The sequence below is a fragment of the Rhodococcus sp. RS1C4 genome (assembly GCF_002258225.1).
GTDB lineage: Bacteria > Actinomycetota > Actinomycetes > Mycobacteriales > Mycobacteriaceae > Rhodococcoides > Rhodococcoides fascians_E.
On sequence record NZ_NOXZ01000004.1, the window covers coordinates 1 to 115,343 of the forward strand.

At 64.9% G+C, this 115,343-nt stretch carries 55 protein-coding genes (1 of these 55 running past the window's edge); 19 read left to right on the forward strand and 36 right to left on the reverse strand.

Annotated features, from left to right (window positions below; all coding sequences use genetic code 11):
* The 4 genes from CH289_RS00530 to CH289_RS00545 form a co-directional block, all read left to right on the forward strand.
* The coding region (locus CH289_RS00530) for an AIM24 family protein (protein WP_143545021.1) at window positions 1-710 on the forward strand (710 nt) is incomplete at its 5' end.
* 82 nt (window positions 711-792) lie between these two features.
* Complete coding sequence (locus tag CH289_RS00535) at window positions 793-1,839, forward strand: endonuclease domain-containing protein (RefSeq protein ID WP_020111158.1); 1,047 nt, start codon at window positions 793-795, stop codon at window positions 1,837-1,839.
* Window positions 1,840-1,842: 3 nt separating this feature from the next.
* The gene (locus tag CH289_RS00540) at window positions 1,843-2,490 is read left to right on the forward strand and encodes a hypothetical protein (RefSeq protein ID WP_020111159.1); all 648 of its coding nucleotides are present in this window, start codon (window positions 1,843-1,845) and stop codon (window positions 2,488-2,490) included.
* Window positions 2,487-5,651, forward strand: coding sequence for a helicase HerA domain-containing protein (locus CH289_RS00545; RefSeq protein WP_094708201.1), 3,165 nt, complete (start codon window positions 2,487-2,489; stop codon window positions 5,649-5,651). Before CH289_RS00540 ends, CH289_RS00545 begins: the two co-directional genes overlap by 4 nt.
* Window positions 5,652-5,726: 75 nt before the next feature.
* Here the strand turns inward: CH289_RS00545 and rpsQ are convergent, their stop codons facing one another.
* From rpsQ to rpsJ, 11 genes are read right to left on the reverse strand one after another with little or no spacing between them, the layout of a single operon-like run.
* Window positions 5,727-6,005 carry a 30S ribosomal protein S17 gene (gene rpsQ, locus CH289_RS00550; RefSeq protein ID WP_019663552.1) on the reverse strand — a complete coding sequence of 93 codons (279 nt, stop codon included), beginning with the start codon at window positions 6,003-6,005 and terminating at the stop codon, window positions 5,727-5,729.
* Window positions 6,002-6,247 carry a 50S ribosomal protein L29 gene (gene rpmC / locus CH289_RS00555; RefSeq protein WP_019663551.1) on the reverse strand — a complete coding sequence of 82 codons (246 nt, stop codon included), beginning with the start codon at window positions 6,245-6,247 and terminating at the stop codon, window positions 6,002-6,004. The genes rpsQ and rpmC overlap by 4 nt, the downstream gene beginning before the upstream one ends.
* Window positions 6,247-6,663 carry a 50S ribosomal protein L16 gene (rplP, locus tag CH289_RS00560; protein WP_019663550.1) on the reverse strand — a complete coding sequence of 139 codons (417 nt, stop codon included), beginning with the start codon at window positions 6,661-6,663 and terminating at the stop codon, window positions 6,247-6,249. Before rplP ends, rpmC begins: the two co-directional genes overlap by 1 nt.
* 2 nt (window positions 6,664-6,665) lie before the next feature.
* Window positions 6,666-7,469 (reverse strand): 30S ribosomal protein S3, encoded by an 804-nt coding sequence (rpsC, locus tag CH289_RS00565; protein WP_019663549.1) that lies wholly within the window; start codon window positions 7,467-7,469, stop codon window positions 6,666-6,668.
* On the reverse strand, window positions 7,469-7,888 hold the full coding sequence (gene rplV / locus CH289_RS00570; RefSeq protein WP_019663548.1) for a 50S ribosomal protein L22: 420 nt from the start codon (window positions 7,886-7,888) through the stop codon (window positions 7,469-7,471). Before rplV ends, rpsC begins: the two co-directional genes overlap by 1 nt.
* Complete coding sequence (gene rpsS / locus CH289_RS00575; protein WP_008718309.1) at window positions 7,885-8,166, reverse strand: 30S ribosomal protein S19; 282 nt, start codon at window positions 8,164-8,166, stop codon at window positions 7,885-7,887. Before rpsS ends, rplV begins: the two co-directional genes overlap by 4 nt.
* A 13-nt stretch (window positions 8,167-8,179) precedes the next feature.
* Window positions 8,180-9,016, reverse strand: a complete 837-nt coding sequence (gene rplB / locus CH289_RS00580) for a 50S ribosomal protein L2 (protein ID WP_019663547.1) — start codon at window positions 9,014-9,016, stop codon at window positions 8,180-8,182.
* 38 nt (window positions 9,017-9,054) lie between these two features.
* Window positions 9,055-9,360, reverse strand: coding sequence for a 50S ribosomal protein L23 (gene rplW / locus CH289_RS00585; protein WP_019663546.1), 306 nt, complete (start codon window positions 9,358-9,360; stop codon window positions 9,055-9,057).
* Window positions 9,357-10,028 carry a 50S ribosomal protein L4 gene (gene rplD / locus CH289_RS00590; protein ID WP_019663545.1) on the reverse strand — a complete coding sequence of 224 codons (672 nt, stop codon included), beginning with the start codon at window positions 10,026-10,028 and terminating at the stop codon, window positions 9,357-9,359. The genes rplW and rplD overlap by 4 nt, the downstream gene beginning before the upstream one ends.
* Window positions 10,025-10,690, reverse strand: a complete 666-nt coding sequence (gene rplC, locus CH289_RS00595) for a 50S ribosomal protein L3 (RefSeq protein WP_026347512.1) — start codon at window positions 10,688-10,690, stop codon at window positions 10,025-10,027. The genes rplD and rplC overlap by 4 nt, the downstream gene beginning before the upstream one ends.
* A gap of 14 nt (window positions 10,691-10,704) precedes the next feature.
* Complete coding sequence (rpsJ, locus tag CH289_RS00600) at window positions 10,705-11,010, reverse strand: 30S ribosomal protein S10 (RefSeq protein WP_003938093.1); 306 nt, start codon at window positions 11,008-11,010, stop codon at window positions 10,705-10,707.
* Window positions 11,011-11,482: 472 nt separating this feature from the next.
* On the opposite strand from rpsJ, the gene CH289_RS00605 reads away from it, so the two are divergent.
* The 8 genes from CH289_RS00605 to CH289_RS00640 all read left to right on the forward strand — a co-directional run bounded on the left by CH289_RS00605 (window position 11,483) and on the right by CH289_RS00640 (window position 18,718).
* The gene (locus CH289_RS00605) at window positions 11,483-11,968 is read left to right on the forward strand and encodes a hotdog fold domain-containing protein (RefSeq protein ID WP_020111161.1); all 486 of its coding nucleotides are present in this window, start codon (window positions 11,483-11,485) and stop codon (window positions 11,966-11,968) included.
* A 10-nt stretch (window positions 11,969-11,978) separates the two neighbouring features.
* The gene (locus tag CH289_RS00610) at window positions 11,979-12,875 is read left to right on the forward strand and encodes a prephenate dehydrogenase dimerization domain-containing protein (protein WP_020111162.1); all 897 of its coding nucleotides are present in this window, start codon (window positions 11,979-11,981) and stop codon (window positions 12,873-12,875) included.
* Window positions 12,872-13,825 carry an AurF N-oxygenase family protein gene (locus tag CH289_RS00615; protein WP_094726973.1) on the forward strand — a complete coding sequence of 318 codons (954 nt, stop codon included), beginning with the start codon at window positions 12,872-12,874 and terminating at the stop codon, window positions 13,823-13,825. Before CH289_RS00610 ends, CH289_RS00615 begins: the two co-directional genes overlap by 4 nt.
* Before the next feature lie 132 nt (window positions 13,826-13,957).
* Window positions 13,958-14,929, forward strand: a complete 972-nt coding sequence (locus CH289_RS00620) for a daunorubicin resistance protein DrrA family ABC transporter ATP-binding protein (protein ID WP_020111164.1) — start codon at window positions 13,958-13,960, stop codon at window positions 14,927-14,929.
* A complete protein-coding gene (locus CH289_RS00625) occupies window positions 14,926-15,771 on the forward strand; it encodes an ABC transporter permease (protein WP_027498699.1) in 846 nt (281 codons plus the stop codon). The genes CH289_RS00620 and CH289_RS00625 overlap by 4 nt, the downstream gene beginning before the upstream one ends.
* Before the next feature lie 2 nt (window positions 15,772-15,773).
* On the forward strand, window positions 15,774-16,622 hold the full coding sequence (locus CH289_RS00630) for an ABC transporter permease (RefSeq protein ID WP_027498700.1): 849 nt from the start codon (window positions 15,774-15,776) through the stop codon (window positions 16,620-16,622).
* A 24-nt stretch (window positions 16,623-16,646) separates the two neighbouring features.
* Window positions 16,647-17,543, forward strand: a complete 897-nt coding sequence (locus tag CH289_RS00635) for a glycosyltransferase family 2 protein (RefSeq protein WP_020111167.1) — start codon at window positions 16,647-16,649, stop codon at window positions 17,541-17,543.
* Between the two features lie 254 nt (window positions 17,544-17,797).
* Window positions 17,798-18,718 carry a lipase family alpha/beta hydrolase gene (locus tag CH289_RS00640; protein WP_020111169.1) on the forward strand — a complete coding sequence of 307 codons (921 nt, stop codon included), beginning with the start codon at window positions 17,798-17,800 and terminating at the stop codon, window positions 18,716-18,718.
* 7 nt (window positions 18,719-18,725) lie between these two features.
* Here CH289_RS00640 and CH289_RS00645 read toward each other — a convergent pair whose 3' ends face one another.
* From CH289_RS00645 to CH289_RS00680, 8 genes are all read right to left on the reverse strand, one after another.
* Window positions 18,726-32,570, reverse strand: a complete 13,845-nt coding sequence (locus tag CH289_RS00645) for a non-ribosomal peptide synthetase (protein WP_094726976.1) — start codon at window positions 32,568-32,570, stop codon at window positions 18,726-18,728.
* 150 nt (window positions 32,571-32,720) lie between these two features.
* Window positions 32,721-36,059, reverse strand: a complete 3,339-nt coding sequence (locus CH289_RS00650; RefSeq protein ID WP_179276695.1) for a non-ribosomal peptide synthetase — start codon at window positions 36,057-36,059, stop codon at window positions 32,721-32,723.
* 337 nt (window positions 36,060-36,396) lie between these two features.
* Complete coding sequence (locus CH289_RS00655) at window positions 36,397-42,216, reverse strand: non-ribosomal peptide synthetase (protein ID WP_256976899.1); 5,820 nt, start codon at window positions 42,214-42,216, stop codon at window positions 36,397-36,399.
* Between the two features lie 263 nt (window positions 42,217-42,479).
* A complete protein-coding gene (locus CH289_RS00660; RefSeq protein ID WP_094726983.1) occupies window positions 42,480-56,414 on the reverse strand; it encodes a non-ribosomal peptide synthetase in 13,935 nt (4,644 codons plus the stop codon).
* 145 nt (window positions 56,415-56,559) lie between these two features.
* Complete coding sequence (locus tag CH289_RS00665) at window positions 56,560-86,637, reverse strand: non-ribosomal peptide synthetase (RefSeq protein WP_094726985.1); 30,078 nt, start codon at window positions 86,635-86,637, stop codon at window positions 56,560-56,562.
* A gap of 422 nt (window positions 86,638-87,059) precedes the next feature.
* The gene (locus tag CH289_RS00670) at window positions 87,060-87,485 is read right to left on the reverse strand and encodes a PPOX class F420-dependent oxidoreductase (RefSeq protein WP_019663532.1); all 426 of its coding nucleotides are present in this window, start codon (window positions 87,483-87,485) and stop codon (window positions 87,060-87,062) included.
* A gap of 130 nt (window positions 87,486-87,615) precedes the next feature.
* Window positions 87,616-88,233, reverse strand: a complete 618-nt coding sequence (locus CH289_RS00675) for a TetR/AcrR family transcriptional regulator (protein ID WP_020111176.1) — start codon at window positions 88,231-88,233, stop codon at window positions 87,616-87,618.
* The gene (locus tag CH289_RS00680) at window positions 88,230-89,678 is read right to left on the reverse strand and encodes an amidohydrolase (protein WP_094726987.1); all 1,449 of its coding nucleotides are present in this window, start codon (window positions 89,676-89,678) and stop codon (window positions 88,230-88,232) included. The genes CH289_RS00675 and CH289_RS00680 overlap by 4 nt, the downstream gene beginning before the upstream one ends.
* 42 nt (window positions 89,679-89,720) lie before the next feature.
* Between CH289_RS00680 and CH289_RS00685 the strand changes: the two genes are divergently transcribed.
* The gene (locus tag CH289_RS00685) at window positions 89,721-90,188 is read left to right on the forward strand and encodes an acyl-CoA thioesterase (RefSeq protein ID WP_094726989.1); all 468 of its coding nucleotides are present in this window, start codon (window positions 89,721-89,723) and stop codon (window positions 90,186-90,188) included.
* On the opposite strand, the gene CH289_RS00690 is transcribed toward CH289_RS00685, so the two are convergent.
* Entirely contained in the window at window positions 90,179-92,119 is a 1,941-nt protein-coding gene (locus CH289_RS00690; protein ID WP_019663528.1) for an acetoacetate--CoA ligase, read from the reverse strand. The genes CH289_RS00685 and CH289_RS00690 overlap by 10 nt on opposite strands.
* A 206-nt stretch (window positions 92,120-92,325) precedes the next feature.
* On the opposite strand from CH289_RS00690, the gene CH289_RS00695 reads away from it, so the two are divergent.
* The gene (locus CH289_RS00695) at window positions 92,326-93,219 is read left to right on the forward strand and encodes a hypothetical protein (protein WP_033189887.1); all 894 of its coding nucleotides are present in this window, start codon (window positions 92,326-92,328) and stop codon (window positions 93,217-93,219) included.
* Window positions 93,220-93,276: 57 nt separating this feature from the next.
* On the opposite strand, the gene CH289_RS00700 is transcribed toward CH289_RS00695, so the two are convergent.
* The 12 genes from CH289_RS00700 to mftE all read right to left on the reverse strand — a co-directional run bounded on the left by CH289_RS00700 (window position 93,277) and on the right by mftE (window position 107,161).
* On the reverse strand, window positions 93,277-94,893 hold the full coding sequence (locus tag CH289_RS00700) for an AMP-binding protein (RefSeq protein WP_037181943.1): 1,617 nt from the start codon (window positions 94,891-94,893) through the stop codon (window positions 93,277-93,279).
* A 53-nt stretch (window positions 94,894-94,946) separates the two neighbouring features.
* The gene (gene eutC, locus CH289_RS00705; protein ID WP_094726991.1) at window positions 94,947-95,720 is read right to left on the reverse strand and encodes an ethanolamine ammonia-lyase subunit EutC; all 774 of its coding nucleotides are present in this window, start codon (window positions 95,718-95,720) and stop codon (window positions 94,947-94,949) included.
* A complete protein-coding gene (locus tag CH289_RS00710) occupies window positions 95,717-97,129 on the reverse strand; it encodes an ethanolamine ammonia-lyase subunit EutB (RefSeq protein WP_019663524.1) in 1,413 nt (470 codons plus the stop codon). The genes eutC and CH289_RS00710 overlap by 4 nt, the downstream gene beginning before the upstream one ends.
* Complete coding sequence (gene eat / locus CH289_RS00715; protein WP_019663523.1) at window positions 97,126-98,565, reverse strand: ethanolamine permease; 1,440 nt, start codon at window positions 98,563-98,565, stop codon at window positions 97,126-97,128. The genes CH289_RS00710 and eat overlap by 4 nt, the downstream gene beginning before the upstream one ends.
* Window positions 98,566-98,675: 110 nt before the next feature.
* Window positions 98,676-99,647 carry a cation diffusion facilitator family transporter gene (locus CH289_RS00720; RefSeq protein ID WP_094726993.1) on the reverse strand — a complete coding sequence of 324 codons (972 nt, stop codon included), beginning with the start codon at window positions 99,645-99,647 and terminating at the stop codon, window positions 98,676-98,678.
* Window positions 99,648-99,684: 37 nt separating this feature from the next.
* The gene (locus CH289_RS00725; RefSeq protein WP_179276696.1) at window positions 99,685-100,224 is read right to left on the reverse strand and encodes a DUF779 domain-containing protein; all 540 of its coding nucleotides are present in this window, start codon (window positions 100,222-100,224) and stop codon (window positions 99,685-99,687) included.
* Window positions 100,224-101,747 (reverse strand): aldehyde dehydrogenase, encoded by a 1,524-nt coding sequence (gene adh / locus CH289_RS00730; RefSeq protein WP_019663520.1) that lies wholly within the window; start codon window positions 101,745-101,747, stop codon window positions 100,224-100,226. The genes CH289_RS00725 and adh overlap by 1 nt, the downstream gene beginning before the upstream one ends.
* A gap of 115 nt (window positions 101,748-101,862) precedes the next feature.
* On the reverse strand, window positions 101,863-103,155 hold the full coding sequence (locus CH289_RS00735; protein WP_094726995.1) for a sigma-54-dependent transcriptional regulator family protein: 1,293 nt from the start codon (window positions 103,153-103,155) through the stop codon (window positions 101,863-101,865).
* A gap of 162 nt (window positions 103,156-103,317) precedes the next feature.
* Complete coding sequence (locus tag CH289_RS28560) at window positions 103,318-103,452, reverse strand: hypothetical protein (protein ID WP_019663518.1); 135 nt, start codon at window positions 103,450-103,452, stop codon at window positions 103,318-103,320.
* Window positions 103,453-103,504: 52 nt separating this feature from the next.
* Window positions 103,505-104,953 (reverse strand): mycofactocin dehydrogenase MftG, encoded by a 1,449-nt coding sequence (gene mftG / locus CH289_RS00740; RefSeq protein WP_094627584.1) that lies wholly within the window; start codon window positions 104,951-104,953, stop codon window positions 103,505-103,507.
* Entirely contained in the window at window positions 104,950-106,347 is a 1,398-nt protein-coding gene (gene mftF, locus CH289_RS00745) for a mycofactocin biosynthesis glycosyltransferase MftF (RefSeq protein ID WP_179276697.1), read from the reverse strand. The genes mftG and mftF overlap by 4 nt, the downstream gene beginning before the upstream one ends.
* A 103-nt stretch (window positions 106,348-106,450) precedes the next feature.
* Window positions 106,451-107,161 carry a mycofactocin biosynthesis peptidyl-dipeptidase MftE gene (mftE, locus tag CH289_RS00750; protein WP_094627583.1) on the reverse strand — a complete coding sequence of 237 codons (711 nt, stop codon included), beginning with the start codon at window positions 107,159-107,161 and terminating at the stop codon, window positions 106,451-106,453.
* Window positions 107,162-107,274: 113 nt separating this feature from the next.
* Between mftE and CH289_RS00755 the strand changes: the two genes are divergently transcribed.
* From CH289_RS00755 to CH289_RS00765, 3 genes are all read left to right on the forward strand, one after another.
* The gene (locus CH289_RS00755) at window positions 107,275-107,991 is read left to right on the forward strand and encodes a GntR family transcriptional regulator (RefSeq protein ID WP_019663514.1); all 717 of its coding nucleotides are present in this window, start codon (window positions 107,275-107,277) and stop codon (window positions 107,989-107,991) included.
* Between the two features lie 137 nt (window positions 107,992-108,128).
* A complete protein-coding gene (locus CH289_RS00760) occupies window positions 108,129-109,688 on the forward strand; it encodes an NCS1 family nucleobase:cation symporter-1 (RefSeq protein WP_179275262.1) in 1,560 nt (519 codons plus the stop codon).
* Window positions 109,689-109,698: 10 nt separating this feature from the next.
* On the forward strand, window positions 109,699-110,433 hold the full coding sequence (locus CH289_RS00765; protein WP_094726999.1) for an aspartate/glutamate racemase family protein: 735 nt from the start codon (window positions 109,699-109,701) through the stop codon (window positions 110,431-110,433).
* Here the strand turns inward: CH289_RS00765 and CH289_RS00770 are convergent.
* Together CH289_RS00770 and CH289_RS00775 are read right to left on the reverse strand one after the other, a co-directional pair.
* Window positions 110,424-110,825 (reverse strand): SRPBCC domain-containing protein, encoded by a 402-nt coding sequence (locus CH289_RS00770; RefSeq protein WP_094627582.1) that lies wholly within the window; start codon window positions 110,823-110,825, stop codon window positions 110,424-110,426. The genes CH289_RS00765 and CH289_RS00770 overlap by 10 nt on opposite strands.
* On the reverse strand, window positions 110,822-111,412 hold the full coding sequence (locus CH289_RS00775; RefSeq protein ID WP_037144490.1) for a CGNR zinc finger domain-containing protein: 591 nt from the start codon (window positions 111,410-111,412) through the stop codon (window positions 110,822-110,824). The genes CH289_RS00770 and CH289_RS00775 overlap by 4 nt, the downstream gene beginning before the upstream one ends.
* A 56-nt stretch (window positions 111,413-111,468) precedes the next feature.
* On the opposite strand from CH289_RS00775, the gene CH289_RS00780 reads away from it, so the two are divergent.
* Window positions 111,469-112,080, forward strand: coding sequence for a nucleoside/nucleotide kinase family protein (locus CH289_RS00780; RefSeq protein ID WP_019663511.1), 612 nt, complete (start codon window positions 111,469-111,471; stop codon window positions 112,078-112,080).
* 3 nt (window positions 112,081-112,083) lie between these two features.
* Here CH289_RS00780 and CH289_RS00785 read toward each other — a convergent pair whose 3' ends face one another.
* On the reverse strand, window positions 112,084-112,734 hold the full coding sequence (locus CH289_RS00785) for a Rid family hydrolase (RefSeq protein ID WP_094627581.1): 651 nt from the start codon (window positions 112,732-112,734) through the stop codon (window positions 112,084-112,086).
* Window positions 112,735-112,761: 27 nt separating this feature from the next.
* Window positions 112,762-114,339: a flavin monoamine oxidase family protein gene (locus CH289_RS00790; RefSeq protein ID WP_094627580.1), complete on the reverse strand. Its 1,578-nt coding sequence runs from the start codon at window positions 114,337-114,339 to the stop codon at window positions 112,762-112,764.
* 259 nt (window positions 114,340-114,598) lie between these two features.
* Between CH289_RS00790 and CH289_RS00795 the strand changes: the two genes are divergently transcribed.
* On the forward strand, window positions 114,599-115,343 hold the 5' portion of the coding sequence (locus tag CH289_RS00795; RefSeq protein ID WP_094627579.1) for an APC family permease. The gene runs 779 nt beyond the window's last position; 745 of the gene's 1,524 nt are visible here — the first part of the coding sequence; it begins with the start codon at window positions 114,599-114,601; its stop codon lies beyond the right edge, outside the window.

Consider the following 115,343-nt stretch of genomic DNA (forward strand, 5'->3'; position numbering starts at 1 on the left):
CCCACGCGGAAGTGCCAGGGGCGGGTATCCAGAAGCAAGGCAGCAAGATGTGTCGCGTCGGCATGAACGGCGAGATCATGGCCAGGGCTGGTTCGATGGTCGCCTACCAAGGCGATCTTCAGTTCGAGGCCAAAGGATCCGGCGGGCTCGGCCGTGCGCTGAAGCAGGCGCTGTCCGGAGAGGGCGTACCACTGATGAAAGTCTCGGGCCGCGGGGATCTGTTTCTCGCCAACGCGGCTCAGGACGTCCATCTGATCGACCTCGACGGTACCGACGGCCTCACGATCAACGGCGCCAACGTGCTGGCGTTCGAATCCAGCCTGTCCTACGACGTCAAACGCGTTCAAGGTGCTGCGTCCGGCGGTAACGCCGGCTTCTTCAACTGTGTGTTCACCGGGCGTGGGCGGATAGCGATCACGACCGACGGTGTGCCGGTGGTTCTCCAGGTGGATCAGCCCACTTTCGCGGACCCGCAAGCCGCGGTTGCCTGGTCGTCGAGCTTGTCCACCCGTGTGAAGAAGAACGATTCTTTCGGGCTTGGGACATTGATCGGGCGCAGCACCGGCGAGCGGTTCACCCTGGAGTTCGGCGGCCAGGGTTTCGTCGTGGTTCAACCGTCGGAACAGCCTCCGGGCGGTTTGATCGGTGGCAGCGGAAGCGGAGAGCAGGCGGGGGTCGGCGGGGCGTTGGGTGGTCTGCTCGGTCGGTGACCGGTGGCGGTGGGCACCGAAACCGATATCTCGGTACGGTTCACGGAGTGGGGAAAAAGTCCGAAGCACCAGGGGGTCGTGCTTGATCGAATTGCCGGCTGCAGCGCGCGACAACGACACTGACTGGTGGCGGACTCTACCGCTGGACAGGGTCACTCGGCTCCACGGCTCGACGTACCGGAGCCTCGCAGAGTCGGTGGATCCGCTTCCGCCGCCCGCGCCTGCGGTGACGTTCTATTCGTTGTCGTCCGTCCGTGTTTCCTCCGCGCCCTCGATCGTCGGCGAGGTAGTCGACGCGCTGGAATCGGCTGCGGTACAGCTGACGTCGCTTTGGCTTCCCGACGCAGGCTCGAGTTCGGGTTCGTCGCTCCTCGACCGGCACGCCGCGCGACTCGCTGCACGCAGAGTCGCTGCGTCGGGGCCACATTTCGGACCGTACCTGGCAGCTCTCGCCGACGCCGCCGTCGTCGGGAGTCCACCGCGGCCGCTCGCGTTTCCGATCGAGACACGGGCCGAGGGAGCGGCAGGAATCATCGCTGCCGCCCATGGTCGTGATGCATGCGCCTTGGTGGTCGACGTGACGGACTCTCACGACCCCACCGAGGTCGCCACCGCCGCCGAATGGCTGTGCGCCCACGGACGACTCGGGGTCTGGCTCACGGGCACCGGCTCACACACCGTCGACCGATTCCCCACCGTTCGAGTGGCGGCGCCCGCGGTCTCGGACACCGTGTCCACCGTCGTGGATCGAATCCGGCCGCTCGGCTATCCCCCAGTCGAAGGAAGCCCGCACCCGGGCAGCGTGCCCGAGACGACGCTGTACCGGATGCTCGACGCCTCCGACTGGGCTACAGGTCGCGAACACAATCGTTCGGTCAAACTCTCCGATCTGTCGCAACCGTTCACCGTCGACGTACTCTGGCGTGCCGAAAAGGTCGTGGCCGAGATCGATGGTGACGAACACCGTGCGGCAGTTCGATTCTCGCAGGACCGCTTGCGCGACAATCAACTTCAGACTCACGGTTACGTCGTGTTGCGTTTCACCAATGCTCATGTCGTATCCGACCCACAACAAGTGGTGGCGGCCATCCGCCGAGTAGTGACAGCACGACGATCGAGAGGGAATTGACCGATGAGCACCGCCGACCTGACTGGCACCGAGGCAGCCGTACTCCTCGTTCTCATGGCCGAAGCCACCGCGGTACCCAATCCACAGCTGAACAATCTCGGGCCCGAGCTGAAGAAGGCCTCTCGCGACAAGTTGACGAAGTCGGGCCTCATCGAAGTGGGCCGTGCCGGGAGGTCGATGACGCTCGAGTTGACCGACAAGGGTTGGAAGGCGTGTGCTGATCTGATGGGCACTGCGCCTCCCGCTCGTTCGTCGGGGCCGGGAAAGGCACTCTTCACCGTTCTCGCAGGCCTGCGTCGCTGGTTCGACGAATCCGACACCCGGCCCGCCGAGATCTTCTCGCCTCGTGCCGCGGCTGCATCGACGACGGCGAGCGACGCACCGACGGATCACGAGGTCGAAACACGGATCCGGGAGGTGTATGCGCGGCTGGTCAGGGAACCTGGCACCGCGGTCCGCTTGTCGCGCCTTCGACCGGAGCTGTCCGACATCCCCCGAGACGCGCTCGACGCGGCCCTGGCGCGGCTTCGCCGAGCCCCCGATGTATCGCTCATTCCCGAGGAGAATCAGAAAACGTTGACCGCAGAAGATCACGCCGCAGCCGTCGTCGTCGGCAACCAGCGCAATCACCTGATCGAGATCGAGCTGTGACCGCCGACCAACAGATCCGAGCGCTCGAGTCGGTCAGGCTGAGCTGGGCGCCCACACCGGACGATGTCTGGCGATCGCAGTCCAACGTTCATGTCCCTGGCATGCACGAGCGGGTGTTCGCCGAAGTCATGCGTGCCTACGACGATGCCGTGCACTCGGACGATGCCAGCCCGCTCGGCGTCGTGGTTCGCGGTCCTGCCGGCTCCGGTAAGACTCATCTCCTCGGTCAGGTGCGGGAGGAAGTTCAGGCGAAGGGCGGGTATTTCTTCCTCATCCGGCTCCTCGACGCCGCAGCATTCTGGCGGTCGACGCTCATGGGCATGTTGGACGACCTGATGCGGCCGTCGGGCGATGGGTCGGACAGCCAGCTCGCACTTCTGTTGAGGCGATTGACCGCCATCGCCGGACTGGCCGATTCAGAGCGCAGCAAGGTCATGGGCGAGTCGATGATCGACGCAGATACGTTGAACGCGTTCGTGACTGCGTTGTACAAGGCGCATCCTCGGCATCGTCGTACTTCGCAGCACACGCTGCGAGCGCTCGTGTTGTCCATCGCACCCGACTCGTCCGTCCAGGATCTGGGCGATGCGTACCTGCAGTCCATCGACGACGTCGATCCCGAAGAATTCTCCGAGTGGGGTATTCGCCGGGCCGAGCTCGGCCACCAGGGTATTGCGGAGAACATCTCGCGTTTGCTTGCGATCACCGGACCCACGGTGTTGGCGATCGACCAGATCGACACGCTCGTTGCGCAGGCCAGGACCGGAACCGATCAGGCATTCGCCGAAGCACAGGAGGACAAGGTCGTCGAGCACCTCGCTCACGGCCTGATGTCCCTACGCGAGACCCTGCCTCGAACGGCGTCGATCTTGTCGGCGCTGTCCAGTGCGTGGGAGCTGATCGCGGCGCGCGGCGTGGCGCCGGTGCAGGATCGCTTCCGGGTCATGCAACCGCTCAAGCCGATTCCGTCGTCGGAGGTCGGCCGTCTGCTTCTGGGCCGACGTCTCGCGGCGTGCTTCGACGAGGCGGGCTTCGCGCCTCCTCATCCGACGTGGCCGGTCGCTCCCGAGGCATTCGAACAGGCCCCGGACTTCACGCCGCGCCAACTTCTGATCGCGGTGGATCGGCACATTCGCCACTGCCTCGACACAGCCACGGCGTCGGAACTGACCAGCTTTGCGGACCGGAGCGGGGCGACGGCAACCACGTTGGTCGCTCCTGCGAGTGAGCTCCTGGCTCTCGACGAGCACTATGCGGACCTGGTGAACAACGCCGACGTGTCCGTGCCGTTGTCGCCCGACAGCGAAGATTCAGTCGTACCCGCCCTGCTGACCTCCGGTTTGACCGCGTGGATTCACGAACATCAGAGCTCCGACGACAGTCTCGCTCAGGATCCTCCGCCCAGTGGCAAGCCCGCCCTGCACGCTCGCCTTCGTCATACCGTCGACACCGACACCGACGACGAGGAGCACTGGTGCTTCCGCGCCGTCACGTCTCCCAACGCTCGGGCTGCACTCGCTCGCGTCGAACGCGCCGTCACCACGGCAGGACTTCACATCGACATGCCGCGGAGACGGCTGATCCTGATTCGTAACGAGCCGTGGCCGTCCGGGGCGAAAACCGCGCAAACCATCGCTGCGCTCCGACGCGCCGGTGGAGTCGAAGTTCGACTCGGCGACGACGATCGACGTGCGCTGACCGCGTTGGGCGTCCTGCTTGCGGAAAACGCGCCTGCCCTGACGTCGTGGCTCCTCGCCCGGAAACCGGCGCACTCCATAGATCTGTTCCGGACGGTTCTCCCCGAAGTGAGTGTCGTCGACGACGAGACTGCACTGATCGCACCGCCCGCCGCCGCTGACGGAAACGGAACGGCCGTTGTCGATACAGCGGCGGCCGACGCTGTTCCTCCTCGAGACCGCTCTGCAACCGAACCGAACAAGATCGTCATCGGCCAGGAAACCAGTACCAATGCCGACGTCACGGTCCCACTCGAAGCGCTACGCAAGCACACCGCGATCTTCGCCGGCTCCGGATCGGGAAAAACGGTGCTGATACGGAGACTGATCGAAGAATGTGCCCTGCAGGGTGTCTCGGCAATCGTTCTCGACGTGAACAACGACTTGGCCCGGCTCGGTACGCCCTGGCCCTCGGATGAACGAACCTGGCCGCCCGGTGACGAGAACAAGGCCGACGCCTACCTACGCAACACCGACATCGTGGTGTGGACGCCTCGCAAGTCAGCGGGTCGCCCGTTGAGTTTTCAGCCGCTCCCCGACTTCGCCAGCGTTGTCGGTGACGCGGACGAATTCGATGCCTCCGTCGAGTCTGCGCTGGCTGCGCTCGAACCCGCCGCGGGGGTCATTGGTTCCTCACAGAAGGCGAGGCACGGACGAGCCGTACTGCGCCAAGCGCTGGATGGTTTCGGAAGGCGTTCTCGAGGAGGCACACTCGGGGACTTCATCGACCTGCTCGAAGAGTTTCCCGAGGACGCGAGCGAGATGCGCGACGCGGTGCGCATCGCCGCAGGCCTCGCGGAGAACCTGAAGGCTGCGTCGGCCAACGATCCGATGTTCGCGGGCTCGGGAACGCCGATCGACCCGGCAGTGTTACTGACACCAGCCGACGGCAAGAAGGCTCGGGTCTCGGTCATCAACCTCTCGGGTTTGACGACCGACGAACAAAAGCACAGCTTCGTCAACCAGCTTCAAATGGGGCTGTTCGCGTGGATCAAGAAAAATCCGGCAGGCGATCGCCCCCTGGGCGGGTTGTTCGTCATGGACGAGGCTCAGAACTTCGCGCCATCGGATCGATCGACCCCGGCAACGCAGAGCACCTTGGCCCTCGCGTCGCAGGCGCGGAAGTACGGATTGGGGCTCGTGTACGCCACTCAGTCTCCGAAGGGGCTGCACAACCGCATAGCCGGCAACGCGTCGACCCAGTTCTACGGGTTGCTCAACAGCCCGTCCCACGTGGAGGCCGCCAAGGAGATGGCGCGGGTGAAGGGAGGACATGTTCCCGATGTCGGGCGCCTGCCCGCAGGGCAGTTCTACGCCGCGATCGAAGGGACGGAGTTCCGTCGCACCGCCACTCCCCTCTGCCTGACATACCACCCGAAGAGTCCGCCGACCGAAGAAGAGGTTCTGCTCATCGCGCGGGGCTGATGCGGAGTCCGAAGCAGCGAAACACGAAAAAGCCCACTTCCGAAGGGAAGTGGGCTTTTTCGCAGCAGTGAATGCTTACTTGGCCTTTTCGAGGACCTCGACCAGTCGCCAGTGCTTCGTGGCGGACAGCGGGCGGGTCTCCATGAGCTGAACGCGATCGCCTACGCCGGCGTCGCCCTTCTCGTCATGTGCCTTGACCTTGGTGGTCCGACGGATGACCTTGCTGTAGAGAGGGTGCTTGACCCTGTCTTCCAGCTCGACCACGATCGTCTTCTCCATCTTGTCGGATACGACGTATCCGATGCGGGTCTTGCGGTTGTTGCGTCCTTCAGTCACAGTCTTTTCCTCGCTCATGCCGCGTCACCTGCAGTGTCGTCGGCAGGACCTGTGGCCAGACCGAGCTCACGCTCACGCAGGACGGTGTAGATGCGCGCGATCTCGTGACGAACGGTGCGCAGTCGACGGTTGTTGTCCAGCTGGCCGGTAGCCATCTGGAAGCGAAGGTTGAACAGCTCTTCCTTCGACTCACGCAGCTTGGTGACCAGCTCTTCACCGGTGAGCTCGCGGAGCTCTGCGGCTGGGGTTCCGGTAGCCATCAGAACTGCTCCTCCCTGGTGATGATGCGTGCCTTCATCGGCAGCTTGTGGATTGCGCGCGTCAGGGCCTGACGTGCGACGGCCTCGTCGGGGAACGAGAGCTCGAAGAGCACGCGACCCGGCTTGACGTTCGCGACCCACCACTCGGGCGAACCCTTACCGGAACCCATTCGGGTCTCGGCAGGCTTCTTGGTGAGCGGACGGTCCGGGAAGATGTTGATCCAGACCTTGCCGCCACGCTTGATGTGGCGGGTGATCGCGATACGGGAGGCCTCGATCTGACGGTTGGTGATGTAGGCGGGCTCGAGAGCCTGGATGCCGTAGTCACCGAACGTCACGTGGTTGCCGCCCTTGGACGCACCCGATCGCTTCGGGTGGTGCTGCTTCCGGTGCTTGACCCGGCGTGGGATCAACATCGTCAGCCCTCCTGATTCGGCTCGGTCGAGGCCGGAGCCTCTGCGGATGCCGCACGGCCTGCCTCGGTGCTCGTCGCGGTGGTGCCCGAAGCACCGGAACGACGCGGACGCGAGGGACGCTCACGGCGCGGGCGATCGTTGCCTGCAGCAGGTGCAGCAGCGGCCAGTTCACGACGGCCACCGACGATGTCGCCCTTGTAGATCCAGACCTTCACGCCGATACGGCCGAAGGTGGTCTTTGCCTCGTACAAGCCGTAGTCGATGTCCGCACGGAGGGTGTGCAGGGGCACACGGCCTTCGCGGTAGAACTCCGAGCGAGACATCTCGGCGCCGCCGAGACGGCCGGAGCACTGGACACGGATGCCCTTGACGTTCGGCTGACGCATGGCCGACTGGATGGCCTTACGCATTGCACGACGGAAAGCGACGCGGTTGCTGAGCTGCTCTGCTACACCCTGGGCCACGAGCTGAGCCTCGGACTCGGCGTTCTTGACCTCGAGGATGTTCAGCTGGACCTGCTTGCCGGTCAGCTTCTCGAGAGCTCCGCGGATGCGGTCGGCCTCGGCGCCACGACGACCGATGACGATGCCCGGACGTGCCGTGTGGATGTCCACGCGAACACGGTCACGGGTGCGCTCGATCTCGACCTTCGCGATACCTGCGCGCTCCATGCCGGTGGCGAGGAGCTTGCGGATGGCGACGTCTTCCTTGACGTACTCCGAGTACTGCTTGTCTGCGTACCAGCGCGACTTCCAGTCAGTGGTGATACCCAAGCGGAAGCCGTGCGGGTTGATTTTCTGACCCACTACTGAGCCCCTTCCTTGGACGCCTGGCCCTTACGACGGTTACGACTTGTTCCGCCGGTCTTGGGCAGGCTCTCGACGATCACCGTGATGTGGCTGGTGCGCTTGCGGATCCGGAAAGCACGACCCTGAGCGCGCGGCTGGAAACGCTTGCCCGTCTTGCCCTCGTCGACGAACGCGGTCGCGACGATCAGCGTGCTGGGGTCGAGATCCAGGTTGTTCTCTGCGTTGGCCGCTGCGGAGGCGATCACCTTGGCGACCGGCTCGCTGGCTGCCTGCGGCGCGAACTTCAGGATGTTGAGCGCGTCCTCGACGGAGCGCCCGCGAACCAGATCCACGACGCGACGAGCCTTCATGGGCGTGACGCTGACGTGCTTCGCGACGGCCTTGGCAGTCGGGTTGGCGGTTTCGGTGTTGCTCATCGCCTCTTCGCCTTCCGGTCGTCCTTGATGTGACCCTTGAACGTGCGGGTCGGTGCGAACTCTCCGAGCTTGTGGCCGACCATCGAGTCGGACACGAACACCGGCACGTGCTTGCGACCGTCGTGGACGGCGAAGGTGTGACCGATGAAGTCGGGGAGAATTGTCGATCGACGGGACCAGGTCTTGATGACCTGCTTGGTTCCCTTGTCGTTCTGGACGTCAACCTTCGCGAGGAGGTGATCGTCTACGAACGGGCCTTTCTTCAGGCTGCGTGGCATTCTGAACTCCCTCCTAGCGCTTGTTCTTGCCGGTACGACGACGACGGACGATCAGCTTGTCGCTCGCCTTGTTCTTGCGGGTACGGCCTTCAGGCTGTCCCCAGGGGCTGACCGGGTGGCGTCCACCGGAGGTCTTGCCCTCGCCACCACCGTGCGGGTGGTCGACCGGGTTCATCACGACACCACGAACGGTCGGGCGCTTGCCCTTCCAACGCATACGGCCGGCTTTACCCCAGTTGATGTTCGACTGCTCGGCGTTGCCGACCTCGCCGACGGTTGCGCGGCAGCGCACATCGACGCGACGGATCTCGCCGGACGGCATACGCAGCGTCGCGTAGGGGCCTTCCTTACCGAGGAGCTGGATGCTCGCGCCGGCCGAACGTGCCATCTTCGCGCCGCCGCCCGGACGAAGCTCGACCGCGTGAACGGTCGTACCCGTCGGGATGTTGCGCAGCGGCAGGTTGTTGCCCGGCTTGATGTCGGCGCCTGCACCCTGCTCGATGGGCGAACCCTGAGCGATGCCCTTGGGGGCGACGATGTAGCGCTTCTCGCCGTCTGCGTAATGCAGCAGTGCGATGTTGGCGGTGCGGTTGGGGTCGTACTCGATGTGAGCGACCTTGGCCGGCACGCCGTCCTTGTCGTTGCGACGGAAATCGATCAGACGGTATGCACGCTTGTGACCGCCACCCTTGTGCCGGGTGGTGATACGACCGTGTGCGTTACGTCCACCGCGACCGTGCAGGGGGCGAATCAGCGACTTCTCGGGCGTGCTGCGAGTGATCTCCGCGAAATCGGAGACACTGGCGCCGCGGCGGCCCGGAGTGGTCGGCTTGTACTTACGGATTGCCATGAGTCTTCTCGTCCTTATATCCGAAGAGTCCCAGTCGCTTACGCGACCGGACCTCCGAAGATCTCGATGGGCTTGCTGTCGGCGGAGAGCGTCACGAGCGCGCGCTTGGTGTCCTTGCGCTTGCCGTAACCGGTGCGGGTCCGCTTGCGCTTGCCCTGACGGTTCTGCGTGTTGACGCTGGTCACGGTGACGTCGAAGATCTTCTCGACGGCAATCTTGATCTGCGTCTTGTTCGAATCCGGGTGCACCAGGAAGGTGTAGGTGCCTTCCTCGATCAGTCCGTAGGACTTCTCGGAGATGACCGGTGCAAGCAGGATGTCGCGGGGATCGGCGATGGTGGTCACTTGCTTCCCTCCTCGTTCTTCGCAGGCCCTGCGATGAACGTGTTCAGCGCTTCCACGCTGAAGACGACGTCATCGGCTTCGAGCACGTCGTACGTGTTGAGCTGATCGGGTGCGATGGGGTGCACGCCGTCCAGGTTCTGAACGCTCTTCCACGCTGCAACGTCCTCGCGGCCGACAACAAGAAGAAGCTTCTTGCGATCGGAGATCTCACCGAGGAAGGACTTCGCGACCTTGGTCGACGGAGTCTGTCCGGCAACCAGTTCGGTGATCACGTGCAGACGCTCGCTGCGAACCCGATCGGAGAGGGCGCCGCGCAGTGCAGCTGCCTTCATCTTCTTCGGGGTGCGCTGGCTGTAGTCGCGCGGCTGCGGTCCGTGGACCGTGCCTCCGCCGACGAACTGGGGAGCGCGAGTCGAGCCCTGACGAGCCCGGCCGGTGCCCTTCTGCCGGTACGGCTTCTTGCCGCCACCGCGAACCTCGCCACGAGTCTTCGTGGAGTGAGTTCCCTGACGAGCAGCAGCGAGCTGAGCCACGACGACCTGGTGCAGAAGCGCGATGTTGGCAGGCGCATCGAAGATCTCGGCGGGGAGATCGACGGTGCCGTTGGTCTTGCCGCCGGCTTCCTTGACGTCGAGCGTCAGGTTGGTCTTCTTCTCGAGGCTGGTCATGCCCGAGCACCACCCTTCAATGCAGACTTGACGATCACGACATTGCCGCGACGGCCCGGGATTGCTCCCTTGATCAAGAGCAGACCGTTCTCGCTGTCCACCTTGTGGACCGAGAGGTTCTGCGTGGTAACGCGGTCGCCACCCATGCGGCCGGACATACGCATTCCCTTGAAGACGCGACCGGGAGTGGCGCAACCGCCGATGGATCCCGGACGACGGTGCACGGCCTGGGCGCCGTGGCTTGCGCCCTGGCCCTTGAATCCGTGGCGCTTCATGGTGCCTGCGAAGCCCTTGCCCTTGCTGGTGCCGGTGACGTCGACGAAAGCGCCGTCCTCGAACACTGCAGCGGTGAGCTCCTGGCCGACCTCGAACTGCGAGGCGTCGGCGACGCGGATCTCCACGACATGGCGGCGAGGCGTGACGCCTGCCTTCTCGAACTGGCCGGTGGTCGGCTTGTTCACCTTGCGGGGATCGATCGCGCCGAAGGCGACCTGGACGGCGCTGTAGCCGTCGCGCTCCTGCGTGCGGATCTGGGTGACCACGTTGGGTCCGGCCTTGATCACGGTCACGGGAACGACGCGGTTGTTCTCGTCGAAGACCTGAGTCATTCCGAGCTTGGTGCCCAGAATGCCTGTGGCAGGCCGATTCTTGTTATCAGTCATCGTTGTCTCCGCGCTCACTGGATGTTGACGTCGACACTGGCAGGCAGATCGATGCGCATGAGCGCGTCGACCGTCTTCGGCGTCGGGTCGAGGATGTCAATGAGCCGCTTGTGAGTACGCATCTCGAAGTGTTCGCGCGAATCCTTGTACTTATGGGGCGAACGGATGACGCAGTACACGTTCTTTTCGGTCGGCAACGGCACCGGTCCGACGACGCGGGCACCCGTACGGGTGACCGTCTCGACGATCTTGCGCGCTGACGCGTCGATCGCCTCGTGGTCGTAGGCCTTGAGCCTGATGCGGATCTTTTGTCCCGCCACGCTTAGTGTCCTTTTCTTGCCGCTTGTCGTGAAGCCGGCCTTGTGGCCTGCTCCACCTCGTCTGCACAGTCCCCGAGCCGCTCGGCGAAAACCGAAGAGACTCGAACTGCCCTCGTGCTCACACGACGAACCGAACGTTGGCGATCAGGAAAGACCCGATCCGTTGCCGCTGTTCATCTGTCATGGTTCTCCGGTCCACGCGGTCGGGCGTGTCGTATTTCTACTGACACTTCTTTCCGCTTGCTCTTCTTCGATGACCGGGTGCGCGAGGCGTTCCTTCATCTCCGAGCCGGCAAACCGAACGCACTCACGCGGAGTGCTGGTCCTGTTCTGCTCTTACCTGGCGCAGGCCGCACGAAAGCGCGTCCCGTGTCCAGGCAACCCGACCAGTATGCCGTAGACCGCGCCGGAGCACAAATCCCTCCCTATGCGCATTCGCCGCTCGCACCTTACTCGGCAGTAAGATGCGAGTATGACCGCCACCAGTACTACCTACGGCCTGTGGAAGAAGCTCCCCGACAACGTCGTCGGGCAGACGATCTTCTCGATCGGCATGTGTCTCAGGGTCCCGTACTTCGGATCCGTCCTCCCCCGCGTGAAGTCCCTCGAGCCAGGTCGTTGCGAGGTGACTGCCCCGAAGTGGTGGGGAATCAGGAACCACTTGGGCACATTTCACGCGATCGCCGCGTGCAATCTCGCCGAGGTGGCCATGGGCATGCTCGCCGAAGCGACGGTGCCACCGACGCATCGCTGGATCCCGAAGGAGATGACGGTGCGCTATCTGACCAAGGCCACCACATCACTGACCGCGGTAGCCCTGCTCGATTCACCCGATTGGGCAACCGTCACGGAGGGTTCGGACGTCGTCGTGCCCGTGTCGATTCGCGACAGCGCCGGAGTCGAGGTCGTCCACGCGAACATCACCATCTGGATCTCCGCCGCGAGCCGACAGCGGTGATACTCGACGAATGAAGTCGTATGACGCTGTCGTGGTCGGTGGCCGTGGAGCCGTCGGCACCCTTCTGGCCGGGCTCCTCGTCTCCGACGGGCTGTCCGTCGTCACCGTGGATGTCGACGCAACCGGCGATCCGCAGCACGGCTGTGACCATGTGCAGGGCAACATCGTCGATCCGGACGACACTCTCCGCGAGTTGTTGGCGTCGACGACCGTCGTCGTCCTGGCGGTCCCGGAATCGGTAGCTCTTGCCGCGCAGGTACCGGATTCCGGCCGGGACATACTGCTGGTCGAAACACTGTCGGTGAAGTCCCGATTCGCCTCCTCGGTCGAGGCTCGGTGGACGCAGGCCTCCGTGCTCGGTATCAATCCGATGTTCGCTCCGTCCCTCGGGATGGACGGACGCCCTGTCGCGGCGGTCGTCCACCGGGACGGCCCCCGCGTCGGCGAATTTCTTGCTCGTCTCGAAACGTGGGGCGGGCTGATCGTGCGAGTGAACGCCGACGAGCACGACCGGGTGGCTGCCGCAACGCAGGCTCTGACCCACGCTGCTGTGCTGGCGTTCGGATCTGCTCTCGCCTCGCTCGACGTCGACCCGGCGCTCGTGCACGCTCTCGCCCCTCCCCCTGCTCGTACCGCCTTGGCATTACTGGCTCGGGTGACGGGCGGTGAACCGGAGGTCTACTGGGATGTGCAATCCGGAAACCCCCATGCGGTGACCGCGCGGTCCGCGCTGGCGTCGGCGATGTCCGAGTTGAATTCGGTCGTCGAGGACGGCGTAGTGCCTGACTTCGAGAAGTTCCTCGATCGCGCCGAGTCGGGCCTACCCGATCCCGCCGGATACGCGGCTCTCTGCGCTGCACTCTTCGGTATCGTGCGAGAACAAGGACGTGAGGAGAACCGGTCATGATCGACAATCCATCACTGCCCGAGTTCGACCCGGATGATCCAGTGGAGAGCGCGATCGTGTCGAGGCTGGCCGGCAACTGGGCCAATCGGGCCACGGTCAAGAAGCCCGAACCCGATCTGGACGACCTGTTCGATCATGCCAAGCACGACTTCCCGGAAGCTCTGATCCCGTTTGCGGAACACGACGTGTACCTCTCGCTGCCGGACGAGAAGCGGAAACGGATCCGGGCCTGGGGCTGGATCGCGTTCAACAAGAACGTCATGGACGTGGAACAGCACGTGGTCAATCCGGGCTTCTCACTCCTTGCCCAGGACGTGTTCGACACCGGAATGGGTGACGTCCTCGCGATCGCTGTCACGCAGGCGATGGTCGACGAGCAGTACCACACCCTCATGCACCTGAACGCGAGCGCGCTCACCCGTCGTCAGCGCGGATGGGCGATGCCCGAGCGACAACTCCCGTTCAGCGCGACAGTCCGTGCCCAACGCGCCGCGCAGCTCGGTGCGGCGAACTCCGGAGCTGCTGCATTGAGCGCCCTCGCGTACACGACTGTCGCGGAGATCTCGATAACCTCCTACCTGGACTTGATCGAGGACGACGACATCATCCAACCGGTGAATCGCGCAACGGTGAAGCTCCACAATCGCGACGAGTACTGCCATGCCTCGATCGCCGACGAGATGGCCAAGATCGTCTTCGGCACACTGGACGACGGCGATCGGAGAGTGTTCCTCGACGGCCTCGCCCAGGGCATGAGAGCGTTCTCGGGCACGGACTTCTCGACGTGGGAAGCTATTCTTCGAGCCGAGAAGATCGACGGCTTCGAGACAATGCTTCGAGACATCGTCGACGACGGGAGCCGGGATCACCTCGTCCAGGACTACAGCGGCATTCGATCACTGTGCCGCGAACTGGACGTCGAGGACGAAATAGGAATCGAGTGGTCGTGAGCGATGTGAAATCGCCATCTTTCCCGGCAGGTAACATTTCGGTCCGGTGCCTGGATTGAACTGACGGGTACGCGCTCACCGAATCTCGCCTTCCGAAGAATCCGACTGCACCACCGACCGCACGGAGTATCGATGCCCTTTCCCGAGGACGTAGCTGTACTGGTCGAAGACGTCCACAAATCTTTCGACGACGTGCACGCCCTCCGAGGCATCAGCTTCTCGGCTCCCAAGGGGACCGTTCTCGGAATACTCGGCCCCAACGGCGCTGGTAAGACGACCACGGTCAAAGTTCTGGCGACACTGATCAAACCGGACACCGGCAGGGCACTCGTCGCGGGCCACGACGTCGTGACCGATGCACCTGCGGTCCGCAGGTCCATCATGATGACGGGCCAGTACGCCGCCCTCGACGACACTCTGTCCGGACGGGAGAACATCGAGCTGTTCGGTCGACTGATGGGCCTGGACAAGAAGGCGTCGAAGGCCCGCGCCCACGCGTTGCTCGAGGAATTCGACCTGGCGGACACCGGCAAACGACCGGTGCGCGGATACTCCGGTGGAATGCGCCGCCGCATCGACATCGCATGTGGTCTGGTCGTTCGTCCGGAGGTCGTGTTTCTCGACGAACCGACGACGGGGCTGGATCCGCGCAGCCGTCAGGGCGTCTGGTCACTGGTCGAGGCACTCAAAGCGCAGGGCATCACCGTGCTGCTCACCACGCAGTACCTGGAGGAAGCCGACGTTCTGAGCGACAACATCATCGTCATCGACAAGGGAACGGTGATCGCGGAGGGAACGTCGGATCAGCTCAAGGCGATGACGGGAGGCAACTTCTGTGAAGTTGTCCCGGTCGATCCGAATCGCCTGCCGGAGGTTGTGAGGATTCTGGGCGAATTGGTGCCCGGCGTCGTGGCACGGGAACTCGCGCCCGGCGCAGACCGCGTCTCCATCCCTGCTCCGGACGGTGCTGCCACTTTGTCCGAGGTTCTTCGTCGAATCGACCATGCAGGCATTCCCTTGGCGGACATCGCACTGCGCCGGCCGTCTCTGGACGACGTCTTTCTCTCCCTGACCGGCCACTCCAACACCGCCGCCACGCAGTGACCACGACTTCTCGAGACTCGACAGTGGCTGCTGCCTCGACCTCGGCAACGCCGACCGGCCGCACCCGTGCCAAGGCTCGTTTCGAGCCCTCGGGGTTCGTACAGTGGAAAGTCCTCACCGCGCGGACAGTCCGAACCATGGTCCGCAAAGGTGAGCTGTTCATCGCAGTCCTCGCACCCCTGATCTTCACGCTGGGCTTCTTCCTGCCGCTGAAGTTCGTCATGCAGTTCCAGGGGATCGACTACGCGCAGTTCCTCATGCCGATCATCGTTCTGCAGGCAATGGCGTTCACTGCGATTTCCTCGGCGCAGCGAGCCTCGACGGAGACCCTGACGGGTCTGTCCACCCGCCTGAAGACCATGCCGGTCGTCATCGGCGCTCCTCTCATGGCACGAATGACGAGTGCGTTCCTCCGGTCGACGGTGACTCTGACTGCCGCTCTGATCTACGGGCACGTCATCGGGTTTCGATTCAGCGCGGGGTTCGACCAGGCCGTCATGTTCGGCGCCATGGCGCTGGCAATCAGTACCGTGCTGTCCTTCGGCGCCGATGCGATCGGAACTCTCTCGAAGAGCCCGGAAGCCACCAGTCAGGCGCTGACGTTGCCGCAGTTGATCCTGGGTATGGCGTCGACAGGGTTCGTTCCGGAGTCCGGCTTTCCCGAGTGGATTCGCCCGTTCGTGCGTAATCAGCCGATTTCACAGTTCGCGGCAGCGATGAGGGACATGGCCGACGGGACAGTCCAGCTGTCGGTCGTGCTCCCCGCCGTTCTCTGGATCGTCGGCCTTACCCTTGTGCTCGTTCCACTTGCCCTGTGGGCGAGCCTGCGACGGAGAGACTGATCATGACCGACATTCAGCCGCGCGCCGCTACCCGTGAGACGTTCGGGTTTCCGGAGCCCACGACGATGCTGCCGGAGTCGTCGGCACGTGCTCTGTTCGTCCACAGCACCATCCAGTGCACTCGCTTGCTCAAGCGTTGGTCGAGAGACCCTACGACCATGATTCAGGCCATGCTCTACCCGGCATTGATGCTTCTGATGTTCCGAGTGGTACTCGGGGACTCGATTTCGATGGCCACCGGGCAGCCCGCCGTGTACGGCCAGGTGCCTCTCATCGTGCTCATCGGCGCAATGTTCGGCTCCATCGTCAGTGCAGTGGGCCTCAAGCAAGAACGCATGAACGGGTTGCTGCCGCGTTTCTGGACTCTGCCCACCCACCGTGCAGCCGGATTGGTGGGTCGGATGATGGCCGAGGCCGTGCGTGTGTTCGTGACCACGCTGGTGATCATCGCCATGGGGTTCGCGCTCGGATTCCGGCTCAACCAGGGCTTGCTGGCCGGACTGGGCCTCGTGCTTCTACCCATCGCGTTCGGGATCGGGTTCGCGGTCCTGGTGACGTTTCTGGCCACCGTGTCACGAGACGCGCCGCTGGTCGAGTTGGTCTCGATTCTGTGCACTCTGCTGCTCTTCTTCAACTCCGGGTTCGTGCCGGTGGCGGCGTACCCGACTTGGCTGCAGCCTGTGGTTGCAGCGCAGCCCATGTCGTGTGCGGTGGATGCGATGCGTGCCTTCGCTCTGGGCGGACCGACACTGACGCCCGTCCTGCAGACTCTCGCGTGGTCCTTCGGTCTGGTGATCGTGTTCCTCTACCCGGCCATCCGCGGTTACCGTCAGGCGTCCAGTTCCGCCTGAGCAGTTTTCTTTTATGCTGTCGATATGACAATCGACGCGCACCGAACTGTTCGCCCGACTGTTTCCGTCGTAATTCCGATGAATGGAATTATCAGCCAACTCGACGAACAACTCGACGGATTGGCACAGCAAAATTATTCGGGGGAATTCGAAGTCGTAGTAGCCGACAACGGAGTCGGCGATTTACTGAGGCGCCACATATCCGACCATTCGCTCAATACTCGTATGAAAATTCAGTACATCGACGCTTCCGAGCAGGCAGGTGTGTCGTTCGCCCGAAACTGCGGCGCACGGCACGCGTCGGGCGAATTTCTCGCCTTCTGTGATGCGGACGACATAGTCCACGAGAACTGGATCAGTTCACTTGTCGGCTTCGCGCAGGATTTCGACGTCGTCGGAACGGCTGTGGAGACCGCGGGAATCAACACCGCGAAGGCAATGTCCTGGACGCCGTCCATGCCCGCCGAGCGGCAGGGACGGACCACGTTTCTGCCTCACGCCATCGGCGCCAGCATGGGGGCCTGGACGGGCGTGTGGCGTGACCTGGGAGGGATGGACACCTCCTATCACGCCAGCGAGGACGTCGAGTTCTGCTGGCGAGCACAATTGGCCGGGTACACCTTCGGATTCCTACCGGTGGCCGAGGTCGCCTACAGGCTGCGCGAAGAGTTGCGGCCATTGCTTCGGCAGTCCTACAAGCTGGGGTACGGATTCGCGAGGCTGCAGGGCGAATACCGCGCCCGAGGCTGCCCTCCGGTCAGCGTTCGGCGGGTCGCTTACTGGTGGACGCTACTGATACTGGGAAATCCTCTGGTTCCCTCATTCGTCACCAAAGTTTCACGCGGCCAATGGGCACGAGCGGTTGCCGCGCATGCCGGTGAGGTGCGTGGAGGCTTGAAATATCACACTTTCGGCTGGTAGCCATTTGCATTTACCCGCATGTCTCGTAATGCTGGGTAGATGTGCCGATCCGACGGGCGACAATTGTCGCTCTCTCCGATGACGGCATCGGACGCGCTTCTGCTGGACACAGAACTGGTCGAAGCGACCTGAAGCAAACTGCAGGGGATGGACGAACCGCAGTGGACCAACCAACAAGGAGCAAGCAGTTGAACGCATGCGTACGACGCGGCCGAGCTTTCTTCACGACGCGGTCACTACGTGCACTCGTTTCAATGTGTGCCCTGGTCGGACTCGCTGCTGTGATCGGCGCACCGACTGCGTCCGCGCAGCCGGGAGTCGAACCGGAGCCGTTGTCCCTGGAGCGCATGGGTACGCCTCCCGAAGGCGCGAACGACTTCTCGTGCAAGCCCTCCGAAGCGCATCCTCGCCCGGTCATCCTGGTCCACGGAACCGACACCGACATGCAGGAGAGCTGGCCGAAACTTTCGCCCGAGCTCGCTGGTCAGGGCTACTGCGTGTTCGCTCTCAACTACGGCGCGATGCCGGTGATGTGGGACCACAGTCGCCTCGTCTGGGGAATCGACGACATCGAGCAGTCAGCGAGCGAGCTCGGCCAATTCGTCGACTTGGTCCTGTCGAGCACCGGCGCTTCCCAGGTCGATCTCGTCGGACATTCGCAGGGAGGCACGGTCTCGCGGCAGTACCTCAAGTTCAACGGTGGTGCCGATGCATCCGACGCGTCGCGCAGCAAGGTGAACCAGGTCATCACTCTCGGCGCCACCAACCACGGAACCAGCTTCAACGGGCTGCAGCAGCTGTACCTCCTCGCGGCATCGTTCGGGCTTCCCCGCGATCTGACGTCGCAACTGGTGTTCGGAATCGCGGGCACACAACAGCTCATCGGTTCGCCCTTGTTGAAGAAGCTCAACGCCGGTAGCGAAGTCATGCCCGGTGTCGAGTACACCGTGATCGCAACCCGCAAGGACGAGGTCGTGACGCCTCCGGAGCGAACCTTCCTGAACGACGGCGGTACCGGCCAGGTGAAGAACGAGTGGGTCCAGGACATCTGCCCCGGCAACACGGCGTCGCACATGGGTCTGACGCGTGATCCGGATGTGTTCTACATGATCAGTCGCGCGTTGGATCCCACGTACCCGGACTCGCACCCCTTGGAGTGCGCTCCACAGTCCTGACCCGCCGCTACTGCGCCCACGGGTGGTCGATGACCACGTCCACGACATCCGTCCCACCGAGGTCCACGTCGGCGCCACTGCCGTGAACGACGTGCGTTGCCCAAGTGTCGTCGATGAGGTCGGGCACCTGGGCACTCCGGTCGTCCATCACGAGCGCAGCTCCCGTCGCGGCCGCGACGGCCACCGTCAGGACGTCGCGATCCCCGAGGAAGTGTCGTCGATCTGGCCGAGTCACCGAGCGTGCGTCACGATCGACGGTCAGCAGGCGTGCCTCGTGGTCGACGGCGAAGGTTCGCCCTGACGTCGACGCCGACTGCGCCAGCCGATGGTGCGTGACCACTTCCCCGCCGGAGATGACGGCCGTGTCGTCGGGGTCGATACCGAAGCCTCGTACGCCCCGGTCGACCGGCCGCGTCGATCGGCCGGACAGGCTCGCGTCGTCGACGGAGATCCAGGGAAGCGCCGAGCCGGACGGATCCGAGAAACCTACACCGACCGCGACCTCGCCGGCGTCGAGAGACACCGCGCCTCCGGCTGACCAGACAGCAAGGATTGCGCAGACGCCCTGCTCGGAGAACGGGAGATGGATCGTCACGGGTGTCCCCCGGCCGACGCCCTCGGACATCAGCAAGCGGGCCAACTGCGCGACGTGGTCCGAAGTCCGGACGTAGGACTGCTCGCCGTCTATGTCGACGATCATCGGCGCACCCGGTTCCGCTTCGACCGCTGCGTCGAACATCGCCGCCATCGTGCGCTGGGCGGCCAGGCTCGAGTCGGCATCGCGGGGCTCGGGTGGAGGCGGGGCGGGCTGGGCGATCTCGATGTCGCCGACGACGGCGTCGTCGGCGATCCCGAACGAACGCAGAACCGACAACAACACCTCGGCGACGTGGACCACCGTGGACTCGTCGTACAGGTCGGTCGCATAGATCAACGAGCACGCGGATTCGGCTCGCCCATCGGATGCAACCGCATCCGAGAACACGAACTGAAGGTCGTATCTCGCGACGTGTTCTTCCGCCTCGAGTGCGGACACGGCCAGATTCGGAAGTTCGAGAACGGTGGTCGCGTGATTCTGTAGTGCGAGCAGCACCTGGAAGAACGGCGATCGAGACCTCGATCGCGGTGGGTCGAGCATGTCGACGATGCGATCGAACGGCACATCGGCGTGCGAGAACGCATTCAGGTCGGTCTCGCGCACCAGGGCAAGCACGTCGCCGACGGTCTCGGATCCGTCGAGCGGTGTTCGCAGGACCACGGTGTTGACGAACATCCCCACCATGTCGTCGAGGGCCGAGTCCCCGCGTCCCGCAACCGGTGTCCCCACGGCGATGTCGGCATCGCCGGACAGTCTGGCCACAACAACGGCGAGGGCAGCGTGCAGTGTCATGAACAGCGTCACGCCATGACGACGAGCCAGCGTGTCGAGGGCCGACCGCAAGTCCGCGTCGACGACGAAGCGGTACTCGGCACCGACTCGACCGACGCCCACGCCCCGTGCTCGGTCGACGGGCACACCCCGCTGCTCGGGCAGTCCGTCCAGTGCAGTCCTCCAGTACGACTCCTGCCGTGACACCAGCGAGTCCGGGTCGTCGGTCGACCCCAGCGCCTCGAGCTGCCACAGCGCGTAGTCCGCATACTGAACGTCGAGCGGTGTCCACGACGGCTCCGTGCCGCGAATGCGTGCGTTGTACGCGATCAGCAGATCGCGCGTCAGCGGTGCCATCGAGAAACCGTCAGCTGCGACGTGGTGGGTGACGAACACCATGACGTGCTCGGTGGGCGTCACCTCGAGAACACGCAGGAGCACCGGGACCGACGCGGTGACGTCGAACGGGGTCGCGAGTATCTCGCGTACACGATCGACGACGTCGTCACCCGAGATCTCTTCGAACACGAAGTCGATTGCTGCATCCGCGCGTGGAAGAACGACCTGCGTGCCGACGCCGTCGATGTCGGGATAGTACGTTCGCAGGGTTTCGTGGCGACCGACGACGTCGTCTGCGGCCCGACGCAGGACGTGGACGTCGAGGGTGCCGCTCGCTCGCAGCGCGAACGCGATGTTGTAGTCCGTGGACGTCGGGTCGAGTCGAGCGAGCAGCCACATGCGTTGCTGCGCCGGGGAGAGCGGAAGCGTGTCGGGTCTACCGAGAGACACCAGTGTTCGACGCCTGCCCGTCCCGACCTGGGACGCGATCCTCGCCGCGAGAGCCGACACCGTGGGCGCTTCGAACAGCGCTCGTAGGTCGACCTCGGTGTCCAGAGCCGCGCCCAGTCGGGCGGTGACCTGGGTCGCGACCAACGAGTTGCCGCCCAGCGCGAAGAAGTCGTCGTCCGAGCCGACCCGGTCGTTACCGAGGACGGCCGAGAATGCCTCCGCCACCGCTTCTTCCACGGCGGTGGACGGGGCGCGGTACGCCGTGTCGACGACGGTCGGTGCAGGCAGTGCGCGCCGGTCGAGCTTGCCGTTGACGGTGAGGGGCAGATCTTCGAGTTCGACGAAACCGGACGGAATCATGTAGTCGGGCAGTCGTTCTCCTACGGTTCGACGGATCGAGTCGAGGTCGCGAGACGCACCGGCCGCACGTACGAAGTACGCGACGACCCGAGGCCCGAGCGGTGGGTCCTCCCGCACGACGGCAACCGCTGTGGCTACCGAGGGATGGGCCGCAGTCGCTGCTTCCACCTCACCGAGTTCGATACGGTAACCACGGACCTTGACCTGTTGATCGGCTCGACCCGAGAATTCGAGCTCGCCGGTCTTCCCGGAGACCACCCATCGGACCCGGTCACCGGTGCGATAGAGAGGTTCGCCGTTGTCCCCGAAGGGGTTTGCTACGAAACGCGTCGCTGTCAAGCCCGGTCGTTCCAGATAGCCGCGGGTCACTTGAGAGCCACCCACGTAGAGTTCGCCTTCGACGCCTACCGGCACGGGATGCAGGCGACGATCGAGTACGTGTACGGACAGGCCCGCAATCGGCATCCCGATTATCGAGCCGGACTCGACGTCGGATGCAGCGATTCGCCGGACAGTGACATGCACCGTCGTCTCCGTGATTCCGTACAGGTTGAACAGTGCAGGACCACGGGCTTCGCCGTCGCCGTGCCTGCCGAACCACGTGCGCAGACGCCTCGGTTCGAGCGCTTCTCCCCCGAACAACACGTGCCGGAGAACGAGTTCCGTCGACGACTCGGTGTCCACGTCGACCAACCGTTGAAACGCCGACGGCGTCTGATTGAGAACTGTGACACGCTCGGAGGCGAGTAGTTCCCGAAACACCTCGGGAGAACGAGCGGTGTAGTGATCGACCACGACGAGCGTGCCGCCGTGAAGGAGGGCTCCCCACATCTCCCACACGGAGAAATCGAATGCGAACGAGTGGAACATCGTCCAGACGTCGGTCGCTCCGAACTCGAAGACGTCGTTCGTCTTCTCGAAGAGGGTCAGCACGTTGTCATGGGTGACTCCGACGCCTTTCGGCTGCCCCGTCGATCCCGACGTGTAGATGACGTACGCGAGCGACCAACGACGCAACGACGAATGCCGTTCTGCATCGGTCACTGTCGCCTCGGAGCGCCGATCCACCTCGGCCGCGGTAGGAGCGACAGCCGCCATGTCGACGGCAGGCAGTCCACCGAAGCGTGAGTCGACGCCCTGGTACACGGCCGCGACCGGGGCGCAATCGTCGAGGACGAAACGAACCCGATCGTCCGGGTGGTCCGGATCGATGGGGAGGTACGCGGCGCCCGAGGTGACCACGGCGAGCAGCGCGACCACGAGGTCCGCCGATCGGGGCAGCGACACAGCGACCGTAGCTTCCGGGCGTGCACCCAGCGCGATCAGTTCGCGAGCGATCACGTTCGCTTTCGCCGCGACATCTCGGTAAGTCCAGGATCTGCCCCCGTCACGCAGTGCAACGCGATCGGGTACCTCTCCGGCCATGGCATGGAACCGGTCGACCAACGTGGAGAATGCGGACGGCATCGGGTCGTCGGTTGTCTCGGTGACGAGTGCGAGCTCCAGCTCCGCAGCCGGAAGCAGCGTCACGTCCCCCAGCGGCTCGTGCGCCTGCTCCACGAGCGCGGACGCAGCACGTGCGTAGGCGTCGGCGATGCGCTGCACCGTGGCTCGATCCAGTGCATCCGCGGCGTACACGAATTCGACGTCCCACCCGGCCACGTCACCGGCGTCGTAGGCGTCGGCCACCGTCACCTGCAGATCGAATTTCGCCTCGACGGAATCGAATTCCACCCCGCTGATGGTCAGGTCGGGCAACTCCAAGTCGATCCGAGCGAGGTTCTGGAACACGAACATCACCTGGAAGAGCGGGTGTCTGCCGCGGATTCGGTGCGGATCCGTCACATCGACGATTCGCTCGAACGGCACGTCGGCGTTGGCGAACGCGGACAGATCGGTTTCACGTACGTCGGCCACGAACCGGTCGAAGTTCGCGGCCGGATCGACCCGGGTGCGCAGAACGAGAGTGTTGACGAACATACCGATCATCTCGTCGAGGCGACTGTCCCCACGACCCGCGACAACGGTTCCGACGGTGATGTCCTCGTTGGCGGACATTCGCGACAACACCACGGCGAGGGCGGCGTGCATGACCATGAACGGAGTTGCCCCGACGCCTCTGGCGTACGTTGCCACCGCATCTCGCGTCGACCGATCGATGGACACGACGACGGCGCCTGCCCGTTCCTCGGCAGCGGCCGTCGTCGTCGTGCGAGAACTGCTGCGCGGCAACTCGATTTCGGCAGGCACGTCCGAGAGCTGCCGGACCCAGTAGTCGATCTGACGCGACGCGGGCGATGCGGGATCGTTTTCGGAGCCGACGAAATTGCGCTGCCAGACTGCGAAGTCCGCATACTGCAGGGGCTGAGGATCCCATGCGGGTTCGTTGCCGGTCGCCCGAGCTGCGTACGCGCGCGCCAGGTCCCGGGTGAGCGGACCTACCGAGAATCCGTCCACGGAGATGTGGTGGGCGACGACGACGAGGACGTGCTCGTCTGCGGACTCCCGCAGCAGAACCGCGCGTACGGGAACCGTCTCGGTCACGTCGAATCCACGAGACACCATCTCGAGGACTCGCGCGGTAGTCGACGCGGAGTCACTGTCCTCCACACGTAGTGCAACCGAACGGTGGGGTTCGACGAACTGGAAGCCGACCCCGTCGACGTCGGGGTAGCGCGTCCGTAGGATCTCGTGTCGGGTCGTGACGTCGTGAAAGGCCTCGACCAGGGCTCCGACGTCGAGGTTTCCTGTTATCCGGATCAGCGCGGGCACGTTGTTCGCTGCCGAACGAGGATCGAGTCGGTTGAGGAACCACATGCGTTGCTGCGGTAGGGACAGCGGAGCCGGGGTGTCGTGGTCCGGTCGTCGCGCCAGAACGCCTCGGACCGACCGCGTGGTCTCCCGCTCGATTCGTCCTGCGAGGACCTCGACTCCCGGAGCGTCGAACAACATCCGCAGGGGAACGTCGGTGGACAGCTCTGCTCCCAACCGCGCCACCACCTGGGTTGCGATCAGCGAGTTCCCGCCCAGGGCGAAGAAATCGTCGTCCAGACCCACTCGGGGTGCGCCGAGCATGTCCGAGTAGGTCGAGGCGACGATCTCCTCGACGGGAGTCGACGGCGCCCTGTGCGTCCGCACCTGGACCGCGGGCGCGGGCAGCGCCCGACGGTCGAGCTTGCCGTTCGGACCGACCGGCAGCCGGTCGACGACGACGATCGACGTCGGAACCATGTAGTCGGGGACGAAGCGCGCAGTAGCCGCACGGATGTCCGCTGCGTCGATGCTCGCCCCGTCCTCGGGTACGACGTACGCCACCAAGGAGTCACCGACGATTGCGTCGGTGTGCAGTACCACGACGGCCTGGCGAGCGTTGGGATGAGTGAGCACTGCAGCCTCGACCTCACCGCATTCGATGCGCTGGCCTCGAAGTTTCACCTGGAAATCGCTGCGGCCCACGTAGTCGAGTTCACCGACGGGGTTCCACCGCACCAGATCTCCAGTCCGATAGAGTCGTCCGCCCGTCGAATCGAACGGGTCGGCGACGAACCTCTCGGAAGTCAGTGTCGGTCTCGTCGCATAGCCTCTGGCGAGTTGTACCCCTGCCAGATACAGCTCCCCCACGACACCGGGCCATACCGGGTTCAAGCGCGAATCGAGCACGTACACACGGGTGTTCGAGACCGGCCGGCCGATGGGTACGGTCGGCGCAGCGGAGTCGACGATGTCGTACCGGGTGACATCGACGGCGGCCTCGGTGGGTCCGTACAGGTTGACGAGGTCGGTTCCAGCCAGAATTTCCGATGTCGCACGCACTGTGGCAGCGGGGAGCGCTTCTCCGGATGCGAAGATCCGCCGCAGCCTTCGCGCCGACCGCGCGTCCGGATGAGCGGTGAACACCGCGAGCATCGACGGTACGAAGTGCGCGACGGTGACGGAGTGCGTCTCGATCAGCCGTGCAAGATAGGTGGGGTCGCGGTGACCGTCCGCATCCGCGATCACCAGCGTCGCCCCGATCCCGAGCGGCCAGAACAGCTCCCACACAGACACGTCGAACGTCAGCGGAGTCTTGTGGACCACGACATCGTCGGTGCCCAGTGGATAGCACTGCTGCATCCAGTCCAGCCGATTGACGACGGCGCGGTGGCTGACCACCACACCCTTCGGCCTGCCGGTCGACCCGGACGTGAAGATCACGTACGCCGCGACGTCCGGATGGTGTCGATGGACCGACACAGTCGCGTTCGGTTCGCTCTCGACCGTGTGGTGCACGTCGATGGTGACGACCCCGGTTGTCGCCTTCGACAACTCCACGCTCGACGCAGCACCGTCGACGAGAACGACTGCGGCTTCGGACGCCTCCAGAACGTAGTGCAGGCGCTCGATCGGTTGCTGCGGATCGATCGGTACGTAGGCACCGCCGGCATCGAGCACGGCGTACACCGCGAGGACCGACTCGAAAGACCGTGACACTGCCACACCGACGGTGGTCTCCGGTCCGACACCTGCGTGTTGCAGCGTCCGAGACAGCGCCTTCACCTGATCGAAGAACTGTGCGTAGGAGATCTCGTGGTCACCGTGGCGAATCGCAATCGAATCGGGAGACCTCTGGGCAACCCGGCGGAATCGATCGAGGAGCATGTCCTCGCGGGCAGCGACCGCGGTTCGGTTCCAGTCGGTGAGAACCGATGTCGTCTCGTGGTCGTCGAGAAGGTCGATGTCACCGACGACCGCGAACCGATCGGTGACCATGGCCTTGAGTATTCGGACGAATCGCCGTCCGGCTGCGGCGATGGTGTCTTCGTCGAACAGCTCGGTCAGGTAGAGGAACTGAGCCGACATTCCTGCGGGTTCGCCGGAACGGTCGAAATCCTCCGACATGGTCAGGTACAGATCGAACTTCGACAGCCCGGTTTCCAGTTCGACGCCCGCGGCGCGGATCTCCGGGAGCTCGACGCTTGTGCGTTCGAGATTCTGGAACGCGAGCATCACCTGGAACAGAGGTTGTCTCGCCGTCGACCTCGTCGGATCGAGTATCTCCACCAGCCGCTCGAACGGAAGGTCCGAGTTCGCGAACGCGTCGAGGTCGGATTCGCGCGTCGACGCGAGCACGTGCCTCACGGTGTCCGAGGGACGGATCTCGGATCTGAGCACGAGCGTGTTGACGAACATGCCGATCACATCGTCCAGCGCACGCTCACCACGGCCTGCGATCGGCGTTCCGATCGTGACGTCTTCCGTTGCCGCCGCACGTGCCAACAGAATCGCGAACGCTGCGTGCACGACCATGAACGGCGTGCATCCCACGTCGAGGCCCAGCGCGACGACGGCGCGATGCAATGCACCGCCGATCGCGAAGCGGTGAACGGCACCGCGCTCGGACTGCACGACCGGGCGAGGACGGTCGGTCGGTAGGTCCAGCTGCTCGGGGCTCCCTGCGAGACGCCGCTTCCAGTAGTCGATCTGCGTGCGAACCAGAGATTCCGGATCGTTCTCCTCCCCGAGGACCTCGCGCTGCCACACCGAGAAGTCGGCGTACTGCACCTTCATCGGCTCCCACATCGGTGTCCGACCTCCGACTCGTGCCGCGTATGCGTACACGATGTCTCGCATGAGGGGACCGATGGAGAAACCGTCGGCGGCGATGTGGTGGACGACGACCGCGAGGATTCCTTCGGTATCGCCGACTCGGAACAGATGGGCACGGAACGGCGGAGCTTCGGACAGCGCGAAACTCGTGTTCACCAGCACGCGGATGCGTCCGAGCGCGTCGTTCTCGGTGCAGGTGTCCACACCGAGCTCGAACGGGCTCTCGTCGATACGCAGAATTCGTTGGTGGCCGACACCGTCCACATCCGGATACACGGTGCGTAGCGTTTCGTGGCGTTCACGGATGTCGTCGATGGCCGTTCGGAGGGCTGTCTCGTTCAGCTCACCGGTGAGACGGACGACGATGGGAATGTTGTAGGCGGCGGAGTCCGGTTCGAACTGATCCAGGAACCACATTCGTTGCTGCGCAAGGGACAGCGGTATTCGTTCCGGACGTGTGCGCGCCGTCAGGGGTGCGCGCCGCTTCTTCCCGACGCTGCGATCGATCACTGCTGCCAGGGCAGCCACCGACGGTGCGTCGAACACGGCGCGGACATCGAGGTCGACGTCGAGTTCTGCGCCGACCCGGGCGGTCACCTGAGTGGCGAGAAGCGAGTTGCCACCGAGAGAGAAGAATTCGTCGTCGCGCCCGACTCGATCGACACGCAGGAGGCTGCTGTAGACCTCGGCGACTACGTGCTCGGCGCGAGTACGCGGCTCGGTGAACTCTGTGCGCTCGAACATCGGCTCCGGCAGCGCTCGCCTGTTCAGTTTGCCCGACGGTCCGAGCGGGAGCTCGCCGATCACGAGGAACGCCGACGGAACCATGTATTCGGGCAGTACCCGCCCGGCCACATCCCGCAGCCGTTCGGTGTCCACGGACGACCCGTGCGAGGGGACGATGTAGGCAACGAGCCTGTCACCTCGCACATCCACCACGGCGTGGTGGACCGAGCCGTCGCGGAGAAGAACGTTCTCGATCTCCCCGAGTTCGATGCGCAACCCTCGCAGCTTGACTTGAAAGTCCGAGCGGCCGAGGTATTCCAGCTCGCCGTCGGTGCGCATCCGTACGACGTCACCCGTGCGATAGAGCCTCGCCCCGTCGATCGAGAACGGGTCGGCGACGAACCGGTCAGCCGTCAGGTCCGGCTGATTCGAGTATCCGCGCGCGAGTTGCACGCCGCCGAGGTACAACTCCCCTTGCCCACCCACGGGGACTGGGTGCAACCTCGGATCGAGCACGTGCACACGAGTGTTGAACACGGGACGTCCGATCGGTACGCCGTCGGTGTCGGTGTCGGAGAACTCGTGGTGGGTCACGTCGACGGCAGCCTCCGTGGGGCCGTACAGGTTGACCACGCGTGCACCCGGCAGTGCCGTCTGCAGCGACGATGCCGTTGCGGACGGCAGGGCTTCTCCCGAGCAGAACACCCATCGCGGCGCGACGTTCGCCGGTGCCCTATCGGAGGCGTACACGGCGGCCATCGACGGTACGAAGTGCAGGACCGTTACCTGCTGGGACGACAGGAGCGAGGCCAGGTAGTTCGGATCACGGTGGCCGTGCGGACGCGCGATCACCGTTCGAGCACCGATGTGCAACGGCCAGAACAACTCCCACACCGACACGTCGAACGTCACCGGAGTCTTGTGCAGGACGACGTCCTCTCGGGTCAACCCGTATTGTTCCTGCATCCAGACGAGCCGATTCACGATGGCGCGGTGGTCGACCGACACCCCCTTGGGGGCACCCGTCGATCCCGACGTGAAGAGAACGTAGGCAGTGTTCGCCGCGGTGAGCGTACCGAGACGATCGGCGTCGGTCAGCGGTCCGGGCGAGAAGGCGCGCAGGTCGATCTCGTCCACGGACACCACCGGGACACTCGATGCTTCGAGCGCCTGGCTCGAGATCGACGCGCCGACAAGGTCCTCGTTCCTCGACAGCACCAGCACAGCGTTCGACGCCGTGACGATGTGCCGCTGCCGCTCTCCAGGCTGATCCGGATCCATCGGGACGTATGCAGCACCAGCTGCCTGCACGGCGTAAATGGCCACGAAGAGGTCGAAGGAGCGATGCATCGAGACCGCGACTCTCGTTTCCGGACCGGCGCCTCGCGAGATCAGGTACCGCGCAAGCGTGTTCACGCGTGCGTCGAACTCCCGATAGGTCAGAGTGACGTCGTCGCACGTCAGAGCGTCGGCATCGGGCGACGCTGCCGCGCGCGCAGCGTACATCGACACCAACGTCGACGTCTCGTCGAACTCGTGATGGGTCGAATTGATCTCGTCGATCAACCAGCGGCGCTCGGCGGCATCGATCAGAGCGATGTCGCCGACGACCGCCGTCGAATCCTCGGACACCACGTCGAGGAGAAGACGAACGCGAGCGGCCAGCGCGTCGACGGTCGACGTATCGAAGATGTCGCGCGCGTACGTGATGGAGAATTCGATGCCGTTCGGGTCACCGGAGCTGGAGTAGCTTTCGGAGAAGACCAGTTCGAGGTCGAATCTGGCGGCATGGACGGCGACCTCCACGGGCGACAACGCAAGTCCGGACGCCTGTACGGTCGCGCGGCCTCCGTCCTGGAAGGTCAACAACACCTGGAACAACGGGTGACGTCCAGAGAAACGAGGTGGGTCCAGTATCTCCACCACACGGTCGAACGGAAGGTCCGCGTGAGCGAACGCGGACAGGTCCACCTCGCGTACTCGGGCCAACACGTCGTCGAAGGTCGCCGACGAGTCCACCGGCGTCCGCAGCACCAGCGTGTTCACGAACATGCCGACGACTGCGTCGAGATCGGTCTCACCGCGGCCGGCAACCGGTGTACCCACGACGACATCCGATTCACCGGACATCCGCGCCAACAACACTGCGATGCAGGCGTGCACCACCATGAACGGAGTGACGCCCCGGCGTCCGGCGAGTTCGACGATTCGCCGATGGACGGCTGCATCGAGACGTCGGGAACTACGTCCACCCGATCCCGACCGAACTGGCCCTCGCGGCCTGTCCGTCGGGACGATCGTCTCCTCCGGCGCACCGGCGAGTGTCGTCGACCAGAACCTTTCCTGAGCCGCAGCCAGTGACGTCGGATCGTCGGATGCCCCGAGCAGCGCTCGCTGCCACACCGTGTAGTCCGTGTACTGCACCGGTAGCGGTATCCACTCGGGCGCGTGCCCAGCGAGGCGCGAGACGTACGCTTCCGTGACATCCGACGCAAGAGGGCGCATGGAGAAGCCGTCGGCTGCGATGTGATGGACCACGAAGATCAAGACGTGATGCTCGGATGCCGTGCGCAGTAACCTGACTCGGAACGGCGGCGCGGCCGTGACGTCGAACGGCGTCGTGGCGGCCCGCTCCAGGTGACGCATCACCGACGACGGATCCGCGTCGACGACGCTCAGATCGATCGGGGCATGCCCTGGATCGGCCACCGATTGGGTGCCTGTCCCGTCGACCTCCGGGTAGGTGGTCCGCAGTACCGCCTGGCGAGCGACCACGTCACCGACAGCTGCCGTCAGAGCAGTCGGATCCAGCGGCCCGCGCAGTTCGAGCGCCAGCACGATGTTGTCGGCGGCGGACTCGCTGTCGAGCCTGGCCGAGAACCACATTCGTTGTTGGGCAGCCGAGAGCGGGACGGGGTAGGTCACCGGCAGACGCCCGAGCACGGCGGTGCCGTCGGGCCCGGAACCGGCGGCGAACTCGACGACCGTCGCCCACTGTTCCACGGTCGCGTTGTCGAAGAAGTCACGGACGGCGGTGCGTACGCCGAATCGAGAATTCACACGGGACACCGCACGCGTCGCCGCCAAAGAGTTCCCACCGAGGGCGAAGAAGTCGTCGTCCAGCCCGACGCCGGATACACCGAGGAGCACCTCGAACTCCTCCGCGACACCGATTTCCGTGTCGGATTCCGGTGCGCGGAAGGCGGTTCGTTCGGCCGGGGGGTCAGGAAGGCTTCGCCGATCGAGTTTGCCGGAGTGTCCGAGTGGCATCGCGTCCAGTTCCACCAGGGCACTCGGCACCATGTACGCCGGAAGCACCGCCTTCAGCCTGGCCGTCGCCGCCTCCTCGTCGAATTCGGACGATCTCGTCGGCACCACGTATCCGACCAGGCGGTCGCCGCGCACGATCACCGCGCATTGAAGCACGGAGGGATCCTGCTGCAGAACGGTTTCCACTTCGCCGAGCTCGATCCGCAGTCCGCGGAGTTTGACCTGGGAGTCACTGCGGCCGAGGTAGACCAGAACCCCGCCGTCGGTCCACTTGACCAGGTCCCCGGTGCGATACATGCGTCGACCTGAACCGAATGGGTCGGCCACGAACCGATCCGCAGTGAGCTGCGATTTTCCGACGTATCCGCGTGCCAGTTGAATACCGGCGAGGTACAACTCTCCGACCGTCCCATCGGGCACGGGGCCGAGTGCACCGTCGAGTACATACAGCTCGGTGTCGTCGGCAGCTACGCCGATGGGTACAGGTCCGTCGCCTGCCCCCGTCACGTGGTGCGCGGTCACGTCGACGGCGGCCTCGGTCGGCCCGTACAGGTTGTGCAGCTCGGCAGCCGACAGCGATGCGAACCGTGCTGCGGTGGCGGCACCGAGCTCTTCGCCCGACGCGAAGAGGTATCTGAGACTCGAAATATCCTCTACGCCGACGACATCGACGAACACCGCCAGCATCGACGGGACGAAATGCGCGACGGTCACGTCGGTGGACCGGATGGTCTTCGCAAGGTATTCGGGGTCGGTGTGCCCACCCGGCTCCGCGACGACGAGCGTCGCACCCACTTGCAGCGGCCAGAAGAACTCCCATACCGACACGTCGAAGGTGAACGGTGTCTTCTGCAGGACGACGTCCCGCGCGTTCAGCCGGTACAGGCGCTGTCGCCAGTGCAGGTTCGCGGCGATTGCGCGGTGCGAGACCCCGACGCCTTTCGGCCGACCGGTCGATCCGGACGTGAAGATCACATAGGCCAGGTCGTCCGGCGCCGGTCCCGACAGATCCCCGTCACGGGCGTCGGAACCGTGGGTCAGGAGGGTTCGAACATCGACGACGGGCACTTCGGACGGCAGCCGGTGGGCGATGGTGTCCTCGGTGACGATCAGTACCGGCTCGGCGACGTCGACGATGTAGTCGAGCCGCTCGCGCGGATGATCGGGGTCCAACGGTAGATAGGCGGCGCCGGACTTGACGATTCCGTACATTGCCACGATCAACTCGACCGACCGATGCATGGCCACGCCGACGGTTCGGTCGGGCCCGGCACCCAGCGACACGAGGTGACGTGCCACCTGCTCGGCTCTCCGATCCAGCTCTCCGTAGCTCAACACCTGGTCTCGAAACCGCACCGCAGGGCTGTCCGGTGTGCTCTCCACGACAGCGTCGAATTCGTCGAGCAACGTGCCGGACGGCCGGACATCGTCGCCGTCGAACTCGGGGGCGGCGACGAGACGGGACAGCGAGGCGGCGAGCTCGGTGAGAACGCGGTCGAACGCACCCTCGTCGGACTGGAAGGTCGCGGGAAGCAGGTCTCCCAGGACCAGAGCGAACAGCGCGTCCGGTCCGAGGACTCCACCCATGCTGGAGTCCAGCCGGTCCACTGCCTCGGCCAGCTGACCGAATCGGACGGTCACACCGTCGAACACGAGGGCGGGACGATCGGCCTCCGCGTGCGCGACGGACGTGACGAGCCTGCGAACGTCGGTGACCGAGAGGGGCAGGCTGTGGTCGGGATCGACAACCATGTGGTGCAATCCTCCCCACCCTCGATCGAATGTTCGGTACCGCGGTGTTCGCGTGCCGAACAATCAAGAGCGGTCTACCTTGCCCACGATACTGTGACGAACGCGTCGTCTCCGGTCGGGGCTGGGCGTTTTGTGAAACTTCCCTGACCGTCAGTCTCCTCTGGTCGCACCGGGAACCGACGGTGCGAGGGCCTCGCCGATGGTCACGGACGGGTCGATCGACACGGCGTCGAGAAGACGTGAGACGCCGGCTGCCAGTCGTTCCGCCGTTTCTTCGCGAAACAGGTCGGTCGCATAGAGCACGGTTCCTGCCAGCGCGACGTCGCCCGCGTCACCCGACACGTCCTGAAACACCAGCTGAAGCTCGTATTTACTGACCCCGTAATCGAAATCGACCGGTGTGATCCGCAAGCCAGGCAGTTCCAAGCCCGGCCACCCGAGGTTCTGGAAACTGACCGTCGTCTGAACGGGCAGTTCACCGGTGTCGACTCGGCTCAGCACGTCGTCGATGGGCACGTCTGCATGCTCCAGAGCACTCAGGTCGACGGCGCGACTGTGCGCGAGCAGGTCCGTGAACGCGGTATCCGGGTCGACACGCGTTCGCAGCACCACCGAGTTGTTGAACTTCCCGATGAGCCCGTCGAGTTCTGCGAGCCCTCGACCGGCCGTGGGAATTCGAACGGCGATGTCGTCGGATCTTGATTCGTGACCGAGCACTGCTGCCACTGCAGCGTGTACGGCCATGAACAGCGATGCGTTGTTCTCCACGGCCAACGTTTCCACGGTTCGACGAACGTCCGCGGAAATCACGAAGCCGACATTCGCACCCGACGTCGTCACCGTCGCCGGACGTGCGTGATCGGTCGGGACACGTCCGGCCGACGCGAGGCCGTCCAATCGCGACCGCCAGTACTCGACCTGTCGGTGTGCCAGCGACTCTGGATCATCGGGGTCACCCAGGACGCTTCGAAGCCACAGGGCATGGTCGGCGTACTGGATCGGCAGCGGCTCCCACTCGGGCGTACGGCCGTCTGTTCGCGAGACGTACGCGGTCAGCACGTCCGTGGTGAGTGGACGCATCGAGAATCCGTCACCGGCGATGTGGTGCAAGACGAAAACGAGAACGTGGTCGACCGGCGATACCCTCAACACCGCGGTTCGCACAGGGACCTCGGCGGTCACGTCGAAGCGGGTCGCCGCTACCTTCTCCACCGCGGAGACGATGTCGTTCTCGTCGACGTCGATCGGTTCGAGGTCGAGCCGAACGTCGCGGGCTGCGACTGCCTTCTGGTGTCCGACACCGTCGACATCCGGATAGACGGTTCGAAGTACCTCGTGCCTGTCGACGACATCGAGTGCCGCCGCACGCAACGCGGAGACGTCCAGTTCTCCCTGCATCCGTACGGCCACAGGAATGTTGCGCGCGTGGGTCTGCGAAAGACGGTTGTCCTCCCACAGCCGCTCCTGATTGGGGGACAACGGGACCAGGGTGGCCCGCTGTGTCGTCGTGGACGGCGCACCGGCAGCACCGAAGGTCACCGGATCCGGTCTCGGATCGTCCGCCAGGTGATATGTCCGACGAAACTTTTCGCGGGCAACCAGGTCGGCGACAGCCAGGTCGACAGCGTCCGCATCCAGGTGGCCCGACAGTCGAGTGCGCTCCCCGTATCTCTCGGTCATCGCTGCGATTTCGCGAGCCAAACCTGCGACCGTCGGCGCGTCGAACAACAACCGGGCGGGCACGCAGCAGTTGAGCCGTGATCCGACACGTGCTGCAACCTGGGTTCCGATCAGCGAGTTCCCACCGAGTTCGAAGAAGTTGTCGTCCGCGCCCACCCGGTCGCGGCCGAGCAGTTCCGCATACACGGCGGCAACTGCTTTCTCGGCGAACGTCGACGGTTCACGGAACTCACGCGCGGTGAACTCCGGCTGCGGCAATGCAGAACGATCCACTTTGCCTGCACCGGTGAGCGGCACGTGATCGATCAGCACGACAGCCGACGGAACCATGTGCGACGGCAGTGACCGGCCCGCCCACTCCTTCAATTCAGCGGCGTCGGGTGCTGCGGATTTCGAGGGCAGAACGTAGGACGCCAGCGCAGTGGTTCCGGCACCGGCGTCGACGCCTGTCGTGAGGGAGAAATCGACGTCCGGGTGAGATCGAAGGACAGCGTCTATTTCACCGAGCTCTATTCTGAATCCGCGAATCTTCACCTGGAAGTCGTTGCGGCCGAGGTACTCCAGACCGCCGGACGACGTACTGCGAACAAGGTCGCCCGTCCGGTACATACGTCCACCGGAGGAATCGCGGGGGTCGGCCACGAATCGCGCCGCGGTCAACGACGAGCGACCGTGATATCCCCTGGCCACACCGGGTCCGGCAAGGTACAACTCCCCAGCGACCCCCGGTGGAACAGGCGCGAGACGCGCGTCGAGAACGTGAGCGCGCATTCCGTCGACAGGGCGGCCCATCGTCACGGGGGAACCGTCCCGGATCGGATCGGACATCGTCGCGAAGATCGTGGCCTCGGTGGGTCCGTACCCGTTGATCAGCGACCTGCCGGGTGCCCACCGTGCGACCAGATCGGCCCCGAAGTCCTCGCCTCCCACGACCAGAACCTCCAGGTCGTCGAGTCCGTTACCGTCCACCGATGTCAGGGCCGCAGGGGTCGAGAAGCCATGCGTGACGCGTTCTCGGCGAAGCAGCTCGACGAGTTCTTCGCCGCCGTAGTTGTCCGGAGGCGCGATCACCATCGTTGCGGACGAGCCGATCGCGATCAGATAGTCGAACACCGACACGTCGAAGCTGGGTGAGGTGAAATGCAGTGTCCGGGAACGATGGGTCAGGTCGAGCGTCCGCACTGCCTGAGCGCACAGGGCTGCCAGCCCCGCATGCGTCACCACCACCCCTTTCGGCGTGCCCGTCGAGCCGGAGGTGTAGATAAGATACGCGGGGTTCTCGGCACGCAGGGTACCGGTTCGTTCGCTCGTGGACACCGGCTCGTCGGACAGTTCGCCCAGGCGCGCCCCCGTCTCGGTGTCGTCGAGCGCGGTCCATGCGCACGCATTCGGTAGCCCGGCCGGGTGCATGGTGGACGACGACAGATGCTCGGTGAGGGTGAGCCCTCGGCTCGCGCCCGAGTCGGTCACCATGTGGCGGATGCGTTCGGCCGGGTAGGACGGGTCGACCGGAAGGAAGGCGCCTCCCGATTTGACGACGGCCCACACCGCGACGATCGACTCGATCGATCGAGTCAGAGCGAGTGCGACCACGACTTCGGGGCCGACTCCGCCGGAGATGAGGTACCGAGCAAGCCTGGACGACCGGGCGTCGAGTTCGGCGTACGTGACCGTCCGCTCGCCGTCGACGATCGCGACGGCGCTCGGATCTCGTTCGACCGCGGTACTCAGCAACGCCGGTAGCAGCGTGACCCGACTACGGGCCGGTCTACGTCCCCGTTGCCCGCGATCCTTTCGTTCACCCTTCACTCGGTCACTCGACGACGTGGACCGCGAACTCATACGTGAACAACCCCTCGACCGTGCTCGTTGGACGCCGCCTCGTGGCCAGGTCGCCCGCCGTTCGTCGTGGGCAGGCTTCGTTGGAAACATGCTCACCCGGACTCGACGAACTATTACAACACGATTACGAAAAGGTTCGGCGAACACCCGCCGACCGCGCGGCGAACAGCGCATCAGCCAAGTCACACTGAGGTTTTGGATTCTGAGACAGTCGCCCGAACAAGCCGCATACGGTCGAATGTCCGAAATAACAGGATCGAAGTCGAATCGAAAAGTGCATAACAATACTTTCGATTGTTATGCACTATTTCGACGAGTTCACCACTTTCGAGACAATGGCCAATGCGCGAGCAGATGCCATTCTCCAGTGAGTTTCTTCGACCACCTGATTGTCCACCCGGCCGGTGAGGAAGGGTTGCCATCCATCTGCGCCGACTCTGCCCGTCGGATCGTCTACTCCGGCGGTGAAGTACACCACGTCACCGTCGAAGACCTCGGGCACGTGCCCGGCCAGCAGGGAGCGTGCCTCCTCTGCGCCGGAGACCACGTCGGCTATTCGCTCCGCCGAGATCTCGGAGAACGGAGCGGGGAGAGTGGCAACGGCGGCAGCTATGGACTCCGCGGTGACATCCGAACCGTCGAACGTGGCATCCGGTAAGAGTGCGCCGAACAGGTGCGACATCGTCACGGGGGTGGCACGCGCGGCGACGTCGGCTGCTTCTTCCGATCCGCCCAGCGCGCTGTCCATCATCGCCAGAAGTCGAACGGTGCTCCCCTGTTTCTGCAACCGCACTGCGACGGCATGAGCCAGGACACCCCCGAGCGACCATCCCAGGAGTTCGTACGGACCCTCCGGTTGAACGCGTCGAATTTCGTCGACGTACCTGTCGGCCCAGTCCGCTATGGATCTCGGAGCCCACTCGGGCTCCGTCAGTGCCGGTGACTGCAGTGCGGTGATGCCGATGTCGGACGCCAGCGTCTGCGCCAACCCTCCGAACGACCACGACACGCCCACTATCGGATGGAAACACCACAGTCGACGACCGGACGACGAGGGTCGTATCGGCAACACGACGTCCAATGCTGTCCGGGCGTCCGTGACCGCAGGTCCTTCGTCGATTCTGCGCGCCAACGCGTCGACGGTCGATCCCGAGAACATCCACAGCAACGGGACCTGGAAGCCGACCGCCGTGCTCAACCTAGCCACGATCTGGGTGGCCACCAACGAATTGCCACCCAGTTCGAAGAAGTCGTCGTCGAGGCCGACCTGCTCGACTCCGAGCACGTCCGCGAACACGTCGGCCACCGTCTGCGCTGTCGGCGATGTCGGTGCACGGAACTCCCGCACCTCCATCTCGGGCTCGGGCAACGCAGCACGGTCGAGCTTTCCGTTGACGTTCCGAGGCAACTCGTCCAGCACGACGAACGCGGCCGGGATCATGTACGACGGAAGCCGTTCGGCCACCGCCGCTTTCACCGCACCTGGATCGACGTCACCCGACGATCCCACGACGTACGCGACCAGGCGGTCCCCCAGCCGCTCGTCCGACCGCGCCAGAACGGCGACGTCACGAACTCCGGGCACACCGGCGACCACGGACTCGATCTCGCCCAGTTCGATTCGAAATCCACGGATCTTGACCTGGAAGTCACTGCGTCCGATGTAGTCGAGTACTCCGTCGGCTCGCCACCGGACCAGATCACCGGTGCGGTACATCCTCTCACCACTCCCGGCAGGGTCGGCGACGAACCGATCCGCGGTCAGGTCGAACCGACCCTGATATCCCCGAGCCAATTGCACTCCGGACAGGTACAGCTCGCCCACGACGCCGACAGGAACCGGATGCAGACGCGAATCCAACACGGCCACATGACAATTCCACTCCGGCCGGCCGATCGGTACGACGGAGTGGATCGGAAGCTCGAGCTGGATCGACGTGACCGACACCGCGGCCTCGGTAGGACCGTACACATTGTCGAGGCGGAGGTTTCCGCCGCCGAGCACCGTCCGCGCAGTCGACGCAGGCAACGCCTCACCGATGGCCAGTACCCGACGAATCGACGACGGCAACGCCCCACCCGATGCCTCCACCATCGCCGCGAGCACCGATGGCACGACGTGCAATGTCGTCACTGCTTCGTGCTGCACGAGCGTCGACAGATACACCGGATCGCGGTGCCCGTCCGCAGTGGCGATCACCAGGCGACCACCCACGACCACCCACGACCACAACTCCCACACCGACAGGTCGAACGTCGCAGCAGTCTTGAGCAGGAAGACGTCGGACTCGTCCAATTCGTACTCGGCGCGCATCCATTCGAGCTGATTGATCACCGAACGATGCGACACCGCGACCCCCTTGGGGCGACCGGTCGAGCCGGACGTGAAGATCACGTACGCGGTGTTGTCCGGGCGCAACGGCACCGCCCGATCTTCATCCGTCACCGCCGTACCGTCGACGCCGCCGAGGTCCAGATCCTCGATGTCGACGACCCGCTGCCCGGCCGGAATCGACGCGCCGGCGAACTCGGCACCGTCTCCACCGGCGATCAACACCACCACGGGCGCGGCGGACCCGACGATGTATCCGACACGGTCCGCGGGTTGATCCGGATCGACGGGCACGTACGCACCGCCCGCCTTGACCACCGCGAACATCGCCCACACCATCACCTCCGACCGCCGGATGGCGACCGCGACCGTGGATTCGGGCCCGACACCACACGAAATCAAATATCGAGCAAGACGGTTCACGCGTTCGTCGAACTCCCGGTAGGACCACGATCGATCCCCGAACGTCAACGCGATCGCATCCTGACGACCGGACACTGCCGAGTCGACAGCGACCACCAGAGTCGCCCCCGAATCGATCTCGTGCGCCGTCTCGTTCCACGTCACCACCGTGAGCTCGCGCTCACTCGCGCCCATGATGTCCACATCACCCACGACGACGGAGGGGTCCGACGCCACCGCAGTCACGAACGCGACGAACCGATCCACGATCGACCGGGCGGTGTCCTCGTCGAACAACGCCGTCGCGTACTTCAGGGTGGCGCCCATCCCTGTCGCATTACCGTCCTCGTCGTACTGGTCGGAGACGATCAGATGCAGATCGAACTGCGCGACCTCGGCGTCCGCATCGACCGCGGACACCGACAGCCCTGGCAGTTCGAGCACCGCCTTCTCGATGTTCTGAAACGACAGACCGACCTGGAACAGCGGATGACGTGCAGTGGACCGCGCGGGGTTGAGCACCTCGACGAGCCGCTCGAACGGAACGTCCGCGTGCGCCAGTGCACGCACGTCCACCTCGCGCACAGCAGCCAACGTCCGCTCGAAGCTCGCCGACGGATCCACCTCGGTCCGAAAGACCAGCGTGTTCGCGAACATTCCGATCAGATCGTCCAAGGCAGCTTCACCGCGACCTGCGATCGGCGACCCGACTGCGATGTCCACCGAACCGGACAGCCGCGCCAACACACTCGCCCACGCTGCGTGCACCGCCATGAACAACGTCGCGTTGCTCGACCGTGCCGCCGCCGACAACGACTCCTGGACCGAGGCGTTCATCGAGAAATCGATCTTCCCGCCGGTAAAGGACTGCACAGCAGGTCGCGGCCGATCCGTCGGCAACTCCAGCTGATCCGGAAGCCCGGCGAGCTCCTGCTTCCAGAACGACAACTGTTCGAACGCAATCGATCTCGGATCGTCTTCGGAACCGAGAACTTCACGCTGCCAGATCGCGAAATCTGCGTATTGAACCTCCAGCGGCGCCCACCCCGGAACCCCACCGGCAGACCGGGCACCGTACGCAACCATCACATCGCGGGTCAACGGACCCATCGATCCACCGTCGGCGGAGATGTGCTGAACCACCAACGCCAACACGTACTCGGTCTCCGACAACCGGTACAACCGCACCCGAACCGGCACCTGGGCGGTGACATCGAAGGATGTGGCCGCCAATGCTCGCACTACAGACACGATCTCACCAGGATCGACATCGACGACCTCGAGATCGACACCTGCCTGGGCGGCGGGCAGAATCTTCTGCACCGGCCCCGACTCGTCCTCGGGATACAACGTCCGTAACGGCTCGTGCCGTCCCACCACGTCGTCGATCGCAGCCCGTAACGCATCGACGTCCAGAGCGCCGGACAACCGGATCGCGACGGGAATGTTGTACGCGGCAGATTCCGCGTCGAACCGATTCAAGAACCACATGCGCTGCTGCGCCAACGAAACCGGAATACGATCAGGACGCGGCAGCTCTCCCAACGCGATGCGGCGAGCAGCTCCTGCCTTTGCGTCCACAGCCCGAGCCAGGCCGGCGACCGTGGAATCCTGGAACACCTCACCTGCAGCGATGTTGACGTCCGTGGCAGCGCCGATTCTCGCCGCGAGTCTGGTCGCGGACAGGGAATTGCCGCCCAGTTCGAAGAAGTCGTCGTCGAGCCCGACCTGTTCGATCCCGAGAATCGTCGAGAACACCGCTGCCACCGCGCGCTCGGACGCTGTTTCGGGAGAACGATATTCACGACTCGCGAACACCGGTTCGGGAAGCGCGTCACGGTCGAGCTTGCCCGACGGGGTGAGCGGAACGGTGTCGATCTGCATGATCGACGCGGGCACCATGTGTTTGGGCAGCACACCGCCGGCGAATGCCGTGAGCTCGGCGGCATCGATCTCGTGGCCTACGACCGGACGGACGTAGGAGACGAGCGCAGTGTCTCCGGTCGGTCCAGGAACTCCGACGGTCACCGCGAACGCCACGGCGTCGTGCGAGGACAACGCGGTGTCGATCTCGCCGAGTTCGATACGGAACCCGCGGACCTTGACCTGGAAGTCGTTCCGCGCGAGATATTCGAGAGCACCGGAGGCCGTGACACGAACGACGTCCCCCGTTCGGTACATCCGTGTTCCCTGATCGGCCGACGGATTCGCGACGAAGCGAGACGAGGTCAAGCCCGGACGTGACTCGTACCCGCGCGCCAGACCGGCGCCGTCCAGATACAGCTCACCGGCGACGCCGGTAGGAACGGGGCGCAGCCGGCGATCCAGAACGTGCGCTGTCGTTCCGACGATCGCCTTACCGATGACCACGGGATCTCCGGGCCTCAGTGCCGGCGAGATGGTGCTGGCGACGGTGGATTCGGTCGGCCCGTACGCGTTGAAGAAGGAGCGGCCGGGCGCCCACGCCTCGACGAGTTCGGGTGGACAACTTTCACCGCCGACCACGACGGCCACCAAGTCGTCCAGGTCGACCGGTTCCACCGACGCCAGGGCTGCGGGTGTGACGAACGCGTGGGTGATGCGGTTCCGCCGTAGGAAGGCACCCAGTTCCGCTCCACCGTAGATGTCGGTCGGTGCCACGACCATCGTGGAACCGGCGGCAACGGCCATCGACAGTTCCAGCACCGACGCGTCGAAGCTCGGTGATGCGAAGTGCAGTGTGCGTGCCTGGCTGGTGAGCCCGTAATCGGCCTTCTGAGCGGCCGTGAGGTCGGCGAGTCCACGATGGGTCACGACGACGCCCTTGGGCAGACCCGTCGAGCCCGACGTGTAGATCAGGTACGCCGGATTGTCGCTACGGAGTACTGCGGTCCGATCCGACACCGAGATTCGCTCGTCGGAGACGCGGTCCAGTTCGGTCTGGAATCTTGCGTCGTCGAGGACCGTCCACACACACTCGTCGGGCAGAGAGTCCCGAAATTTGCTGGTGGTCAGGCCGACTCGCGCGCCGGAGTCCGAGATCATGTGCTGCACTCGGTCCGCTGGATACGTGGGGTCGACGGGTAGGAACGCGGCTCCGGTCTTGGCGACGGACCACACCGACAGCACCGATTCGATCGATCGAGTAATCCCGATCGCGACGACCGATTCCGGCCCGATTCCGGACGAGATCAGCACGCGTGCGATCCGGGACGATCGACGATCGAGCTCGGCGTAGGACAGCTCGATGTCTCCTGCTACCAACGCGGTGTGCGACGGGTCCAGTTCGACGGCCGCCGCGAGCAACTGAGGCAGCAGCGGAGACGTGTTCCGTACCCTGCGGGGTCGTGGAGGCCTGGGTCTGCGCGTCGACCGTGCACGGTCGACATCCGAGGGTCGGTCGTCGCTCATGCGTCGCGGTCCGTGCGGTAGCCGGTGCAGTCCATGCAGTACACGATGTCCATTTTTGCTGACTGCACGTACACGTTCCGTTTCGCCCCTTCGATCGACGCTCGGCCCTGGGGCCGAAGCTCGGTTACATCCACACCGGTATGCGAACTACAGGTGGTTCGATGCACTCGGCACCGCAGATTGCGTACCCCACCGTTCATCGATTGCCGAGCGGACGACGTTACTGCGCGGTAAGGTCCGCCCGGCCGGGCCGAGACCGCTCCCTAGTGGCGCCCGAAAGCTCGTTCGCCTGCAGTCACCCGAGCCTCTCCGATCGCACGGGCCGAGGTTTCGTTCTCTGTCGGTGCGTCGACGAGAACGACGAACTGGAGGTCCTCGGACTCTTCCTCGGCCAGCTCCTCGACTCGATCCGCGGTGACGAACGCATGCGTGACCCAGTCGTCCAGGACCGCATCGCTCAGCGAGACGTCGGCCGCAGGTACCACCCACGCCGCTCCGACGAGAGCGGACGACAGCAGCGTGGACAGATGCCAGAGCGGTCCCGCAGCGACATCCGCGAGCACCCGTGACTCGAACGTCATCGACAGTCGTGCATCCGCGGCGAGCAACGACGCCACCAACTCACTCTGGGCGATCACGAACGGCTCGGTCGCTCGATCGTCGACCACGACGACAGCCGCGTCGTCGACGGCGAGCAGTCGAGTGCGCGCAGAGTACGCAATCGGTCGACGCGATGCGGACTGCACGGCCTCGGACACTGCGGAATCGTCGAGCGCAACGAGCTGCGCACCGTCACTCTTCTGGGACACTGCCATGTCCGACGCCGAGGTGCCGATCACCCACGTCGCATCCGCGCTCGTGCCGAGTACCGAAGCGGGTGTGTCCGCCTCCGACACCACCACGGCGGCACCCGCGAACACGACCGCAAGCACGGTCACTACCCAGTCCACCGACATCGCGACGTCGACGACCACTCGATCACCGGGCCCGACACCGCGGTCGACCAGGACACGCGCCAGCGCGGACGACCGTCCTTCGATGTCGATGTAGGACATCTCGTCACCGTTGTCCACGACCGCGGGAGCCTCCGGATCGAGCTCGACCACGGATCCGATCACCTGCGGCAGCGACCGTTCGACGGCGACGGCCGTGGCGTCGTTCGCCCCAGCCGAGGTCGTCTGCGCGTCGGTTCGAGCTCTTTCCTCGTCGGACATGATCTCGATATCACCGACGATCACGAACGGATCCGACGCGACAGCCTTGAGGATGCGCGTCAGCCGGTCTGCGAACGACGCCGCAGTCTGCTCGTCGAACAGGTCGGTGGCGTACAGCAGCGAGCCGAACAGTCCGGCAGGTTCGCCGGCGTCGTCCATCCTGGACTCGACGGTGAACTGCAGGTCGAACTTCGCGCCGAGCTCCCCCGCTTCCAGGCCTTCCACCGAGAGTCCCGGCAGTTCCAACTTCACCCGTTCGAGATTTTGGAACGACAAGGCAACCTGGAAGATCGGGTGGCGTGCCTGAGACCGTGCGGGGACGACGGCGTCGACGATCTCCTCGAACGGCAGGTCGGCGTTGCCGAATGCACCGAGGTCGACCGTCCGCACGTCGTCGACCAGACCGGAGAACGTTCCACCGAAGTCGACGTGGGTGCGCAGCGCGAGGGTGTTGACGAACATGCCCACGAGATCGTCGAGTTCGGCGGCTCCGCGTCCCGCCACCGGGGTTCCGACGACGATGTCGCTGCTGCCGCTGAGACGGCCGAGAAGAACAGCCAGACCAGCGTGCACGATCATGAACAGCGAGGTGCCACGATCGCGCGCGAAGTCGATCAATCCTGCTTGCGCCGCGGGGTCGACATGGAACGGCGTCGAGTGCCCTCGCATCGACTGGGTCGGCGGACGCGGACGGTCGGTCGGTAGATCGACAGCCTCCGGAATTCCCGAGAGGGTCTGCTTCCAGTAGTCGAGCTGTGTCGACGCCGGCGATCCCCCAACGGTCGTGTCGCCGAGCACCTGGCGTTGCCACAGTGCGAAGTCCGCGTACTGCACGGGGAGCGCAGTCCACATCGGTGGGGTGCCCTGCGTCCGGGCCGAGTAGGCCACCATGACATCCCGGGCGAGCGGCGCAATCGAGGCGCCGTCGGCGGAGATGTGATGGACGACGAGGGCAAGCACGTGCTCGGTCGGGCTCAGCTGAACCAACCCCACACGAACCGGTACCGTCGCCGCGACGTCGAATCCTCCGAGAACCAGCTGGGCGACTGCCTCGAACGCCTCTTCTTCACCGTCGACGACTGTGGGACGCAGGTCGAACACGACCTCCTGCGGTGACAGGATCTTCTGCTCCGGACCGTCGGTGTCCGACGGGTAGGTCGTACGCAGCGTTTCGTGGCGAGCGACGACATCGCCGATCGCCGCGGCGAGCGCATCCTGGTTCAGCTCGCCGGTCAAACGCACCGCGAGGGGGATGTTGTACGCGCTCGACTCCGGGTCGATGGTGCTCAGCACCCACATCCGCTGCTGCGCCAGCGACAGCGGCAGCCTCGCCGGACGCTCGGTCGCGACCAGAGGTGCCCGGCTACCCGTGCCGGCCAGACTCTCGACTGCGGCGGCGAAGGATTCGACCGTCGAGAAATCGAACAGTGTTCTGACCGGAATCGACGCATCGAGCGCCGCGCCGACGCGGGACACGACCTGGGTAGCGATGAGCGAGTTGCCGCCGAGGTCGAAGAAGTTGTCGTCGAGACCGACCCGTTCGAGCCCCAGGACCTCGGTGAAGACACTGGCAACCGTGACCTGAGCCTCGGACGTCGGTTCACGGAACTCCGACAGCTGGGGCGCCGGGTCCGGCAGCGCCTTGCGGTCGAGCTTGCCCGCTGAGCCGAGGGGGAACTCGTCGAGCACGACGAACGCCGCGGGCACCATGTACTCGGGCAGCGACTCCGCGACGGTGCGCCGGATCGCGTCCACGTCGACGACTCGACCTGCTGCGGGAACGACGTAGGCGACCAGCCGGTCACCACGGACCAGAACGACCGCCTGTCCAGCCGAATCCGATTGCAGCACAGAGGATTCGATCTCTCCGAGTTCGATGCGCAATCCGCGCAGTTTGACCTGGAAGTCCGACCGTCCGATGTACTCGATCTCGCCGGCGGAGTTCCACCGCACGAGGTCGCCGGTGCGGTAGAGCCGCGCGCCGTCGACGCCGAACGGGTTCGCGACGAATCGGTCCGCGGTGAGATCGGGGCGGGACGAGTATCCGCGCGCCAGTTGCACGCCACCGAGATACAACTCGCCGACCGCGCCGACGCCGACCGCGTTCAGTCGCGCGTCGAGAACGTACACCTGCGTGTTGTGGACCGGTCGACCGATCGGGACGGCGGCGATATCAGCTTCGGAGACCTCGTGGAAGGTGACGTCGACAGCCGCTTCCGTCGGTCCGTACAGGTTCACCAATCGGGTGGACGGAAGAACCTCGGCGAGAGCACGCGCCGTCGACGTCGGCAAGGCTTCACCTGACGAGAACACGATCCGCAGAGACCTGTCCGACGCCGCAGACGGCTCGGCGGCGAACACCCCGAGCATCGACGGAACGAAGTGCGCCACGCTCACGCGTTCCGCGGCGATCAGCTCTGCGACGTACTTCGGATCACGGTGCCCGTCCGGCCGTGCGATCACCAGTCGAGCGCCGATCTGCAACGGCCAGAACAGTTCCCACACGGACACGTCGAACGTCGTCGGCGTCTTCTGCACCACGGTGTCGTCCACCGTCAGCTCGTACTCGTCCTGCATCCACACCAGACGGTTGACGATCGAACGGTGCTCGACGACGACGCCCTTGGGCTTTCCGGTGGAACCGGAGGTGAACAGAACGTACGCGGGATCCCGAGGCGTGAGTGCTCCCGTGCGCTCGGCGTCGGTGAGGGGACGGTCGGGGTGGACGGTCGTGTCCACGTCGTCCAGCACGACCACGTCGTCGCCCGCGAGTTCTCCGCGATCACGCGTCGTCGTCAGGGTCAGCGCGGTGGCCGCAGTGTCGAGGATGTAGGAGATTCGCTCGGTCGGCTGCGACGGATCGACCGGAACGTACGCGGCCCCTGCCTTCAGCACCGCGTAGATGCCGACCATGAGCTCGATCGACCGGCCGACCGCTACTGCCACCGTTCCGCCCGGACCGACGCCGCGCTCGACGAGGTACCGCGCGAGGCGGTTGGCACGCGAGTCGAGTTCTCCGTATGCGACGGCCTCGCCTTCGTAGGTCAACGCCACTGCATTCGGCGAGATCGACACGCGTGACTCGAACATCGAGACCAGCGTCGCCGACGGATCCAGATCGTGATCGGTCGAGTTCAGCTCCACCAGCAATCGGCTTCGCTCCGCGTCGTCGACGAGGTCGATATCACCGACGACGACCGAAGGATCAGCCGCGACCGCACCGAGCACCGTGACGAACTGCGCGGTGAGTAGTTCGATCGTCGACGCGTCGAACAAGTCGGTGGCGTAGACGATTTCGGCCTCACGGACCGGTGCGCCGTCGAGGCCTGCAGTGGGCTCCCCGACAGTTACCTGAAGGTCCATCTTGGCCACCGCGGCGTCGAAGTCGATCGACGATGCCTTCAGACCGGGTAGCGAGAACGAGGTGGATGCGAAGTTCTGGAACGTGAGCAGCACCTGGGTCAACGGGTGTCGTCCACCGACTCGCGGTGGATCGAGAACCTCGACGACACGCTCGAAGGGAACGTCCGCGTGTGCAAAGGCGGACAGGTCCGTTTCGCGGACGACCTTCAACAGGTCGACGAACGTCGAGGTTCCTGCCACCGGCGTTCGAAGCACCAACGTGTTGACGAACATTCCGATCACGTCGTCGAGCTCGGCTTCACCGCGACCGGCGATCGGAGTGCCCACCACCACGTCGGATTCACCGGACACCCGCGACAACAACACGGCCAGCGCACCGTGCACCACCATGAACGGAGTCACGCCGGCACGGGTTGCCACGGAATCGATGGCTGCCACCGTCTTCGCGTCGATGGTGAAGCGGTGGGCGGCACCCCGCCCACTGGCCACGGCGGGACGGGAACGATCGACCGGTAGTGCCGGCTCGTCCGGAGCATCACGCAACCGTTCGAGCCAGTACCGTTCCTGGGCAGCCATGGGTGACGTCGGATCGTCCGAGGACCCCAGTACTTCGCGCTGCCACAACGTGTAGTCCGCGTACTGCACCGGCAGGGGCGACCATCCCGGCTCGTCGCCTGCTCCGCGCGCCACGTAGGCCGTCACCACGTCTCGGATCAACGGCATCATCGAGAAGCCGTCGGCAGCAATGTGATAGGCGACGACGACCAGCACGTACTCGTCATTGCCGAGGTCCAGCAGCCGAATTCGAACCGGCACCGACCGGGTGACGTCGAATCCTTCGGACACGATCGTGGTCACCGCAGAGACCACGTCGGCCTCGGAGACCTGCTCCAGCCGGAAGTCCGGTCGAACAGCCGTGGCAGGAAGGACCATCTGGATTCCGGTTCCGGAAGATTCCGGGTACACCGTGCGCAGACTTTCGTGACGAGCGACGACATCGTCGATCGCTGCACGCAACACATCGACGTCGAGTGCACCGCTCAATCGCACCGCCGCCGGGATGTTGTTCACCGCCGACTCGGGCTCCAGACGGTTCAGGAACCACATGCGCTGCTGCGCGGGCGACAGTGGAATGCGGTCCGGTCGCGGGCGGGGGATCAGAGCGGGGCGGGCGCCGGAGCCCGACTCCACGCGTGCCGCAAGGGATTCGACCGAAGACGCATCGAAGACCATGCGTACCGGAACTCGACTGTCGAGGGCGACTCCGAGTCGGGACACGAGCTGAGTCGCAACGAGCGAGTTGCCGCCCAATTCGAAGAAGTCGTCGTCGAGACCGACCCGTTCGAGACCGAGTACGTCCGCGAAGACGTCTGCGACGATCTCCTCGATCGGTGTGCGAGGTGCTCGGAACTGCGTGGCATGGACCGTCGGGGCGGGAAGCGCCTTCCGGTCCAGCTTGCCGGAGGTGTTCAACGGGAACTCGTCGAGCGTGAGGATCGCACCGGGAATCATGTAGCGAGGCAGCGCCTCGGCAAGCGAATCGCGCAGTTCGTCGATGTCGATGTCGGTGTCCTCGGCGGACGCAGGAACGACGTATCCGACGAGTTGGTCACCGGTGTTCGTCTGCACCACCGCAGCGGCGGACAAGCCCACCCGCGGGTGGGCAGCGAGCGCGGCCTCGATTTCACCCAACTCGATACGTTGCCCACGGAACTTGACCTGGAAATCGGTGCGACCGATGTACTCGAGCGTGCCGTCGGATTGCCACACCACGAGGTCGCCCGTCCGGTACATCCGGCTGCTGGCCGAGGACGAGCGGGACACGAACGGATTGGCCACGAATCGATCGACCGTCAGGTCGACTCGACCGTGGTAGCCACGCGCAAGCTGGACGCCGGCAAGGTAGAGCTCGCCCGGAACTCCGACCGGGACCGGCCGGAGTCGTGAATCGAGCACGTAGACAGCGGAATTCCACTCGGGTCGCCCGATGGTGACAGCCGAGCCGATCGCGGTGTCGGTCACGTCCGCGTACGTGATCGACACGGCCGCCTCGGTGGGGCCGTACAGGTTGTGCACCCGCGCGTCCGAGACTCGCGCGAAGTCACGGACCGCTTCTCCGGGAAGAGCTTCACCGATGACGAAGATCTGCTGCACGGACCGAAGCGCCGCACGTCCTACCGCCGATGCGAACACCGACAGCATCGTGGGAACGAAGTCCGTGACCGTCACGTGTCGCTGCGAGATCAACTCGGCGAGGTAGCGGGGGTCGCGATGACCATCGGGGGTGGCGAGCACCAGTTGTGCTCCCACTCTCAGCGGAAGGAAGAATCCCCAGAGCGAGACGTCGAACGTCGTCGCGGTCTTCTGCAGATACACGTCCGACGCGTCGAGCGAGTACTCGGACTGCATCCATTCCATCTGGTTCACGATCGCGCGGTGACTCACTGCTACGCCCTTGGGACGGCCGGTGGACCCGGACGTGAAGATCACGTATGCGACGGACTCGGCAGACGCACGAGAACGCGGCAGGACCACGTCCTTGCCGCCCCGGAACTCGGCCGGCGCGGAGTCCACGTCGATCACTCGGACGGCCCCGGGAGGTGTGAACAGGTCCCGACCGCGCACGAGGACGCAGACCGGTTGTGCGGCACCGAGTATGTAGTCGATTCGCTCCACCGGGTGATCGGGGTCGATGGGGACGAAGCCTGCGCCCGCACGCAGCACCGCATACATTCCGACGACCAGGTCGATCGATCGGCGCATCGCGATGGCGACCAAAGCGTCGGGCCCCGCGCCTGCGTCCACCAGCACGCGCGCGAGTTCGTCCACCCTCGCAGCGAATTCGCCGTACGTCAGAGAGTCGTCCTCGTACACCACCGCGACGGCGTTCGGTGTCTCGCGCGCGGCGTCGGCGAACCGGTCGAGCAGCATCGCATCGTCGACGGTTCGTCCGGTCTCGTTCCATCCGGCAACGAGCAACTCCGCCTCGTCCGCAGCGACCAGTTCGATATCGCCGACGATCACCGTCGGCTCGTCGGTGATCTGCTCGAGAACGCGGAGGAATCGCCGTTCGAGCGTCTCGACGGACGCCGGATCGAAAAGGTCGGTTGCGTAAGCGAATTCGACGGACCATCCATTGCCGTCGACCGGCTCACTGACCGCGACCTGCAGATCGAACTTGGCGATCCCGGCGTCGAAGTCGACTGCCGACACGGACAGATTCGGCAGCTCCAACGAGGATCGGCCGAGATTCTGGAAGAAGAGCGCTACCTGGAAGAGTGGGTGACGCGCTGCGGACCGAGCCGGATCGAGTATCTCCACGAGGCGTTCGAACGGTAAATCGGCGTTGGCGAATGCCGCGAGATCCGTGCGGCGCACCGTGTCGAGCAGGTCCTCGAAGGATGCCGCGGTATCCACGTCCGTTCTCAGGACGAGGGTGTTGACGAACATACCGATCATGTCGTCCAGCGCTGCGTCGCCGCGGCCGGCGATGGGCGCACCGATGGCGATGTCCGACGTTGCCGACAGTCGTGCGAGCAGGACGGACAACGCAGCGTGCACCACCATGAACGGAGTGGCTCGGTGCTCCTGCGCGGTCCGTTCCACGGACGCGCGAAGCTCGCCGGAGACCTCGAATCGGTGGGTTCGACCGCGATTGCTCGCCACGGCCGGACGGCGACGGTCGAACGGCAGATCCAACTGAGCAGGGAGCCCGGCGAGCGCGCTCTGCCAGTAATCCTTCTGCGCGGAGATGATCGAATTCGGATCGTCCTCGGAGCCGAGCACTTCCCGCTGCCAGAGCGTGTAGTCGGCGTACTGGACGGCAAGTGGTTCCCAATCGGTGTCCAGCCCTGCCGCGCGTGCGGTGTAGGCCCGGACGACGTCTCGCGTCAGCGGACCGAGCGAGTACCCGTCCGCGGCGATGTGATGGACGACGAACACCAGAACGTGCTCGGTCGACGACACCTCGAACAGGCTCGCGCGGAACGGCGCTCGCCAGGTGACGTCGAAACCGGCGAGCACGGTCTCCTCGATCGCTGCCGGAAGCTCGTCGGCGTCTATCGGGATGGGGGCGAGGTCGGGGATGACAGCGCGGGTCGGCACGACTTCCTGGCTGCCCACCCCGTCCACCTCTGGGTACACCGTCCGCAGAGATTCGTGGCGGGCCAGTACGTCGGCGACCGCGACGTGCAGTGCATGTCTGTCCAGCAGGCCGGACAACCGGATCGCGACCGGGATGTTGTTGACCGCCGACTCCGTGTCCAGTCGGTTGAGAAACCACATGCGCTGCTGCGCGAGGGACAGTGGCACACGATCGGGCCGCGGACGCGGGACGAGAGGTACCCGTGCCCCACCGCTTGCCTCGCTCTCGATTCGTGTCGCCAGGGCTGCGACGGTCGAGGTTTCGAACATCAGTCGAACCGGAACCGTCGTGTTCAGCGCAGCACCCAGCCGTGACACGACTCGTGTGGCGATCAACGAGTTTCCGCCGAGCGCGAAGAAATCGTCGTCGACTCCTACCCGGTCGGCCCCCAGCACCTCACCGAACACGCTCGCGACGATCTCCTCGACGGGGGTCGACGGCGCGCGGAATTCTGCCGCTTCCACCTGCGGTTCGGGTAGTGCTCCACGATCCAGCTTTCCGGCGGAATTGACCGGGAACTCGTCGAGTTCGACGATCGCGGCCGGCACCATGTACGACGGCAGTTCACGTCGTAGCGTCTCTCGCAGTTCGGCCGCGTCCACACGGTCGCTCGCCGGCGACGCGACGTAGAGCGCTATCCGCTCGTTGCGCACGACGGCAACTGCATCCGCGACGCCGGGAACGGTACGGGCGACAGCGTCGATCTCGCCCAGTTCGATACGCAGTCCTCGCAGCTTCACCTGGAAATCGGTTCGGCCGATGTACTCGAGGTCGCCTCGTTGGTTCCAGCGCACTAGGTCGCCGGTGCGATACATCCTCCCGCCGCCGAACGGATCGGCGAGGAACCGGTCGGCGGTCAGATCGGGTCGGCCGTAGTACCCGCGCGCGATCTGCCGTCCGGACAGATACAGCTCACCTGCGACACCTACCGGTACCGGATGAAGACTGCCGTCGAGTACGTACGCAGCCGTGTTCCACACCGGGGTGCCGATGGGTACGGATGCGTCAGCTGGAGCTTCCGCGCCGGAGACCGAACGGGCCGTCGCGTGAACAGTGAATTCCGTTGGGCCGTAGAGGTTGTGCACCGATGCGTTGGTCACTTTCGACAGTGCGGTCACCGTCGAGGTCGGCAAGGCCTCCCCGGCCAGTTGGATCAGGCGGAGAGCCGAGAGGTCGCGGCCGACCGACTCTCCCAGGAACGCACCGACCATCGACGGCACGAAGGACAGCGCGGTGATTCCCTCCGATTCGACCACATCCACCAGATAGGCCGGATCACGGTGACCGTCCGGAATCGCGACGACGAGTCGCGCCCCGGATGCGAGCGGCACGAACAACTCCCACACCGAGACGTCGAAGGTGAACGGCGTCTTCTGAAGCACCGAGTCCTGACTGCTGATCCCGTATTCGGCCGCGAACCACGCTGTCTGGTTCGCTGCGGCCGAATGCGATACGGCGACGCCCTTCGGCCTGCCGGTCGAACCGGAGGTGAACACGACGTAGGCGACGTTGTCGCCTCGGGGCGCTCGGCGATCGACGTCGGACAGCGGGGCGCCCGACAACTCGGACAGATCCAGTCCGTCGAGGCGAACGGTCTCGGCGACTCCACCGGCCACATCGGCGTCGGACGTCGTCAGTACGACGGAGGCACGCGAGGTCTCGAGAATGTACCGGTTCCGTTCGGCCGGCTGGCTCGGGTCGATCGGTACGTACCCACCGCCGGCCTCGAGTGCCGCGTACACCGCGACCATCATGTCGAGCGAGCGTGGAATCGCAACCGCGACCAACACTTCCGGACCGACGCCCCGTCCGAGCAGGTACCGCGCGAGCCGAGCGACACGGGAGGCGAACTCGGCGTACGTCAGCGATTCGTCACCGAACTGCAGTGCCTGCCCGTGCGGAGACTCCGCTACTGCCCGATGGAACCCGTCCAGCAGGGTGACGTCGGCGACGACGTGGTCGGTCGCATTCCACTCGTGCAGCACCCGAGTCCGCTCGGACTCGTCGACGATGTCCACGGACGCCACCGGCAGATCGGGCGTCGAAACGGCCGAGTCCAGCACGAGGAGGAACCGTCGCGCCATGTCCGCGACCGTTGGTTCGTCGAAGAGATCGGTGGCGTAGGTCAGATCGAGCGACCACCCGTCCCCACGATCGGACACGGTCACCTGCAGGTCCGTCTTCGCGACAGCGGTGTCGAACTCCACGCCTGACACCGTGAGACCGGGGAGCCGAAGATCGGTCGAACCGACGTTCTGGAACACCAGGAGGACCTGGAAGAGCGGATGACGGGCCTGCGACCGAGCCGGGTCCAGAACCTCGACGAGTCGCTCGAACGGTACGTCCGCGTGCGCGAAGGCGTCGAGATCGGTGTCTCGGACGGAATTCAACAACTCGGTGAAGCTCCGGCGGTCCTGAACGTCGGCTCGCAACACCAACGTGTTGACGAACATGCCGACCAACTCGTCGAGTACCTGCTCCCCTCGTCCCGCCACCGGGGTCCCGACCACGATGTCCGACGTGCCCGACAGCTTCGCCAGCAACACCGAGAGTGCGGCGTGCACCACCATGAACGGGGTAGCGCCTCGGCCCGAGGCCAAAGTCTCGACCCTGCGCCGCATCTCGGCGTCGACGAAGGCCGAGTAGTTCGCGCCGCGGCCCGACGCCACGGCCGGTCGACGTCGGTCCGAGGGCAGATCGAGTTGGACCGGACTATCGGCGAGTGCGCCGATCCAGAATCGTTCCTGTTCGGCGATGAGCGAGTTCGGATCGTCGTCCGATCCGAGTACCTCTCGCTGCCACAGCGAATAATCGGCGTACTGCACCTCGAGTGGCGCCCATTCCGGCGCCGCCCCTGCTGTGCGTGCCACGTATGCGGACACGATGTCCCGGGTGAGCGGAACCATCGAAAAACCGTCTGCTGCAATGTGATGCGCGACCACGACGAGTACGTGTTCGCTCGACTCCAGTTCCAACAGTGTCAACCGGACGGGAACCTCGGACGTCACGTCGAAGCCTGCCGACACCAGCTCGACGACTCGGTCCAGAACGGTCTGCTCACTCACGACGACGGTCTCGAGTTCCGGAGTGCGGTCACCCATGTCCGCGACGACCTGACGGCCCACACCGTCGGTGTCGGGGTACAGCGTTCGAAGCACCTCGTGGCGTTGGACCACGTCCTCGACTGCCGTGGTCAGCGCATCCTTGTCCAATTCGCCGGACAACCGGATCGCGACGGGGATGTTGTCGACGGCCGACGTCGGGTCCAGTCGATTGAGAAACCACATGCGCTGCTGTGCCATCGACAGGGGGACGACGTCGGGGCGTTCACGTCGAGTCAGGGGCACGGAGGTGGCCGATGTTCCCGACGCCAGGGCACTCTCCACCGACGCGGCGAGTCCCGCAGCCGTCGGAGTGTCGAAGAAACCGCGGACGTCGACCTTGACCTTCGAGTCCGCGTTGACGCGAGCGACCGCGCGCGTCGCGCTCAGGGAGTTGCCGCCCAGAGCGAAGAAATCGTCGTCGACGCCTACTCGGTCGACACCGAGAACGTCCTCGAACACGGCGACGATCGCGCGCTCGACGTCGTTCTCGGGGGCGCGGTACTCGGTCGCCAGGTCCGCGGAGCCGGGCACGGGAAGTGCCTTACGATCGAGCTTTCCGCTGGCGTTCAGCGGAAACTCGTCGAGCGCGACGAACACGGCCGGCACCATGTAGTCCGGCAACGTGCCGCGAATTCCGGCCGCCAACTGCTCGGAATCCGCCGTGCCCGTCGAGGTGACGACGTACGCCACCAATCTGTCGTCGACTCCGTTGTCGGACTCGTCGGAGACGACGACCACCACGGCCTGGCGAACCTCGCCCAGCGTGAGCAGCGCTGCCTCGATCTCGCCGAGCTCGATACGCAGACCGCGAAGTTTGACCTGGAAGTCGGTGCGTCCGAGGTAATCCAGCACCCCGTCGTTGTTCCACCGCACGAGGTCGCCGGTGCGGTACATCCGCTCGCCGGACGAGGAGTTCACGTTCGCGACGAAGCGGTCGGCCGTCAGATCCGGGCGGCCCAGGTACCCACGCGCCAATTGCACACCCGACAGATAGAGCTCACCCGGTACCCCGGGCGGCGTCGGGTTCAAGCCTTCGTCGAGTACGTGCAGTTCGGTGCGCGGCACCGCCGATCCGATCGGAACGGACACCGCGTCGGCACTGTCGGTCCGGTGGAAGGTCACGTCGACGGCGGCCTCGGTCGGACCGTAGAGGTTGTGCAGTTCCGCGTCGAACAGCTCGTGGAACCGGCGAGCGGAGCTGGCCGGAAGTGCCTCGCCGGACGCGAACACCTGCTTCAGTGCCGGCAGGCTGTCTCGCTCGTCCGAACCGTCGAACTGGCCGAGAAAGACCGTCAACATCGAGGGCACGAAGTGAGTCGTGGTCACCCCGTGCGCACGCATCGTGTCGGCGATGTAGGCGGGGTCGCGATGACCGTCCGGCGCCGCGATCACCAACCGTGCCCCTGCCTGCAGCGGCCAGAAGAACTCCCACACCGATACGTCGAACGTGAACGGTGTCTTCTGCAGAACGACGTCGGCGTCGGACAACGGGTACGCTGCCTGTCGCCAATCGAGGTTCGCCACGATTGCTTCGTGCGAGACGGCGACACCTTTGGGTCGTCCCGTGGAGCCGGAGGTGAAGATGACGTAGGCGGTGTTGCTCGGACGTGCCGGGCCGAACGGCCGCTCGGCGTCGGTCAACGGGTCGGACGAGTAGTCGTCGAGCGGCTCGGTGTCCACCGACAGAACCGGGATGCCGTCCGGCAGCGCCACGTGCTCCCCCGACGAGGTGAGCACGAGCAGCGGCTCGGCGATGCCGACGACGTAGGCGATTCTCTCCGCAGGGTGACCCGGATCGATGGGGACGTAGGCGCCGCCCGCCTCGACGATCGCGTACATCGCGACCACAAGGTCCACGGAGCGGGAGATGGACAGGCCGACTCGAACATCGGGGCCGACCCCCAGTTCGACGAGTCGGCGAGCCAAGCGATCGACGTGAGAGGAGAATTCGCCGTACGTCAGGGTCCGGCCGTCGAATTCGAGGGCAACGGCGTCCGGAGTGCGGTCCGCGCGATCGCGGAAACGGGTGGCCAAGGTGACGTGTTCCCCCACACCCGTCTGTAGGGAGTCCGAGCCGAGAACCGAACGCACGTCGCTCACGATTGCGGCGACGACGGACTCCAGACCACCGTCGGCCGACTCGACGGCTCCCGGAGCGAGCGTCGACAGCGCAAGCGGAACGAGGGCGTCGGCGCCGAGAACCCCGCCCATGGCAGCATCCAGATTCGTCAGCTCCAGTTGGACGGCACCGTAGGACACGACATTGCCGCCGATGTCGACGGTCCTGTCGGGCTCGGCCGCGACGACACGGTCGACGAGCCCAGGTAGATCTTCGATCGCCGTCGAGTGCGAACCGGATCCACCAGACACCATCTACTTCTCCTCCTGATCACGACACGCGTCGAATACCCGGTCGATTATCCCTACTCCCACGACAGCAGCCGACGTCCCCCTCTCCCGCCGAGGAATTACTCGGTGGGGACGTCAGCTGTCGTCGTGGGTCAGCTGTCGTCGTGGGTCAGGGGCCGACTACGTCCTCGGCCGCGGAAATCATCGTCGCTACCGCTTCCGCGTACCCCTGAGCACCGAGCGCAGGGAGGATTCCAGGCACCAACTGCGACAGAGCAACGGTGACCAACGCCTCGGGCTTGAGGGTCGCACCCATCGCCTTGGACACCGACGCGAGCTTGTCCGACAACTCCTCGAACGAGATCTCACGCCCCTCGTGCGCCAGAACCGTCGCCGCAGGGCTCACCGACGCAGCCTCCGACACCAGCGACGGAAGGTCGTCCACTGTCCGCGGAGCCCGTTTCGGTGTCAGCGCCGCACGTTCCGACTCCGTCAGGATGTCGATCGATCGAAGCGTCACGGACGGATCCTGGGTGACCGTGTCGAGGATGCGCCGGAACCTGTCCGCGATCTTCTCGACGGTCGATCTCGTGAAGATCGAGGTCGCGTAGTTCAGCAGCGCCCGGACGTCGGTGAGCGCACCGAACTCGTCGAACTGCTCGATCGCAGTCAACTGCAGGTCGAACTTGGCTTGATCCTCGTCTGCCGCCAGGGTCGACACCTCGAGCCCGGGAAGCTCGAACGTGCCGCTGACAGCGTTCTGGAACGTCAGCATCACCTGGAAAAGCGGCGAATACGCACTGGATCGCGTTCTACCCATCTGCTCGACGAGCCGCTCGAACGGCACGTCGGCGTTGCCGAAGGCCGCCAGGTCGCGGTCACGCGTGTCCGCCAACAACTCGGAGAACGTCGACCCTCCCTGCACGGACGAACGCAACACCAAGGTGTTGACGAACATGCCGACCAGATCGTCGAGGGCTTCCTCGCCTCGCCCCGCCGTCGGCGTTCCGACAGCGATGTCGTCGGTGCCGCTGAGCCTGGCCAGCAGCACCGCCAACGCACTGTGGACCACCATGAAGACGGTCGCGTTGTGCTCGCGAGCGGTCTTCTCGATACGCCCCGCGATATCGGCACCGAGCGTGAACTCGTACGCCTCACCGATCGTCGACTGCCGCGCCGGTCGCGGATGATCGGTCGGCAAGGGCAACAAGTCCGGAAGCCCGGCCAACTCACGAGTCCAGAACGCGAGCTGGCCACCGAGTGCACTGTCCGGGTCGTCCTCACTACCGAGCACCTCGCGCTGCCACAGGCTGAAGTCCGCGTACTGCACCGGCAACGGTGCCCACTGCGGAGCATCCCCCGCGGCACGAGAGGTGTACGCGAGCATCACGTCGCGGATGAGCGGGCGCATCGAGAACCCGTCTGCCGTGATGTGATGCGCAACGAGCGCGAACACGTGATCGGTGTCGGACAAGGCGAAGAGAGCCGCACGAACCGGCACCTCGCTCGTCACGTCGAAGCCTTCACCGAGGATCGCGCCGACGCGGCCGAAGACGTCGCTCTCCGTGACGGGAATCGGCGTCAGATCCGGCAGAGCGTCCGACACCGAGCCGATCAGCTGGATCGGTCCGTCCTCACTGTCCAGGTACCGCGTCCGGAGCACTTCGTGACGTTCGATCACATCGGCCATGGCGGCTGCGAACGCTGCCGTGTTCAGCGCACCGGTGAACCGCACGGCTGCCGGGATGTTGTACGCAGCCGACGAGGTGTCCACCTGATTGATGGTCCACATCCGTTGCTGCGCAAGCGACAGCGGAACCGCGTCCGGCCGGATGCGCGGAGCGAGCGGAACCCGCGCCCCGCCACCGACGAGTGGCTGAACCCGTGCGGCCAGCGCCTCCACCGACGACGCTTCGAAGATCGTCCGCACCGGAATGCGGGTATCGAGGGCTGCGCCCAGTCTGGACACCACCTGCGTCGCGATCAGGGAGTTTCCGCCCAGTGCGAAGAAGTCGTCGTCCAACCCGACACGAGCGAGACCGAGCACGTCGGACAGCGTTCGTGCGACGACTTCCTCGATGGGATTGGTCGGGGCCCTGAACTCCCCGACGGTCGTCTCCGGCTCCGGCAGTGCTGCGCGATCGAGCTTGCCGTTGGCGTTCAGCGGCAACGCATCCAGCATCACGTACACCGACGGAACCATGTACGACGGGAGGATTCGGGTCAGCTCGATCCGAATCGTCTCGGCATCTGTGCCGTCTTCGCCCCCGACGAGGTTCGGCACGACGTACGCCACCAGCTGGTCACCGGTGCGTCCGTCGTTGTAGACGGTCACGGCGGTGTCGCGAACGGAATCGAGTCCGCGCAAGGCAGATTCGATTTCACCGAGTTCGATGCGGTATCCGCGAACCTTGACCTGGAAGTCCGCACGCTCGATGTACTCCAGCTCACCCGAGCGCGTCCACCGCACGATGTCGCCCGTTCGGTACATACGTTCCGAGCTCGCATACGGATTTGCGACGAATCGATCGGCTGTCAGATCGACCCGACCGTGGTAGCCACGCGCCAGCTGAGATCCCGCCAGGTAGAGCTCACCGCTGACGCCGACGGGAACGGGCTGCAGACGCGCATCGAGAACGTGAACCCGACTGTTCCACTCCGGTTTTCCGATCGGAACCGTCGTGGTGTCACCGTCGACGACGCGGTGCGAGGTGATCGACACCGCCGCCTCGGTGGGCCCGTACAGGTTGTACAGCTCCGCGGAACTCGCCTTCTTCAGCGCCGACGCGGTCGCCGCGGGCAGTGCTTCACCGATCGCCAGGACTCGCCGCAGCGTCGGTGGCAGTGCACCGTCGGACACCGTGGTCAGCATCGACAACATCGACGGCACCACGTGCAGTGTCGTCACCTCGTGGTCACGGAGCAGACCCAGCAGGTAGTCCGGATCACGGTGACCGTCGGCCGAGGCGATCACCATGGATGCACCGACGGTGAGGGCGGACCAGAACTCCCACACCGAGAGGTCGAACGTCGCAACGGTTTTCAGCAGCACCGAATCCGACGAGTTCATCCCGAATTCCGCGTGTTTCCACACCAACTGGTTGACGATGGCGCCGTGCGAAACCGCGACGCCCTTCGGCTTACCGGTCGACCCGGAGGTGAAGATCACGTACGCCGTGTTGTCGGCGCGAAGCGCGCGGTTGTCACTGCGAAGCGCGCGCGCGTCCGTCGTCCGGACTGCATCCGCGTCCTTCTCGAGATCCGCCAGATCGACGGAGCCGTCGATGACGACGTTCTCGCGAGCCGTGGTGATCACGCAGACCGGTGCCGCCACGGACAGGATGTACTCGGTGCGTTCGATCGGCTGATCTGGATCGAGAGGAACGTACGCACCCCCGGCCTTGGCGATCGCGTACATCGCGACCACGAGGTCGGTGGACCGTCGAATGGCAAGTCCCACCAGACTTTCGGGTCCGACGCCGCGCTCGACGAGCGACCGCGCGACGCGCTCGACGCGAGCGTCGAACTCGGCGTAGGTGAGCGAGACACCGTCGAACACGACCGCGGTCGCGTCCGGGCTGCGCCGTACCTGCGCGTCGTACAGATCGACGAGAGTTCGGTCCGCCCCGAGGTCGCGAGCGGTGTCGTTCCACGTCGACACCAGCTCGACGCGTTCGCCGGGCGAGGTGATGTCGATGTCTCCGACCGGAACGTCCGGCCGCGCCACGACCTCCTCCAGGACGCGGACGAAGCGTGCGACGACGGCGTCGACCGTCTCTGGCTCGAAGAGATCGGTAGCGTAGGTCATCAGCGCCTCGAAGCCCGCAGGCGCACCCGAGTCGTCGTACTTGTCCGCCAGGATCAGGTGCAGATCGAACTGCGAGTTACCCGAGTCCGCGTCCACCGCCGACACCGTCAGATCACCGAGCTCGAGGGCCGTCTGCGCCACGTTCTGGAACGAGAAACCGACCTGGAACAGCGGGTGCCGTGCCGTCGACCGCGTGGGGTTGAGGACCTCCACGAGGCGTTCGAACGGAACATCAGCGTTGGCGAACGCCCGTAGATCCGTCTCGCGTGCCTGCGCGAGCAGGTCCACGAAGTCCCGGCCGCCGTCCACGTCGAGTCGGAAGACCAGAGTGTTGACGAACATGCCGACGAGATTGTCCAGCGCCGCTTCTCCGCGTCCTGCGATGGGCGTACCGACGGCGATGTCGTTCATGCCCGACAGGCGCGCGAGGAGTACCGAGAACGCCGCGTGCACGGCCATGAACACGGTCGCATTGTGTGCGCGAGCGAGCTTCTGCAGTGCGGCGTGTGTACCGGCCGGAACCGTGAACTCGACGCGGCCGCCCCGGAAACTCTGGTCTGCAGGACGCGGCTTGTCGATCGGCAGGGTCAGCTGGTCCGGCAGGTCTGCGAGTGCAGTCTTCCAGTAGTCCAACTGTTGCGCGCCGACCGACGTCGGATCGTCTTCTCGGCCGAGAACCTCGCGTTGCCACAGCGCGTAATCGGCGTATTGGACCGGCAGTGGTGTCCACTGCGGTTCGGTGCCCGTCGTCCTCGCCGCGTACGCGGTCATCAGGTCGGTCGTCATCGGAACCATCGACGAACCGTCGGCGGAGATGTGGTGAACCACCATCGCCACGACGTACTCGTCGGCACCGACCCGGAACAGGGTGACGCGTACCGGAACTTCGGTCGTGACGTCGAATCGGGTGGCGGCCAGCGCCATCACCTTCTCGGTCACCGACGCCGGATCGGCATCCTCGATGTGCAACGAGATCCCGGCACGCTCGGACGAGAGCACCCGCTGTACGGCACCACCGTCCGTTTCCGGGTAGACCGTTCGGAGCGTCTCGTGGCGTGCCACGAGGTCACCGATGGCCGCGGAGAACGCGTCCTCGTCGAGGCGGCCCGACAGGCGAAGTGCCATCGGGATGTTGTACGCCGTCGACGCACTGTCGAAGCGGTTGAGGAACCACATGCGCTGCTGCGCCAAGGACAACGGCACGTTCGCCGGCCGTTCGCGGGCGACCAGTTCGGTGCGCCCACCTCCGACGGCGGACTCGACGCGTGCAGCCAGGTCGCCGACCGACGAGGCTTCGAACAACAGCCGCACCGGCACCGACGCATCCAAGGCACTACCGAGCCGAGACACCACCTGCGTTGCGAGCAACGAGTTTCCGCCGAGCGAGAAGAAGTCGTCGTCGACACCGACGCGCGCGACACCGAGCACGTCTGCGAACACTCCCGCGACGATCTCCTCGATCGGTGTCGACGGCGCACGGAACGCCGTGGCCACCGCCGCGGGCTCCGGCAGAGCACGCCGATCGAGCTTGCCGTTGACCGTCAACGGAATCTCGTCCATCTGCACGAACGCGGAGGGAACCATGTACTCCGGAACGGACTGCGCCGTTCCCGCTCGCACCGCGTCCAGGTCGGCAGAACCCACCACGTAGGCAACGAGACGAACCGCACCCGGCGAGTCCTCACGCACCACGACCGCCGCCGCTGTCACGCCGTTCTGAGCCGAGACGGCAGCCTCGATCTCGCCGAGCTCGATGCGGAATCCTCGCACCTTGACCTGATCGTCCGCACGGCCGAGGTACACCAGCTCGCCGCTACCGTCCTCACGCCGCGTCCATCGAGCAACGTCGCCTGTGCGGTAGAGCCGACCCTCGCCGAAGGGATTGGCCACGAACCGCACCGACGACAGGTCGGCGCGTCCGAGGTAGCCACGAGCCAACTGCCCACCGGAGACGTACAGCTCGCCCGCCACTCCCACGGGCACCGGGTTCAACCGAGTGTCGAGCACGTAGACACCCAACCCTGTGATGGGTGCACCGATCACCGACGCCGAGCCGATGGACTCCGCCGTCAACGGGCGGTAGGACACGTGGACCGTCGTCTCGGTGATGCCGTACATGTTCACCAGTCGCGGCCCCGCCGTGCTGCCGTCGCCGTGGCGGTCGAACCATCCAGCGAGACGACGAGGCTCGAGAGCCTCACCACCGAAGATCACGTACCGCAGAGACAGCTCACCCGCATCCGCGGCCTGCACCCGGTCGAGTTCGGCAAGTTGGTAGAACGCCGACGGCGTCTGATTCAACACCGTGACACGTTCGGCGGCGAGAAGCTCGCGGAACGCTTCCGGTGACCGGGACGTGAAGTAGTCCACCATCACCAGCGTGCCGCCGAAAGCCAACGGACCCCACAGCTCCCACACCGAGAAGTCGAACGCGTAGGAGTGGAACATCGTCCACACGTCGTCCGGCCCGAAACCGTACGATGCGTCCGTGTTGTCGAGAAGTCGGACGACCGTACGATGCGGAATCAGCACACCCTTGGGACGACCCGTCGAACCCGACGTGTAGATGACGTACGCCAAGTGCTCGGGACGCAACGGAGCGCGTCGATCCGCATCGGACACCCTGTCCGCATCCTCACGGCCGTCGTCGATGCGCCCCTCGCCTTCGAGTCGAGACAAGTCCACGACCGGGAGGGAACCGGCGCGCACCGGTGCCATCGACTCGCCCTCCAGCACAGCCGAATCGGTGAGGACCGCAACCGGACTCGCATCGTCGACCATGAACGCGATCCGCTCGGACGGGTACGACGGGTCGATCGGCAGGTAGCCTGCGCCGGCCTTCAGCACCGCCAACAAGCCCACGATCAATTCGACCGACCGCGGGAGCGCCACCGCAACGAGCGCATCCGGACGTGCTCCGACCTCGATCAGAGCTCGCGCGACACGATCGGCCCGGCCGTCGAGTTCCGCGTACGTCACCGACTCGTCTCCGAAACGGACGGCTACACCACCCGGATGCGCGGACACAGCTGCCTCGAACCGATCGATCAGCGTCGCCTCGCTCACCGACACGTCCGAACCCGACGAACTCCACTGAGTGAGAACACGATCACGCGTCAGCGCATCGACGATCTCGATGTCACCGACCGCCCGAGACGAATCGGTCACGACACCACCGAGAACAGCGAGGAACTGCTCCCCCATCGACACGACCGTCGACTCGTCGAACAGATCGGTCGAGTACGAGACGTAGCAGGTGTAACCGCCGCCGGTCTCCTCCTCGAAGGTGAACTGCAGGTCGAACTTCGCGATCTCCGCATCGAACTGCACCGCCTCCGCGGACAGGTTCGGCAGTTCCAGGGCCGTGCGACCGAGGTTCTGGAATGCGAGCACCACCTGCACGAGCGGATGACGAGCCTGCGACCGCTGCGGGTCCAGGATCTCCACCAAGCGCTCGAAGGGAACGTCGGCGTTGCCGAACGCCTGCAGATCGACTTCACGTGCCTGTGCCAGCACCGCGTCGAACGCAACTGCAGGCGACACCTCGGTGCGCAGTACCAGCGTGTTCACGAACATGCCGATCAAGTCGTCCAAGCGCGCATCACCGCGTCCTGCGACGGGCGTACCGATCGCCACGTCCTCCGACGCGGACAACCGCGCCATCAGCACGGCCAACGCTGCGTGCACGACCATGAACACGGTCGAATCGTGTTCCCGCGCAAGCTCTTCGAGACTGCGGTGCAGAGACGGTGAGACGGAGAACTGTGTGGTTCGCCCGCGGTAACTCGCCACGTCGGGTCGAGCGTGGTCGAACGGTAGGTCGATCTGATCCGGCAACCCGGACAGCTGAGACCTCCAGTAGTCGATCTGCGCCGACACGAGCGACGACGCGTCGTCCTCACTGCCCAGAACGCTGCGTTGCCACAGCGTGTAATCCGCGTACTGCACGTCCATCGGTTGCCACTGCGGTCGATCGCCGGCAGTGCGTGCCGCGTAGGCCGTCATCACGTCGCGCGTCAGAGGGCCCATCGAGAACCCGTCTGCAGCAATGTGATGCACGACGAACACCAGAACGTGCGACTCGGGGCTCACTTCCAGCAACCGAATGCGCACGGGGACGTCTCGAGTGACGTCGAACCCGATCGAGACGATCGACACGACCTCGTTCACCACGTCCGATTCGGACACAGCGTGCGGCGCCAGATCGATGGAGACCTGGGACGGCTCGAGGATCACCTGATGCCCGACACCGTCGACCTCGGGGTAGACCGTCCGCATCGTCTCGTGGCGGGTGAGGACGTCGGTCACCGCGTCGCGCAGCGCCTCGGTGTTCAACTCGCCCGTCAGTCGTATCGCGACGGGGATGTTGTTGACCGCGGAGGCAGAGTCGAAACGGTTGAGGAACCACATCCGCTGCTGAGCGAGCGACAGCGGAATCCGTTCCGGGCGGTCCTGAGCGGCCAGTGCGACACGGCCCTGCGAGCCCGTTCCTTCGGCCCCCACGTGTGCTTCCACTGCACGTGCGAGACCGCCGACCGTGGTGGCGTCGAAGAGAACCCGGATCGGGACCGTCGTGTCCAGGGCAGCGCCGAGCCTGGCGACGACCTGCGTCGCCACCAGTGAGTTGCCGCCCAGGGAGAAGAAGTCGTCGTCCAGGCCGACGGACTCCACGCCGAGCACGTCGGAGAACACCGTCGCAACGGCCTGTTCGATCGGAGTCGAGGGCGCACGGAATTCCGCGGCCGAGACCTCCGGATCGGGAAGTGCCCTGCGATCCAGCTTGCCCGAGCTCGTCAGCGGAAGACCGTCCAGCAGCACGACAGCCGACGGAACCATGAACGCTGGCAGTCGAGTCTCGGCTTCCGACGAGATGTCCGCGACTGTCGTGCGTGCCGTCCACGGAACGACCCATGCCACCAGACGATCGTCGCGTACGGCCACCACAGCCTGTGCGACCGCAGGGTCGGCGACGAGGGCGGCCTCGATCTCACCGAGCTCGATTCGTTGTCCGCGCAGCTTGACCTGGAAATCGGAGCGGCCGACGTACTCGAGTTCGCCGGCTGTGTTCCACCGCACGACATCACCCGTGCGGTACAGCCGCCCGAGTCCGAAGGGGTTCGCGACGAATCGGTCCGCGGTCAGATCAGGTCGTGAGCTGTAGCCGCGTGCCAATTGAACGCCACCGAGATACAGCTCTCCCTCGGAGCCGTCGGGAGCGGGCCGAAGAGCGTTGTCGAGCACGTACACCTGCGTGTTCCAGACCGGTCGACCGATCGGGACACCGCGGGTGTCCGCGGCGACGAACTCGTGATACGTCACGTCGACTGCGGCTTCGGTCGGCCCGTAGAGGTTGACCAGCCGCGCCGACGGAAGCAGCGACACGATCGTTGCCGCAGTCGATTCCGGCAATGCCTCACCGGACGCGAACACCCACCGAAGGTCGCGAGCATCGGCTGCACCTGGTTCTGCCGAGAACACACCGAGCATCGACGGCACGAAGTGCGCCACCGAGACTGACTCCCGCGCGAACAGCTGTGCGAGATATGCGGGATCGCGGTGACCGTCCGGCCGCGCAACGACGGTTCTCGCGCCGACACGCATGGGCCAGAACAGTTCCCACACCGACACGTCGAACGTCACCGGTGTCTTCTGTACGACGGTGTCGGCGTCGTGCAGTCCGTACTCGGCCTGCATCCACTCGAGGCGGTTGACGATGGCGCGATGAGTGATCGTGACACCCTTGGGCCGACCCGTCGAACCCGAGGTGAACAGCACGTATGCACTGTTGTCCGGCCCGACGGTCCGGTCCGACGGACCGAGCGCAACCGCCGGATACTCCGACAGCGACAGCGTGTCGATGTGCATCACCGGGGGTGAACCTGCACCCAGCTCCACCGCGTCGCGCTCGGTCGAGAGCACGAGCACCGCGTTCGCCACGTCCACGATGTACTCGAGACGATCGACAGGCTGTTCCGGATCGAGAGGAACGTACGCTCCGCCTGCCTCCACGACGGCGTAGATGCCGACCATCAGATCGATCGACCGGCGCATGCCGACTGCCACCGCGATCTCCGGCCCGACACCGTGGCCGGCCAGGTAGCGCGCCAGCCGATGGACGCGGTCGGCGAACTCGCGGTAGCTGATCGTGTCGCCTTCGAACGTCAAGGCAGGTGCGTCGGGAGTCGATTCTGCGCGGGAGAAGAAGGCGTCCAGGAGCAACGCCTCGTCGACGGCATGATCGGTCTGGTTGCGATCGACGACCAGGGCATGACGTTCGTCGTCGCCGAGAAGGTCGAGGTCGCCGACCCTGACGCTCGGATCGACGGCCACGGCGGTGAGAATGCGCTCCATCCGGCCGATCAGTGCTGCCACGTGATCTTCGTCGAACAGGTCCTCGAAGTACTTCAGTGTCAATCGAATTCGGTCGTTCGCGACGATGAGCAACGTCAGCGGGTAGTGCGTGCTGTCGTTCGACTCCACACCGGACACGGCCATGCCGTCGATGTTCGACGCCTGGGCCGCGAGCCCTTCTTCGTCGACGGGGTAGGACTCGAACACGGTCAGTGTGTCGAAGAGGGCACCGACACCGGCTGCGCGCTGGATGTCGGTGAGCCCGAGGTAGTGGTGATCGAGCAGATCGGCTTGCTCGGCCTGGAGCCTCGTGAGCGCCGACTCGACGGACTCGGCTGCGTTCAGGCGAACACGGATCGGGAGTGTGTTGATGAACAGGCCGACCATCGACTCGACGCCGGGAAGTCCTGCAGGCCTGCCGGATACCGTCGCGCCGAAGACGACGTCGTCCCGTCCGGTCGATGCCGACAGCAGGATTCCCCACGCGGCCTGAACCAGCGTGTTCACGGTGACTCCGAGGCGGGCGCCCAAGTGCGTCAGCGACGAGGACAGCTCTGCCGACAGGACTGTCTCCACGGCACCCGACCGTGACGTGATCTCACGTCCCACGGCACCGGGAGCGAGAATCGTCGGCTCCGGAGCGTCCTCGAACGCTCGGGCCCACACGCCTTCGGACCGTGCTCGATCCTGACGTGCGATCCAGGACAGGAACGTTCGGTAGGACGACACACGCGGCAGACCGGACGCGTCGCCGTGTGCGGCGTACAGAACCAACAGGTCCCGCATCAGTAACGGCATGGACCATCCGTCGAGCAGGACGTGGTGGTTCGCGAACAGCAGCCGACTATCGTCCTCGGTGATCTTCACCAGGGTGAAACGCACGAGAGGTGCCGTGGCGGTGTCGAATCGAGCTTCCTGCTCCCCCGCACGCAGCTCCTCGTACGCACGCTCACGATCTCCCGACGGGAGTCCGGACAAGTCGTGCTCGGCCCACGGGAGTTCGACGTCGTCCTGGACCACCTGAACGGTGGAGCCGTCGGCGACCGTCACGAACGCGGTCCGCAGGTTGTCGTACCGGTCGACGAGCGACGCCGCAGCGGTACGAAGACGACCGGCATCGACGTCGCCGGTCAAGCGCAGAACCATCTGTATCGTGTACACGTCGACGGACGACTCCGCGAGCAGTGCGTGGAACAACAAGCCCGATTGCAGCGGCGCGAGCGACCAGATGTCACGCGTCGACGGGTAGCGCTGTTCGACGACGTCGATCTCGCGCTGACCGATACGGACCAGCGGGACGTCCGACGGTGTCAGACCGCCTGCGGTACCGTCCGCGACGTGAGCGGCCAGAGCGGTCAGCGCGCCCACCCAGAGGTCGGCCAGTTCCCGAACGTCGTCTGCATCGATGGCACCGACGGGGAATGCGAACGTCGCAGCGAGCGCCGAATCGTCCCCGGCTCCGCGGACGATCGCATTGATGTCGACGGTCTTGTTCGCCGCCATGTCGGCGTCACCGCTGATGGTCAGATCGTCGAAATCGGTTGCGGGCAGCCACCCTTCGATTCCTTCCGGAACCTCACCGGTGCTACCACGACCGAGGTAGTTGAAACTGATCTGACCGGTCGACAGCGAGCCGAGCTCGTTCGCGGTGTCCTCGTTGAGGTACCGCAACAGCCCGTATCCCATGCCCTTGTCCGGAATGCCGAGCAATTGTTCCTTGACCAGCTTGACCGCGGCACCGATGGAGGGGCCACCGTCGAGTGCGTCGGCGAGGTCGACTCCGGTGAGGTCGAGACGGACCGGGTACATGCTGGTGAACCATCCGACGGTGCGCGAGAGATCCGCACCTGGAATCAGTTCTTCTTCGCGGCCGTGCCCTTCGAGTTGAACCAATGTCGCAGGCGCATCCACTCCGCGACGCGCACGGAACTCTCGTACGGCAAGGGCAAGACCGGCCAACAGCCCGTCCGACACTCCACCGTGGAAGGCATCGGGCACTGCGGTCAGCAGGGCGCGAGTCACGCTCGGCGACAACTCGATCGCACAACGTTCCACCGTCGACGTGACGTCACGGGCGGGGTCGAACGGGCGCGTACCGAGGACCGGGTCCGGAGTTCCCGCGACGCTGCGCCACAGATCCATCTCCGAGAGACGACGAGGCGAACGCGCTTCGTCCGCGAGGGCGTGCGCCCAGCGACGCTCCGACGTGCCGACCTCGGGCAGAGCGGGGACTGCACCCGCCGCCGTCTGCGCCCAGGCGGAGACGAAGTCCGGAACAAGGATTCGCCAGGACACGCCGTCGACGACGAGGTGGTGTGCCACGACGACGAGACGGCCGCTCCTCGACGAACCGAAATCGACCCAGACGAAGCGGAGCATGTCGCCTGCGAACGGGTCGAGATGCGACATCGAATCGTCGACGGCCGCTGCGGTACGAGCCAGAACCTCGTCGAGGTCGAGCTCTGCGCCCACTTCGATGCGGTCGACGAGACGATCGATCGACACCGAACCGGGTGCGGAAGTCTCGAGACCCCACCCCTGGGACTCGTTCACCAGGCGCGCCCGGAGTCCGTCGTGGCGGTCCACCACGGCGAGGATGGTCGACACGATTCCCTGACGGTCGATACCGACGGGCAACTCGAGGGTCACCGACTGCACGAAGCGATCGAACGACCCACCCCGATCGGTCATCGACCGAGCGAACGGAAGCAGTGGTGCCCAACCGATTCCGCCACCGTCGAGCTCACCGAGAACGACCTCGTCGACGAGGTTCTCGGCAGCGGCGGCCACCGAAGCGAGACCCGCGACGGTCTTCTGCTCGAAGACGTCGCGTGGGGTGATCACGACACCTCTCGCCCGAGAGCGTGCAACGAGCTGGATCGACACGATACTGTCGCCGCCGAGCGCGAAGAACGAGTCGTCGATGCCGACCGCGTCGAGACCGAGGACGTCCGCGAAGACCTCGCTGAGTACTCGCTCGACATCGGTTTCGGCACCGCGGAACTCGGCCGAGCTCTCGAACGTGTGCTCCGGCAGCGCTCTACGGTCGAGCTTGCCCGACGGTCCCACCGGAAGTTCGTCGAGAACGAGAACCGACACCGGAACCATGTACTCCGGAAGCGTGGTCGCCGCCGACGCGACTACAGCATCGACGTCCACCGACGCGCCTGCAGTGGGCACGACGTAGGCGACCAGCTGATCGCGTACGACCAGTACTACGGCCTGAGCCACCGAATCGGCACGCAGAAGAGCGGACTCGATTTCTCCCAGCTCGATTCGCAGACCACGAAGCTTGACCTGGAAGTCCGAGCGACCGATGTACTCGAGCTCGCCGTTCGACGTCCAGCGAACCAGGTCGCCGGTGCGGTAGAGGCGGCCACCGTGCCTGTCCGCCGGATCGGCGACGAACCTGTCGGCCGTCAGATCGGGACGCGAATGGTAACCGCGAGCGAGCTGCACACCGGCGAGATAGAGCTCCCCCACCATCCCGACCGGCACCGAGCGAAGTCGATCGTCCAGCACGTGAACTCGGGTGTTGTACACCGGACGCCCGATCGGCACCGACGCGACGTCCGCGTCGACGACGTCGTGGTAGGTCACGTCGACGGCCGCTTCGGTGGGGCCGTACAGGTTGACCAACCGAGCGGCCGGCAGAACCGACCCGATCGTCCGCGCAGTGGCCGGCGGCAACGCCTCACCGGACGCGAAGATCCATCGAAGCGCGTCGGCACCGTTCGCTGTGGGCTCCGCGGCGAACACGGCAAGCATCGACGGCACGAAGTGCGCGACCGAAACCCGCTCGCCGCGCATCAACTCCGCCAGATAGACCGGGTCGCGGTGTCCGTCCGGCCTCGCGATCACCAAACGGGCGCCGATCTGCAACGGCCAGAACAGTTCCCACACCGACACGTCGAACGTCACCGGTGTTTTCTGCACCACCACGTCATCGGCCCGTAGACCGTACTGGTCCTGCATCCAGACAAGGCGGTTCACGATGGCGGCGTGAGTGATCGTCACGCCCTTCGGCCGACCTGTCGAGCCCGAGGTGAACAGCACGTATGCCGCATTCGACGGACGCAGAACACCGATGCGGTCCGCGTCGACGAGCGGCGCATCCGAGTACTCGTCGAGCCCCAGACGGTCGATCTCGAGCACCACCGCGTCGTCCGCGCGGAACCGTTCTCGCGACGTGGTCAGAACCGTCGCCGCCGCGGAGGTGTTCAGGATGTACTCGACGCGATCGGCAGGCTGATCCGGATCGATCGGCACGTAGCCTGCACCGGTTTCCAGCACGGCGTATACGCCGACCATCAGATCGAGCGAGCGCTTGAAGGCAACCGCGACAAGCGATTCCGCGCCGACACCGCGCTCGACGAGGGCACGGGCGAGTCGATTGACCCGGCCATGGAACTCGGCGTACGTCAGCGATTCGCCATCGAACGTCAGCGCCACCGCGTCGGGCGTCCTCGCCACCTGGGCGTCGAACATCGAGACGAGCGTTGCCGACTCGTCGACATCGTGAGCGGTGTCGTTCGCGGCAGCGATCAGTGCGCGTTCGCTCGGGTCGGACAGGTCGACGTCGCCGATAGCGACCGTTCGATCCGCGGCGAAAGCCTCGAAAATGCGTTCCAGCCGGCCCATCATGGTGGCCACGGCAGCGCCGTCCAGAACATCGGTCAGGTACTTCAGCTTCAGATGCACCTGTGAATCCACCGCGATGAGCAGCGTGAGCGGGTAATGGGTCGCGTCCTCCAGCTCGACCCCGGACACCGACATGCCGTCGATGTTCTTCGCCTGTTCGGCGAGACCGGCCTCGTCGACTGGATACGACTCGAACACCGTCAGGGTGTCGAACAACGCTCCCAGATTCGCAGCTCGCTGAATCTCGTTGAGCCCCAGGTAATGATGATCGAGCAGATCGGCTTGTTCACCCTGCAGCCGCACCAGTACGGACTCGACCGATTCGTGGCCGTCGAACCGGACACGGACAGGGAGGGTATTGATGAACAGACCCACCATGGATTCGACGCCTGCCAGACCCGCCGGGCGTCCGGACACCGTGGCGCCGAACAACACGTCGTTGCTTCCTACGGACCGACCGAGGAGCAGACCCCACGCTGCCTGAACCATCGTGTTCAGCGTGACACCGAGTTGCGCTCCGACCGAGTGAAGCGCCGACGACAACGCCGGGCTCAGATCCAGAATCACCTCACCGATATCGGTGGACGCCTCTCCGGCACGCTCGGCCGACGTGAGCATCGTCGGTTGCTCGACACCTGCCAAGGCCTCGATCCACTTGTCGACCGAGACGCGTGCGTCCTGCTCCGCGACCCAGCCGAGGAACGACCGGTAGGAGCGCACGCGAGGCAGCAACGACACGTCACCTGCAAGCGCGTACAGAGCCAGGAGATCTCGCATCAACAGCGGCGTCGACCATCCGTCGAGAAGAAGGTGGTGACTCGACACGAGGAACCGTACGTCGGTGGCCGACACGGTCACGAACGTGAACCGCATCAGCGGAGCCGACGTCAGATCGAACGGCTCGATCTTGTCGGCCGCACGGAGCTCGTCGAAGGCCGCCTCGCGCTCCGATTCCGGCAGCGACGTCAGGTCGACGTCCCTCCACGGCACGTCGACTCGATCCAGCACCAACTGAACCGACGTACCGTCCACATTCTGTACGAATGCCGTCCGTAGGTTCTCGTACCGGTCGAGCAGCGCCTGAGCAGCACCGTGAAGACGCTCACGCTCGACGTTTCCGCTCAGCCGTAGCACGACCCGCATCGTGTAGACGTCGACCGACCCAGCCCGTGCGTCGGTCGACTGGGCGATCAACGCATGGAACAGCAGGCCAGACTGCAACGGGGCGAGCGACCAGATGTCCGCCGCCGCAGGGTACGTCGCCTCCCATCGATCGATGTCGGCCTGCGACACGGACACGAGCGGAACGTCCGACGGAGTCAGTCCCCCTGCGTTGTCTCCTGCCACGTGTTCGGTCAGCGCGGTCAGCGCACGATCCCACAGCTCGACCAGTTCGGACACCTGGGTGCGGGTGAGCATCCCTGTCGCGAACGTGAAACTTGCGGTCAGACGGGGTCCGTCGACAGTGTCGACAACGGCAGAGTTGATGTCCACCGCGGCATTGGCCGGCATGTCCGGATCACCCGGTGCACCGACGTCCGCCAACACCGCGGACGGGAGCCAGGCGCCGCCGGTCAGTTCCGCCGAGATGCCCTCGGTGGACACGCGTCCCAGGTAGTTGAAGCTGACCTGCGGAGTGCTCGCGCTGGACTGCAGAACCTTGGCCGTCTCACCGTTCAAGTAGCGGAGCAGACCGTAGCCCATTCCCTTGTCCGGCACAGCGAGGAGCTGTTCCTTCACGGCCTTGACCGCGTCGCCGACCGCTGTGCCACCGGCCAGAGCGTCGTCGACGTCGATCCCGTTCAAATCGAGCCGGACCGGGAACGCACTGGTGAACCATCCGACGGTGCGGGAGAGGTCCGCACCCGGCACGATGTCTTCCTCGCGACCGTGGCCCTCGAGCTTGACCAGGCTCTCGGAGGTCACAGCGCCGGTTCGGGAACGCCATTCGCCGAGAGCCAACGCCAGGGTGGCCAGAAGTCCGTCGTTGACACCACCGTTGAACGCGCTCGGTACTCGGGTGAGCACGGCGTCGGTGACCGCCGCGGACAGTTCGATGTCGACGCGGTCGGTCGACGACAGCGTGTCGACTCGCGCGTCGAACGCGCGAGAACCGATTCGCGGATCGGTACCTGTCAGAACGTCTGTCCACCAACCGATTTCAGCTTCACGCTCGCTGTCGTGAGCGGCGTCGACCAAACCGTGGGCCCACCGACGCATCGACGTACCGACGGCAGGAAGTGTGATCGGCTGCTCGGCCGCTCCCTGCCCCCATGCCACGGCGAGGTCGGGCAGCAGGATTCGCCACGACACGCCGTCGACCACGAAGTGGTGTGCAACCAGGAGGAGGATGCCTGCCCGCGCAGGCCCGTCACCGACGAAGTCGAACCAGACGACTTCCAACATCCGACCACGCTCGGGATCGAGGCGGTCCTTTGCCTCGTCGAGTGCGGACTCGGCACGCGCGCGAACCTCTGCGTCGTCGAGCCCGGAGTCGAGCTCGACGCGAACCAGCAGATCCTCGACGTCGACGGTGCCGTGATCCCGGACGTAGAACGTCCACTCGCCGCCTTCGGCACGCTCGACGACGGACCGAAGCACGTCGTGGTGATCGACGACCGCGCCGATGGTCCTGCTCAGCAGCCCGTGGTCGATGCCGGTGGGCAGCGTAACCGCCACCGACTGCGCGAACCTCGCGAATCCACCCGGACCTTCGAGGATGGATTTCATGATCGGCGTCAGTGCCAGCGGACCCAGTCCGCCGCCGGGCAGCTCTTCCACCACCGGGACGTCCGTGGTCTCGCTCATCACGGTGGCGACCTCGGCAAGCGCGGCAACGGACTTGCGCTCGAACACGTCCCGAGGGGTGAACGAGATACCCCGTGCGCGCGCCCGCGAGACCAGTTGAATCGACACGATGCTGTCGCCGCCGAGAGCGAAGAACGACTCGTCGACGCTCACACGCTCCATGTTCAGAACATCGGCGAAGACTTCGGCGATGATCGTCTCTATTTCTCCGGTCGCACCGCGGAATTCCTGTTCGGCGAACACCGGTTCCGGTAGCGCCGCACGGTCCAGCTTGCCCACCGGGGTCAACGGAACACTGTCGAGGACGATGATCGACGCCGGGACCATGTGCGCAGGAAGAGTTTTCGCCACGAACTCGGTGAGACCCTCGACGTCCACTGTCGCCCCACGCGCCGGGAGCACATAGGCAACCAGACCGGTTGCGCCGCTGGGAAGTTCACGTCCGAGCGTGGCCGCGAAGGACACGCTGTCGTGTTCGGTCAGTGCTGCGTCGACCTCGCCGAGTTCGACACGGAATCCGCGGACCTTGATCTGGAAGTCCGATCGCCCGACGAACTCGATGGTCACGGCGTTCGGGTCGGCGATCACGGCGTCCGATCCGAAGGTCCAACGGACGACGTCGCCGGTGCGGTACATGCGCGCACCGGGAGCACCGTACGGATTGGCGACGAAACGCGACGACGTCAGATCCTCGCGCTCGTGATAGCCCCGGGCGAGAGCGCCGCCCGCGAGATAGAGCTCACCTGCGGCACCGACGGGAACCGGGTGCAGACGCGCGTCGAGAACGAGCGCCGACATTCCGTGGATCGGTCGGCCCACGGTGATGGGCATGCCCGGCCGAAGCTCGGCGAACGTGGAGATGATCGTTGTCTCGGTCGGACCGTACCCGTTGAAGTACGTACGGCCCGGCGCCCACCGAGCGAGGAGATCGGGGGTGGTGACGTCGCCGCCGACGGAGACGACCCGGAGACTGTCGATCCCCGCGGCGTCCACTGTTCCGAGCACGGCGGGGGTGATGATCGTGTGGGTCACCTGCTCGGTCACGAGCAACTCCGCGAGGTCCTCGCCGCCGATGATGGTCGACGGCACGACGACGAGGGTCGCGCCTTCGGAGAACGCGGCCATCCATTCGAGAACCGACGGGTCGAAGCTTGGCGAACAGATGTGCAGGAACTTGGATGTTCGGTCCAGGTGATACAGGTCGGTCGCCGCGTCGAGCACGCCGCCCAGACCACTGTGCGTGACGACGACGCCCTTGGGGAGTCCCGTCGAGCCGGAGGTGTAGATCACGTACGCGGCGTGATCGATGGACAGCGGCGACGTGCGATCCGCGTCGGTGATCGGAGTGTCGGACTGCCGAGAGACCGCCGCTGCGAAATCGGCGCCGTCGGTCACGAGCCACTCGATCGCCGAAGGCAGTTCCTCGACGTGGTCGCTCGACGTCAGGCCGAACAGTGCGCCCGAGTCGCCGACCATGTGCTCGATGCGTCCGGACGGGTAGTTGGGATCGACCGGAAGGTGTGCAGCGCCTGACTTGGCCACCGCCCAGACCGCGGCGACCATGTCGTACGAGCGCGGGAAGGCGAGTGCGACGATGCGATCCGGGCCGGCGCCACGTTCGATCAACGCGCGCGCGACACGCGTGGACGTCTCGTCGAGTTCTCGATAGGTGATGGAGCGGCCGTCCGCGCGCACTGCCACACCGTCGGGATCGATGTCGACACCGCGCTGGAAGATCTCCGGCAGAGTACCGCCGTGCGTCACCTCGTCGCCGTGGACGTGAGTCAGCCACTGGTACTCGTCGTTCTCGAGAATGGTGAGGTCACCGACCGGACGATCGGGTCGCGCGACGACACCTTCGAGAATTCGAACGAACCGGCGAGCGAACACCTCGACCGTCGAGCGGTCGAACAGAGCTGTCGCATAGGTGAATTCGGCGGAGATACCGGTCTGCGCACCCGATTGATCGGTGTGCTCGGACAACAACAACGACAGATCGAACTTGGCGACGTCGATGTCGAAATCGACCGCGCTGACCTTGAGCCCCGGCAGTTCGAAGCTGGTCTGCGGCAGATTCTGGAACGACAACGCGACCTGGAACAGCGGGTGGCGTACTGTGGAGCGTTCCGGATTCAGGATCTCCACGAGTCGCTCGAACGGCACGTCGGCATTTCCGAATGCCTTGAGGTCGCCCTCGCGAGTCGCCTCGAGGAGGTTCTCGAACGAACGACTCGGTTCCACGTCGGAGCGCAGAACGAGCGTGTTGACGAACATGCCGATCACGTCGTCGAGTTCCGCTTCACCACGCCCGGCGATCGGCGTGCCGATTGCGATGTCCGACGTTCCGGACAAGCGGGCCAACAGAACTGCAAGCGCCGAGTGAACGACCATGAACAGTGTCGTGCCGGTACGGCGAGCCAGTTCGACGAGGTCTCGGTGCAATTCCGGTTCGATACGGAAACTGCTGGTGCCACCGACGAAGGACTGTACGCCGGGACGCGGACGATCGAACGGCAGAACGAGTTCCTCGGGCAGACCCGCGAGCGTCGACTTCCAGAAATCCGCCTGCGTCGAGATCAACGACCGAGGGTCGGATTCGTCTCCGAGTGCTTCACGCTGCCACAGAGTGAAGTCCGCGTACTGGACCGCGAGCGGAGCCCACCCAGGCTCCTCGCCCACCGTTCTGGCGGCGTAGGCGATCATCACGTCGCGCGTCAACGGGCCCATCGACCAACCGTCGGCGCTGATGTGGTGCGCGACGAACACGAGCACGTGCTCGGTGTCGGTCACAGCGAACAGCTCGGCGTGGAGCGGTACTTCCCGCGTCACGTCGAACCCTGTCGAGACCACCGACGCGATTCGTCCCGGAAGGTCGTCCTCGGCAACGGTGACCGGCACCAACACGGGAACAGCCGACGACGTCGGCAGAATGACCTGTGAGGCGACTCCGTCGGTCTCCGGATAGACCGTGCGCAGCGCTTCGTGACGCTCGAGCACGTCGGCGATGGCGGCCTGGAGCGCCGACACGTCGAGGCTTCCCGAGAGCCGGATTGCCACCGGGAGGTTGTTCACAGCGGACTCGGTGTCGAAGCGGTTGAGGAACCACATCCGCTGCTGCGCGAGCGACAGCGGAATGTGATCCGGACGTGGGCCTGCGACGAGTGCGACGCGACCACCACCGACGTGCGATTCCGCACGGGCAGCGAGACTTTCGACGGTCGAGGCCTCGAACAGCGTCCGTACGGGCACGCGGGCTCCGAGAGCAGCACCGACTCTCGACACGACCTGCGTCGCGACGAGCGAGTTTCCGCCCAACTCGAAGAAGTCGTCGTCGAGACCCACGCGCGGCACACCGAGGACCTCGGCGAACACACCGGCCACGATTTCCTCGACCGGTGTGCGGGGCGCACGGAACACTCGCGCTTCGAACACCGGATCGGGCAGAGCCCGGCGATCGAGCTTGCCGGACGCGTTCAACGGGAGAGCATCGAGCACGACGAAGGTGGACGGCACCATGTAGGTCGGCAGCACCGTGGAGACGGCGGATTGCAATGCCCCGGTGTCCACCGTTGCACCCGGGACGGGAACGACGTAAGCGACGAGCTGATCGGAACGAACCAGAACGACCGTCTGAGCCACCAACTCGTGTCCGAGCAACGCGGATTCGATCTCGCCGAGCTCGATGCGAAGACCGCGCAGCTTGACCTGGAAGTCCGTGCGTCCGAGGTAGTCGAGTTCCCCGGCAGCAGACCATCGAACGAGGTCGCCGGTGCGGTACATCCGAGTGCCGTCGCCGAAAGTCGAGGCAACGAAGCGATCTGCCGACAGGTCGGGACGACCGAAGTAACCGCGTGCAACCTGTGCGCCCGTCAGATAGAGCTCTCCCGCGACGCCGATCGGAACCGGACGCAACCGAGAATCGAGCACGAGCACCCGTGCGTTCCAGACCGGCGACCCCATGGGCGCCGAGGCGCCGGGGACGGACACGCCCGGAGTCCCTGCCACGGCACGCGCGGTCGCGTGAACCGCGAACTCGGTCGGACCGTACAGATTGTGGATCCGTGCGGAAGGAAGCGCCGACGCAGCGGATCGGACCACCGATGTCGGAAGAGCCTCACCTGCAACCAGAACCGTCCGCAGTGAAGGACATCCGTCGGGACCGACGGCCGAGACGAATGCGGACAGGACGGACGGCACGAACGACGTCGCGGTGACGCCCTCCGACTCGATGACGGACACCAGATACGCCGGGTCGCGATGACCGTCCGGCTCGGCGACGATCAGACGGCCACCGGCAGCGAGCGATCCGAACAGTTCCCACACCGACACGTCGAACGTGAACGGAGTTTTCTGCAGAACAACGTCTTCGGTGCTCAGACCGTACTCGGCAACCAGCCACGAGATCTGGTTCACCACGGCGGAGTGCGAGACAGCGACGCCCTTGGGCTTACCCGTGGATCCGGACGTGAAGATCACGTAGGCGACGTTGTCCGCGCGGAGCGGCGCGAGGCGATCCGCATCGGTGATCGTCGCCGCCGAGTGAGTGCTCGTGTCGAGCGAGTCGACCACGACGATCGGTACGTCGACTCGGATGTCCAGGTCGTCGTGTGAGGTCGTCAACACGGCGATCGGCGATGCGACCTCGAGAATGTACCCGTTGCGCTCGGCCGGCTGGTCCGGGTCGACCGGGACGTAGCCCGCTCCCGATCGCAGTACTGCATAGAGAGCGACGATCATCGACAACGATCGACGCATCGCAACGGCGACCGACTCGTCCGGTCGCGCGCCACGGGCGACGAGTTCGCGTGCGAGGCGATTGACACGTGCGTCGAGGTCTGCGTAGGTGACGCCCTGCCCGTCGAACACGACGGCAACCGAATCGGGGCGTGCGGCCACCTGCGCGTCGAAGGCATCGAGAAGTGTTGCGTCGACGCCGAGTTCGTGCTCGGTGTTGTTCCAGGATTTCAGAATCAACCCACGCTCGACGGCGTCGTACAACTCTATGTCACCAACGGGAACGGAACTGTCTGAGATGACGGCGCCGAGCACGTGCAGGAAGCGGTCTGCGAACGCCTGAATCGTCGATTCGTCGAACAGATCTGTCGCGTAGGTGAATTCGGCCGCGAGACCGTCCGCGTCGCCATCCGATGTCAGTCGCTCGGTGAGGGTCAGCTGCAGATCGAACTTCGCGACGGCGACATCCAGATCGAGGCTGTCGATGCTCAGAGCGGGGAGGTCGAGATGAGTCGGCCCGAGGTTCTCGAACGACAGCATCACCTGGAACAGAGGGTGCCGTGCCGTCGACCTCGACGGGTTCAACACCTCGACGAGGCGCTCGAACGGAATGTCCGAGTGCGCGAATGCCCCGAGCGCAGCTTCGCGTGCGTGAGCCAGCAGGTCGTTGAAGCTCTCGTGGCCGTCGACGTCGGTCCGCAACACGAGGGTGTTGACGAACATGCCCACGACGTCGTCGAGAGCCTGCTCGCCGCGCCCCGCCACCGGAGTTCCGACGACTATGTCCTCGGTTCCCGACAGGCGTGCCAGGAGCACCGCCAGCGCTGCGTGGACCACCATGAACAGCGACGCATTGCGCTCTCTACCGAGATCGAGAAGCCCCGCATGGATTCGCGGCTCGATCTCGAATTCCACCGTCCCACCGCCGAACGACTGACGCGCGGGGCGCGGACGATCCGTCGGGAGGTCCAGTTGATCAGGGAGCCCGTCGAGCGTCGACTTCCAATACGCGACCTGCTGGGAGATCAGCGAGGACGCGTCGTCCTCCGATCCGAGGACCGCGCGCTGCCACAGGGTGTAATCGGCATACTGGACCGGAAGCGGAACCCATGCCGGCGACTCCCATTCCGTCCGTGCGGCGTACGCGATCATCACGTCGCGCGCGAGCGGACCGAGCGACCAACCGTCGGCCGAGATGTGGTGGACGACGATCGTCAGAACGTGCTCGGTCGGGGTGATCTCGAACAGCTGCGCGCGCACCGGAACGTCCGCGGTGACGTCGAAACCCGTGGCGGCCAAGTGCGCGATGGATCGTTGTAGATCAGTCGCAGTGGTCGATACCGGCATCAGGTTGGGAACGATCTGTGCCGCGTCCTGAACAACCTGATGCGGACCGTCCGCCGAGTTGGGGAACACCGTCCGCAGCGATTCGTGGCGGTCGATCACGTCCATGATCGCGACCTGCAACGCCGGCACGTCGAGAGCTCCGGACAGACGGAGCGCGATGGGCAGGTTGTAGGTGGCCGACTCGGTGTCGAAACGGTTGAGGAACCACATACGCTGCTGCGCCAGCGACAGCGGAATACGTTCCGGCCGAACACCTCTGGAGAGCTCGATGCGAGCGCCTCGTCCAGCTTCCTGCTCGACCCTGATCGCCAGCTGGGCTACCGTCGGTGACTCGAAGATCGCCCTGACCGGCACCTGCGCGTCGAGCGCAGCACCCAGCCTGGCGACGACCTGAGTCGCGACCAGCGAGTTTCCACCGAGTTCGAAGAAGTCGTCGTCGAGGCCGACGACGGGTGCCCCGAGGACGTCGCTGAACACCGTTGCCACGGTCTCTTCGATCGGTGTCGTGGGGGCGCGGAACTTTCGAAAACTGATTCCCAACTCCGGCTCGGGGAGTGCCCGGCGGTCGAGCTTTCCGATCGGTGTCAACGGGACCTCGTCGAGCACGACGATCGCCGACGGCACCATGTAGTTCGGCAGCAGCCGCGACACGTATCTCGCCAACTCGTCACTGTCGATGCCGGACGAACCGTGCACGTAGGACACCAGTGCCGTCTGCCCCGACGCGGTTTCCCGGCCCAGGGTGGCAGCGAACGTCACCGCGGGGAAACTCTCGAGCGCCGCGTCGATCTCGCCCAGTTCGATGCGGAACCCTCGGACCTTGACCTGGAAATCGGATCGTCCGACGTACTCGATGTCGAAGTCGTTGGTCCACCGCACGACGTCGCCAGTCCGGTACATACGCGTACCCGACCCACCGAAGGGATCGGCGACGAATCGTTCCGAGGACAGTCCCGGACGACGGTAGTACCCACGCGCCACGGCTTCGCCCGATAGATAGAGCTCACCTGCGACACCCACGGGGACGGGGTTCAACCGGGTGTCGAGGATCAGTGCCCCGACTCCGGGTACGGGGCCACCGACGGTGATTCGCTCACCGACGAAGAGCTCACCGCGCGTCGAGACGATGGTCGTCTCGGTAGGACCATAGGCATTGAAGTACCGGCGTCCCCTGGCCCAGCGGCCGACCAGATCTGCAGCCGACGCCTCGCCGCCGACGGACAGCAGTTCGAGATCGTCGAGGCCGGCGGAATCCATCGAGCCGAGTACGGCAGGTGTGATGACGGCGTGCGTGACGGACTCGTGGGCGAAGAGCGTGTGGAGCTCGGGGCCGCCGATGATCGTCGGCGGCACCACGACCAGTGTCGCACCGGCGGAAGCAGCAAGTGCCCATTCCAGGACAGACGGGTCGAAAGACGGTGAGATCACGTGCAGGAAGCGCGATTCAGGCGTGACACGGTACAGCTCACGCGAGGAATCGATCAGTCCGGACAGGCCACGATGAGTGACACTCACACCCTTGGGCAGGCCTGTCGAACCGGAGGTGTAGATGACGTAGGCGACGGAGTCGAGAGTCACCGAGGACAGGCGGTCCGCGTCGGAAAGCGCTGCGCCCGAACGGCCTTCGACGGACGACTCGAACTCCTGCGCGTCGATCGGCCACCATTCGCACGTAGCGGGCAGGGCGTCGACTCGCGCCGAGGTGGTGATGCCGACAACCGCACCCGAGTCCGACAACATGTGGCGCACCCGATCCACGGGGTACTCGGGGTCCACCGGCACCCATGCTGCGCCGGTTTTCGCGACTGCCCAGATGGACAGAACCATCTCGAGCGATCGCGGAAACGCAAGAGCGACCACGGTTTCCGGGCCGATTCCACGCTCGATCAAGTACCGCGCGTAGCGGTTGGTGAGTACGTCGAGCTCGCTGTAGGTCAGATCCGCTCCGGATGCGCGTACAGCCGCGCCGTCGGGGTTGGCCGCAACACCGGCGTCGAGGAACTCGTGCAACAGTCGCTGCGAGTCGACGGTGCCACCGTGCACCGACGTCAGCGTCGAGGCTTCGTCGGCCGCGAGAATGTCGATCGCACCCACCGGAATCGACGGATCGGCCACGATGGCGTCCAGGATCCGCACGAACCGTTTCGAGAAACTCTCGATCGTGGCCTCGTCGAACAGATCTGTGGCGTACTCGAAGACTGCTTCGATCCGGCCAGGGCGTCCGTTCTCGTCCTGATGCTCGGTCAACCACAACTGCAGGTCGAACTTCGCGATGGGAACGTCGAGTTCCTCCGCGGCCACCTCGAGGCCCGCGAAGCTGAGCTCACGCTGGCGGGCGGACTCGAGTGACAGAGCGACCTGGAACAGCGGGTGTCGTGCGGTCGAACGCGCCGGATTGAGTACTTCGACGAGCCGTTCGAACGGGATGTCGGCGTGCGCGAACGCCGACAAGTTGGTGTTCCTGACCTGATCCAGCAGGACGTCGAACGACGAGTGCGGGTCGACCCGCGCGCGGAGCACGAGGGTGTTGACGAACATGCCGATGATGTCGTCGAGCTTCTGGTCTGCTCGACCGGCAATCGGCGCGCCGATGGAGATGTCCGTCGTTCCGCTCAAGCGCGACAGCAGAACTGCGTACGCAGCCTGAACCACCATGAACAGCGACGCCTGATGCGAGCGAGCCACGGAGCTCAAACCACGATGCACATCCGGTTCGATCACGAAGCGGCTCTTGGCGCCCCCGTTGGTCGCAACGGCCGGGCGAGGTCGGTCCGAAGGGAGGTCGAGCTGATCGGGGAGTTCGTCGAGTGTGCGCAACCAGAACGCGATCTGCCGTGCCGACAGCGAGTTCTCGTCGGATTCGGCGCCCAGGACCCGGCGCTGCCAGAGTGCATAGTCGGCGTACTGGACTTGAAGCGGCGTCCAGCTCGGCGACCGCCCGTCGGTACGCGCTTCGTAGGCGACCATGATGTCACGTGCGAGGGGCCCGAACGACGAACCGTCGGCCGCGATGTGGTGCAGCACCATCGCCAACACGTAGTCGGTGTCGGACAGCTTGAACAGCTCGATTCGGAACGGAGCCTGAACGGAGACGTCGAATCCACCCCGCGCGAGATCGATCAGACTGTCCACGAGCTGGGCCTCGTCGACGTCCGTCACGTTCAATCCGTCGAACACGTCCTGTGCCCGCAGAACGACCTGTCGTGGAGCGTCGTCGATCTGAGGGTAGACCGTACGCAACGTCTCGTGGCGCTCGACGACGTCTTCGAATGCGCGCTCCACGGCCGATCTGTCGACGTCGCCGCGAAGTCGCACCATGAACGGAAGGTTGTACGCAGCGGTATCCGGATCGAACCTGTTCAGGAACCACATGCGCTGCTGAGCCAATGACAGCGGCACCACATCCGGCCTGGGCCCTGCCACGAGCTCGGGCCCCACCGAGCCCTGCGCGAGAGCGCTCGTCGCACGCGCTGCCAGAGCACCGACCGAGGGCGCCTCGAACAGTTCACGTACGCCCAGGCGCACACCGAGTGCAGCCCCGACGCGGGTCACGAGTTGCGTTGCAACCAAGGAGTTTCCGCCGAGCTCGAAGAAGTCCTCGTCGAGTCCGACACGGGTCGCGCCGAGTACGTCCTCGAACACGCTCGCGACGACCTGCTCCGCGTGGGTCTGGGGCGCGCGGTATTCACGCGCACTGCTGAAGACGGGCTCCGGCAATGCCTTTCGGTCGAGCTTGCCGCTCGTGTTCAGCGGGAACGCATCCAACACCATGACGGATGCAGGCACCATGTACGACGGTAGCGACCGGCCCGCTCGCTCCACCACGGCCGCGACGTCGATCGACTCGCGGGATGATGGAACGACGTACGCGACGATCTGTTCACCAGTAGCCGTCTCCACCACGAGAACCACGGTCTGCGAGATCGTCTCGTCGGCCAGTAGCACCGTCTCGATCTCACCGAGTTCGATTCTCTGGCCGCGGAACTTGACCTGGAAATCGGTTCGTCCGATGTAGTCCAGATTGCCGTCGGCGCGCCACTTCACGAGGTCGCCCGTGCGATACATGCGGTCCCCGCCCGCACCGAAGGGGCTCGCGACGAAGCGATCCGAACTCAGGTCGGGGCGACCGACGTAACCACGTGCGAGTTGGACGCCCGCGAGGTAGAGCTCGCCGGCTTCTCCGATCGGCGACGGCCTGAGCCTGCCGTCGAGCACGAACGCACGGGTGTTCCATTCCGGGACACCGATCGGGACGGTTCTGACGTCCTGAATCCCGCTCTCGTAGTAGGTAACCGACACCGCGGCCTCGGTCGGGCCGTACAGATTGTGCAGACCCGCCCCGCACAGTTCGCGGAATGCTGCCGCGGTCTCGGCAGGGAGCGCTTCGCCGATGACGAAGACGTGGCGGAGCGAATCACAGGTTCCGACAGGGGCATTGGCGACGAACACTGTCAGCATCGACGGCACGAAGTCCGTGACCGTCACGCCGTGTTCGGCAATCCTGTCCGCGACGTAGATCGAGTCTCGATGCCCGTCAGGGGTCGCCAGCACCATCGTTGCACCCACCTGCAGCGGCAGGAAGAAGCCCCACAAGGACACGTCGAACGTCGTCGCCGTTTTCTGCAGGTAGACATCGGAGGCGTCGAGGCCGTATTCCGCGCGCATCCACTGCAACTGGTTGTCGATTGCCGCGTGCGACACGGCAACACCCTTGGGGCGCCCCGTCGAACCGGACGTGTAGATGACGTAGGCCGTGTTGTCCAGGCGCAACGGAGCGACGCGATCTCGGTCCTCGACGCGCGTGCAGTCCATCGAGTCGACATCGAGGAGGTCGATCTCCACCGCCTCGACACCGTCGGGCAGGTCGACCTCGTCGCGGGCCACGGTGAGGACGCACAGCGGATCGGCGGACTCCAGGATGTACCTGGTGCGCTCGGCGGGATGGTCGGGATCGATGGGAACCCATCCGCCGCCGGCCTCGACGATGGCGTACATCCCGACGATCAGATCGAGTGACCGCCTGATCGACAGACCCACCAGCGCTTCCGGCCCGACCCCCTTGCTCACGAGAAGTCGCGCGAGACCGCTGACGCGGGAGGCCAGTTCACCGTAGCTGAGCGTTGTTCCCTCGTAGACCAAGGCCGTTGCGGAAGGATCGAGGTCCACGCGTGCGTGGAAATCCGACAGCAACGTCCGCTGGGAAACCTCGTGGTCGGTCTCGTTGAAACCACCGACGACAAGCTCCTGCTCGGTCGTGGTGAGCAACTCCAGATCCCACACACGGTCGGTGGGTGCCGCGGCGACGAATCGATCGAGGAATTCCACGAAACGAGCGTGGTTACGTTCGGATTCCGTTGCCGAGTACACGTTGGGGTTCGACTCGAAGTCGATGTGGGTCTGCTTTCCACCCACGCTCTGATACAGGTTCAGACCGAAATCCTCGATGAGACCCGTCGACAGAACGTTCAGTGTCCCGACCATGGACCCGAGACGTACCTCGCTGAAGAACAGCATGATGTTGACCCAAGGGCCGAAGAAGGACGCCTGCCCGGTGGTGCTGCCCGCATCGCGTCGGATGTCCTCGTGGCGGTAACGCTGATGCCTGAGCGCACCGGACACCTCGGTGGTGACCTTGGACAGCAGCTCCTCGATGGACATGTCCGTCGTCACCGTCAGACGCAACGGCACCACGTTGGACACCATGCCACCGGACCTACGCAGGACTGCCGTCGTGCGAGCGGTCACCGGCAAACTGAGGACGACATCCTGCGTGCCGGTCATCTGAGCCAGGTAGCTCGCGAACGCAGCGATGACCACCGTCGCAGTCGTGGTGTCGGCAGACTCGACCAGTGCAGCGAGGTCCGCGGTCGTCCCCGCGGACAACGATCGACTGTCGATCTGACTGACAGGTGCGGGGGCGGCAGTACGGCCACCGAGGCTCGTGGGGGCCTCGATACCCGCGACCCGATCGGCCCAGTACGTCTTGTCGTTCTCGAACCGGCTCGACTCACGGTACGCAACCTCGGCCTCGTACACCTTGCTGAGATCGGAGGCCTTGCTCGGCGGTGGCTCGTGCCCCTCCACGGATGCCGTGTACAGCTCGGCAGCACGATTCATGAACGTGACCGCGCCGAAGCCGTCGAGCACGACGTGGTGGACTCGGTTGAACCAGAAGTACCTGTCGTCCTCGAGGTGCAGAACGGTTGCCGCGATCAGTCGATCCCGGAGAATGTCGATGGGCGCGCTGTAATCTGCGCGCATCCAGTCCTGAGCTGCACTGACCGGGTCCGGTTCACCCCGCAGATCGATGTAGCCGAGTGGATCCTCGAGCGTGGAGTCGACGAACTGGCGTGGCTCGGAATCGACCTCCACGATGCGGACGAAACCGGACTGCAGCTCCAACGCCGCGCGAGACTGCGCTGTGCGCAGTGCATCCAGATCGAGATCCCCGCGCAGCTCGACGTACTGAGCGATGTTGGCGGGCACCGACGGATCCACGTGCTGGGCGAACCACATGCCCAGCTGTGCGGGAGAAAGCGGGAAAGACGAGTCCGGCACTTCCTGATGCGCCTGTGCTCCTCCGACTGATTCGTCCCAACCTAGCGGGTCCAATCGAATCCTCTCTTTCCCACAATCACACGCCTTCGGTCCGCGTCGACAGCTCCGACACTTCCGAACACCGAACTCACAAATCTAATTGGTATCTGCAACGAGAACTAATCGACGCCCCAACAGTCGCCGATGTTACTCATGGGTACATCTGCGCACATGGGATCAGCCGTTACACGGCCATCTGACTCGGTCCCATCACGTGGGATATCGATTCGGACAGCGCTCCGTGGGACCCGAAACGACGAGGACCGGATCTACGTCTGCCGGCGACGTTTGCGCCTGTGCACATCACTTGTCCAATCTACAGGGCATCGCGGAGAGCGGACCGAGCCCGGCACACCAACGAATCCCCTCCACTCGCGGTCCACTCACGCAGTCGCGTTCATGGACGCGATCACTTTCGTCGGCTTGATCCTCACGACCAGCTCTCCGGGCACGCCGTTGCGTCGACCGAATTCCTCGGCACGGTCCGAGCCCATGTACCGACCACCGATGGCCGTGGCTGTCCTGAGCAGGTCGTCGGGATCCTCCGATGTCTCCGCCACACCCTGGACCTGTACGAACCCGTACGGCGGCTCCTCCAGGTCGACCGACAACACCAGCCGCGGATCCCTGGCGATCGCCTTACCCTTCGCCGTGTCCGCGCCCGTGTTGAACACGACGGCGTCGTCCTCGAGCACGAACCACACCGGCGCCACCAACGGCCGACCGTCCGACGCCACGAAGCCGAGCTTTCCGGTTCGTGTCCCCGTCAGCAGAAAATTCCTGACCTGGAGATCCGCAAGAGATGCCATGTTGGCAACGCTACCGCCGCACTCCGACACGCCTCATTCCGCAGGCTCCACTCGCGCTCTGTTGGCTCATTCCGCAGGCTCCACTCGCGCCTCCCGGCTCATTCCGCAGGCTCCACTCGCGCCTCCCGGCTCATTCCGCAGGCTCCACTCGCGCCCCCACGATTCGCCGCGCGATGGCGAGGTAGGTCTCGACCAGTTCCGACGGCGCCAGGGGCCCGTCCGGCCGGTACCAGCCGGCGACTCCGATGCACATCGTCGTGACTGCTCGCGAGGCGTCCTCGGCGTGATCGAGGCCGAAGTCTCCGGATGCGATCCCGTCGGCGACGATGGCGTCGACCATGCGCTGCTGCTCGTCGCGCCTACCGACGTAGTCGATGCGGTTCACCTCGTCGAGGCTTCGGATCTCCGTCGACCCGAGGAATGCCTGCTCACGCCGGTGCATGTGGAACAGCAGCAACGACTCGACCACGGCGTCGAACCGTTTTCGTGGCGACGGCCCGGCCTCGGTCTCTGCTGATCTCGATCTCTCCAGCAGCTCGTCCATCGCTGCTGTCATCAGTCCGACGAGCAGGGCCTGCTTGGACGGGTAGTGGTGGTACAGGCCAGGGACGGACAACCCTGCTCGTCCGGCGATTTCTCGTACGGAGGTGCCGTGATATCCCTGGTCGACGAAAGCCGACAGAGCTGCGGCCAACGGCGCGGGCAGCGTCGACGCCTCGTATCGGCGCCAGGAACCGGTGTCGTTCATGCGAAGGCACTGTCGAACGTCAGCCTGCCGCCGAGCACGGTGGCGAGAATGGGGACGGCACGGAGATCGCGGTTGCCGAGCTGTGCAGGATGCTCGGCGAGCAGCACCAGGTCCGCCTGCGACCCGAGTTCGACGGAGTGTCGCCCCCCGGACGCCGCGGCGAGCGCGACGCCCAGCGGCAGTGCTTCCGACGGCTGCCACGGTGGTCGCTCGTCGTCGGTGCGCCAGACGGCGTCGGCGACCGCGTCGAGCGGGCTGGGAGGACTGACGGGGGCGTCGGACCCGAACAGCAGCCGCGCTCCCGCCCGGTGCAGGGACAGGTAGGGGTACGCGATCGAGCTCCGTCCCGCCCACAGCTCGTCGGCCACATCCCGATCGCTCATCGCATGTTGCGGCTGAATCGACGCTGCGACGCCTGTGGCGGCGAATCGCGGGATGTCGCCGGGGCGGATCTGCTGAGCGTGCTCGACGCGGCCTCCCCCGCCGACAGTCTCGAATGCGTCCAGTGCGAGCGAGTTGGCGCGGTCCCCGATGGCGTGGATCGCCGGAGTGATGCCGCCCGCCCTGGCGCGCCTCATGACGGCCACGAGGTCCTCGGGCGTCTCGAGCAGCACCCCGCTCGACGTGCCGCCGGGATACGGGTCGTGGCAGCAGGCCGTCCTCGTGTTGAGCGAACCGTCGAACATGACCTTCAGCGGTCCGAGCGCGACACCGTCGGCGACGATGTCGCCGGTGGCTGCGCCGCGTTCCAGTTCGTGGTCGAGCCACTCGGGCCAGACCGTGAAGTCGACGCGGACATCGGCGCGCCCCAGCGCCGACCGTCGGGTCCACACAGCTCGATTGTCCGCGTACTCGAAGTCGGTGACGGCGGTGATACCTCGTCGTGCGAGTTCTCGTGTCGCGGCGAGGGCACCGCGATCACTGTCCACGGGGTCGGCCAGCCGATCGAGAGCGCCGAGGCCCTCCATGCAGTCGTGATCTCGAAGCACACCCGTCGGATGATCGATCCCGAGGTCGTCCAGGAGCGCAGGGCTGAGCCACAGAGTGTGCAGATCCATGCTCGTGATCGCCGCTCGACGGCCGGGCAACGCGTTCTGCAGGATGTCCTTGTGCGGGGCGTCCGGCCACAAGGCGTCGCGGAATCCCTGCGCTCGGAGAATCCCCGAACCGTGCCGCTCGTTCGAGCGAGCCAGGATGTCCGCGAGATCCGCAGCGGAATCGGCACCGGAGACGTCGATGCGCGTCAGCGACGTCGCCCACTGCGTCAGATGAACGTGGTTGTCGACGAAGGACGGCAGCAGAGCCGCGCCGCGCCCGTCGAGAGTGTCGCCCTCGATCGCGCTGCCCGACGCCGTGGTTGCGCTCATGTCGGCGATCCGGCCGTCGACCGTCTGTACGTCCACCGCGCCGCCGCCTGGAGTCAGGACCACGTTCTTGATCAACACACCCGGACTCTAGAACACCGAGGGACGTGAGACCGTGATGCGGTGACGAACTCGAAGCCCGGCTACCACGCCACGATCACCGTCCGCTGGTCGGACATGGACGCTTTCGCGCACATCAATCATGCGCGGATGGTCACTTTGCTGGAGGAAGCCAGAATCGAGTGGCTGCTCAGCACGGGAGACGCGCCAGGGGAACGTCCGGAAGATCGGGCCGCGCAGGCCAACGAGTCCTTGATCAAGAGCGCGTTGATCGCGAACGTGAACATCGCGTACAAGAAGCCCCTGCGCCACTCGGACAGTCCGCTCGATGTCACGCTCTGGTTCGAGCAGGTGCGTTCGGTCGATTTCACGATCGGTTACGAGGTGCGCGCAGCGGGCGCTGCGGCGGACTCCGCTCCGGCCGTGCTGGCCAGGACACGAATGGCGATGGTCGACGTCGGATCGGAGCGCCTGCGGCGGATCAGTCCAGCGGAGAAGGAGTACCTGGCGAAGTGGACTCGTCAGCCCTGACGATTCCGACCGACATCCGTGTACCAGTCGATGAGGTCCGGGGCGTCGACGGCCGATCGGTCGAGGGAACGCGCGGCGTCTCGCCCCTGAAAGATCTTCTTCAGCGGCACTTCGAGCTTCTTGCCGGTCCGGGTGTGCGGAATACCGGGCGCAGCGATGATCACGTCCGGTACGTGCCGAGGCGATGCGTGTCGACGAATCGAGTCCTTGATCTTGTCCTGCAACACATCGCTCAGCTCCTCGCCGTCCGCCAGCACGACGAACAGCGGCATCCAGTAACCACCGTCCTCGGATTCGACTCCCAGGACCAGAGCTTCGACGATTTCCGGCAGGGATTCCACGGCCTGGTAGATGTCGGCGCTGCCCATACGAATTCCATTGCGGTTCAACGTCGAGTCGGACCGGCCGTGCACGACGACGCTCCCGTGGTCGGTGCGCGTGATCCAGTCCCCGTGCCTCCACACGCCGGGATAGGTGTCGAAGTACGCGTCTCGGTATCGCTCTCCGTCGGTGTCGTTCCAGAACCGCACCGGCATCGACGGCATCGGCTTCGTGACCACCAGTTCCCCGACCTCCCCGGTCACGGAGTGTCCGTCCTCGTCGAACGCGTCGAGCGCAACTCCGAGAAACGGCGCCGACAACTCCCCCGGCCACACCGGAACAGTGCGAACACCGCCGGCAAATGCGGACACGACATCGGTTCCACCCGAGATGGAGAAGACCGGAACCCGCTCACCGACGCTCCGCGCCAACCACTCCGACGACGACGCAGGCATGCTGGACCCGGTGATCCCGATCGCGCGAAGCGCACTCAGATCGTGATCACGAGACGGAACGGAGTCCGCTTTGATGCAGGACAGAACGTAACCAGGGCTGGTGCCGAGGAACGTCACCGACTCCGCCGCCGCGATCGACCACAACCCGTCGGGCGCGGGATAGGACGGGCTCCCGTCGCTGCACACGATGGTCGCCCCGACGAGCAAGCCGGCGACCTGGAAGTTCCACATCATCCAACTCGGGCTCGTGTACCAGAAGAAGACGTCGTCGGCACCGATATCCGATTGCAGCGCAACGGCCTTCAGATGCTCGAGCAGGACTCCCCCGTGCCCGTGGACGATCCCCTTCGGCAGACCTGTGGTGCCGGACGAGAACACCACCCACAGCGGGTGGTCGAACGGAACGGGCGTCGTGACCCACTCGTGCTCGCCTGCCGTGCACTCCTCCCACGACATCGCTCCTTCGGCGACATTGCTTCCGACCTGGACGACCGTCCGAACCGTCGGGAGGCCGTCGCGTAGTTCTGCCGCGTCGGCACTCTTGTCGTGGAACTTGCCGCCGTAGGAATACCCGTCGGCGACGACGAGGACCTTCGGGTCCAACTGCCCGAGACGATCGATCGCCGCCGACGGTGAGTAGTCCTGTCCACAGGCCGACCACACCGCCCCGATGCCGGCCGCTGCGAGGAATGCGACCACCGCCTCCGGGATGTTCGGTAGGTATCCGACGACACGGTCCCCTGGCACGACGCCCTCGCGGCGCAGAGCGTCCGCCAACGCAGCACACTGACGCGCGAGTTCGGCCCAGGAAAGCTCGGATCGGGCACCGTCCTCACCGACGTGGACGATGGCCGGACGATCGTCTCGCACGTGGCGTCTCACCTGGTCGACGTAGTTGAGCTCGGCTCCTGGAAACCACTGCGCCCCCGGCATATCGGACGAGCCGAGCACCGAGGTCGCGGGCTGGGAGGCAACGACGTCGAAGTAATCCCAGACCTGACGCCAGAACTCATCCAGATTCTGCGTCGACCATCGCCACAACGCCGTGTAATCCGGCAGCGAGACGCCGTGCCTGCGCTCCACCTCCCGCGTGAAGTCGGTGATGCGAGCGCTCTCGACGTCCTCCGTCGACGGTGTCCACTGCGGTTCGGTCATGCGTTCCAGTATCCCCTGAGCGTCGCTTCGCACAACGGGGATGTGCGTTCACAACGCTGATGCGTGTTGTGAAAACACCATCGACGTTGTGAGGACACCGGACGGAATGGTACGAGCGAACCAGAATTCATCCACAACCCCCTCGTTCGTCCACAATCGGACGCGAGGGGGTGGTTTCGACGCCTCATCAACTGCACGATCACCGCATGCATCCCGACGCCGATGGCTTCCTCACCCGTGCAGCAGCATCCGCCGCCGGATACAGCGACGACGAGTTCCGTCGAATGATCGCCTCCGGTGAGATCAGAAAGGTCGCCACCGGGATCTACTGTCCAGCAGATCGATTCGATGCTCTGACACCGACGGGCGTTCATCGACTCAGAGCCGTCGCCGCAGTTCGAGGAAAGCGGGGACATGCGGTGAGCCACGTCTCCGCTGCGGTGCTGCACGGCTTGACGATGTGGAACACCGACCTCGGGCGCGTGCACCTCACGGCCGATCGTGCGACAGGGGCCAGGAGGACCTCGAGCCTTCACGTGCATACGGGCCGTCTGACGCCGTCCACCACTGTCGAACTCGGGCCGGTACCGGTTACCTCCCCGGCGCGCACGATCGTCGACACCGCGCGCGTGCTCGACCTGGATCATGCAGTGGTGATCGGCGACTCGGCACTGCGCAAGTTCGCGATCACGCCGGACGAGCTCGCCGACGCCCTCGAGCGGAGTTCGAGGCTGCACAACATAGCCGCAGCGCGGCGGGCGGTTCACCGGATGAACGGACTCAGCGAAAGCGCAGGCGAATCCCTCAGTCGACTGCGGATGGAGGAGCACGGAATACCTACTCCCACTTTGCAGTACAGAGTCCCCTTGCTCGATTTCCGGGTGGACTTCTTCTGGCCGAAGTTACGAATCATCGGCGAGTTCGACGGGCTGGGCAAGTACGGCGGCGACTCCCGGAACCTAGCTCGCGAGAAGGCCAGGGAGGACGCCCTGCGTGACGAGGGCTACCAGGTCATCCGCTGGGTCTGGAGGGACCTGTGGAATTTCGCGGAGGTGTTCATGCGATTCGAACGAGCCAGGGCCCGTGCACTCATGAGCTGAATGTGCGTTCACAACCGCGCCGACTGTCCTCGGAGCACGGACACCTGTCTTCGAGATCTAGATCAGATCCAGCGACCGCTCGCGCATTTCGACTTTGCGGACCTTGCCTGTGACGGTCATGGGAAACTCGTCGACGATGTGCACGTAGCGCGGAATTTTGTAGTGCGCCAGTTTGCCCGCACAGAAGGCGTGGATCGAATCCGCGTCCAGCGGGGTTGCTCCGTCCTGCATCCGTATCCAGACCATCAGTTCCTCACCGTATTTGGCGTCGGGAACCCCGATGACCTGGGCGTCGAGGATGTCGGGGTGGGTGTACAGAAATTCCTCGATCTCTCGGGGGTAGACGTTCTCGCCACCGCGGATGACCATGTCCTTGATGCGGCCGGTGATGGAAACGTAGCCGTCGGAGTCCATGACACCGATGTCGCCGGTGTGCATCCATCCGTCGGCGTCGATGGCCTCGGCTGTTTTCTCCGGCTGGTTCCAGTAGCCCAGCATGACCGAGTATCCGCGGGTGCACAGTTCACCGGACTCCCCCTGGGCGACGGTCGATCCGTCGACGGGGTCGACGATCTGTACTTCGAGGTGCGGCCCGACGGCGCCGACGGTGGAGACGCGTTGTTCGATGGTGTCGTCGCTGCGTGTCTGCAGCGACACGGGGGAAGTCTCGGTCATGCCGTAGCAGATGGACACTTCGGCCATGCCCATCCTTTCGATCACCTGCTTCATCACCTCGGTGGGGCACGGCGAGCCGGCCATGATGCCGGTGCGGAGCGAGGACAGGTCGTACGAATCGAATTCCGGTAGAGCGAGTTCGGCGATGAACATGGTGGGTACCCCGTACAGGGACGTGCACTTCTCCTGCTCCACGGCGGCCAACGTGGACGCCGGATCGAACGAGAGTCCGGGAACGACCATCGCCGCACCGTGTGACGTACAGGCCAGGTTTCCCATCACCATCCCGAAGCAGTGATAGAACGGCACCGGAATGCACACGCGATCGTGTTCGGTGTAATGGCACAACTCACCGACGAAGTACCCGTTGTTCAAGATGTTTCGGTGACTCAGGGTCGCGCCCTTGGGAAACCCTGTTGTGCCCGAGGTGTATTGAATGTTGATCGGATCCTTCGGCGCCAACGAGCTCTGCACGTCCGCGACCAGGGAAGGGTTTTCGGCGAGTGCCCGGTGTCCGCGGTCGGTCATCAGTTCCCAGCCGAAGCTCCCGATGAAAACGACCTCCCGCACGGTCTCCTCGCGTGCGTCCTCGATCATCGCGCCGTAGTCCGAGCCCTTGAATTCCTGCGCGGACAACAGAACCGAGACTCCGGCCTGATTCAGGACGAATTTCAACTCGTGCGTGCGATACGCGGGATTGATGTTGACCAGAATTGCGCCGATCTTGGCGGTCGCGTATTGCGCGAGCACCCATTCGGGACAGTTGGGCGCCCAGATTCCCACTCGATCACCTGTCGTCACGCCTTTGACCAGCAGGCCCGCGGCGAGCAGCTCGACGTCGGCGAGGAACTCGGAGTACGTCCACCGTCTGCCGGAGGGGACGTCGACCAGTGCATCGTGACCGGCGTACTCGGCTACGGTTCGGTCGAGGTTCTGGCCGATGGTCTCCTCGAGCAACGCTGTCGACGACGGCCCGGACGAATAACTACGACTTTCCATGTCGACCACAGTAGTGATTGCCGTCACAAGTCGCCTACCCCCGAAAGGGTGTACTACTCGATGGTCAGCACTTCGGAGTTCTCGAGTGCGTCCGCGCGCGAGGTGTCCTTCAACGCAACACCGGACCTGCCGAGCCTGCGAGCGCCGGCGACGAGACTGGCAACGATCCTGGCGGACTGCTCGTACCCCAACCCTTCCGGCGGATGAATGTTGGAGATGCAGTTGCGGTCGGCGTCGGACTTTCCGGGTGCAGGCAGATGCGTCAGGTAGATCCCCAAGCTGTCCGCTACCGACAGCCCTGGCCGCTCACCGATGAGTACGACGACGGTGCGAACACCCATTGCCTCCGCGATGTGGTCACCCAACGCGACGCGGGCCTCGGTGGCGATGACGGGCGGGGCAAGGCTGTACACATCGGACAGTTCTTCGACCAGCGCCGCGAGCATCGACGGTCCGTGATCCATCAGGGCCCGGGGTGACAGCCCGTCACCGAGGACGAATCCGAGGTCGAAGTCACCTGGGGTGATGGAGGACAGGTCGTCGGGGGTCCGTCCGAGATCGGGCCGTCGCAGATACTCCGCGCGAGAGGTCGCCTTGGACGTCACCACCGCCGGTACCCCGATGCCGATCTTCTCCACGGCCGCCGCTGTGTCGTCGACGTCCAGTGGCATGTGCACGGCATCCCGCGCAGCCGCGTGTGCCGATCGGAACTCGAGCACTCGGCGGGTGGGCAGCGAGTCTCCGGTACGCCCCAGTCCGATTCGCGCCTGCGTGCTCAGACGCAGGTCCTGCCAGAATCCGTCGTCGGCGCGTTCTACGGCGCTCATCGTGCACTCGTCAGCGAACGCAACGGCGACCTCAGTGCGTCGACGTCGAGGATTCGACCGCTGCCGTCGACCATGCCGAGCCGGTCCAGCCATGCTGCGAATTCCGGTGCGGGCTTCAGCCCGAGCACCTGCCGCACGTACAGAACGTCGTGGAAGCTCAGACTCTGGTAACCGAGCATCACGTCGTCGGCTCCGGGGACTGCGATCACGAACGCGACTCCGGCTGCACCGAGCAGCGTGAGAAGGGTGTCCATGTCGTCCTGGTCCGCTTCGGCGTGGTTGGTGTAGCAGACGTCGACGCCCATCGGCAGGCCCAGGAGCTTGCCGCAGAAGTGATCCTCCAGCCCGGCACGGACGATCTGCTTGCCGTCGTACAGGTACTCCGGTCCGATGAATCCGACGACGGTGTTGACCAGTAACGGTTCGAGATCACGGCACACGGCGTATGCGCGTGCCTCCAGGGTCTGCTGGTCGACCGGGCGTCCCCCGGCGCCGAGGTGGGCGCCTGCACTGAGCGCCGAACCCTGCCCCGTCTCCAGATACATGACGTTGTTCCCGACGGTTCCCCGGTGCAGCGACCGGCCTGCCTCGTTGGCCTCTCGCAGCAATGAGACGTTGACACCGAAGCCTGAATTGGCCCCTTCGGTCCCTGCCACGGACTGGAACACCAGATCCACCGGAACGCCCTTGGAGATGAGTTCCATCGTCGTCGTGACGTGCGAGAGCACACACGACTGTGTGGGGATCTCGAACCGTTGCCGGATCTCGTCCAGCAGAAAGAGCAGATCGGACGTCGCGTGCGGCGAGTCCGTCGCCGGGTTGATGCCGATCACTGCGTCACCCGATCCGAGCAGCAGACCGTCGAGAGTCGCGGCGGCGATTCCGCGTGGATCGTCGGTCGGGTGATTGGGCTGCAATCGCGTGCTCAACGTCCCAGGAAGTCCGACGGTTGTCCTGAACGCCGATGTCACCTCGGCAGCCCGCGCCACCGAGATCAGATCCTGATTGCGCATGATCTTGCTGACGGCCGCAACCATTTCCGGAGTCAACCCCGGTGCGACGGATCGCAGAGTCGACGCCGAATCCTTCGAGGCGGCGGCGTCGAGCAGCCAGTCCCGGAGCCCACCGACCGTCAGATGCGAGATCGCACCGAAGGCAGTGCGGTCGTGCGAGTCGATGATGAGCCGGGTGACTTCGTCGCTCTCGTACGGAACCAGAAGATCTTCGAGGAACACGTCGAGCGAGACGTCGGACAGTGCCCATTGCGCGGCAGCTCGTTCGGCGTCGGACTGTGCCGCGCACCCGGCCAATTCGTCGCCCGACCGCAACGGTGTTGCCTTCGCCATCAGCTCGACGAGGCCGTCGAACGAGAAGTTGGCACCGGATACCTGGTGTGAGTACGTGCTCATTCGAGTTCGGCTTCTGCTTTCGCGAGGGCTGCGAATTCTTCGTCCGGCGAGTTCGCCACGAGATGATGACGGCTGTAGAGCCCGAAGTACAGCATGAACGCAGCGAAGACCCCGAGGCACCACAGCGCTGCCGTGCTGTCGACGAGGAACGTGGCGACCACAGCCAGCGCTGCGACGACGAGTGCGAAGCCCGTGGTGACGATGCCGCCCGGGGTCCGGTACGGCCGCGGCATGGTCGGTTCTTTACGTCGCAGAACGATGTGACTGACCATCATCAGAACGTAACTGAGCGCGGCACCGAACACGGCCATGTTGAGCAACATCGCTCCCTGACCCGTGAGCGAGAGGAGGAAACCGATGATGCCGGGGACGATCAGCGCGAGCGTCGGCGCTTTGCGAGAGTTGGTCACCGACAGGGTCTTCGGCAGGTACCCGGCCCGCGACAGCGCGAAGAGCTGACGCGAGTAGGCGTACATGATGGAGAAGAAGCTGGCGACGAGGCCGGCGAGCCCGATGTAGTTGACCACCTTGGCGGCCGTGCCGTCGCCGAGGGCTTCGACAAGCGGGTTGCCCGACGCCTGCATGGCGTCGGCGCCGCCCGCACCGGTCACCAGGAGCAGAACCCCGGCGCCGGTCAGCAGCAGGACGCCCATGGCCGCGATGATGCCGCGCGGCACGTTCTTGGTGGGATCCTTCGCTTCTTCTGCGGCGAGCGGAACCCCTTCGATGGCGAGGAAGAACCAGATCGCGAACGGAACCGCCGCCCAGATTCCGAGATAGCCGAACGGAAGGAAGCTCGACGCGCCCGCGGCGTCCGTCGGCGCGATGTCGGTGAGGTTGGCCGAGTCGAATTGTCCCAGTGCCGATACCGCGAAGATCACCAGACCGACGAGGGCGATGGCGGTGATGACGAACATGATCTTGAGTGCCTCACCGGCACCTGCGAGGTGGATGCCGATGAAGATGGCATACACCGCGAGATACACCCACCAACCGTCGGTGATGCCGAACAATCCAAGAGACTCGACGTACGCACCGATAAAGGTGGCGATGGCTGCCGGAGCGATGGCGTATTCGATGAGAATGGCGGTGCCGGTTGCGAATCCACCCCACGGTCCGAGTGCGCGACGAGCGAACGTGTACCCACCGCCCGCCGCCGGTAACGCCGACGACATCTCGGCCATGCCGAGGACCATGGCCAGGTACATGCCTGCGATGAGGATGCCTGCGATGAGCAAGCCACCGAAGCCACCCTGTTCGAGACCGAAGTTCCAGCCCGAGTAGTCACCGGAGATGACGTAGCTGACGCCGAGTCCAGCGAGGAGGACCCATCCCGCCGTGCCCTTCTTCAGCTGGCGTTTGGCCAGATAGTCGCTGCCCTCGACGTGCGACTCGGTCCCGTCGTGATGGGTGGGTGTTGGTTCTGTGACGGACATGGCCGGCCTCTCTCGAAGCGATGCGACTTCTTTCGCGGGTGAGCGAATCCGAATCAAGATATGCCCGCGGTGTAAGCACCGAGTCATCGCAATATGACGAGCGAATTACGTCAGTGGTTCGGTGTCGGACCGACGTCTCCCTCGTCGGGTTCTGCGACTGTCAGTACTGCGTCCACCACAGCCTTGTTGGTCTCGAGCTCACGCTCCAGCCGCCGGAGTGTGTGCGCGATCGAGGATTCGACCGAGTCGCCGACGAGGTCGACGCTCGCGACCAGAAGGATCTGCTTCGGACCGACGAATTCGATGCGAACGAACCGAACGGACGCCACCTCCGGAAGCTGTTCGATTCGCTCCACCACTGCGTTCCATAATGCTCGCGAACCCGGTTCGCCGGTGAGAAAACGTCGATTTCGGTCGATGAGCACGAAGGCGACGACGGCGAGCAGAACACCGACGAGAATCGAACCGACGGCGTCGTAGGCACTGGACCCGGTGAGCTGATGCAGTCCGATGCCTGCAGCGGCAATGACGATGCCGATGAGGGCCGCGCTGTCCTCGGCGAACACGGCACGCAGTGTCGGATCGGACGTCTCGAGTGCGTAGTCGAAGAAGTCCTTCTCGTACTCGGCTGCTTCACCGCGGATCTGCCGAACCGATTGAAGGAACGAGATTCCCTCCAGCACGAACGCCAGCGCGAGCACGACGTACGCGACGGTGTAGTTCTCGCTGCTGGATTCGCCCGCGAGGAGCGAGGTGATGCCGTGCCAGATCGACACCGCGGCGCCCGCGACGAACAAACCGACCGCGGCGAGTGTCGACCAGAAATACGCTTCCCTGCCGTATCCCAGCGGTCTCCGGTCGTCGGCGCCGCGGGAGCCTCGTTTGTTGGCGACGAGCAGGAATATCTCGTTGCCGGTGTCCGCCCACGAATGCGACGCCTCGGCGACCATCGACGCCGAACCCGTGATCACCGCAGCGACTGTCTTGGCAATCGCGACACCCAGATTGGCGCCGAAGGCGATGACGACGGTGCGGAGGCTCTCGGTCTCCGCACCGGCAGGCGTCGTATTGGAAGATTTCACGCGTTCGACTGTAGGCGCCCACCTCCCTTGTGAGTGGTCAGCCCTGCAGCATGCCCGGGACCGGGCAGGCGTCGACCGCTTCGGCGACGACGATGACGTCGTCGGGAACGGGAGGCCTGCGCCCCTCTTCCCAGTCGACTCCGACGAACGGTGTCAGCTCCTTCAGTACGTCGAACTCCTGCTGAGTGAACGCCCGTCCGCGGCTGAGAAATCGAAGCCCCTCAGGCGTTTCCAACGAGAACCCGGAACCACGCCCGGGCACCACGTCGAGCACCATCTGGGTGTGCTTCCACGCCTCGAACTGTGAACCTGAAATCCACACGGGCACTGCGTCGTCGCCCTCAGGGAGATCGTCCGGGATGTCGCCGACGCCGAGCCGCAGATCCAACAGACCGAGCAGCACATCCCGATCGCCGACGATGAATTCCCCTGCTGGATAACACATCGGCGACGAGCCGTCGCAGCACCCTCCGGACTGATGCATCATCAACGCGCCGTGGATCCCGCCGAGGCGACGGAGAAGCTCCATCGCCCCGGCGGTGGCTCTGAGACGCGCTGGAGGTCGCGCGTCGGACATCAGAAGAAGCCCTGAGCCTTCTGGGCGTAGCTGACCAGGAGGTTCTTCGTCTGCTGGTAGTGGTCGAGCATCATCTTGTGGTTTTCACGACCGATGCCGGACTGCTTGTACCCGCCGAAGGCAGCGTGCGCCGGGTACTGGTGGTAGGTGTTGGTCCACACTCGCCCGGCCTTGATGTCGCGGCCGGCGCGGTAGGCGACGCCACCGTCACGAGACCACACGCCGGCGCCGAGGCCGTAGAGGGTGTCGTTGGCGATGGAGATCGCTTCGTCGTAGTCCTTGAAGGACGTGACCGAGACGACCGGTCCGAAGATCTCCTCCTGGAAGATACGCATGTTGTTCTTGCCGGTGAAGATGGTCGGCTGGACGTAGTAGCCGCCGTTGAGATCTCCGCCGAGCTGTGCGCGCTCTCCGCCGGTGACGACCTGAGCGCCTTCGCCCTTGCCGATCTCGATGTAGGAGAGGATCTTCTCGAGCTGATCGTTGGATGCCTGCGCACCGATCATCGTCTCGGTGTCCAGCGGATCACCTTGGCGCACTGCCTTGGTACGAATCGCGGCGAGCGCCAGGAACTCGTCGTAGATGTCCGCCTGGATGAGCGAGCGGGACGGGCAGGTGCAGACCTCGCCCTGGTTGAGGGCGAACATCGTGAAGCCCTCGAGCGCCTTGTCCTGGTAGTCGTCGTTGGAGGACAGGACGTCGGAGAAGAACACGTTGGGGCTCTTGCCGCCCAGTTCGAGGGTGACGGGGATCAGGTTCTGCGAGGCGTACTGCATGATCAGGCGGCCGGTGGTGGTCTCGCCGGTGAACGCGATCTTCGCGATACGCGGGCTCGACGCGAGAGGCTTGCCCGCCTCGGTGCCGAAGCCGTTGACGATGTTGACGACGCCCGGAGGCAACAGGTCACCGATGATGGAGATCAGGTGCAGGATGGACGCGGGCGTCTGCTCGGCCGGCTTGAGCACGACGGCGTTGCCTGCGGCAAGTGCCGGCGCGAGTTTCCACACGGCCATGAGGATCGGGAAGTTCCAGGGAATGATCTGCCCGACGACACCGAGCGGCTCGTGGAAGTGGTAGGCCACCGTGTCGTCGTCGATCTCCGACAACGAACCTTCCTGTGCCCGAATGCATCCGGCGAAGTAACGGAAGTGGTCGACGGCGAGCGGAATGTCGGCGTTGAGGGTCTCACGGATCGGCTTGCCGTTGTCCCAGGACTCGGCGAGCGCAATGGACTCGAGGTTCTCCGCGATGCGGTCGGCGATCTTGTTAAGGACCACGGCGCGCTCGGCTGCGGAGGTCTTGCCCCAGGCGGGTGCGGCGGCGTGTGCAGCATCGAGGGCGAGTTCGATGTCCTCGGACGTGGAGCGGGCGACCTCGCAGAAGTTCTCACCGGTGACGGGAGTCGGGTTCTCGAAGTACTGGCCCTTGACTGGTGGTACCCACTCGCCACCGATCCAGTTGTCGTAGCGCGGCTGGAACGACATCTTTGCATCGGCGGTACCTGGACGGGCATAGACGGACATCTAGTGACTCCTTCGTCGTTCATCAACTGATGTGATTCAAGACACTAGAGTGCGCAACGTTGCAACTACGTTGCTGCACTGCGTGCAATTTCTGCTGGGCGCCCGGCCCGACGGATCAGACGCCGAGCTGGCGGTCGAGATGCTCGATTCTGGCGCTGACCTGCCCGTACAGTGCGGAGTCCTGACTGAGCGTGGCCCGGTACGCTTCCCACGCGTACACATCGGTGCGCCCGTGGATCGACGACGTCCACTGGGCCAGCAACACCGGATCCCCTGCCCGCAGCAGCGCGGCTTGGACCCGGGAGCGAAGTTCTTCTCTGATGTCCTCGATGCCGGGTGCCGTGGACCCGGGAAGAACGGGACCGGTGTAGATGCGCAACGCCCCCTCGATGTCGCCGCGGTCGAGGGCGCGCCGGATGTCGGAGACCTCGGTGGTCAGTTCGCCTACGAGCCGATAAGGCCTCGACGCCAGACCTGCACTTCCGAATGCTTTGCGTAGTCGCGACATCTCGGCGCGGATGGTCACCGAGTCCAATTCCTGCTCGTCGAGCAGTACGGCGAGATGATCGGAACTGAGACCCTCCGGGTGATCGGCCAGGAGCAACAGGATCTCCGCATGCCGCTGCGACAGCGCGCTGCGACCGCTTCCTTTCGTCAACCCGGGCCGGCCCGAACCGAGCACCTCCAACCGAGGAGCACTGTCACCCAACGACTTCGGCGAATTCATCAGATGCACACGCAATTCCGACTCGGCGGCGGCGACAGTGGCGCGAATCAGAGACAACACCTCGGGAACCGCAACGCGAGGACCGCCGGTGATATCGATCGCGCCGAGGATCTGTCCGCTCGTCGGGTGATGGACGGGCGCCGCGGAACAACTCCACTCGTGCACGGTCCTGCTGAAGTGCTCGGCGGCGAAGATCTGGACGCAGTGGTCGACCGCGAGCGCCGTGCCGGGAGCGTTGGTCCCTTTGCTTTCTTCGCTCCAGTCGACGCCTTCGGCGAAGTTCATCGACATCGCGCGATCCTTCGCAGCCGAATCTCCCTCGACCCACAGCAGCCGGCCCTCGGCGTCGGAGATCGCGACGAGCAAGCCGGTGTCCGCGGCATCCTCGACCAGCAGCTTGCGGATGACCGGCCTGATGATGGACATGGGGTGCTCGGAGCGATAGCGCTCCAGTTCCGCACCGGACAACACGATCGAGTCGTTTCCACCGTCGGGGTCGACACCTTTGGTGCGGCTGCGCATCCAGGAATCGAGGACCACGGAACGAACACTGGCGGTGGACGAGGAGTCCTCCACGAAAGAGCGGTGCGCTGTGGTCACCCGACGTGCGAGCACGTCGATGTCCTCACCAGGGCGAAGGGCAACCCAGGGGTTCCCCTGTCCTGGCGTTCTTCCAGTCATCACACAAGTACCTCTTCTGGCGCGGTCACACTACTGTAACGCAGCTCACACACGCAGAATACAGGCCCACCGAGCCCGGCGGGGATCGCCGAGGCCGGAGGGCCCGTGCATTCTCGACCTGCGTCGCGGGGGTTACCGGACCGAGCTGGGTGCCCGGCGCGGTCAGCGCTTTTTGACGGTCGCCGAGATGTCGATGCCGGTGTCGCCCGAGGCCTTCATTTTCTTGTCCGCGCGCTTCTCCTTCAACGACTTTCCTTGTTTCTTGGACATCGAACTGCGAGGAGATTTGTCAGACATGGCGGGGTGCCCCATTCTCTGCGGAACCGAGAATGGTCCACAGACCACGAACTTACGCCACCGAGCCACGAATGAGGCGGCAGGCGCGTTCGGCGAGCATGATCGCCGTCGCGTGGGGCCCTCGCGAAGGAACGACGGGGAAGGCAGACGTGTCGACCACGTACAACCCGTCGACGCCGCGCACCGCGCACGTGTCGTCCAGGACGGCGTCCTCCCCGCCCATCGCGCAGCTTCCCGAGAGGTGAAGCGATGTCCCCAGCCTGGCGCGCACGAACCCGTCGAGGTCGCCCTCGACGGATTCGGTGTTCTCGATGAGCTCGGCGACGAGTTCCAGTCCGGACGCCAACGCCCGCCGGTCGGCGACGGATTCCAGGTATCGGTACCGAACCCGGGGCGCGATCGCCGGGTCCGACGACACCAGCTCGATGTCCCCTCTCGACTCGGGTCGCATCAGGCCGACTCCGATCAGCGGATCCCCGGCCGGGAGGCCTGCGATCATGCGGTCGAACGGAGCCGAGTAGGGGCGGATCTCGAGGTCTCCGACGTGCAGCACCGCCTCCATGGGCGACGATGCGGGACCGGTCGACGAAACACTGTACGGCAGAGTTACTTCCGGATGATCACTGAAACCACGTCCCACGTTCGGTTGATCCACGACGGTCCGGATGTCGAGCGCGCCCAGCCGGCCCGCAGGCCCGATACCGGAGAGCATCAGCAGCTGCGGGGTCCGAACTGCTCCCGCACACAATATGATTCGCTCCGCCCGTAGCATCTCCCTCGTACCGCCGTGGTCGACGGCGACCCCGACCGCGCGCATCCGATCGACGACGATGCCGAGAACAGTTGCGTCGCTGCGGACCTGAAGGTTGGGACGATCCGACGCCGGAAGAAGGTACGCCAGAGCGGCATTCGTTCGCACCCCTCCGGAGATGTTGCGCGGCACCGGGCCTACGCCGTCCGCCGAGTACGGCGAGTTCTTGTCCTCGTCGAACGCGAACCCGGCGCGTTCGGCCGCAGCAACGAAGGCCTCTGTCATGGCGCTTCCCGCTCCGGGCAGCACCCGCGACACGGGCATCGGTCCCTCGCTGCCGTGATAGGGCCCGGTGAAGTCGAGGTCCCGTTCCAGCGCCGAGAAGTACGGCAGTACATCCGCGAAAGACCACGATGCAGGCCACGCATCGAAGTCGTCCGGCCGGGCGCGCACGAAGTATCCACCGTTGACCGCGCCCGACCCACCGAGCACTCGCCCCCGCGAGACCCGAGCGGCGATACCGTCCGCCAGATCGGCGGAGTACGTGTCGAGCCACGGACTGTCGGCCCCCAGGGGAAGTACACGTGCGTCGAGCACATCCGGCGGAACCTCGTCGACGGTCCGGAATCCGGGCCCTGCTTCGAGGAGCCGGACCGAGCACGAAGGATCCTCGCTGAGCCTCGACGCGACGACGGCGCCGCACGATCCGCCGCCGACGACGATCACGTCGACCGTGCGGCTGGGGCTCATGTGTCCATTCGGGGTGTCAAGGCTTTCAGGCTGCGAGACCGTGCCGCCCCGGTCCACAGTCCGGCTCCGTACGCGACATCGTCGACGCGCTTGAAGAACGCGTATCGAATGGGGTCGAGCCCACCGAGCTCGCGATGCTTGTACCAGTCCGTCATCGCATCTGCGACAGCGATTCCCAGCGCAATCCTGCGGATTCGACTCGACAGCACGACCGCCAGAAGTGTGATGGGCCAATAATGTCGACACATCGCCGACGCGAGTTGCCAGAGCCCGCCGATGAACCCTTCCGTTGCCAGGATCGCCGCGATGCGGGTCGGTTGGTCGAGCCCGAGGAACATCCTGCGGAGCCTGCCTGTCGTCGCCCCGAGCGTCAGCAACGCGCCCAGTAGGCCGAACTTGGTGAAACTGATCGCGAACAGGCAGGAGATCAGAGTCCACGGTGACATCGAGAGCGGGGGCACCATGCCCGGATGCCGGTCCGCGAGTGGACTTGCTCCGGTGCCGTAGAACAGCTTGCGGCCGAACCACCGACCGAACGTGACGCGATGATCGTGCGCGACGTTGGCAACGGGCTCGTAGCGCAGCCGCCACCCCGCCTCCTGCAACCGCCAGCAGAGATCGACGTCCTCGGCGACGTGCATGGATTCGTCGAATCCGTTGCACTCCTCGGCGACGTGGCGACGGATGAGCATTGCGGCGCTCGGGACGTAGGAGACAGAGCTGCCCGCTCGAACCGCGGCTTCCTTGCGACCCAGGTCCAGCGACGACCGGGCGTGCTCGTACCGGGCCAGAGCGTTGCCTTCGGGTTCGAGAGCCACGATCCTCGGCGCGACCAGTGCGACCGCAGGGTCGGAGAAATGCCCGAGCATGACCTCGAGCCAGCCCTTGCGCGGCACCACATCCGAATCCAGGAATGTCACGAAATCAGTTGTTGCGGACCGAAGCCCGGTATTGCGCGCTGCAGCGGGCCCCCGAGAACTCTCGTGCCGCAGCGTCGTCACCCCGCCGATGCTCCACGCAACCGGCGGCACCGTGACCGGCTCGTCGGATCCGTCGTCGACGACGATGACCTTCAGTCCGTGCAACGCAGGAAGGAGGCGGGACAGCCCTGCCGCGTTGTTCTTCAACGGGATCACCACGGTGACGTCCTGCGGAGACGGAATGGACATCGGTCGCGGATTCGCGACACCGGAGTCCAGCAGTTTCCGCGCCACGAGCGCGGACTGCGAATCGGTCACCTCGAGGAATCCGTCGCCGATCATCGCCGCAGCGGTGGGTGCCAGTTTCAGCATCCGAGTCGGGGAACCCCCGATCAGAACGCGCCCCTCCGAGTATGTGCGTACACGAGGATCGACGCGCACCCCGAATCCATCAGGCAATCGTCCTTGACCCATCAGGTGATCGTAAGCGGACATTGCCGCGAAGTGGTATCCGTGGACGCAGAAATTCGGAAACATACCCACGGCCTGTTCGAACGCGGTTTTTCGGACCGCAGGTTCACGTCAACATGCCCCGCTCCGACGGTCCCCATCGCTGCAGCGCATCCGCCGCGAGGGCGCACATCTGCCCCAGGACGGTCTCGCCTTCGGCCGCCGACGACCCACGGGGGTCACCCAGCACTCCGTTCGGGGTAACCGCTCGGACACCACCGGAACGCAACAGAGGCAGAAGGTCCGCGAGCGAGTCCGTGTTCCCGACCTCGATACGCGACTTGTCCACCACCTCCGGGGAAAGATGCAGCAGCAGTGAAGTTTCGGTACGGCCGGCGTGTGCGTCGGCACCCGGAACGACACAGGGCAACCACGCCACGTCGCGCCCCTCGTACCGCAGCAGCCGAACCGCCGCGGCCAGCGCACCGACGTTGCCGCCGTGCCCGTTGACGAACACCAGACGGTCCGCCCACCGGCACGCCGACCTGCCGTACTCGACGAGGATCGCCTCCAGCGCGTCCGCACCGATAGAGATGGTTCCGGGGAAGCCCTCGTGCTCTCCGCTCGCCCCGTACGCGATCGACGGCGCGACGACCACGCCGGGCAATCGCTCCGCCACGGCCTGGGCGACCCGAGTATCGGTGTCGAGAGGTAGATGAGGCCCGTGCTGCTCGACTGCACCGACCGGCACCGCCACAGTGCGTCGACCGTCGACCGCCGGCCATCGATCGTCGGCCAAGCGTCGATACGAGGAGGACGGTTGCTCGGTCTCGGCCACTGTCGAATGGTATCCGCTTGCGCCGATCTGCCTCGATTCGTTTCCACTCCGCACGTCACACACAGGAAACAATCCGCCATTAGCGTGCGCACCAGAGGCACGAAAGGAGCACCATGCCCCCACGTCGGCGATCGGTACTGCTGGCGCAGTTGAGCATTGCCGAACCGGGCGGTGCACAACCCGCCATTCTCGACGAGCTCCGACGAGTGATCCTGTCCGGGGACGCGCCGCCCAACACTCCCATCCCTCTCGGTGATGTGGCCGAACTGTTCGGCGTGAGCCGAATCCCCGTGCGTGAATCGCTGAAGACACTGATCGGCGAAGGTCTGGTGGACCACCGCCCCAACCTCGGATACACCGTCGCACAGTTGACCTCGGCCGAGCTCCGCGAGATGTACATCGTTCGTGAGGTACTGGAGTCGGCGGCGCTCGCCACCGCAGTCGCACTGGCCGACGAGCAGGATCGGGAGCGAGCTATCGAGGCCGATCGACTTCTCGAGGAATCCATTTCCGCCGATGATCCCCGCGAATACCACCGCCGCAGTCGCGAGTTCCACATGGCACTGACCAGGCCGTCTCGAATGAAACGATTACTGCACATGCTCGAGTCCGCATGGAACATCACCGAGCCGATACAGCCGATGGTGCAGGTCGCGGGGTCGGACCGCGCGTCCCTGCATGCGGATCACCGGTCGATGCTCGACGCGTTCCTCGACCGCGACGCGGCAACCCTGCTGGCCATTTCGCAGTCGCACTCCGCCCGCCTCAACACCGTCATCTCGTCCATCACGAGCGATACCGGGTTGCTGGCCGATTCGCCCGGAGACTGACGTCTCGAAAGATATATTCCTGCCGTCACGCAGGGGCAACACTTCGTCGCTACTTTTTCTTCACCGGACTCGGGCCACCGAAGGCAGAGGCCGATCACACCCGAAGCGCTCTTTCGCACGACGTACCAGGAGCATCGATGACAGACACAGCGAACAGCTCGATATCGCCTGTCGGCGACATGATCGAGGCAGCAGGCCATCCCGTCGGCGGTGGACTGATCAAGGACAGTTACGACCCGAGACTGACCAACGAAGACCTGGCGCCGCTGAAGAAGCAGTCGTGGACGTCGTACAACCTGTTCGCGTTCTGGATGTCCGACGTGCACTCCGTCGGCGGATACGTCACCGCAGGTAGCCTTTTCGCGCTCGGGCTGGCCAGTTGGCAGGTCCTGGTGTCCCTGCTCGTCGGCATCACCATCGTCTACTTCTTCTGCAATCTCGTCGCCAAGCCCAGCCAGGTGGCGGGCGTTCCCTACCCGGTGATGTGCCGGGCGTCGTTCGGTGTCCTGGGCGCCAACATCCCGGCGATCATCCGCGGTCTGATCGCGGTGGCCTGGTACGGAATTCAGACATTTCTGGCGTCGGCGGCGCTGGACATCGTCCTGATCAAACTGTTCCCGTCGTTTGCTCCGTACGCCGTCACCGCCGATTACGGCTTCGCAGGCCTCTCCGCTCTCGGATGGGCGAGCTTTCTGTTCCTGTGGGTACTGCAGGCGGCTGTCTTCTGGCGCGGCATGGAGTCGATTCGTAAGTTCATCGACTTCTGCGGGCCTGCCGTCTACGTGGTCATGTTCGCGCTGTGCGGCTACCTCATCTGGAAGGCCGGTTGGGGTGCAATCGATCTGAACCTGGGCGAAGTCGAGTACACAGGATTCAGTTCCGTTCCGGTCATGCTCGGCGCCATCGCTCTCGTCGTCTCGTACTTCTCCGGCCCCATGCTCAACTTCGGCGACTTCTCCCGTTACGGAAAGTCCTACGCCGCAGTGAAGAAAGGGAACTTCCTCGGTCTGCCGGTCAACTTCCTGGTCTTCTCGATCCTGGTCGTGGTCACCGCGTCCCTGACGCTGCCCGTGTTCGGTGAACTCATCACCGACCCGGTGGAGACGGTAGCCCGGATCGACAGCACCTTCGCCATCGTTCTCGGTGCGTTGACGTTCACCATCGCGACGATCGGCATCAACATCGTCGCGAACTTCATCTCCCCCGCCTTCGACTTCTCCAACGTCAGCCCGCAGAAGATCAGTTGGCGGGCAGGCGGCATGATCGCCGCCGTCGGCTCGGTCCTGATCACCCCGTGGAACCTCTACAACAACCCCGAGGTCATCCACCTCACGCTCGAGACGCTCGGCGCATTCATCGGCCCACTGTTCGGCGTCCTGATCGCGGACTACTACCTGGTGCGCAAGCAGAGGGTCGTCGTCGACGAATTGTTCACCATGTCTCCTGCCGGGAAGTACTGGTACTCAAAGGGTTACAACCCCGCTGCCGTGTACGCCACGACAGTCGGTGCACTGATCGCCATGTTCCCGGTGCTGTTCAACGGCGCCATCGAGGGAATGGAGATCGCCGGGATGGCGACCGCGTCCAAGTACAGCTGGTTCATCGGATGTGGAATCGGGTTCGGGCTGTACTACGTTCTCGCCACCAGGACCAAGCTCGCCGTGACGAACCATCTCGACGATTCCGTGAGCGCATAGGATTCTGAAGGTGCTCATCAAGGTCATCAATCCCAACACCACATGGTCGATGACCGACACGATCGGCAGGTGTGCCCGGGCCGTAGCCGGTCCGGGCACGCTCGTCGACGCGGTCAATCCGACGATGGGGCCCGCCTCCATCGAATCGCACGTCGACGAAGCACTCAGTGTGCCAGGCATTCTCGAACAGATCGCGATCGGCGAACAGCAGGGCGCCGACGGTTACGTCATCGCCTGCTTCGGCGATCCGGGCATGGACGCCGCCCGTGAAGCTGCCGCAGGCCCCGTCGTCGGGATCGCCGAGGCTGCGATGCATGCTGCGAGCTTCCTCGGTCGAGGGTTCTCGGTGGTCACCACTCTGCAACGCACCACGGGCAGAGCACAGGACCTCGCCGACCACTACGGTTTCACCCGCACATGCCTCGCGGTCCACGCATGCGACATTCCTGTCCTCGACCTCGAGACCGACCCCGACGCCCGCAAGATCGTCACCGAAGCATGTCGTGACGCTCTGGAATCCGACGGAAGCGACGCCATCGTGCTCGGCTGCGCCGGCATGGCCGACCTGTGCGAGCACATCTCGTCGGAGATCGGGGTGCCGGTCGTCGACGGTGTCGCCGCGGCAACACTCGCCGTTCAGTCGCTCGTCACCATGGGCCTGCGCACAGGAAAGCGCAGCGAATTCGCACCACCTCCACCCAAGGCATACTCGGGTTTGCTGTCCGGCTTCGGTTCTCAGCCCTGAAGCGCCCGCTCCACGCGTGTCAGTACCTGCGTCCAGTGAATTCTCTGCATTTCACGTTCCTCGGCGTCGGCGAGGCGCTCCTGATGGAAGCGCACCATCGTTCGTTCACCGGATGCGCGGACGGCGACCTGGACCGTACTGTCGTGCGACCACGTTGCCGGCCGCCACGTCAGCCGAACTCGGTCGAAATGTGTGCGGCTGCGCAACTCGCCCGTCGTCCCGTCCTCGGCCGACCACGGCTCACCCTTCGAGTGCGGGATCTTCGCTCCCGAACCCAGCCAGAGGTCGGGAGAATCGACCAACGCTGCCCACACCTGGTCGACCGTGAACGGGAGTGTCTTCGACACCCCGATCTCCCACCCTGCGTCCTTGGTTTTTCCGACTGGACTCATTGCTGCTCCGTTCGTCGTCTCGTTCGCGCCTTGGCGCGGTTTCCGCACCTGGCCATCGAGCACCACCGACGCGCTCCAGCACGCGAGGTGTCGAGAAAGACCAGAGCACAGTCTGTTGCGTGACACCTGCGAAGCCGTTCACGCCTGGGAGAGCCCAGAAGCTCGATGGCGTCGCGCGCGATCGCACCCACCACTGCAGCACCGTCCGTTCGCCCGACAGTGACGATCGTTCCCTCCTCGAGCCGAGGTCTCGGTGCCGACCGGTCTGCAAAAATGTTGATCGAATCGACGTCCGATACTGCAGGGTCGTCACCGTCGATCACTCGATTCACGCTTTTCCAGATCGCTTCTCGGAGCGATACGATGTCGGCCAGATCCCGATTCGTCACCGGAACGACGATCGGTCCCCAGAACACGCTCGCACCTTCCGCCCACACCTGAAGATCTTCGGGTGAACGCAACGTTTCCCACTGCGCACGTTCGGCGAGACCTCCGGTGTAGAGAACATCGATACACAGGGCACCCGTTTCGACCGTGAACGCGACGCCGTCGCGCGAGACCAGATTGACCGACCGAGCAGCTGCCATGTAACCACATTAACCGGTTACCGCAGATTCGGAAACCCTCGGCATACTGTCGCACCATGGACGAGTTGATCGCGTGGGCGAACGACCTCGCGGCCGGACCGGGCCGAAGAATTCTCGGGATAGCCGGGGCGCCCGGCGCGGGCAAGTCGACGCTCGGTGGACGCCTGGTCGACGGGCTCGGATCCGACCGCGCAGTATTGGTGCCCATGGACGGGTTCCATCTCGCCGACGCCACCCTCGACGCACTCGGGCGTCGGGCCAGGAAGGGCGCGCCCGACACGTTCGATGCCGCGGGTTACGCGCATCTGTTGCGTCGCCTCCGACACGAGTACGACGCCGGGATCGTCTACGCGCCGCGCTTCGACAGAACCCTCGAAGAGCCCATCGCAGGCAGCATTGCGGTCGCCCCGGACGTGCCGTTGGTGATCACCGAGGGAAACTATCTTCTGCTCGACGAGGGGGACTGGCCACTGGCACGTGCCGAGATCGACGAAGTCTGGTTCATCGACATCGACGACGAACTGCGTCGCACCCGACTCGTGGAGCGGCACAGCATGTTCGGTAAAACGGATTTCGAAGCACGAGCGTGGACGCTTGGAAGCGACGAGGACAACGCTGTCCTCGTCGCCTCCACCGCATCTCGTGCGGACCGCCGCGTTCGTCTGTGAGGGTTACTTGACCGCGTCGACCTCCACCTCCACGAGCCAGCCGGGAACGGGGAGGGTGGCGACTTCGAGGGCGAAGCGGGTCGGTCGTGCCGAGTTGCGCTCCATGGGTGCCGCAGGCTCCGCGGTACCCATCGGTACCAGTTCCGTCTCGTCCGAGTCCAGGTTGGTGTTGGCGAAGAACTGCCGGTACGCCCGGTTCCAGCCGGCGAAGTCCGCGACCGCGGCACCGGGTGCGTTGTCGAGGAACACACGCATGGTCACCACGTCCTCGAGCGAATAGCCTTCGGCTTCGAGGTTGTCCCTGATTTTCTTCAGGACGTTGATGCCTTGCGCTTCGGTGACGGTGACGCCGTCGGGGAGCGTGCCGCCGGAGAACTCGTCGGTGTCGACGAAGGACTCGGGAGTGCCGGTCGGAGCGGCGTCGTTCATCGCAATGGGGCCGATACCGCTCGTCTTGTACACCGTTGCATCCCCTGCGATCTCGACTCCCTGGGCGATCATCGGATTCGACTCCCCCGCTTCGAGGACCGACCTGGCGCCCGGCGCCGTGTCGGTCGAGGTGTCGGCGGCCGAGGAGTCCGACGAGCACGCCGCCGTGAACACGACGGCACCGGCAGCGAGCGCGGCGAAGAAGGAACGTGTGACCTTGGACAAGAGATTTCCTTTCGTGGAAGTGAGAGGTCAGGACGCGACGACGCGCTCGTGGAGCGCAGTGACGACGTCGCGTGCGGAGGTGAAGGCGCCGTGCTGCCACGCGATGGCATTGGACAGGTGGTCCCCGGCGAAGTAGATGCGATCGACCGGCTTCAACAGCAACTCGTACTCGGCCGTGGCCGTGCCGCCGTGCGATCCGCCCGACCCTGCCCAGTTCGCCCACGCGCTCTCGGAATACTTGGTTCGGCGCCAACTTCCCGAGAACGAACTGGAGATGTCCTTGGTGTACTTCTCACCGTGGAGCAGCGAGCCTTCGGCGAGAGCTTTCGCCAGACGCTGTTTGTGCGTGAGCGATTCGAATGCCACGTGCCGTTTGCCGGAGTTGTAGTAGCCGACGACCACGCCGCGATCGGAGTTGTAGTGGTCGTAGGGGAACATGATCTGCGAGATGTCCAGATCGGTGTTGCTGGCACCGCCGTAGATCCGCTCGTCGGTCTCCCACCACCGACGCGAGTACTCGATGCCCAGCTTGCCCGACGACGACGCCTTCGCCGCGAGATTGGCGGCGAGTACGTCCGCAGGGAGGTTGGTGTCCAGCCTCCCGATGAGGTTCGGGGGAATCGTGCAGATCACGTAGTCCGCCGAGATCGACTGTGCGGATCCGTCCTTCACGTACTCGACCGTCGCGCCACCGGAGGTGTTCTTCATGGACGTGACTTCGGCGCCGTAGACGATGTTGTCCTCGCCGATGGACTCGGCGAACGCGTAGTAGATGCGGTCCATGCCTCCCACGGGGGTGAACATCAGCATGGCCTGGTCGTACCCGAACTCGAAACTGAAGTTACGCCCGATGCCGCTGCGGATGACCTCCGACATGCCGAACGGCTCGGTCTCGGTACCGAAGTCCAGGCCGGCGCCCGGTTCCGAGGAGTACCCGCGCCGCGACGAGCCTACGTATCTTCCGTCGTCGGACAGGTCTCCGAGATCGGAGAGAAACTCCGACAGGGCGTCCTTGTCGTCCGCGGTGAGCACGTCGTCGAGGGCACCGCGGCTCGCGGCCTTCTGCAGCAACTCCGACATGTACCCGTAGGTGTCGGCTTTCGCTGCACGGTAGGACACGGACTTCTGATTCAGAGACGTGTCGCTCTTGTAGTTGACTACGGTGTTGGCATTCTGGTTTCCGAATGTCTGGAGTTCGACGCCGAGTTCCCTGCAGTAGTCCATCGTGATGTGGCTCTGCGGAATTCGGGTTGCTCCGATGTTGTAGAAGTGCCCCTCGGAGAAGGTGCACTTCTGCGTTTCTCCGTTGAGATCCGTTTCCTCCGCTCCGCCTCGGATCGACCACACGCGTCCACCCGGACGCTGCCGAGCCTCGAGGACGGTCACGGAGTACCCGGCCTTCTGCAACTCGTACGTGGCGCACAGTCCCGCGGGCCCACCGCCCAGCACCACCACGGTGGGGCTGCCGTCGACTCGCCCGATCAGATCGGCCATCGCCGGTGCCTGGAATCGTGAGGGGGCTGCTGCCGCCGAGGGCGCCAACCCCAGCGTCGACATCGCTCCGTAAGCGAGACCCGCACCGCCGGTGACTCCGAGTCCCCGCATGAACGATCTCCGTGTAACTCCCATGTGCTCTTCCACTCCTTCTGCCCACCCCAGGTAGCCCTGGCCGTCGAAATCACTGGTTTCGAGTCAGGGCAATCGTGGAACGCACACAATTCCGGAATGCGTAGCGCAGGAAACGTCTTGCGACAGATGCAGTGAGAAGCGGTAGCGGATTCGCCGAGGCTTATCACTCGCGTGCGAACAGGTGAAGCATTCACGAAATCGGGGCGCAACAATTCACGGCTATTTTTCGGCCATCATGTCTGCACTGGAACACGCCATCACCGCGTCCTTCGCAGCGCGGGAGCCCGAGCGCCCTGCACTGTCACCGTTGCGCGCCCTCGGCCGTCGGCAGCTGTCGGGAGTCGAAATGTTCGCGCAGTCGGTGGCCACGACGGCGCCCGCCGCATCGATGGTGATTCTGCCGCTCACGATGCTCACCCACGAGACCATGCTCGCCGGTGTTCTGACGATACTGGCGGCGACGATCGTGGTGTCGTTGATCGCCTTCTGTGTCTCCCAGTTCACCCGGAGGTTCTCCTCGTCCGGAGGTCTGTACAGCTTCGCGGTCAAGGGGTCGGGACCGAGGGGCGCACTGACCGTGGGCGCAGCGATGCTGTGCAAATACTGCGCGAGTGGCGCAATGACCCTGTACTTCGGAGGACAGGCCGTCCGAACGGTTCTGCACGAGCTGGGCGTGCCCACCGGCGGAATCCTGGGTATCGCCGCGGTGCACGGTGTGATCGCAGCGGCGATGCTCGGATGTCTGCTCCGCGGAGTCAGATTCGCCGCGACGGCCATCCTCGTAGTGGAAGTCTGCTCGCTGCTGTTCATCACCGCCCTTCTCGTGTTTCCCAGCAGCGGCCCGGTCGAGATCGAACCGTCCGGGGCGCCGAACGGACTCATGATCGTCGCGCTCGGCGCCATGTTCTCGTTGGCCGGTTTCGAGAGCGCCACCTTCTTCGCCCCGGAGGCGAAGCGGCCTCTCGTCAACGTCACCAGAA

What these genes read in the sequence shown, in the direction of transcription:
- CH289_RS00540 (WP_020111159.1), top strand. Translation starts at nt 1,843, where the DNA reads ATGAGCACCGCCGACCTGACTGGCACCGAGGCAGCCGTACTCCTCGTT.
- rpsQ (WP_019663552.1), bottom strand. Translation starts at nt 6,005, where the DNA reads ATGAGCGAGGAAAAGACTGTGACTGAAGGACGCAACAACCGCAAGACC.
- rpmC (WP_019663551.1), bottom strand. Translation starts at nt 6,247, where the DNA reads ATGGCTACCGGAACCCCAGCCGCAGAGCTCCGCGAGCTCACCGGTGAA.
- rplP (WP_019663550.1), bottom strand. Translation starts at nt 6,663, where the DNA reads ATGTTGATCCCACGCCGGGTCAAGCACCGGAAGCAGCACCACCCGAAG.
- rplV (WP_019663548.1), bottom strand. Translation starts at nt 7,888, where the DNA reads ATGAGCAACACCGAAACCGCCAACCCGACTGCCAAGGCCGTCGCGAAG.
- rpsS (WP_008718309.1), bottom strand. Translation starts at nt 8,166, where the DNA reads ATGCCACGCAGCCTGAAGAAAGGCCCGTTCGTAGACGATCACCTCCTC.
- rplB (WP_019663547.1), bottom strand. Translation starts at nt 9,016, where the DNA reads ATGGCAATCCGTAAGTACAAGCCGACCACTCCGGGCCGCCGCGGCGCC.
- rplD (WP_019663545.1), bottom strand. Translation starts at nt 10,028, where the DNA reads ATGACCAGCCTCGAGAAGAAGACCAACCTGACGCTCGACGTCAAGGAA.
- rplC (WP_026347512.1), bottom strand. Translation starts at nt 10,690, where the DNA reads ATGACTGATAACAAGAATCGGCCTGCCACAGGCATTCTGGGCACCAAG.
- CH289_RS00605 (WP_020111161.1), top strand. Translation starts at nt 11,483, where the DNA reads ATGACCGCCACCAGTACTACCTACGGCCTGTGGAAGAAGCTCCCCGAC.
- CH289_RS00610 (WP_020111162.1), top strand. Translation starts at nt 11,979, where the DNA reads ATGAAGTCGTATGACGCTGTCGTGGTCGGTGGCCGTGGAGCCGTCGGC.
- CH289_RS00615 (WP_094726973.1), top strand. Translation starts at nt 12,872, where the DNA reads ATGATCGACAATCCATCACTGCCCGAGTTCGACCCGGATGATCCAGTG.
- CH289_RS00620 (WP_020111164.1), top strand. Translation starts at nt 13,958, where the DNA reads ATGCCCTTTCCCGAGGACGTAGCTGTACTGGTCGAAGACGTCCACAAA.
- CH289_RS00630 (WP_027498700.1), top strand. Translation starts at nt 15,774, where the DNA reads ATGACCGACATTCAGCCGCGCGCCGCTACCCGTGAGACGTTCGGGTTT.
- CH289_RS00635 (WP_020111167.1), top strand. Translation starts at nt 16,647, where the DNA reads ATGACAATCGACGCGCACCGAACTGTTCGCCCGACTGTTTCCGTCGTA.
- CH289_RS00640 (WP_020111169.1), top strand. Translation starts at nt 17,798, where the DNA reads ATGTGTGCCCTGGTCGGACTCGCTGCTGTGATCGGCGCACCGACTGCG.
- CH289_RS00645 (WP_094726976.1), bottom strand. Translation starts at nt 32,570, where the DNA reads ATGGTTGTCGATCCCGACCACAGCCTGCCCCTCTCGGTCACCGACGTT.
- CH289_RS00655 (WP_256976899.1), bottom strand. Translation starts at nt 42,216, where the DNA reads ATGAGCGACGACCGACCCTCGGATGTCGACCGTGCACGGTCGACGCGC.
- CH289_RS00660 (WP_094726983.1), bottom strand. Translation starts at nt 56,414, where the DNA reads ATGGTGTCTGGTGGATCCGGTTCGCACTCGACGGCGATCGAAGATCTA.
- CH289_RS00670 (WP_019663532.1), bottom strand. Translation starts at nt 87,485, where the DNA reads ATGGCATCTCTTGCGGATCTCCAGGTCAGGAATTTTCTGCTGACGGGG.
- CH289_RS00675 (WP_020111176.1), bottom strand. Translation starts at nt 88,233, where the DNA reads ATGAACGACACCGGTTCCTGGCGCCGATACGAGGCGTCGACGCTGCCC.
- CH289_RS00690 (WP_019663528.1), bottom strand. Translation starts at nt 92,119, where the DNA reads ATGACCGAACCGCAGTGGACACCGTCGACGGAGGACGTCGAGAGCGCT.
- CH289_RS00695 (WP_033189887.1), top strand. Translation starts at nt 92,326, where the DNA reads ATGCATCCCGACGCCGATGGCTTCCTCACCCGTGCAGCAGCATCCGCC.
- CH289_RS00700 (WP_037181943.1), bottom strand. Translation starts at nt 94,893, where the DNA reads ATGGAAAGTCGTAGTTATTCGTCCGGGCCGTCGTCGACAGCGTTGCTC.
- eutC (WP_094726991.1), bottom strand. Translation starts at nt 95,720, where the DNA reads ATGAGCGCCGTAGAACGCGCCGACGACGGATTCTGGCAGGACCTGCGT.
- CH289_RS00710 (WP_019663524.1), bottom strand. Translation starts at nt 97,129, where the DNA reads ATGAGCACGTACTCACACCAGGTATCCGGTGCCAACTTCTCGTTCGAC.
- eat (WP_019663523.1), bottom strand. Translation starts at nt 98,565, where the DNA reads ATGTCCGTCACAGAACCAACACCCACCCATCACGACGGGACCGAGTCG.
- CH289_RS00725 (WP_179276696.1), bottom strand. Translation starts at nt 100,224, where the DNA reads ATGTCCGACGCGCGACCTCCAGCGCGTCTCAGAGCCACCGCCGGGGCG.
- adh (WP_019663520.1), bottom strand. Translation starts at nt 101,747, where the DNA reads ATGTCCGTCTATGCCCGTCCAGGTACCGCCGATGCAAAGATGTCGTTC.
- CH289_RS00735 (WP_094726995.1), bottom strand. Translation starts at nt 103,155, where the DNA reads ATGACTGGAAGAACGCCAGGACAGGGGAACCCCTGGGTTGCCCTTCGC.
- CH289_RS28560 (WP_019663518.1), bottom strand. Translation starts at nt 103,452, where the DNA reads ATGTCTGACAAATCTCCTCGCAGTTCGATGTCCAAGAAACAAGGAAAG.
- mftG (WP_094627584.1), bottom strand. Translation starts at nt 104,953, where the DNA reads ATGAGCCCCAGCCGCACGGTCGACGTGATCGTCGTCGGCGGCGGATCG.
- mftF (WP_179276697.1), bottom strand. Translation starts at nt 106,347, where the DNA reads ATGGGTCAAGGACGATTGCCTGATGGATTCGGGGTGCGCGTCGATCCT.
- CH289_RS00755 (WP_019663514.1), top strand. Translation starts at nt 107,275, where the DNA reads ATGCCCCCACGTCGGCGATCGGTACTGCTGGCGCAGTTGAGCATTGCC.
- CH289_RS00760 (WP_179275262.1), top strand. Translation starts at nt 108,129, where the DNA reads ATGACAGACACAGCGAACAGCTCGATATCGCCTGTCGGCGACATGATC.
- CH289_RS00770 (WP_094627582.1), bottom strand. Translation starts at nt 110,825, where the DNA reads ATGAGTCCAGTCGGAAAAACCAAGGACGCAGGGTGGGAGATCGGGGTG.
- CH289_RS00775 (WP_037144490.1), bottom strand. Translation starts at nt 111,412, where the DNA reads ATGGCAGCTGCTCGGTCGGTCAATCTGGTCTCGCGCGACGGCGTCGCG.
- CH289_RS00780 (WP_019663511.1), top strand. Translation starts at nt 111,469, where the DNA reads ATGGACGAGTTGATCGCGTGGGCGAACGACCTCGCGGCCGGACCGGGC.
- CH289_RS00790 (WP_094627580.1), bottom strand. Translation starts at nt 114,339, where the DNA reads ATGCGGGGACTCGGAGTCACCGGCGGTGCGGGTCTCGCTTACGGAGCG.